Genomic DNA, 115,343 nt, shown 5'->3' with positions numbered 1-115,343 from the left:
TGGAGATTCTAAAAACGCAAGATTCTACATTCAAGGATTGGAATGTTATCCTGACAATACGGTTGAAATTTATAACCGTTGGGGAGTTCTGGTATTTGACATTGATCATTATAATAATGAAGATCGAGTTTTTGTGGGAATCTCAGCAGGACGAGCAACCGTAAAACAATCAGACGGACTTCCGGTTGGAACGTATTTCTATATCCTTAAATATAGAGATAGTGATTCAAATCAGCATGAAATGTCCGGTTACGTTTATATCAATAAATAAAAAAATGATAGACGGTTTAGTTTCAACTAGACCGTTTTTAAAGCTTATTAAATGAAGAGATTAATTTTAGTTTTTATGTTTTTTTCGGTTGTGTGTTCAGCGCAGCAAGATGCTCAGTATTCTCAATACATGTATAATACAATTTCAGTCAATCCTGCTTATGCGGGTTCACGAGGTGTATTAAGTGTTTTTGGGTTATACCGTACACAATGGATTGGGCTTGACGGAGCACCAGAAACCAGTACTTTTTCAATCAATACGCCTTTAAATAATAGTAAATTAGGATTGGGTGTCTCTTTAGTAAACGATAAAATCGGACCCACTAACGAGAATAATTTATCGGCAGATTTATCATATAGTATTCCAACTTCTGAAACTTTTAAACTCTCTTTCGGAATAAAAGCTTCTGCAAATATTTTTAATCTTGATGTGAGTAAATTAAGTTATGAAAATCAAGATGATCCTCAATTTCAAAATTTAAAAAATAGAATTACACCAAATGTTGGAGCAGGAGTTTATTGGCATTCAGACAAAGCTTATTTAGGATTATCTATTCCTAATTTTATCGAAACAAATCGTTACGATGACAATGATACGGCTATTTTCAAAGAAAAAATAAACTATTATTTTATGGCGGGTTATGTTTTTGATATCAATTATGATGTTAAATTCAAACCTGCATTGTTGACAAAAATGGTTCAAGGCGCTCCTTTACAGGTTGACGTTTCGGGCAATTTTATGTTTTATGACAAATTTACGCTTGGTGTTGCTTATCGCTGGAGCGCTTCATTAAGTGCTATGGCAGGATTTCAAATTTCAGACGGTTTGTATCTAGGATACGGTTATGATCACGAAACAACGAATTTAAGAAAATACAATTCTGGATCGCATGAAATTTTCCTTCGTTTCGAGTTTTTTAATAATTATAATAAAATGACATCCCCAAGATTCTTCTAATTAAACTACTATGAGAATTAAAAATTTAAGCTATGCCGTTTTGTTTCTATGTGTTTTTTTCAAAACAAACGCTCAAACAATTAATACAAATTACGTAGATAAAAAATATGATGAATACGCTTACGCGGATGCTATAAAAGCTTATGAAAACATTGTAAAAAAAGGTGTAAAGGATGAGAAAATTGTACAGCGATTAGGAAATTCATATTACTTTATTGGAGAATTAACTGAAGCTGTAAAATGGTATGATGAATTGTTTTTAATAAATGAAAACCAAGAATCTGAATATTTATACCGATATGCCCAATGTTTAAAATCAGCAGGAAACTATCGCAAGGCAGATGAGGTTTTAGAGAAATTCAATCAAAAAGCAGGTTTAGAAAAAAGAGCAGCTTTAGTACGAAATGATAAAAATTATTTAGAAGAAATAAAATCAAATTCTGGTCGATTTGAAGTTGCCGATGCCGGAGTTAATTCTCTTTATTCAGATTACGGAAGCGTTGTTTATGATAACAAAATAGTTTTTACTTCGGCTAGAGATACTGGCGGAGTGGCAAAAAACAATTTTAAATGGACAAATAAATCGTTTTCAAAATTATACAAGGCTGCATTAATGCCTGACGGAAGTGTTGGGAATCCAGAACTTTTTCAGAAAAAAGAAAATACAAAATTCAACGAGTCAACTCCTGTTTTTACAAAAGATGGCAGAACAATGTATTTTACACGAAATAATTTTATTGATGGAAAAAGAGGAAGAAGCGAAAATAAAGTAACGCTTTTAAAATTATACAAAGCAGAATTGGTTGAAGACGAATGGATAAATATAAAAGAGCTTCCGTTTAACAGCGATCAATACAGTACGGCCCATCCTGCGTTAAGTCTGGATGAAAAAACATTGTATTTTGCTTCAGATATGCCGGGAACTTTAGGGCAGTCTGATTTATATAAAGTAACTATAAATGAAGATGGCAGTTTTGGAGAACCAAAGAATTTAGGCCCTTCAATTAATACTGAAGGAAGAGAAACTTTTCCTTTTATTTCAGGAGATAACGAACTTTATTTTGCGACTGACGGGCGTCCAGGATTGGGCGGGCTTGATATTTTTGTTTCAAAAATAAACAACGACGGCACTTTAGATGATATACAGAACGTAGGCGAGCCAATAAATAGCAAGCAAGATGATTTTGGATTTACTATTGACAGTAAAAACAGAAACGGATTTTTTTCTTCTAATAGAGAAAGCGGTCACGGTTTAGATGATATTTATCGCTTTACAGAAACCAGAAGATTAATTTGTGAACAAGACTTGATGGGAACTGTAACTGATGCTGAATCAAAAGAAGCAATAGCAAATACATCTCTAACTTTGTTTGATGAAAATTTCAATTTAGTTTTAAATGTTTTGTCAGATGGAAATGGAAATTATTTGTTTCCGAAGGTAAAATGCGGTAAAAAATATGCAATAAGAACCGCTAAAGATGATTACGGAGTAAAACAAATTTCAATAGCAATCAAGAGAGAAACAGGAAAAACAGTTTTGCCAATTTCTATTGAAAAGAATTTTGTGCCAATGACCGCTAAAGTAATAAATGTTAAAAAAGTAACGATAGCGCCGGTGAAATTTGGTTCTATAAAAGTTGGAACAGATTTGGCTAAATTACTTCATATTCCAATGAACTTTTTTGATCTAGGCAAAGCAACTATCAAAAAAACATCTGAACCTCAATTGCTGAAATTAGTAGATGTTTTAAATCAATATCCAAATATAAAACTTGATATTCGTTCGCATACAGACAGTCGTCAATCGGCTTCAAATAATCAAATTCTTTCAGATAAAAGAGCACAATCAACTAAAGAATGGCTGGTTCAGAAAGGAATTGATGCAAACCGATTAAACGCGAAGGGTTATGGAGAAACACGATTAGTAAATAAATGTGCCGATGGTGTAAAATGCACAGAGAAAGAGCATCAGCAAAACAGAAGAAGTGAATTTATTATTACGAATATGTAAAATAGATCTAAAGCATAAAAAAGCCTTTTCTAAATTTAGAAAAGGCTTTTTTGTAAAAGTGTTGATAATCAAAATTGATGATTTATTCACAAAAAAAACCTATAAATCATTCCTTTATTTATGAGAAAATTTTGATTTTTTTAAATTTCATGTATTATGTTTAAAATGAATCAATTAACTTTTAAAAAATCGATTTCGCTGTGATTTATATACATTTCTTTTTTAACTTTATAGTTCTAAAATTTTTCAGATATGACTGTAAATCAAATACTAAACGCAAAAGGGAAAAATGTTTATTCGGTGCTTTCAACAACAACCGTATATGAAGCGTTGAAAGTAATGGGAGAAAAAAACATTGGGGCTATCCTCGTGATTGATGGAACCGACTTAAAAGGAATATTGTCTGAAAGAGATTATGCTCGAAAAATCGTTTTAAAAGACAAGTCATCAAAAGAGACTTTTGTACATGAAATTATGGAAAGCAACGTTTTTTCAGTAAACCTTTCAAACAATATCGAAGATTGTATGGAGCTGATGAGTACAAAGAGAATCCGACATTTACCAGTTTTAGAAGATGGAACTGTTGTTGGAATAATCTCGATCAGCGATGTTGTAAAAGCAATTATAGAAATTCAAAAAGATACCATAAATCATTTAAACTCTTATATTTCGCAGTAAAATAGTTCTTAAAAATATACTTTTAAAAATAGTCCAAATAACAGTGGACTATTTTTTTTTGACCGCTAAATATTTTATTTTAAGAAAAGAAAGCCATAAAAAGACGCCTTTTTAAACCAAGACTTATATCTTTGTAAGCTAGAATAAAAGCTAAAAAATAATGAACAAAGAGAGTAAAAGAAGAGACGCGTTACTGTACCATTCAGAGCCAACTCCAGGAAAAATTCAGGTAGTTCCAACAAAAAAATATGCAACCCAAAGAGATTTATCTTTGGCTTATTCGCCGGGTGTTGCTGAGCCATGTTTAGAAATTGCAGCAAACGTCGATGACGTTTATAAATATACAGCAAAAGGAAATTTAGTTGCCGTTATATCAAACGGTACAGCTGTTTTAGGACTTGGGGATATTGGCCCAGAAGCTTCTAAACCAGTTATGGAAGGAAAAGGTTTGTTGTTTAAAATTTTCTCTGACATCGATGTTTTTGATATCGAAATCGGAACAAAAGATATAGAAGAATTTATTCAGACCGTAAAAAATATTGCCCCAACTTTTGGAGGAATAAATCTAGAAGATATTAAAGCGCCAGAATCTTTTGAAATTGAAAGAAGACTGGTTGAAGAATTAGATATTCCGGTAATGCACGATGATCAGCATGGTACTGCAATCATTTCATCTGCAGCATTGATTAATGCACTTGAATTAGCAGGAAAAAAAGCTGAAGACGTAAAAATGGTAGTTTCTGGCGCAGGTTCGGCTGCAATAGCTTGTACTGATTTGTATGTTTTATTAGGTGTAAAAGTAGAGAATATTTTAATGTATAACAGTAAAGGACTTTTAACAAAAGATAATCCTTCACTATCAGAATTACAATTAAAATATGCTGTCGATGGTCCTAAAATTGAGTTAGCTGAAGCTGTAAAAGGTGCAGATGTCTTTATCGGACTTTCTTCAGGAGATATTTTGTCGCCTGAAATGTTATTGGGAATGAAAGATAATCCGATTGTTTTTGCAATGGCAAATCCAAATCCGGAAATCGATTATAATTTAGCTACAGAAACTCGTAAAGACGTTATTATGGCTACAGGACGTTCAGATTTTCCTAATCAGGTAAATAACGTTTTAGGTTTTCCTTATATTTTTAGAGGAGCTTTAGATGTTAGAGCAACTAAAATTAACGAAGACATGAAAATGGCAGCTGTAAAAGCTTTAGCTATTTTAGCAAAAGAGCCAGTTCCAGAACAAGTTAACGTAGCTTATGGTGCAACAAAATTAGGTTTCGGAAGAGATTATATTATCCCGAAACCATTTGATCCAAGATTAATTACTGTAGTAGCGCCGGCTGTTGCAAAAGCAGCGATGGAATCTGGAGTTGCTAAAAATCCTATTACTGACTGGGCCGCATATGAAGATGCGCTTCGCGAACGTATGGGTAATGATAACAAAATGGTGCGTTTGATTACAAATCGTGCTAAATTAGATCCTAAACGAATTGTTTTTGCAGAAGCAGACCAATTAAACGTTTTAAAAGCAGCTCAAATTGTTTATGAAGATGGTATCGGTTTTCCAATTCTATTAGGAAATAAAGACGTAATTCTAGAGCTTAAAGCTGAACTAGGTTTTGATGCTGAAATTGAAATCATTGATCCTAAAACTACTGAAGAAGAGGCAAGAAGAAATAGATTTGCTACTTCATATTGGGAAACAAGAGAAAGAAGAGGTGTTTCTTTACTCGACGCTCAAAAATACATGCGTGAAAGAAATTATTTCGCAGCAATGATGGTAAACGAAGGTGAAGCAGATGCTTTGGTAACAGGTCATACAAGAAGTTACCCTACCGTAGTAAAACCAATGTTGCAGTTAATTGATAAAGCACAAGGAGCTTCTCTTGTTGCAACAGCAAATATGATGCTGACTTCAAGAGGACCAATGTTTTTATCGGATACTGCTATAAATATCAATCCATCTTCAGAAGACTTGGTGAATATTGCAATCATGACTGCTAAAACAGCTAAAATGTTTGGAATTGAGCCTGTTATTGCGATGGTTTCATATTCAAATTTCGGATCATCAACACATCAAAATGCTTCAAAAGTAAGAGATGCAGTTGCATATTTGCATAAAAATTATCCTGATATGATTGTTGATGGAGAAATTCAAGCTGACTTTGCATTAAATCCAGAGATGCTTCAAGAAAAATTCCCTTTCTCTAAATTAGCAGGTAAAAAAGTAAATACTTTGGTTTTCCCTAACTTAGAATCAGCAAATATTACATATAAATTATTGAAAGAATTGTACAAGGTAAATTCTATAGGTCCTATCATGATGGGTATGGGTAAACCAGTGCATATTTTCCAATTAGGTGCAAGTGTTGAAGAGATGGTAAATATGGCTGCAATCGCAGTTATTGATGCTCAGGAGAAAGAAAATAAAAAGAATAAATTAGCTAAATAGTCGATATAATAAGGATCGAATAATATTGTCTTATTTTTATTATATTTGATTACTATAAATTATACTATGATAGCACATTTGCAGGGAAAATTAGTTGAAAAGAATCCTACAGAAGTTGTAATTGATTGCGGAGGTGTGGGATATCATGTAAATATATCATTACACACTTTTTCATTACTTCCTAATGCTGACTTTATAAAATTGTATACGCATCTTCTAATTAAAGAAGATGCGCATACTTTATTTGGTTTTGTCGAAAAATCAGAACGCGAAATATTTAGAATGCTGCTTTCAGTTTCGGGTATTGGAGCCAATATCGCGCGTACGATGTTATCTTCAATAGAGCCAAGACAAATTATCAATGCTATTGCCTCTGGAGATGTTGGCGTGATACAATCTATTAAAGGTATTGGAAACAAAACAGCACAGAGAGTTATACTTGATTTGAAGGAAAAAGTGTTAAAGTTATACGATTTAGACGAAGTTTCAGTAGTTCAAAACAATACAAATCGAGATGAAGCGTTATCTGCTTTGGAAGTTTTAGGTTTTGTTCGAAAAACTTCAGAAAAAGTAGTAGAAAAGATTGTAAAAGAGGATCCGGAAGCTACAGTAGAAGCAATCATAAAAAAAGCTTTAAAAAGCTTGTAACTCAACTAACATAAACGAATTGTATGCGTAAAATTTGTATTTTTTTACTGGTTTTATTTTGCGGTAATGTTTTGCGATCGCAAGTAAATCCAGCAGTTCAAGATACAACTAAAACTCAATTTTCTACAGGAAAAGTAGAGTTGAAAGATCCACCAAGCGTACTTTCAGGTTATAAATATGATCCGGTTACAGACCGTTATATTTATACCAATTCAGTTGATGGCTTCAATATCAATTATCCTCTTGTTTTAACTCCCAGAGAGTACGAAGATTTAGTTTTGAAGGAATCTAGAAGAGATTATTTTAGAAAAAAATCTGATGCTATTGACGGTAAAAAGACAGGAAGTGAAGCTGCAAAAAAAGATCTGCTCCCTCGATATTATGTCAATTCAAGCCTTTTTGAAAGTATCTTTGGAAGTAATACTATCGATGTAAAGCCTACAGGATCAGTTGAAATGGATCTAGGTGTTCGTTATACTAAACAAGATAATCCTTCATTCTCACCTCGAAACAGATCAAGCCTTACATTTGACTTTGATCAGCGAATCAGTATGAGTTTAATGGGTAAAGTAGGTACTCGATTAGCGGTAAATGCTAATTATGACACTCAGTCTACATTTGCTTTTCAAAACTTATTCAAACTTGCCTATACGCCTTCAGAAGATGATATTGTTCAAAACGTAGAAGTTGGTAATGTAAGCATGCCTTTAAACAGTACTCTTATTCGTGGAGCACAAAGTTTATTTGGAGTTAAGACAAAACTTCAATTTGGCAAAACTACTGTAACCGGTGTTTTTTCGGAACAAAAATCTCAAACAAAGAGTATAGTTGCAGAAGGTGGCGGAACAGTTCAAAATTTTGATTTGTATGCTTTAGACTATGACAATGACAGACACTTCTTCTTATCTCAGTATTTTAGAAATAAATATGATGCTTCTTTAAAAAACTATCCATTTATTGATAGCCGTGTACAGATAACAAGATTAGAAGTTTGGGTAACCAACAAACAAAACAGAGTTAGCACAACAAGCAATAACTTGCGAAATATTATTGCCCTTCAAGATTTAGGTGAGGGACAGATTACAGGAGTTCCAGATAATGAAGTTGTGGTTATCAGTTCTTCAGCTGGTTTCTTTAATAATGCTCCAGATTCTCCAACAGATAACGATAATAATAAATACAATCCTGCTGCAATTGGACAGGCGGGTTCGTATTTAAATTCGAATATTAGAGAAATTGTAACTGCTAAATCAGGTTTTAATAATACGAATGTAAGTGAAGGAACAGATTATTCAGTTTTAGAAAATGCACGAAAATTAACTTCGAACGAATATACTTTTAATTCACAATTAGGATATATTTCTTTACAGCAGCGTTTGGCAAATGATGAAATTTTAGCCGTTGCTTTTGAATACACTGTTGGAGGTCAGGTTTACCAAGTAGGAGAATTTGGTAGTGATGGAGTTGACGCTACAGTTGTTACGGGAAACAATAATGCAAATCAGGCGATTATTTCTCAGAGTTTGATCTTGAAAATGCTTAAAAGCAATTTGACCAACGTACAAAATCCAGTTTGGAATTTGATGATGAAAAACGTGTATCAAATTCCACAAGCTTATCAAATTAAACAAGACGATTTTAGATTAAATATTCTTTATACAGATCCTTCGCCTATAAATTATATTACGCCAGTTTCAGGAACGACATTTCCGGCCAATCCTACAGCAGATAATAAAGTAGATCAAACTCCATTATTAAATGTATTCAACTTAGACCGATTAAACTACAACAACGATCCACAGACAGGCGGAGATGGTTTCTTTGATTACCTTCCAGGTATAACGGTTGATGTACAAAACGGGCGTATCATTTTTACAACTAAAGAACCTTTTGGGGAATTATTGTTTAAAAAATTACAAAATTCAGGTTCTGGAGAAACGTATAATGATCCAAATACTTATAATGCAAACCAGCAGAAATACGTATTTAGAAACATGTATAGAAATACTCAATCTGGAGCTTTGCAGGACAGTGATAAAAATAAATTTTTATTGAGAGGAAAATACAAATCTTCAGGAAATAATGGTATTCCTATCGGAGCATTTAATGTACCGCAAGGTTCTGTTGTGGTAACTGCGGCAGGTCGGGTTTTAGTTGAAGGAATAGATTACAGTGTCGATTATCAGTTGGGCCGTGTGCAGATTTTAGATCCTTCGCTTCAGGCTTCGAATACGCCAATTGAAGTTTCTTTAGAAAACAATTCTATTTTCGGGCAACAGACTCGAAGATTCATGGGTTTTAATATTGAACATAAAATTTCAGAAAAATTTGTTATTGGCGGTACATATTTAAAAATGACCGAAAGACCTTTTACACAAAAATCAAGTTACGGACAAGAATCTGTAAACAACACGATTTTTGGTTTTAATGGAAATTACGCAACAGAGGTTCCTTTCTTTACGAGATTAGTAAATAAACTTCCGAATATTGATACTGATGTTCCATCAAATCTTTCGGTACGCGGAGAAATTGCATTCTTAAAACCAGATGCGCCAAAAGCAAGCGATTTTGAGGGCGAAGCTACTATTTATGTTGATGATTTCGAAGGCTCACAATCTACAATCGATATGCGATCAGCTTATGCTTGGAGTTTAGCCTCTACACCATTTTTGAATTCAATAAATGACAATACTTTTAATGCCAACTCCAATACTTTAGAGTACGGCTATAAACGTGCAAAATTGGCATGGTATACGATTGATCCAATTTTTTACTCTTCAAAACCTTCCGGTATTTCAAATGATGATCTGTCATTAAATACAACAAGAAGGGTTTACAGTAAAGAACTTTATCCAAATACAGATATTGCTCAAGGCCAAATTCAAGTCATTAATACGCTTGATTTGACTTATTTCCCGGCTGATAGAGGGCCTTATAATAACAATCCAAGTTTTAGTACAAGTCCAGCTACTTCCAATTTTGGAGGAATTATGCGTTCTCTAAACTCTACTAATTTTGAACAAGGAAATGTAGAGTATATTCAGTTTTGGGTACTTGATCCTTACGTTGGAAATGGAGAAGCATCAACGAATAACACAGGTAAAATTTACTTCAATTTAGGTGAGATTTCTGAAGACGTATTAAAAGACGGAAGAAAACAATATGAAAATGGTTTAGGTCCAGATCAGGTATTGGTAAACCCACAACCGCTTTGGGGAGATGTTCCGGCATCTCAATCTTTAATTTATGCATTTGATACCAATACAGACAATCGTAAAAGCCAAGATGTTGGTCTTGACGGTTTGCCAAGCGCAAGAGAGGGTTCTATCTATACCAATTACGCAGGAGAAGCAGATCCAGCAGCTGATGATTATAAGTATTATTTGAATACAGATGGAGGAGTTTTAGACCGCTACAAGCAATATAATGGTGTTGAAGGGAACTCAGCCGTAAGTGTTGATGATCCGAATAGAGGGGCAACAACTTTGCCTGACGTTGAAGATATTAATCGTGACAATACAATGAATACGATTAACGCATATTATGAATATAGTGTTGATGTTAGACCTGGAATGCAGGTTGGACAAAATTATATTACTGATATTCGTGAAGTTAGCAATGTTGAATTGCCAAACGGCGGGACAACAACTGCAAGATGGATTCAGTTTAAAATTCCTGTTTCACAGCCACAAAATACAATCGGGAATATTACTGATTTTAGATCAATCCGTTTCATGCGTATGTTTATGACTGGTTTTAATGATCAAATGACGGTTCGTTTTGGAGCTTTAGATTTAGTAAGAGGAGAATGGAGAAGATATACAGGTACTCTTGATGCTAATGATACAAATCCAGATGATGACGGAGTTGAATTTGATGTTGCTGCAGTTAATATTCAAGAAAACAGTACAAAATGCCCGGTAAATTATGTGATTCCTCCTGGAGTGCAGCGAGAGCAATTGTACAATAATAATACAATTATCAATCAAAATGAGCAATCTTTAGCAGTTCGCGTTGGAGGAGCTGGATTGCAGTACCAAGATTCTAGAGCAGTATTTAAAAATGTAAGTGTTGATATGCGTCAATACAAGAAACTTAAAATGTTTTTGCACGCAGAATCTCTTCCAAACGAAAGCACTTTGTTAGATGATGAAATGGTTGGTTTTATTCGTTTTGGTAATGACTTCACACAAAACTATTATCAAGTCGAAATTCCGTTAAAAGTTACCGGTGCCGGCGGATCTTGTACTATAAGTCCTGATCAGGTTTGGCTGGATGATAATAATATCGATTTGGCACTTGAGTTATTGACCAAAATGAAAATTAAGGCAATGAGTATTGACATCAATTCAGATAAGCGAGATATTAATGGCGTATATTATCCTGATGACGATTTAAGTTTAAATGGTGGAGACGGTGACAGTAAATTAAGATTAGGTATAAAAGGAAATCCAAATTTTGGTTTGGTTCGAAATTTAATGGTCGGAGTAAAGAGCAGGGCAGATCATAAAGATATTAAAGGAGAAGTTTGGTTTAACGAGCTTCGTATGTCTGATTTAGATAATAAAGGCGGAATGGCGGCATTATTAAATGTTGATACCAATATGGCCGATTTTGCAACTGTTTCTGCAACGGGTAAAAAAAGTACAATTGGTTTTGGATCTTTAGAACAAGGAGCAAACGAAAGAGACCGTGAAGATATTCAGCAATATAATATTGTAACGAATTTAAATTTAGGAAAATTATTGCCACGCAAATGGGGAATTAATTTGCCATTTAATTATGCAATTGGTGAAGAGGTAATTACACCAGAATACGATCCTTTTAATCAAGATATAAAATTAGATCAGTTGCTTAGAGAAACCACTGATGAAGCGGAAAAAGATAATATCAGGACTCGTGCTGTAGATTATACAAAACGTACAAGTGTTAATCTTATAGGAGTTAGAAAAGATAGAGCACCAGAACAAAAACCACACGTTTATGATGTCGAAAACTTTACATTCTCGCAGTCCTACAACCAAGTAGATCGTCATGATTATGAAGTAGAGGATTATCAGGATCAGCAGTCGAATTCGGCTGTGAATTATGCATACACTTTTCAGCCTAAAGAAGTTGTTCCTTTCAAACAGACCAAATTCATGAAGAAAAGTGATTATTGGAAGCTGTTAAGTGATTTTAATTTTAATTATTTGCCTTCTAATATTACTTTTAATACTAATATTTTAAGACAAAGCAACCGCCAGCAATACAGACAAGTTGAGGTTGAGGGAATTGGTCTTGATCCTCTTTACAGAAGAAATTTTGCGTTTAATTATCAATACGGATTTGGTTATAATTTGACAAAATCTGTAAAAATAAATTATACTGCAGCATCAAATAATATTGTAAAAAATTATTTGAATGAAGATAATACGCCTAAAGAAGATTTTAATATTTGGGATAATTATTTTGACATAGGAACACCAAATCAGCACTTGCAGCAGTTTATTGTGAATTGGGATCTGCCAATCAATAAAATTCCAGTTTTAAGTTTTGTAAAAGCGAGTTATTCGTATACGGCAGATTACAGCTGGCAAAGATCTTCGACTGCGTTATCTGAATTTGTTGATGAGGACGGGACTTCATATAATTTAGGAAATACGATTCAAAACGCAAATTCAAATACCTTGACAACAACATTTAATATGAATATGTTGTACAAATATTTAGGTTTGACTCCAGGCGCTAAAGCAGCAAAAGCAAAACCAGCAGCACCTCCGAAACCAGGTGAGAAAATTGTTAATACAGCCAAACCGGTTGCCAGCAGTAGTCCTTTTTATGATAGTATGATTGGAATTTTGACAAGTGTGAAAAATATTCAGGTTAATTATACTAAAAATAGCGGAACTGTTTTACCAGGTTATACACCAAGCGTTGGTTTCTTAGGAACTTCAAAACCATCATTAGGATTTGTTTTTGGAAGTCAAGATGATGTTCGTTACGAAGCAGCAAAAAATGGCTGGTTAACGAATTATGATAATTTCAATCAAAATTTTACTCAGGTAACCAATAAGCTTTTAAAAGTAACAGCTAATATAGACTTATTGCCAGATTTAAAAATTGATTTAACAATGGATCGCGCGTATTCTGAAAATTCATCTGAGCAATATAGTGTTGTTAATGGAGAATATATGCCTTTGTCACCTTATACTTATGGAATGTTTTCTATTTCAACAGTATTGATAAAAACTTCTTTTGCAACTAGTAATGAAACACAATCTGCCGCTTTTGACGATTTTAGAAATAATCGTTTAGTTATTGCAAATCGTTTGGCTGAGGAACGTTATGGCTCAGGCAGTGTGATTCCGAGATATGGGGATGCCAATAATCCTATTCCTGCAGAAACAGATGCTAATTATGCTTTGTATACTGCCAATCAAGGATATCCTATTGGTTTTACAAAAAGCAATCAGGCGGTTTTATTGCCATCATTTTTGGCAGCATATTCTGGAGGAAATGCATCAAGCAGTTCAACAGATATTTTTAGAAGTTTCCCAATTCCAAACTGGAGTATAAAATACAACGGTTTGATGCGCTACAAATATTTTAAAGATAAGTTTAAACGTTTTTCATTACAGCATAATTACAGAGCATCTTATACTATAAATCAGTTTAGGTCAAATTTTGATTATAATGAAAACCCAGGCGGACAAGATATAAATACCAATTTTTACAACAAAACAATTATGTCTAATGTCAATTTGGTTGAGCAGTTTAGCCCGCTTATCCGAGTAGATTTTGAGTTGAAGAGTTCATTGCGTCTGCTTACTGAAATCAAAAAAGACAGAGCATTATCAATGAGTTTTGATAATAATTTGTTGACAGAAGTTAAGGGAATTGAATATGTTGTTGGTATGGGATATCGTTTTAAAGATGTTATTTTCTCTTCTAGATTAGCAGATAATCCAACAGGAATTATCAAAAGTGACATCAATATAAAAGCTGATTTTTCTTTTAGAAATAATGAAACATTAGTGCGCTATTTAGATTATGACAACAATCAATTGGCAGCAGGTCAAAATATTTGGTCATTAAAACTGACAGCAGATTATGCATTCAGCAAAAACTTGACTGCTATATTCTATTACGATCATTCATTTTCAAAAGCAGTAATTTCAACGTCGTTTCCGTTAACAAATATTAGATCAGGATTCACGCTTCGATATAATTTTGGAAATTAATTTTTAGTTTCTAAACTAGATTTCATTAGAAGATTGTTACATTTGTGGCTTAAAAATTCAATTATCAATTTCAAACATACTATTATGAGCATACCAGCAAATTTAAAGTACACAAAAGATCACGAATGGGTTAGCATCGAAGGAGATGTTGCAACTGTAGGAATTACTCATTTTGCACAAAAAGAATTAGGAGATATCGTGTATGTTGAAGTAGAAACTTTAGATCAAACACTTGATAAAGATGAGGTTTTTGGAACCGTTGAAGCTGTAAAAACTGTTTCGGATTTATTTTTGCCTTTAACAGGAGAAATTATTGCTTTTAATGAAAGCCTAGAAAGTGCTCCAGAAACAGTAAACTCTGATCCTTACGGAGCTGGATGGATGATTAAAATAAAAATTGCTGATGCATCAGAAATAGATACTTTACTATCTGACGAAGCTTATAAAGAACTTATTGGTGCCTAAACAACTGCTGTTAATTTGGGCAATTTTATGCTCAGGTATAATCACTTATTTTTGTTTGACAGATGCAAGTAATATTCCTGCCGTAAATTTCCCAAGTATAGATAAAATTGTACATTTTTGTTTTCATTTTGGATTTACAATTTCTTGGATTTTGTTCTTCAAAAAGGAGCTTAAAGGAAAAGCACCGGATGATTTTAAAGCCTATTTTATTTCGTTTATATTTTCTGTTTTTTTCGGAATTACAATCGAAATACTGCAAGGTGTTTTTACAATCACGAGAGCAGCTGATGTGACTGATGTTTTAGCAAATGCACTTGGAGCTTTAATTGGTGTTTTTACAGCAATAGCTTTTAAAAAGCAAATTGACAAAATATAAGAATATAATTACCCACTTCGGTGGGTTTTTTATTGGAATAAAATGAAGCTTTGCAAAGAGCACTTTTTTTCAATTTAAAATGTATTTTTGTGCCATTCAATGTAATAGTATAATCATGAATGTTAAGCAATATTTAGATTCGACTTATTTAAAAACTGCCTCTCAAGCTGGACTTTCAGAGGAAGAAAATAATATTGTGGTTAAAAATACTATTGCCGAAGCAATTATAGAAGGTTTTAAGCTAATTATGATTCGCCCAGAAAAGGTGAGTTTGGCTAAAGAAATGATTTTAAAAGCCAATTCGACTTTGCTTGTTGGTACAGTTATAGATTTTCCAGAAGGGAACTCAGATTTGGAAACTAAGATAAAAGAAGCAAATGAGGCTATTGAAAATGGAGCTGATGACTTGGATTTTGTTTGTAACTATGAAGCCTTCAAAAATGGTGACATTGCTTTAGTAAAAAAAGAAATCTTAATTGGAACTCAAATAGGATTAGCCAATAACAAAACAGTAAAATGGATTATAGAAGTTGCGGCTTTAACGGATAAAGAAATTATTCAGCTTTCGGCTTTGATAAAAAATGTTGTTATTACAAATTTTAAGGAAGAAGATTATGCTTTGGTTTTTGTAAAATCATCAACAGGTTTTTTTAAAACTGAAAATGATTTGCCAAACGGAGCAACAATTCCAGCAATTATTATGATGTTAGAAAATGCATCTCCTTTGCCAGTTAAAGCAGCGGGCGGTGTACGTTCATATGATGATGCAATAGAAATGATTCGTTTAGGAGTTAAACGTATCGGAACTTCAGCAGCAAAATTAATTGCTAATGGACAGAACACTACAAATCAATATTAAATGAAAACCAAAATCTGCTTAAATAAAAGTGCTTTATCTTTTGTTTTGATATTCGCCTCTTTATCCGCCTTTTGCCAAGAAAATAATTCCTCTGTTAAACCTGGATTTACAACGGAGCAATTTCCTGTTTTTCCTAATTGTGAAAATTTAGAATCTAAAAAACTCGAAAATTGTTTTTATAAAGAAGTGCAGGATTTTGTGTTCCAAAATTTTGAAGTTCCAGAAAATTTAAAACAAACTAATTATAAAGGCGAGGTAAAAGTGCTTTTTGAAGTTGATGCAGAAGGTGTTTTTAAAGTGATTTATATAAATGCAGCAAATGATGAATTATCTGAAGAAGCAAAACGTGTTTTTGGTAAATTTCCTAAAATAAAACCTTCAACTTATAACGGTAAACCTACTTATTCGAAATATACAATTTCGATTGATTTGCCATTAAAAAGCGCAGATCAAATTGCTTCTGAAGCTTTAGCTGCAGCTGAAATTTTGCGTCCAGTAGAAAAGCCAATGACAGAATTAGATAGTATTGTGTATAAAAAGTACAATAATCCTGAATTTGAAAGTCATTTGAATATTCCATTTTCTCATAGCTATTATGCACAATTTGATAGCGCAATGAACCAAGTTGGAGCTAATAATCACACGGCTTCAAAACCGTATACTTATACTGAGGTTTCTAAATATTATAATTTGAAAGCAGTAAATGAATCGCTTCAAAAAAACGTTTCGACTTGGTTGGGAAGAAAATGGTGGAATGAAAATCTGGTTCAGATTCAAGGTGAGGATTATTGGCTGGCACTAAATCCTATTGTAGATCTGCAAATGGGCAAAGCTTCTGATCTTGATGCTTCATATACTTATGTAAATACCCGTGCGTTGAATTTTAGAGGAGGTTTAGGAAAACAAATAAATTTTACAACAACCATTTTTGAAAGTCAGGGAAGATTTGCAGGTTACTATAATGATTATGCTGAAACGCTAAAGCCTTCAGGAGGAAATCCTGCCATAATTCCTGGAATTGGAATTGCTAAGCGATTCAAAACAGATTCTTATGACTTTCCTTTAGCAGAAGCAAATATTACCTACGCACCAAGTAAAATCTTTGATCTGCAGCTGGGGTATGGCAGGAATTTTATTGGAGATGGATATCGTTCATTGCTAGAAAGTGATGGAGCAAGCCCGTATCCGTATTTTAAAATTAATACTACTTTCTGGAAAATCAAATATACAAATACTTATATGTGGCTTAAAGATGTTCGTCCTGATGTTACGGTTGATAAAACATACGCGACAAAATTCATGGCCAATCATTATTTAAGCTGGAATGTTTCGAATAAACTTAATTTAGGTTTCTTCGAATCAGTTGTTTGGACAGATACAAACAATAGAGGTTTTGATATCAATTTTGTAAACCCGATTATTTTTTACCGTTCGGTAGAATTTGCATCGTCGTCTAGAAGTGGAAATGCTCTTCTTGGATTCACATCAAAATATAAATGGAATAATAATGTTAATTTATATGCTCAATTTTTATTAGATGAATTTTCATTGGGAGATATAAAAGAAGGAAATAATAGCTGGAGAAATAAATATGGATATCAATTAGGGGCTAAATACTTCAATGCTTTTAAAGTAAAAGATTTATTGCTCCAGTTAGAATACAATCATGTCCGTCCGTACGTGTACTCACATAGCGCTGTTATTACAAATTACGGTCACAATAATCAAAGTATAGGGCACCAATGGGGTGGAAATTTTGAGGAATTTGTTGCGATTGGGCGTTATCACAAAGGGCGTTATTTTGGAGATGCAAAATTCACAGTCGGCAAGCGAGGTTTAGATTTTGATACAGCAGAAGATAGTTATAATTACGGTGGGAATATTTATAAGAGTTATGATGAAAATCGTCCGTATGATTCAGGTGTAAAAATAGGGCAGGGTAATAAAACAAATGTTTTTATTGCTGATATCCAAGGAGGATATTTAATAAACCCAATGACAAACCTGAAATTGTTTGGAAGTTTTATCTATAGAAACTTTGATCCCACAAAAGATACAGCTACAACTTTTAAACAAAACACAACTTGGTTTACTATCGGATTGCGTTCTGATATCTTTAATTGGTATTTTGATTACTAGTATTTTTAATAAGATTTTTCGAAATAATTGTGTTAAAGATTTGCAAGTCCTTATTTTGTAAAGGTTTTATTGAAAAAATCTAAATTTATAGTTCTAGATTCTACAATCTAATTTGTACATTTGCACCACTCAAAAAAATATACAAACAATAAAAGGTTTGAACGCTACTAAAAATACAATTTCACTTAAATCAATATTTCTAGATTTCAAAGAGATCACTAAGGCAGGTTTAGCTATTAGTGTTTTGTTTTCCTCTATTGCGGGATATTTATTAGGTGTAAATAATGAACATCCTTTTAAATGGAGTGTTTTGGTGGTTTTGTCTATCGGTGGATATTGCATGGTTGGAGCTTCAAATGCATTCAATCAGGTAATAGAAAAAGACATCGATTCTTTGATGGACAGAACTAAAAACCGCCCTGTTCCGTCAGGACGTATGTCTCCAAAAATGGCTTTGTTTGTGGCAAGTTTACTGACTATTATTGGAATTAGTTTGCTTTATACGATCAATGCAAAGTCGGCAATGTTTGCCGCTATTTCAATATTTTTATATACAAGTATTTATACACCTTTAAAAACAGTAACTTCGTTGTCTGTTTTTGTTGGCGCTTTTCCCGGTGCAATTCCATTTATGTTAGGATGGGTTGCGGCGACAGGTGAATTTGGTATTGAAGCTGGAACGTTATTTTTAATTCAGTTTTTCTGGCAATTCCCTCATTTTTGGGCAATTGGCTGGTTTTTATATGAAGATTATGAAAAAGCAGGAATCTTTATGCTTCCAACAGGAAAAAAAGATAAAGGGACTGCTCTGCAGATTATTTTATATACAATTTGGCTTATTATAGCATCGTTATTACCTGTTCTAGGCTATACAGGACAATTGTTTATCTCGCCAATTGCGGCGGTTTTAGTGTTCTTATTAGGATTGTGGATGCTGTTTTACGCAGTAAAATTGTATCAATTGCGTACTGCAAAATCAGCAAGGACGTTAATGTTGGTTAGCGTTTCGTATATTTCGTTGCTGCAGATAGTATTTATAGTAGATAAATTTTTAAGATAGTTATGGAAATGACAATGACAACAGGCGAAGAACAAGTAAGAAAATCAAAGTCAGCAAAACTGATTTTGTTATTCGCAATGGTAAGTATGACCATGATGTTTGCCGGACTTACAAGTGCATTTGTAGTAAGTAAATCAAGAGCTGATTGGTTGAAGAATTTTGAATTGCCAACAGCATTTTATTACAGTACAGCTGTTATTATAGGTTGCAGTATTACTTTTTATTTAGCAAAAAAAGCGATTCAAAAAGACAATAGAAGCGCTACGACAGCTTTGCTTTTAGGTACATTAGCTTTAGGAATTTTGTTTGTAGTTTTACAATTTGTTGGTTTTGGACAAATTGTAGACAGCGGTTATTATTTTACAGGACAAGGTAGCTCAATTACTACAACTTTTCTGTATGTTGTGACGGTAACGCACTTATTACACTTGGCTGGCGGGCTAATTTCACTTTTAATTATAATTTATAATCATTTTAAACAAAAATACAATTCGACTCAAACTCTTGGTATAGAACTAGGTGCGATGTATTGGCACTTTTTGGATTTATTATGGGTATATTTATTTTTATTTTTATATTTCTTTAAATAAGAAAAAAACGTAAATTTGGGAACTTTTTAACGAATATCTTTTATGGAAGCGACAGTTACTACTGCAAATAACGACGAAAAAACTTGGGGAGGCGGAGATATCCAGCCATTAGGAGCAAGTTATGGTAAAATGATGATGTGGTTTTTTATCGTATCAGATGCCTTGACATTCTCTGGATTCCTTGCTGCTTATGGTTTTTCTAGATTTAAATTTATTGAAACTTGGCCTTTGGCTGACGAAGTGTTTACTCACTTCCCATTTATGCATGGCGTTTCGGCTCCAATGTATTATGTAGCCTTGATGACTTTTATTTTGATTTTCTCATCTGTAACAATGGTTTTGGCTGTTGATGCAGGTCATCACTTGAAAAAAACAAAGGTTGCTATTTACATGTTCTTAACTATTATTGGAGGTCTTATTTTCGTAGGCTCTCAAGCTTGGGAATGGAAAAACTTCATAAAAGGAGAATATGGTGCAGTTGAAACAGTAGGAGGAAGTTTATTGCAGTTTGTTGATAAGGACGGTAAAAGAGTAGCTCTTGAAGATTTTGCTGTAAAATTGCCTGAACAACCTGAAGCGCTTACTAGAGCTAAAGGGAAATGGTTTATGGAAAGTGCTGAATCAGTATCTACATATTCGGTTGCTGAAGTTCAAGCAGGTTTTAAAGCACATCCTGAATTGTTGATAAGAACAGAACAGATTGTTGTTGAAAACGGAAAAAAGAGCAAAAAACTTTTGAGCAGAGCAGAATCTGAATCTCGTTTGAGTTCTGCAAAATATGTAGTAGAAGGTGCAAACCTTACAAGAAACGAATACGGAAGTAAATTGTTTGCTGATTTCTTCTTCTTCATTACTGGATTCCACGGATTCCACGTATTTTCTGGAGTTATCATTAATATCATTATTTTCTTTAATGTATTATTAGGTACTTATGAGAAAAGAAGAAGCTATGAAATGGTAGAGAAAGTTGGTTTATACTGGCACTTTGTCGATCTAGTTTGGGTATTTGTATTTACAGTTTTCTACTTAGTTTAATTTTAGATTTTAATTATTATGTCACACGAACACGTATCAAATACAAAAAGAATCTGGTTTGTTTTTGCATTACTATCAGTAGTAACTACAGTAGAAGTTATTCTAGGTATTTTGAAGCCTGGATTTTTAGAGGGTAATCATTTTGTAGGTTTGAATTTGTTGAACTGGATTTTTTATATCCTAACAATTTTCAAAGCTTATTATATAGTATGGGCATTCATGCACATGGAAGGTGAAAAAAGCAGTCTTAGATGGTCTGTTGTTTCACCAGTTATTTTCCTAGTTTTATATTTATTGTTTATTCTGTTGACAGAAGGACATTATATTTATGGGGTTTTTAAAGATTCTACCATTAAGTGGAATTTTTAACATGATATTAATTCGAAAAGAGTCCCGATAACTATCGGGATTTTTTTATTTTTGTACCTCAATAACTTCCCGCATAAACAATGAAAAAAAATATAGTTCTCTTTGTACTTTTTGTCCTGCCAATTGTAGCGTATTTGTTTTTTGCTTCTGGAGTAAATAGTTTTACTAAACTTCCAACGATCACCCCTAAAATTGCCGATTTAGGTAATTGGAAATCTCTTAAAGGCGAAAAAGTAACTTTAACTGATAAAATTACAATTCTTGGTTTTTCTGGTTCTGAAATTTTAAAAAACAGAGGTAATTTTTTTAATCTAAACGAAAAGATTTATCAGCGTTATAACGGTTTTAAAGATTTACAGTTTGTAGTTATCTGTCCGTTAGGAACAGAGAATGATGCAAAAAAAATTGAAGAATCGCTAGGTGCTTTTACAGATGTTTCTGGCTGGCATTTTGTTTTTGCTTCTCCAGATGAAATCAAAACATTTTATAATCAATTGCACTTGAAAGGAAAACTGGATGAAAATCTAGGAACATCAAATGTTTATATTGTAGATAAAGAAAGAAATTTAAGAGGAAGAAAAGATAAAGACGAATACAAGGAAGGGTATGACACTTTTCATCCGTCAGAGTTGAGCAACGACATGTTAGATGATTTTAAAATTATTTTATACGAATATCGTGCAGCTCTTAAAAAGAATCACAACGCAACAAAAGAACTTTAATCTTTATAGATATGTTTAAAAATAAATCTTATATCGGAATTTCGTTTATTGTTTTAATCTTCGGAATTTATGCTGTGCCTAAAATTGTAGACAGAATAAAAAATGGTGAAGTCGTTAAAGGAAATCGTTTGGATAATGTAGGTTTGAAAACGACAAAGTCAGATGCAAAATTATTGACCATTGGGCCAGCACCTAAATTCGAATTAACAAATCAGGATAATGCTAAAATTTCTAATCAAACTTATAAAGGGAAAGTTTATGTTTTAGAATTTTTCTTTACAACTTGTCCTTCAATTTGTCCCAAGATGAATTTGAGTATGTTGGAAATCGAAAAAACTTTTTTTGGTAATCCTAATTTCGGAATTGTATCTATTACCATTGATCCAGCTCATGATACATCTAAAGTTTTAAAAGATCACGCTAAATTGCTTGGTGTAAAATCTTCGAATTGGAATTTCTTAACGGGAGATAAAGCCACGATTATGGATTTATCAAACAAAGGATTCAATTTATATGCAGGTGAAAATTCAAAAGTAAATGGAGGTTTTGAGCATTCAGGCCTATTTGCATTGATTGATAAAGATGGAAATATTCGTTGTAGAAAAGATGATTTTGGAAACCCTATTTTATACTATGATGGCTTAGATAAAAAAGGCGTTAGAGATATTCAGGAAGATATTAAAATATTATTAGAAGAATAAAATGGAAGATAATTCATTAGAAAAAAAATTCAGCAAGTTTATTATAGCTGTTTCAATTGTAATTCCGCTAGTTGTAGCAATCTTGTTTGGAGTTAAATTAAAAGATTTTGGAATTAATGTTGAGCCTCTTTCATTTCTGCCTCCAATTTACGCTACAATAAATGGAATTTGTGCTATCGTTTTGGTTTGGGCAGTAATAGCTATTAAAAATGGAAAACGTAAACTGCATGAGCGTTTAATGACTTCAGCAATTGCATTAGGAGTTGCTTTTTTAGTTATGTATGTTGCTTATCATATGACAGCTGATTCTACTAAATTTGGAGATTTAAATCACGATGGAATCCTTGATTTAGCTGAAACGGCTAAGATTGGCGCAATACGTTACATTTATTTCTTTATTTTAATAACGCACATTTTATTGTCTATCGCAATTATACCTTTAGTATTAATTACTTATGTAAGAGCGCTTGCAGAAAGATTTGACAGGCATAGAAAAATAGCTAAAATAACTTTTCCGCTTTGGCTTTACGTTGCGGTTACAGGTGTTGTAGTTTACTTAATGATTTCTCCTTATTATGTACATTAAAAGTAAAATAACAAATTTTAAAATAACAAATTCTAAACTTAAAAAATTGTTTTTCGGAATTTGTGTTTTCCTAATGGGAATTTCCTCGCATGCCCAATGCGCAATGTGCCGCGCGGCGCTTGCAGGTGATTCGAATGTTAAAAAAGCCGAAGCAGTAAATAATGGTATTGTGTATTTAATGGTAATTCCATATTTGCTTGTTGCTATAATTGGTGTTCTTATTTACAGAATGTACCAATCTAAAAAGAAAAAAGCAGTATAATTTTTATACTGCTTTTTTTATTTGTTTTTATTATTTCGTCAACTATTTCAATCCGTCAACAGAAACATTTACTGTTCCGTTTATTTTTATAAAAGCAATAATAGCCTGATTGGTTAATTGAATTTTATCAAACTGAATATCTTCCATTTTGCCATTTACAAATACGCCTGGCATCGGCGAATAATTTTTTAGATAAGAAGCCATGCTCTTTTTGCCTTCTTCTAAATTAGGCTGTATCGAATAACGACAGCTTGCTTCCATCTTTTTTAATATATAGCCTTGGCCCAGCCAGCTCGCCGTTCTCATTAATTTGCTTTTGGTGTCTAAAACATAATCGAGTTTGTCAAAATAAATTTCTTTAGTTTGAGGATTATACTGTGGAAATCCGTTTAAGTAAAGTGTTCCGTTTATAGAACCTAAAACATCAAGTGCAATTACCATTTTGCCATCTTTATGCCAAATCGTAACATTTTTCACAGTTACTTTTTTGCTTCCTGACCCAAATTCCTGGCCAGCAAAATTTTTAGTCATAATTTTAGAAGCATCAATATAAGTTGAAATAGCCGCAATATTAGCTGAAATTTGATTCGGAATTTTAGCAACAGGTTTTAAAACAATTTTACTGGAGCTGAATTTTGATTCGGGCTGTTTTCCAACGATGGTTTCCATGTTGCACTTCATGCCCATATCTAATAGAAACAAATCATTTTTAAGTTTTGCGTTAGTTGAGTAAACCTCAATAGGAACAATTCGCAGCCAGCTTTCGTAAGTGTCACTCATCTGAAAAGGTGTGCAGATTTTTTCTAAAGCAGATAAAACATTTGGTTTAAAATCCATAGATTTTTCAATAGCTTGATCTATACTTTTTTCAATTTTAGATTTAAAAATAGAAATCGCGGGATTTACTAAATAGGTTATGGGTAAACTTTTTCCAAAAACAAGCATTGTTGGACTTTCATTCCAATCTAGTGATTTGAATTCGGTTTTGGTATTCAGTTTCCAGTTCGTCAGTGCAACTTCACTCGATAAAGTAATTACGCCATTCAAATTGAATTCGCGTGTATCGTAAAGTTCAACCCCTAGCTTTTTAGTCCCAATTCTATACTTGACAGTTGCTTTTAGAGGCAAAATTGTTTTTATCTTTTTATCGGGATTTGCTGGATCATTTTGAATTTTTATAGGAGCCTGTTTCCAGATTTTCATTTCGATGTCATCATCTTCAATATTGTTATCCTCATAAATTAATCCATTTAAAAGTGAATTGGTTTGATTTTCAATATCACTCAATTTTACTGTTATAGGCAAATTGATAAAAGATGGATTTGCATCATAAACCAAAGGACTTGCATCGTCTGGTTCTGGTTTTAAGGTTTCTAATTTTTGAGATGTTGAACAGCTGGAAAGTACTGTAAGTACTGCAAATAAAGAGAGAATTGAAAAAAACTTCATCATTAAGATTTTTTTAAGTAAAGCAAAATTAAGAAAACAATTATATTATTGTAAAAAAGTGTAACATTTCACAACGAATTGAGTCTTATTCAAATAGCAAAACGAAATTATTAACGTTTTCTTATAATAAATTACTTAATAAATATGTTATTATTGTTTTAAAATTTAACAATACCATGATCGAAATCAAAGATTTACACAAATCCTATAAAATGGGAAGTTCAGAGTTGCATGTGTTAAAGGGAATTAATTTTAATATCGAAGAAGGCGAGCTTGTTGCTATCATGGGATCTTCAGGATCAGGTAAATCTACGCTTCTTAATATTCTTGGAATTCTAGATGAGGCTGATTCTGGTAGTTATATTTTAGACAAAACTCCTATAAAAAAATTAAACGAAACGATAGCTTCCAAATATCGAAATAAATTTTTAGGTTTTGTTTTTCAATCTTTTAATTTGATCAATTATAAAACTGCTCTTGATAATGTAGCAATGCCTTTATATTATCAAGGTGTAAAAAGAAAAGAGCGTTACGAAATTGCAATGCGATATTTAGAGAAAGTGGGTTTAGGTACACATTCGCACCATTTGCCAAGTGAGCTTTCTGGAGGTCAAAAACAGCGTGTTGCTATTGCTAGAGCGTTAGCTTCAAACCCAAAGGTTTTATTGGCCGATGAGCCAACGGGAGCTTTAGATACCAAAACTTCTTACGAGGTGATGGAACTTATTCAAGGAATTAACGATGAAGGTAAAACTATTTTGATCGTTACACACGAACCTGATATTGCCGCAATGTGCAAGAGAAATGTAGTCCTGAAAGACGGATTAATTATCGATGATAAAATGGTAGAACAAGTTAGAGCTTCATCATATGTTTAATATTGAGCGTTGGCAAGAAATATTCGAAGCAATCTCTAAAAACAAGCTAAGAACATTTCTTACAGGAATATCTGTAGCTTCAGGTATTTTTATTTTAGTGATTTTGCTTGGTGCAGGAAAAGGGCTTCAGAACGGAATTGAAAAACAATTCGAAAATGATGCTCAAGGAATTATTGAAGTTTGGTCAAATGTAACTACTAAAGGCTATAAAGGATTAAACCCAGGAAGACAAATTCAATTAAGAAACAGTGATTATGATCTTCCGGTTACAAAGTTTAATGACCAAATAGATAAAAAATCTTCTGTCAGAAGTACTTGGGGAGGTATTGTAAGTTATGGAAAAGAATCGGGAAATTATCAGTTTCGAGGCATTACTCCAGATTATTTGTCTCTTGAAAATGCGACTATTATTAATGGACGTTTCATAAATAATACCGATATGGTAAATAATGAAAAAGTCGCTGCTATTGGTTTGAAGGTTAAACAAGATCTGTTTAAAGATCAAGATCCGATAGGAAAAGAGATTTTAGTTAATAATATAAATTTTAAAGTAATTGGGGTTTTTACAGATCCTTCGGGAGAAAGAGAAGAATCTAGAGTTTATATGCCTGTTACCACTAATCAGCGTGCATACGGAGCTGGTGATAAAATAAGCGGGATGCAATTTGTTTTGAATAAAAAAACCGATTATGATCAAGCTTTAGCACAGTCAAAACAATTTACTCAAGGGATAAAAGACCTGCTTAAAAGCAAAAATATTGTTGCTCCAGATGATGACAGTGCAATTGGTGTTTACAATTCGGTGGAAGAAGCAAAACAATTTTATGACTTAAATCTTTATATCAGATTGTTTTTTTGGTGGGTTGGAATTTGTACTATTATTGCCGGAGTAGTTGGTGTAAGTAATATTATGCTAATCATCGTAAAAGAGAGAACAAAAGAAATTGGAATCAGGAAAGCTTTAGGAGCGTCACCTTTTTCTATTATTTCGATGATATTGCATGAATCTATTTTTATTACGACAATTGCTGGTTTTACAGGATTATTAGCGAGTTTGCTCTTGCTTGAATTTGTAGGGCCAATGGTTCAAAGTGAATATTTCAGAAACCCAGAAGTCGATTTTAGTGTGGCTTTGACTACGCTAGTTTTGCTTGTATTTGCAGGTGCATTGGCTGGGTTTTTTCCAGCTTACAGAGCAGCCAAAATAAAACCTATTGTAGCACTTAGAGACGAATAATTATGTTTAAGAAAGATAATTGGGATGAGATTTTACAAGCTTTAACAGCTAATGTTTTCAGAACGGTTCTGACTGCATTTGGTGTGTTTTGGGGTATTTTTATTTTGGTAATATTACTTGCTGCGGGCAATGGATTAGAAAATGGCGTTAAAAAAGGTTTTGACGGAATTGCCACAAACACAATGTTTATGTGGAGCCAGACAACCACTAAAGCATATAAAGGTTTGCCAAAAGTACGCCGTTACGATTTTAGAAACAGTGATGTAGCAGCTCTAAAAGCGGCGATGCCAGATTTGTTATATGTTTCGCCAAGAAATCAATTGGGAGATTTTAACGGAACAAATAATGTGGTTCGTGGTACAAAAACTTCTGCTTTTACGATTTATGGAGATTATCCAGAATTGATTAAACAGCAGCCAATGGATATCATAAAAGGACGTTTTATCAATCAGCAGGATATTTTAGAAAGAAGAAAAATAGCTGTAATTGGAAAAGGAGTTATTAGTGAACTTTATGGAAAAGAAGAAGAAGCAATTGGAACTTACATAAAAGTAAACGGAATTAATTTTATGGTTGTTGGAGTTTATAATTCTAAACAGCAAGGCGGAAATGCAGAGCAGGAACAAAAAAATATATTCGTTCCGTTTACCACTTTTCAGCAGGCTTTTAATTATGGTGATAAAGTAGGGTGGATGGCACTTACCGCAAAAGATGAAACTTCGATAACTGACTTGAAACCAAAAATTTTAGAGTTAATCAGAGCGCTTCATTCTATAAATCCGGAGGATGAAAGAGCGGTTGGAAATTTCGATTTATACGAACAATTTAATAAAGTGCAGAGTTTGTTTAACATCTTAAAAGTCATTGCTTATTTTGTAGGAACGCTGGTTTTAATTTCAGGAGTCATTGGGATTTCAAATATTATGCTTATTGTAGTTAAAGAACGTACTAAAGAAATAGGAATTCGCAGAGCATTAGGCGCAACTCCAAGAGCCATTCGAAGTCAAATTTTATCAGAATCAATCTTTTTAACTATTATTTCAGGAATGTTGGGAATTGCGGTTGCAACGGGAATTATTGCCCTCTTAAATATGGCGCTGGATTCGATGCCCCCCGGAAGCAATACGATGTTTGCAAACCCAAGTGTTGATTTAGGAGTAGTATTTTTTGCGTTATTAATATTAGTAGGATCAGGTTTGCTTGCAGGATTTATTCCGGCGCAGATCGCAATTAATGTAAAGCCGGTAGATGCTTTGCGAACAGAATAAATTATCAATCAAAATATAATCGATTAAACCAAAAACAAAATGAAAAAAGGAGTAACCGTAACCATTTTAATCTTTATTGCTTTAGTTTTCTTTGGCGCACTTTACTATTTGTATGCGAAAAATCAAGAGTCGCCAATCGTCTTTAAAACAGAAAAAGCAGAGATTAAAACGATCGTAAAAAACACCATTGCAACTGGTAACATTCAGCCTGATGAAGAGGTCCTAATCAAACCGAATATTTCAGGTATTATTGAACAAGTGTATATCAAGGCAGGTGAAAAAATTAAAGCAGGCGACATGATTGCTAAAATTAGAGTTGTTGCCAACGTATCCAATGTAAGCAGTACTCAGAACCAAGTACAGACGGCTAAAATTGCATTAGACAATCAGGAAAAAATTTATAAAAGACAAAAAACTTTATTTGATAAAGATGTAATTTCTGCAAATGATTTTGATGCGGCGCAATTGGCTTATACACAAGCAAAACAAAACTATGCAGCAGCAAGACAGAGTTTAGATATCGTAAAAACAGGAACAACTTCGTCTTTAGGGAGTTATGCGAATACTTTGATTCGTTCTACTGTAAACGGAATGATTTTAGATGTTCCGGTTAAAGTGGGAAATCAAGTTATCGAAAGTAATAATTTTAATGAAGGAACTACAATTGCCAGCGTTGCCGATGTTGGAAGAATGATTTTTGTTGGAAAAATTGACGAATCTGAGGTGGGGAAAATTAAAGAAAAAATGCCTATCGAAATTACAGTTGGAGCAATTGAAAACAAAAAATTTGTGGCAGTTTTAACTTATATCGCTCCAAAAGGAGTGACAGAAAATGGTGCAATTCAGTTCGAAATAAAAGCTTCTTTAGAGAACAGAGATGCTACTTTTATTAGAGCCGGCTTAAGTGCAAACGCTTCTATTATTTTAGAAAAAGCAGATAAAGTTTTGGCAATTAAAGAATCTTTAGTTCAGTTTGACAAAAAAACTCAAAAACCTTATGTTGAAGTTGAAACAGCTCCTCAGAAATTTGAAAGAAGAGATGTAGTGCTTGGAGTAAGTGACGGAATCTACGTTCAAGTTAAAAGCGGGGTTAAAAACACAGATAAAATTAAAATCTGGAATCAAGGTTTGATCAGCGAAGGAGAGAAAAAATAATTTGAAACTATAAAGAGTTTTTGGGTTTAAAAAATGTTAAATTTGCGTAGTATCTTTGCTATGCTTTCATTCAAAATATATGAAAATAAATAAATATAATAGCCTTGTTTTTGCCATTCTTTTTGGGTTTGGATTATCGGCGCAAGCGCAAACAAAACAATGGACACTAGAAGAATCTGTGCGATATGCACTGGAAAACAATATTACAATTAAACTGTCAGAGCTTGATGTAAAAAATGCTGATATCGATAAGAAAGATGCATTTGGGAATTACCTGCCATCAGTAAACGGAAATGCTTCGCACTCATGGAATATAGGTCTTAATCAGGATGTTACTACAGGTCTTTTGCGTAATCAGACTACTCAATATTCATCTGTAGGATTAAGTGCGGGAGTTGATATTTACAAAGGATTGCAAATCCAAAATACGTATCGAAGAGCTAAACTTTCGATTATAGCTTCGCAATATCAACTGCTGAAAATGCAAGAAGATATTTCGCTTAATGTGGCAAACGCATTTCTTCAAATTTTATCTTATAAAGAAGAGCTAAAAGTTAAAAAAGAACAATTATCAATTGATGAAAAACGATTAAAGCGTTCTGAAGAAATGGTAAATGCAGGAACAATTCCAAGAGGAGATTTGTATGATCTAAAAGCTACTATTGCAACAGATCAGCAAGCAATTACTGTTTCGGAAAATAATTTGCTGATCTCAAAATTAAGTTTAGCACAGCTTTTACAATTAAAAGAATTTGCAGATTTTGATGTTGTAGATGATACAAATGCCAAGGATGAAAATAACATCATGGCTCAAACTCCAACTGAGATTTACAATAAAGCTAAAGAGACAAGAACAGAATTAAAGCTTGCTCAGACTAATCTTGAAATTGCAGAGAAAAATGTAGCTATTGCAAAAGGTGCTTATCAGCCTACACTTTCTGGTTTTTATGGGTTTAACACCAGAGCAAGTTATAGTGATAAAGTAATTGGAGTAGATGCTAATGGTGATCCAATTTTAGGAGGTCCAGATCCTGTTTTCCAACAGTTTAGTGATAATAAAGGACATAATTTTGGTTTTCAGTTAAATGTGCCTATTTTTAATGGATTTGCTGTGCGAAATAATGTAGAACGCAATAAAGTAAGTTTAGAAAAATCTAAAATAGATTTAGAGCAAAAAAGTTTAGATTTGCAACGTAACGTTTATACAGCTTTTACGAATGCAAAAGGAGCATTAAACACTTACGAATCATCGACTGTAACTTTAGAAGCGAGACAACAGGCATATAATTATGCTAAAGAAAAGTATGATGTTGGGTTAATGAATTCATTTGATTTTACTCAGGCTCAAACTTTACTGACTAATGCGCAGTCTGATGTTATCAGAACGAAATACGATTACATGTTTAAAATAAAAATACTTGAATTCTACTTTGGAATTCCAATAGTTCCAATTATTACAAAATAATTTATTATGTCAAAAAAAACAGTTTATTTCTTAATAGGTGGTGCATTAGTCATCATTGCAATTTTAGTAGGTCTTTCAAAATCGGGAGTAATAGGAAATAAGGATGAAGGAAAAGAAGTAGAAATATCAAAAGTTGTGGCCTCAACAATTGTCGAAACTGTTTCGGCAACTGGAAAAATTCAGCCAGAAATTGAGGTAAAACTTTCGTCAATGGTTTCAGGGGAAATTATTGCATTAAATGTCAAAGAAGGCCAAGTTGTAAAAAAAGGCGATTTATTAGTAAAGATAAATCCAGATTTATATACATCTGGCTTAGATCGATCTGTTGCAAATTTGTCTGGTACAAAAGCCAGTTTATCACAGTCAGAAGCAAATTTCAAAGAAGCAAAAGCAAGTTATGAGCGTAATAAAACCTTGTATGATAAAGGTGTTATTTCAAAATCAGACTGGGATAAATCGATTGCAACTTTTGAAGTTGCTAAAGCTACAAGACAAAGTTCTTATTATAATGTGCAAAGTGCCTCAGCATCTGTAACTGAAGCCAAAGACAATCTAGGTCGTACTTTAATTTATGCCCCTGCAGACGGAACTATTTCTTTATTAAATGTTGAATTAGGAGAGCGTGTTTTAGGTACACAGCAGATGGCTGGAACTGAACTTATGCGTGTAGCAAACCTTAATAACATGGAGGTTGAAGTTGACGTAAATGAAAATGACATCGTTAAAATTAAAATTGGAGACGAAGCAAATGTTGAAGTAGACGCGTACTTAAAAAAGAAATTTAAAGGTATTGTAACCAGTATTTCTAATTCGGCAAGTACTACTTTAACATCGGATCAGGTTACTAATTTTAAAGTTAAAGTGCGTATTTTAAAAGAGTCCTATCAGGATTTGCTGGAAGGTCAGTCAAGTGCTTATTCTCCTTTTAGACCAGGAATGACTGCTACAGTTGATATCATTACAAAAACAAAACCAAATGTTTTGGCAGTACCAATTAGTTCTGTTGTTGTAAAATCAGATACAGCTGCAGTAAAAGATTTTAAAGTAGAAGATCCTAACGAAGATAAAAAAGCCGCACCAAAAAGCGATAAAAAATTCGAATGTGTGTTTGTAAAAGTAGGAGATAAAGCTAAAATCAGAATCATTAAAACAGGTATTCAAGACGATACTAACATTGAAGTAATGGACGGCCTAAAACCTGGTGATGTTGTGATTACGGGACCTTACACTACAGTTTCTAAAGACTTAAATTCTGGGGATAAAGTAAAGCTTAAAAAAGCTGACGCTCCAAAAAAATAATAATCAATTTTAAAAATAAACATTTTGTCTTTTATTCTCAATATCGAAACGGCTACGAAAAACTGTTCAGTATCTATTGCTAAAAATGGAGAAACCATTATTTGCAAAGAAATCGCCGAAGAAGGGTATTCCCACGCCGAAAAACTGCATGTTTTTATTGAAGAAGTAATTGAAGAAGCTAAAATTTCAGTTCAGGATTTAGCTGCAATTGCAGTAAGTCAAGGCCCGGGTTCTTATACGGGTTTAAGAATTGGAGTTTCTGCAGCAAAAGGATTGTGTTTTGCCTTAAATATTCCGTTGATTGCTGTAGATACTTTACAGACTTTGGCTTCGCAGGCAAATGTTTCAGAAGGAAAAATTATTCCGATGCTTGATGCACGAAGAATGGAAGTTTACAGTGAAATTTTTAATGCTGATCTACAAGTTGAAAGAGAAATTCTGGCAGAAGTTATAGATGAAAATTCATTTAAGGACTTTACAGAAAAAATATATTTTGTAGGCGATTGTGCCGACAAGTGCAAGGCAGTTTTAACGAAAGATAATTTTGTTTTTTTAGAAGAAATAAAATATCCTTCGGCAAACGCAATGAGTAAAATCAGTTATAGTAAGTATCAAAAAAGCGACACTGTTGATGTCGCTTATTTTGAGCCTTATTATTTAAAAGATTTTATGATGACAACTTCAAAAAAGTAAACTTATTTATTTTTGAAGCGTAAAAGGCTGAACAGAGATTCCTGCTTCATCTAAGGCTGTTTTGCAATTCTCTAAAGTCTCAGAAAAAACAGCTCCATAATTCACATTTTTAGCCCAAGGACGCACTGCAAATTCTACTGAACTTGCGGTTAAATTCTTTACAAAAACTTCTGGCGCTGGCTTTTTAAGTACTTTCGGGTTTTTAGTTAAAACCTCTAAAAGTATGTCTTTTGCTTTTTTGATATCTGAATCATAAGAAACTGCAAAAGTCAAATCGGCTCTTCTTTCTCCCTGCATCGAATAATTAATTATTGTACCGTTTGACAATGCGCCATTGGGTACAAAAACAGTCTGATTATTTGCAGTAAGCATTTTAGTTACGAAAATCTGAATTTCTAATACTGTTGCAATAACACCTTGTGCCTCAATCGTATCACCTACCTTAAAAGGTTTGAAAACGATAATTAGCATTCCTCCGGCAAAATTAGAGAGTGAACCTTGCAATGACAAACCTACAGCAAGTCCCATGGCGCCTAAAATAGCAACAAATGACGAAGTTTCAATTCCTAGTTTAGAAATAAACGATACAAACAACAAAATTCGAAGTGCCCATAATAAAATATCTGCAAGAAATTTGGTTAATGTCGGATCTAAATTTCTCTTAACCATTATTTTTCTAATCAATCTGTTTATTAGTCTTATGGCATACAAACCAATAAAAAGAATAAGAAATGCAGAAATTAATTTTGGAGAATAATCAACTAATATGTCGATAAATTTTGTAACGTAACCGCTAACTTGATCTGGACTAAGGTTCATGATTTGATAATAAAAAAACCTTCTCAATTGAGAAGGCGTATTAGTTTTGCAAATATAAAAATATTTATTTTTATAAGAAAGAAAGTAGTTTTATTCCTTATCAGCTCCTTCTTCAATAATATCATCTGTTTCTTTGGTGCTCTCACTGACGTCTATTACATTTTCTACAATTGTGGGTTTGCCGTCGCTTACCGTTTCACTTGTTTTTTCTTTCACAGAATCAACTACATCGCTTATGGATTCAGATGCTTTTTCAACATATTCGCTTACAAGATCTTTTGCTTTATGAGCATATTCTACAGCGCTTTCAAATACAGGTTCTGATGCTTCTTTAGCTTTAGCGAATGTTTCTTCTGCAAAAGTTTCTGCCTTTTCAATATAAGGAGCAGCAGCTTCTTTAGCTTGATCAAAAGTCGTTTCAGCCTGAACAGCCAGATCTTGTGCTGAATCTTTGGCTGAACCAAATAAATTCTTAAAAAATGATGATAATCCCATAGTTTTACATTGATTAGTTTAGAAGACAATATAAAACTTTTTTAAAGAATTACCGGCTTATTGTTTAAATAATTTATTGAATATTAGGAAGATATGGATTTATAAAAAAAGCGCCTCATTTGAGACGCTTTTACTATTTTTAAGCTGATATTTTTATGCATTTAAAGCTTCTACCTTAATCGCTTCATCGTTCAGCATACTTTTCAGCATGTTCTCTATACCACTTTTTAAAGTAAATGTTGATGACGGACAACCGCTGCAGGCTCCTTGTAAAATTACTTTTACTGTTTTGTCATTTTCGTTATAAGAATCAAAAGCAATATTTCCTCCATCCGCTGCTACGGCTGGTTTTACATACTCTTCTAAGATATTTATAATTTGTTGCGAAGTCACATCTAATTTATCAAAAGCCTCATCTTTTGTTACATCATTTTTAGTAGCAACTTCAATTAAGCTTTCATCTAAAACAGTTCCTCCGTTTTCGATAAATTGTTTGATAAAAGTTCTCACTTCTAAAGTGATTTCCTGCCAGTCGTTAATATCGTATTTTGTTACAGAAATGTAATTTTCATCAATAAAAACTTCTTTTACATAAGGAAATTTAAACAATTCTTTTGCCAATGGCGAAGAAGCAGTCTGATCTATGTTTTTATATTCAACAGCATTTTTGGTTAACATTCTGCTGACAACAAATTTTAGGGCTGATGGGTTTGGAGTTGTTTCTCCATAAACGGTAATAGGCTGTTTTTTAGCTTTGCTTTCGTCAATATTTACAATAATACCACCTTTGTCTACAAATGCTTCAATTTGCTCTGCAACAGCATCTTTTACATCATCCCATTCGACGATGCTGTATCTTTCAATAGCGATAAAATTTCCCGAAATATATACTGTTTTTACAAACGGAAGATAAAATAATTGTTGTGCTAAAGGAGACGCTTGCGCTTCATCTATATTTTTGAATTCAAAATTTTGAATTTTTGTGATGAAATCCTCAAATTCAAATTTTAATATAGTAGGGTTTTGAGTCTCTTTTATAGTGATTTTTGTCATGGTTGTAGATTTTTTACAAATTTAGTAAAGTTATTTTCTACTAATACCTATATTTGATTTTTTAATAAAATAATTAAGACTCTTTTCAAATAATTCGTATTAAATTATGGAGAGTGTAAAATATCTATAAACTAATTTGCCATTATGAAATTAAGAATCAAGTTTTTAATTGTTTTTTTAATCACCACTTTTTTTTCTTACGCTCAAGAAGGAATTCCAGTTTATTCAGATTATTTGTCTGATAATTATTACTTGATTCATCCTTCAATGGCGGGAGCGGCAAATTGTGCAAAAATTAGATTGACAGCTAGAAAACAATGGTTCGGACAAGAAGATGCACCATCACTTCAAACTTTGAGTTTTAACGGAAGAATAGGAGAACGTTCTGGAGCAGGGATTATTGTTTTTAATGATAAAAACGGTTATCACTCTCAAAAAGGAGTAAAGCTTACTTATGCGCATCATATTATGTTTTCTAGAGATGAGGTTGATTTGAATCAGCTTTCCTTTGGTATTAGTGGCGGCATTATTCAAAGTCAATTAGACGAAACTACATTTGGAGGAAGTTTTGATCCGATCGTTTTCGGATCGATTCAAAAAGATTCTTATTTTAATGTAGATGTTGGAGCTTCATACAATTATTTAGATTTTTATGCTCATGCTACTGTTCAAGGCTTGCTTGAAACCAGAAGAGAATTATATACAGACTACGAAAGCGATAATTTAAGAAAGTATTTGCTGAGTGTTGGATATGTATTCGGAAAAAGAGAAAACATTACTTGGGAGCCATCTGTACTACTTCAAATATTTGATCAAACCAAAGAAAAGTCAATTGACTTAAACATGAAAGCGTATAAAAACATGGATTTTGGAAGCCTGTGGGCAGCATTTTCTTATAGAAGAAGTTTTGACGGAGCACAATATAATACTGGAAGTGGCATACAAGCTCAAAAACTGCAATATTTTACGCCAATAATTGGAATCAACTACAATAATTTTATGTTCGCTTATACGTATTCGCAAGTTGCGGGCAACGTAAAATTTGATACTGGAGCTTATCACCAAATTACTTTAGGAATCAACTTATTTTGTAAAAAGGAACGTTACGATTGTAACTGTCCTGCTATTAATTAATTTTTTATGTTAATCAAGTCTGTAAACGGAAAATCACCTCTAATTCCAGAGGATTGTTATGTTGCTGAAAATGCTACAATTATTGGCGATGTTAGTTTTGGAGCTTCGTGCAGTGTTTGGTTTAATGCTGTTATTCGAGGCGATGTTCACTTTATTAAAATAGGAAATAAAGTAAATATCCAAGATGGAGCTATTATTCACTGTACTTACCAAAAACACCCAACTATTATTGGGAATAATGTTTCAATAGGGCATAATGCGATTGTGCACGGCTGTACAATTCATGATAATGTTTTAATAGGAATGGGCGCTATTGTTATGGATAATTGCGTAATCGAAAGCAATTCAATTATTGCGGCTGGGGCGGTTGTAACACAAAATACTGTTGTGGCTTCTGGAACTATTTATGCAGGTGTTCCGGCTAAAAAAGTAAAAGATATAGACCAATCTAATTTTGCAGGCGAAATTGAGCGTATTTCAAATAATTACGTAATGTATTCCGGCTGGTTTAAAAACGACGAATAAAATACTAAATATTAAAATATTAAAAATTCCAGATTCCAAGAGTGATTGACTCTTTTGGAATCTGGAATTTTTTATTTTGGAATTTTTAAAAAATCTACAAATTAATTTTCTCAAAAAAAGCATTTTTGTAGCTTTCGCTGATCGGAATTCGTTTGTCGCTTATTAAAACTTTATTTTTTTGAATCGACTTAACATGTTTTATATTTATGATATAAGACCTGTGAATTCGTGAAAAACCCTTGCTGGAAAGCAAATTCTCTAATTTTATTAAACTGATCAGAGTCAATGTAAATTTATTATCCGTAGTATAAATTTTTACATAATCTTTAAGACCTTCTATAAATAAAATATCTGAAAAATTCATTTTTACATTTTCGTATTCTGCTCTCACAAACATAAAATCCTGTTCTAATTCTGGTGAAATTGTGTTTTCAGAAATGGTTTGAACAGCCGTCGCTGGATTCGATATTTGTTGTGCCCGAACAACAGATTTTAGAAAACGATGAAAGGGAATAGGCTTAACTAAATAGTCAACAGCTCCAAGATTAAAACCTTCAACAGCATAATCAGAATAGGCAGTTGTGAAAATTACTAAAGGTTTTTTTTCAATAGTATTTAAAAAATCAATTCCAGAAAAGTGTGGCATCTGAATGTCGAGAAAAATTAAATCTACATTTGTCTGATTGATAAATGATACAGCATCAATAGCGTTATTAAAAGTGCTGACCAATTCAAGAGAATCTACTTTTCGGACAAAATCTTCTAATAATTCAACCGCTAACGGCTCATCGTCTATAATTACACATTTCATCTGGTTAAGGATTAAATTTATTTAAATCGTTTTGGCATTCAAAAGTAGTTTGAAACCAGTGAATTAAGTTTTAAAATTTTCATAAATTCCTGATTTTATTTTACTACGTAATTGTTGTCTGTATTTCATCAAGATTTAAATTCAAATGAACACGGTAATATTGATTGTCTTGCGTAATGTCAAGCTTATGTGCATTTGGATAGAGCAAATCGAGTCGATTTTGAATATTCACTAACCCAATTCCAGAATTTTCAGGATCTTTCACATAGTTTTCTATAGTATTTTCAATCCAGAAATCAAGACTATTCTCTAGAATGAAAATCTTAATTTTTACATGTGCAGCACCTTTATAGTCTGTTCCGTACTTAAAGGCATTTTCAACAAATGAAATTAAAAGAAGAGGTTCTATAAATTTATTGCGGGTGTCGCCATGAACATTTATTACAATGTCTTCAATGTTATTGAGTCTGAGTTTTTGTAATTCGATGTAATTTTGAATGTAGTTGATTTCTTTTTCTAAAGCCACCGTTTTATTATCAGTTTCATACAGCATATACCGCATTAATTCGGATAATGTCACGATGGCATCAGGGACCAAATCAGATTTTTTGTGTGCTAACGAATAAATACTGTTTAGGGAATTGAATAAAAAATGCGGATTAGTTTGTTTGCGCAGATATATCAATTCAGTACTTGTTCTATGTGTTTCGGCAATTAATTTATTTTGCTGATTGTTGTAAAACTCAGTCAGTGTTCTAATAATTGCACTTATCGTTATAATTAAAATATAGAAAAAAGAAGGGCCAATTTTAAAAAAAAGAGGCTGTCTCATTTCTATTCTTCTGTGCGGACCTCTATCAAAAAATCTCACATCAGAAGGCATCATTCTTGGCGCTATGTTTTCAGGTCTTAAATGTCTGAATTCAGGAATAAAATAATTGATCCTGATGACCATAAAAAGAACAATAAGAGAAAATGCAAAAGCAAAATAAAGCCAATATTTTTTTTCTAAAAGCAACGCAGGAACCATGTAAAAGTAGTTCAGATAAAACAAAATAATTCCTGTACTCCACTGCGCATAAAAATCAGTATTGATTCGGAACGGACTTTCGTAAAATTGAATTAAAGAGGTCAATATAAAGAAAACCCATATTATGCAATGGAATAAAATTTTATTTGAACTTGTGCTTTTAATGGTATCGATCTTCATTTAGAATTTTATTTTCAATAAAATTAAATCATTTTTGGTTACCGTTGGAGATATATGCTGGTTCAGTTTCTCAACCACTAGATTACCTACTTTTAAAGCGTCGTTTTCAGAAGAAAAACTTTTGGTATCATTGATCACCGGAATCACAGATTGTTTTATTAAAACTTTGTTTTTGTGAGCAATTGTATATCCCCAGCCCGTTTGTGTTTTAAAGGATTCTATTGTAAGAGTTTCTTTTTTTGCACAAGCGGCAAATTGAAATACAAGCAGAATAAACAATAAATTCTTCTGGATTTTACTCCAGAAGAATTGTTTTGTAATATTAATTATCATCGTCGTTTTGTTCGTCTAAAGGTTTAAATTCCCAAGCATCATCAAAATAAGTCGATCCGACTCTTCCTAACATATAAAATCCACGATTATTGATTGCGAAACCAACAGCATCTGTTCTTGTTGCGCCTTCCATTGGAGTTCTCTCAACCCAAAGATCTGTGGTTGGATTGTATTCCCAAACTGTTTTTACACTTTCTCCACCAACAATATAGCCTAAATTGTTCATGCTGAAACTTGATGCGTTCGAGCGAACTATAGCATATTCGTCATTGTATGTGTAATCATCATCTGTATCTTTATCAATGTCGCGTTTTCTTGTCCATACGTCAGTCGAAGGATCAAATTCCCAGAAATCTTCTTGATAAACACCATTATTAATTCCGGTTCCTAAATAAGCTTTATCGCCAATTACAAATACGGTAGCATTACGTCTTTTGTTTCCGCTGAATCCGTTTACCAAAGTCCAAGTGTTTGCCTGGTCATTGTACTGATAGAAATCTTTCAGATAATTTCCGTCATAACCAGTTCCAAAATAAGCTTTTCCGCCCACTTGAAATCCTACTGCAGCGTAACGTGCAGTTCCTGCAAAATCTGTTTTTTGTGTCCAGGTATTACTTGTAGGATCGTATTGATAAAAATCTTTCAATTTATTAGTCCCGTCATAACCCAGGCCAATGTAGCCTTTTTCATTTAGTGTAAAACTCGAAGCAGAACTTCTTCCTACTCCAGTAAAATCAGCTTTTTGTTCCCAATAATCTCCATTAGAATTATAAGCCCATAAATCTTTTAAGTATTCATCGCCTGTATAGCCGGTTGCAATATAAGCATAATCACCAATAACAAAACTAGTTGCACTAGATCTTGCAGGTCCATCAAAAGCTGATTTTTTCACCCAGTTTCCAATTAAATCATCATCGTCATCATCATTGCTGCAACTTACAAGAAAGAGAGTCGAGAACAGTGTCGCGAATAATATTCCTTTTTTAAAATTATTCATAGTGTATTAAATTTATTTATTGTTTGTATTTGATGCCAATTCCTAGAATGTATCCGTTGCCTGTATTAAAGTCATATACTTTATGATTGTCGGAATCAATCAGATTGTATTTTTTATTAAAATCATAACCTGCCTTAAAATTCAAAAACCAGTTTTTATCTACATTTCTTTCGTATTCAAAAGCCGAAGTCATTTGAGATAAAGTCATTTTTTCAGCATTGTTTAGCGTATTCTTTTCATCTAAATTGTAAAAGTTTCCATTAAAGCTATTCGTTAAACTGAATTTGTTTCGGATATTATTTGAATATGAAAATCTAGAATCTGGAAATCCAATAGACAACGCACTCGCATTATTTAATTTATAATTTAAAGATAGAGTTGGCATCACTTTAGGATAACCAAAAACGGTTGTTCGAGCTGCACCAAGCATAATACTTGTATTTAAATTTAATTGCTGAACTATTTCAAAACTTCCTAAAATTGCAAAATCAGACATGTTTAAATTCTGTTGAAAATTTACCATTGGGGTTACAGAGAAAATCAGTTTTGTTGAATTTGAAACATAATGTGAAAATTCAATTTTATTTTGAAGCTGATTAAATCGATCCAGATTTTCTTGCGATAAAAAATTTCCTTCCTCATAATTCACATTCAATTTTGAATACTCAAATGTGTTTTTTATCTCGTTTTCAGTGTTTATCTTTTTATTATATGAAACGATTATATTGGTTTCATTAAAATCAATTTTATCAGTAGGTTCTGTCTTTAAATTCATTTCTGCTGAAAGGGTATTTTGAGCTTTCATACTAAAAAATGAAATTGTAAAAAACGAACATATTAAAAGCCTTATTTTCATTACCTATTTATTGGTTCAAAAGTAGTTGCCTAATGGTTTTAAAAAAAAGAATATATATGTATGGCACTTTTTGATAGACTAAACCGCTTTTTTTAAGGTTGAATCAAAGATTTGTTTCTATAACGCTATTATAGATGGTTTTTTGGTATTTGTAGTGCAAATATGCTAAGCTGTATATGTTATAGTGTGCTGCAGAAGAGTGCATTTTATATTTGTTGAAAAAATTTATTATGCACAAGTTTATATTGATGTTGTTTTTTGCCATCACCTTACTTTCATGCGGAACGGATACAGATGCTGGAGAATTTGTTGTTGGGTCAGATTATTTAGCTGTAAGCAATAAAGCGATTTTGATCGATACTGTTACAGTCGACATGTCTACAATAAATTTTGACTCATTGGTTACTTCGAGCCAAGCCCGAATTTTAATCGGAAATTATGATGATCCTATTTATGGAAAAGTAAAATCGAACAGTTATTTTCAATTGGCTACAGATTCGTACACGTTAAATAGTGGTGGATCAGATACGGAAGCAGTAAATTATGTATTCGATTCTATCTCGATGATTCTAAAGTATGACAATTATTATTATGGAGATACTACAAAAGTGCAGACCTTCGACATCCATAGATTAACACAAAAAGTAAAGCCTAATGCAGAGGATAAAAGTTTCTATAATAATTCTACATTAACTTACAGCGATGAAAGTCTCGGTACAATATCGTATAAGCCAAGGCCTACAGAAAAAGATTCTATCAATATAAAAATGAGCGATGCTTTTGGAGCAGCGCTTTTTCAAAAACTCAAAAAAAGAGAAATTACAGATTTTGATAGTTTTTCAGAATATCTAAAAGGGCTCGTTCTCGTGCCGTCAGATCCTAATTCCTCGAGTGTCATTGGTTTTCATGTGGCGACTAGCAAGGTTCGGCTTTACTATTCCAAATATCAGGCTGATACGGAAGAAACGCCATATATTGTAGATTTTACCATTTTAGATGCTACTAAACAGTTTAATTCTATTTCATTAGATAAAACCGGAACCATACTTCAGAATTTGCCCATTTCAACCAGTAAATTATCAAGTATTCTTACCAACCAGCAGGGTTATATACAATCAGGAACAGGAGTGGCCTGCCGAATTGATTTTCCTAATATTAAGCAGTTAAAATATATATCAGACAATGGCGCAATTGTTAGTGCTGAATTGATTTTAAAACCTGTTAATAATACGTATTCAGAGAAATATCCATTATCAGATTCCTTAAAAATTTATGTCGCTGATAACTTAAATCGTATTAGTGCATCATTAGTAAACTCTGCAGGAACAGCAGTGTACGGTATTTTGAATAAGAAGAGTGATGAATTCAATGAAAATATCGGATATACCATTCCAGTTGGTAATTTTTTACAGAAAGAAATGCTGAAAAAGACAGATTCTAAGTCATCTCTTATCTTGACATTGCCTGGAATTTCTAAATCAGTAAATAGAATTGTTCTAGGAGACCAGAAACACTTGAATAACAAAATTCAATTGAAAATTTATTACATCTCATATTAAATGAAAAATAAAATAATTTATTTAAGCTGCTTCATTTTATTGTCGCTTACTTCATTTTCTCAAAGTATCTCAAGTTCGCCATATTCATTGTATGGTGTTGGAAGTTTGTATGAATCTGATTTTGGTATTTTGCCTTCTATAGGATCATCAGGAATGGCTTTGCCATCGACAACTTTTATAAATAATTTAAATCCCGCATCATTAGCTTATCTGCCTTTAAATCACTTTATGTTTGATATTGGCGGAAAAGCAATTGCGACGACGTATCAAAGTGGTTCAAGAACAGAGAATCGTAATAACTTTCAGTTTTCCCACATGGCCTTTGCTTTTCCAGTTACTAAAAATTCAGGATTTAGTGTGGCTTTGCGTCCGTATTCCAGCGCAGCTTTTAAAATTTCTAATTTGAAATTGCCCATTACAAACAGTCAAGAATATTATTATTTAACTGCAGTTGGTTCCGGCGGATTAAACAACTTTGATTTTTCATACGGATACAGATTTGGCAAGAAGTTTTCAGCTGGGGTTTCTGGATCGGTATTATTTGGAAATACTGTCGATGAAAGGAATTTTTTGATTACAAATACCCTTACAACGATCAGCAAAAAAACAAATTATAATGGTTTGCGTGCCACTTTGGGAGCTCAATATAAAATAGATTCTACTTTTACAGTAGCTTCAACAGTTAAATTGCCAGCTCAAATTAAAGCTTCAAAAGTTCAATCGGTAGAAACAATTGCAGATGAAGTAACAACTACTGTAGAAACTGATGTGGCTTCAGATGTCGATGATTATTATATGCCTTTAGAAATAGGAGTGGGGATCAGCAAGAGGTTTAAAAACAATTTAAACATGACTTTTGATTATGAAAAAAGTTTGTGGAATAACACCAGTCAATCAGAATTGTATGGAGATTTTGTAAATCAAGACCGATTTGCTCTTGGATTTACATATAGTTCTAAAAAGAATGTTCGGAAATATTGGGACAGAATTCAATATGCAATGGGTGCAAATTTTGATAATGGTTATTTAGAAGTTGATGGAAAAAGAATCAGCAATGCAGCAATTTCTATCGGACTTTCTCTGCCTATCGAAAACACATTTTCTACTTTAAATATTTCCTATTCGTATGGACAAAAAGGAAGGATCTCAGATAATTTAATAAAAGAAAATTATCACAAAATATCTCTTAATTTATCCTTAGATGGAATTTGGTTCGTCAAGCGAAAATTTGAATAGTGTATTAGAAATCCTTCTGGATTACAGAATACTTATTTTCTAAAATTGATTTTAAAACAGCGGGATCTGAATTGATATAAAATTCAGGCTCGCTTTTTTTATGATCAGAAAAACCAACTCTTTCACGCAGTACATTTTGTGTCTGACGTGCCACAGCTTCACCAGAATCGATAATCTGAATATGTTCAGGAAGAATTTTTTTAATCTGCGGAATCAAATATGGATAATGACTGCAGCCTAAAACTAGATAATCAATATTAGCATCGATCATAGGTCTAAGATAAGATTCTAATAATTGAGTCATTTCCGGCGAATACAAATTTCCATCTTCAATAAGCTGTACCAGACCATGACCAACTTGCTCAATTATGGTTGTATTTTGAAACATTTCAGCAGTTTTGTTAAATAGCTCACTGTTCAAAGTTCCTTTAGTAGCTAATATTCCAATAACTTGTGTTTTAGAATTATTCGCAGCAGGTTTTATGGCAGGTTCAATACCTATAAACGGAATATCATAATCTGCACGAAGTTCTCGAATAGCATTTGTGGTTGCAGTATTACAGGCAACGACAATTAGCTTGCAATTCATATCAAGTAATAAATCAACATTCTTTTTGCTTAGTGCAACAATTTCTTCTTTGGTTTTTTGACCATAAGGAGCATTTTTGCTGTCGGCTAAATAAATAGTTTTTTCGTAAGGAAGAAGATCGTGGATGGCGCTCCAGATTGAAGTTCCTCCAATACCAGAATCAAAAACGCCTATAGGATTGTTGTTCGTCATAATACAAATTTAGTATTTTTTAGAATAAATTTATATTCTAATTTACTTCAAATCTGCAAATTCTTTTGCTTTTTAATTTTAATTTAATGTAAAAAAAAACTGCTCAAACTTTTTAAAGAATTGAGCAGTTTTTTTATAATAAAGAATTCGTTTCTTAGAATCCTAAATCTTTTTTTACATCAGCAGTAATGTTTGGACCATCAGCTAAGATAAGAGTAGAACCATCTAATACATATTGGAAACCTTTTGCTTTTCCAACTTTTTGGATAGAAGCTCTAACTTTTTCCATGATTGGTTTCATGATGTCAGAATCTTTTTGTTGCAATTCTTTTTGAGCGTTGTCTCTATAATCAGTAATTCTTTTTTGCATGTCTTGAACTTCTTTAGAACGTTCAGCATTTACATCTTCTTTTACTGTTGCAGCTTCAGCTTCGTACTTTTTGATTTTAGTTTGATATTCTTCAATCATTTTTTTGTATTCAGCATCGTATGTACCACTTAATTTTTGTAGTTGATTTTGAGCATCAAGCATAGCAGGCATTTTCGACATAATCTCGCTAACATCAACATGGGCAACCTTCGCCTGTGCGTTCATTGTGTTACTTGCTCCTAAAATTAGTATGGCAGCAATTAGTAAAGTTTTGATTTGTTTCATCATTTTTAAAAATATTAATTAATTATTGGTCGTATTTGATTTTTGTGCTTCGGCTTCTTTCGCTTTTTTAGCCGCTTCTCGTTCTTCGATTATTTTCTTTCTTCTTTCTTCTAACTCTTTTTTACGTTGTTCGTATAACTTTTGTCTTTCTTCAGCTTTGCTGGCAGCAGGATCTGTTGTTGCAGGTACCGTTTCTGTTGTTGCAGCTGGCTTGGCTGTTGCATCAGTTTTCGCTGTTTCTGTTGTTGTTTTAGCAGTTTCAGAAACCGTGCCATTTTTTTTAGCGTCTCTCTCGGCTTGTATTGCTTTCCTTCTGTCGTCGTATTCTTTTTTCTTCGCTTCTTGTTCTAATCTTCTATCTTCAATTAGTTTTTCTCTAGCTGCTTTCTTTTCGTCTAATGCTTTTTGTCGATCTGCCATTGCTGGGTTCTCATCTATGGCATTTTCAAGATTTTCTTTCGCTTCTTGGTCTTTCAATTGTTTTTTAGTCAATTGTTCGCGTTTGTCAGTTCTGTTTAAAACTCGTAAAACCTGATCGCTTATGTCAAATCTTTTGTTGCTGAAAAGCATTGTCAAATCTGATGATTTATCAAAAATAAAATCATAATTTTTAGCTTCAGCAATATCTTGAACGGCAGTAAAAACTTGGTCCTGAATTGGCTTTGCTAATGCTGCTTTCTGTCTAATCAAATTACCATCAGATCCAAATTGTTTTTGCTGATAGTCTAACATTTCTTGTTCGAGAAATTTAATTTCAGTTTCTCTCTCATCAATAAGTTCTTTAGTAAGCAAAGCTCTTTCGGCTTTTAGACTCTCTTTTCTCGTATTGATTTCTAATTTTTTGGTTTCAATTTCTTGTTTCCATTTTTGAGCTTTTAACTCTAATTGGGATTTTGCTTCTTTGTAATCAGAAACATTTTCCAGAATGTACTCCATGTCAATGTAGCCGATTCGAGTCGTTTTTCCTTGACCCTGAGTTGTATTGATTACAATCAAGGCTAAAAATATAAATAAAAATTGCTTTTTCATAAACATTACTTTATTTGATGATTTTTAACCAAACGGGAATTTTCTAGAATTGTTGTCCAATAATGAAATGAGTTTCCCAACCATTTGCCTTATTGGTAACAGAACCAGGAAGAGCATCAAATCCGTAACCCATATCGATACCCAATAATCCGAATGCCGGCATGAATACACGTAAACCAAAACCTGCAGAACGACTTAAGTCAAACGGGTTATAATCTTTAAAAGTTGGGTATGATGAACCTGCTTCCAAGAACGCTAATCCATAAATAGATGCTGATGCTTTTAATGTAATTGGATAACGCAGCTCCATAGAGAATTTGTTGTAAATAGTTGCTCCAATTTGCTCACCAGCCGCATTTACTGGAGTTAGTGAATTATTAGGATAACCTCTTAACTGAATCGTTTCTCTACCATCCATTGAGTAATTCGCCATTCCATCTCCTCCTAAATAAAAACGTTCAAATGGTACGACACCTCTAGATTGGTCATAAGCTCCTAAGAAACCAAACTCTGTTAATGTTCTTAATACTAATTTACCATAAACTTTAGTATACCAGTCTGCTTTAAACTTAATTTTGTAATATTCTAACCAATTGTATTTCTTCTGATCGACTTTTGCAATATCTGTATCAGCACTTGCAAAGTCAGAACCAACACTATTATAAGGAGGAGAACCATTAACACTAGCAGCGGCAACTACATAATCACCAGTGTTAAGAGGCTGTCCGTTTGCGCCTGATGTTGGCGTTCCTGTATATTGTGTTTTGTATTCTTTTTGATTTTTCAAATCGCCATAATCAATTCCATTAAATAATGAATATGGAGGTGTTACTTTTGCCGAAATACTAAATTCTGAACCATATGTTGGGAAGATAGGATTCACTCCTTTATTACTTCTTGAAAGTCCAATTGTATACGCTAAGTTTCTTGAAGCTCCGTTACCAAAAGTAAATAACCCTGTGTTATAATTGTTCAAATCATAATGTTGGTAACTTACTGATTGTGATAAAACGAAATAATCATCTGGCACTGTCAGCCTTTTAGCCAATCCGACTTGTATTGTAAAAATATTAAAACTTTTGCTTTTGTCTACACTTCTTGTAATATAATTGTTCAAGAATTGTTTACTATACGAAATAGAAGAGCTGAACTGTACTGGTTTTTTACCTCCAAACCATGGTTCAGAGAACGATAAACTATACGTCTGAAAGTATGTACTTCCTTGTAAACGAAGCGCTACTTTTTGACCGTCTCCCATTGGCAATGGCTTGTACGATTCTTTGTTAAAAATGTTTCTCGCTGAGAAGTTGTTAAATGAAAGCCCTAAGGTTCCGATGAAACCTCCACCACCATAACCTCCTTGAAGCTCAACCTGGCTAGATCCTTTTTCTACAAGTTGGTATTCGATATCAACTGTTCCTGCCGCAGCATCAACATTTCTAAATTCAGGCTTGATAGATTCAGGGTCAAAGAAACCTAATTGACCAATCTCACGAATTGTTCTAACTAATTCTTCTTTACTGTATTTATTTCCTGGTTTAGTTCTTAATTCACGATAAATAACGTGATCGTTTGTTTTGTCGTTACCTGTAACGTATATTTTGTTGAAATAAGCGATAGGACCTTCTGTAACTCGAATTTCAAAATCGATTGTATCATTTGCGGTTCTTACCTCTACAGCATTAATATTAGAGAACAGGTAACCGTTGTTCTGGTACAAGTTTGTAATATCTTCAGCGTCTGGTTTAGTTTTGTCTGCAATTCGTTTTTCAAGTAAAACTCCGTTATAAGTTTCTCCTTTTTTGATTCCTAAATAACGGTTTAATTGTTGATCAGAGTATACTGTATTTCCTAAGAATTTAATGTTTCCGAAGTAGTATTTGTTTCCTTCTTCTACATTAATTTTAATAGCAAGCATATTTTTTTCTTTGTTGTAAGCAACAGAGTCATATATAATACGAGCATCGCGATATCCTTTTTCTTTATATGCAGCTACTACTTTTTCTAAGTCACTTTTGTATTTTTCAGGAATAAATTTTGAGGCTTTTAAAACACGGAAAAAGTTTTTTTCTTTCGTGTCTTTCATTGCTCTTTTTAATTGAGCGTCAGTAAGTTGTTTGTTTCCTATGAAATCAATACTGCTTATTTTTACCTTATCGCCTTTGTCAACCCGAACAAGCATATTTACTTGATTTCCGGCAATAGTGTCAGGTGTATTTGTGATAGTAACTTTTGTGTTATAAAAACCTTCTTTTTTATATTTATTTTCGATATAATTTTTGGTAGTTGTGATTAAGTTTTCGTTGACAATTTTATTTTTTGTCAAGTTGTTATCCTTAATTAATCCTTCTACCTTACTTTTCTTGATACCAACAAATTTAACTTCGTTTAACTTAGGAAGTTCAACAATATTTAAGTCCAGGTAAATGCTGTCATTTTCTACCTTATTAATGTAAAAAGATATCTCATCGAACAGGCCAAGTTTGCCTAATTTTTTGATTGCGCCACTGATTTCTTCACCAGGAACGGTTATTTCCTGACCTTTTTGAAGACCAGTAAAAGTAACCACGGTTTGTTCATTGAAGCTTATTTTACCAACAACAGAAACTTTAGCAAGAATATATTTTTTTCCTTGATCAAAAGGAACTCTATCTTGTGCTTTTATTTGTGAAAAACTACCCAAAAGAAGTAGGGTAAGGACTATTTGTACTCTTTTTTGTAACACTAAAAAATTATTTAATTTGTTCACTGGTTTTTCCAAATCTACGTTCTCTTTTTTGATAACTAATAATAGCCTCATATAAATCTTGATCTTTAAAGTCTGGCCACAAGACATTAGTAAAATATAATTCTGCATAGGCTATCTGCCACAGCAAAAAATTACTTATTCTATGTTCTCCACTTGTTCGTATTAATAAATCTACGTCAGGTAAATTTTGCGTGTAAAGATGCTCATTTATAATTGAATCGTCAATAGTGTCTATTGAAATTATATTATTTTTAACTTTATCGCTGATGATTCTAACGGCATTTACTAATTCTTCTCGTGATCCGTAACTTAAAGCCAGTGTTAGCGTGAGGCGTGTATTGTTTTTAGTTTTATCAATAACGTCTAAAAGTTCTTTTTGGGCTGATTTTGGTAATTTCTCAAGATTTCCAATTGCATTAAGACGGATATTGTTTTCTTGTAAAGTAACAAGCTCCTTTTTTAAAGAATTGATCAATATTTTCATCAATGCATCGACTTCTAATTTTGGCCGATTCCAGTTTTCTGTCGAAAAAGCGTATAATGTTAAGTACTCAATACCAATTTTGGCACAAGTTGTAATTGTTTTTTTTACTGATTTTGTTCCATTTTCATGTCCAAATGCACGTAAAAAACCTTGTTGTTTGGCCCAACGACCATTTCCGTCCATAATAATGGCCAGATGTTTGGGTAAATTTGTGTGGTCTATAGAGTCTAGTAAATTCATTTTATTATTCTGCGCAATAGCAAGGTTTTTGTCCAAAGGTATACGTTAAAGTAATACCAGAGAAAACATACCAGTCATTATTATTTAAATTTCCAAAACGCAATGGCGATAAATTGCTATTGCTTGGATTACTTCCGTCGATATCATCTGTGAAGGTGTAGCGGGCTCCAACTTCAGCAGCTAAAATTAAATGAGGCGTTACGTTTGATTTGATTCCTAATGTCATAGGTATAGCAAACGAATTTGAATTTTTATCTTTTCTAGTCTGGCCTCCTGAAATGTATAATTCATCATACATAAAGTAACTTAATCCTGAATATATATAAGGAGTAACTTTTGGATGATAATCATGAAGGTTAAAGTCGAAAAAGTTGAATTCTAACCCAGCGGAAAGCTCTTTTACTTTATTTTCAAAGCTATAGCCTCTATTGCTTCGTCCTGTTTCTTTTGAGTCTGCATCATTTCCAGCAATTGTCGATTGTGTATAGGAAAAGCGATACGCATGACGCGGACTCCTATTCCATTTATACAAAACACCAAAAGCCAGTTTTTCAGGAGCAATATAAGTTGTGCTTCCTACGTCTCCTACAAAGTTGCTTCCGCCAAGAAAAACACCAATCTCATTGATTTGAGCATTTAGTGTAATAAAGGGGAAAAAACATAACAATAAATTAAAAATTTTCTTCATTTAATTCAAAATTGCGTGCAAATATAATAATTATCGATACGAATCAACGTCGCTTTGGTTAAATGTGCTTTTTTTTCAATTTACAATATGATTTTGAGACATTTAATGAGGATTCGATACATGCAGAACGAGAAAAAGTAGTATTATCGTATAGTAGGTCTCTAGAAAAAGGCTTAATTCCTTTTGTCTTCTCCCCAAAGCAATTTGTTTCTCAATGTTTTTAAGAAAGTTTCGCCTGGAATTTCAACCATTTTTATTTTAAAATCTGTTTTCTTAATCGTCAAAACCGATTCATTTTTTACAGAGGCTATTCTGGAGTCTAACGAAACTAAATATTGATCTTCTCTTCCAGATACGCGAAGTTTAATTTCAGTATCATCAGGAATGACAAGTGGCCTGGCAGTTAAATTATGAGGAGCAATAGGTGTAATTACTAAACTTTTAACCTCTGGGGTTAATAATGGTCCTCCGCAGCTCAAAGAATATCCTGTAGAACCAGTTGGTGTTGAAATAATCAAACCATCTGCCCAATAAGAATTTAGATATTCATTATTCAAATAGGTTTCAACGGTAATCATCGAAGTAGTATCTTTTCTGCTTACTGTTACTTCATTCATTGCGAAGTTTAAGTGGTCTTCGATTGCATCGTTTTTTGGATCACAGGTTAAACTCAATAAAGTTCTTTCAGAGATGGTATATTTTTTATCAATAACAAATTGTAAAAAGGTGTCAATGCTTTCTTTAGGAACAGTTGCCAGAAAACCTAATCTTCCTGCATTAATACCTAATATTGGTACACCAGAATTACGAACTAAGGTTGCTGCTCTTAAAATAGTTCCGTCGCCTCCAATACTAATTAACATTTCAAAACTATCATCCAATGAATTGCTGGAGGAAAAAGTTTTGTATTCTTTTTTTATAAGTTCTTTTTCAAAGAGCATTTTCAAAAAAGTTTCTTCAATTACCATTTCGACATTGTTTGAGTTGAAAAATGCAAAAATATCTTTGATAATAGGTTCGGTACTGTTTTGATAATACTGTCCGTAAATAGCTACTTTCATTCTTTCTAATTAGATAATGAGGAAATGTGTTAATTTTATAATTTATTTAGTTGAGATCATTTTCTAATTTTCTCCTTGACCAATTTTATAATTTATATATTAAGGTATTTGTCTAAATAATCAGAACGCTCTTTTAAGCTATTGATATAAGCATCTTCTTGATGCTCTGAAATAATTTCATAATTATAGCGTCTAAAAGTCTGTATAATTTCATTCATTGGGCCTACGCCAATTTTTACTGTAATATGTACATTTTCTAAATCCGCTTCAGATATAAAACAGCCAAGAATTTTACCGTTATTGCTTTCTACAATCTGAGCAACTTGTCCCATTGAATAGTCTAAAAGCCCTTTTTGAACAATAATAATGCCGCCTTGTTCTTTTAAAAAGGGAGTTTCCTGAAAGAATTTCATAATATCTTCCATTTCATAATAGCCTATATAGGTATTATTTTCATCAAGAACGGGAACCGTGTTAGTGTGATTTTTTGCAAAAACCTCTAAAACGTCTAGCCACATCATCGATTTTCTGGCAAAGAAACGCTCTAAAGTATATTTGTAATCAATCGCTTTTTTGTCGGTATCAAAAGTTTCAACATCATCAGAAGCAATACTTCCAATGAAGATTCCGTTTTCCAAAACTGGAAAATGTGAAAAATCCACATCAGCAAAAAAGTCCTGAACCGATGCTATCGTTTCCTGGCTGTCAATCGCTCTGAAATCATTGGTGATATAGTTTGTAATTTCTGTCATAAATCAATTGAAGATATTTCATTGCAAAATAATCAAAAAATACCAAAAACTGCTACGTTTTACTTTGTATTTTTGTCGTAACAAATATAATGTTACTAGAATTAATTATCTATTTATATGACAAAGTTAAGTGTAAATATCAATAAAATTGCAACCTTAAGAAATGCACGTGGCGGAAATGTTCCTGATTTACTAAAAGTGGCAACTGATATTCAGAAATTTGGCAGCCAGGGAATCACAATTCATCCGCGTCCAGACGAACGTCACATTCGTTATCAGGATGCACGCGATTTAAAAGCAATTGTATATACAGAATATAATATTGAAGGAAATCCGCAGCATAACTTTATCGATTTGGTTTTAGAATGCAAACCAACTCAGGTTACTTTAGTTCCTGATGCAATAGGCGCCATTACTTCTTCTGCTGGCTGGGATACTATAAAAAATCAGGAATATTTAACAGAAGTTATTCAGGAATTTCAACGAAACGGAATCAGAACTTCAATTTTTGTTGATCCGGTTTTAGAAATTATTGAAGGTGCTAAAAAAACTGGGACGGACAGAATTGAATTGTATACTGAAGCTTTTGCACACCAATACGATTTAGGAAATAAAAACGGAATAGATCCGTACGTAAAAGCTGCAGTATTAGCAAACGAATTAGAGTTGGGAATAAATGCTGGCCATGATTTAAGTCTAGATAATATTCAGTTTTTCAAACAAAATATTCCAGGCTTATTAGAAGTTTCTATAGGACACGCTTTAATTTCTGAAGCGCTATATCTAGGTTTAGATAATGTAGTGAATATGTATTTGAATAAATTGAAATAATATTTTGTAAAGGCATATTCTCAGATATACACAAAAAAACAGGGAGATTCTTAAAGAAATTTTTGTGTTTCTCTGCGTAAAAAACCTTTGAATCTTTGTGGAATAAATTTTTCAATAAAAAATTATATGATGTTATACTCAAAAATAGAAGGCGAAGGAAAACCATTTATTATCATGCACGGATTTCTAGGCATGTCTGATAATTGGAAGACTTTGGCAGGACAATATGTAGAAGCTGGATTTCAGGTTCATATTTTAGATTTAAGAAATCACGGGCGCAGTTTTCATTCAGACGAATGGTCTTATGAAGCGATGGTGCAAGATGTTTTCGAATATTGCCAAGCAAATCAACTGTCTAAAATAGATATGCTAGGACATTCGATGGGAGGAAAAGTTGCAATGCTTTTTGCAACAACACATCCTGAAATTGTAGATAAATTAATTGTGGCAGATATTGGTCCGAAGTTTTATAAACAGCATCATCAAGATATTTTGGCAGGTTTAAACGCAGTTGATTTTTCGGTTAAACCGAGTAGAAACGATGTTGAAGCAATTGTAGCGCAATATGTTTCTGATTTTGGAACACGCCAGTTTTTATTAAAGAATTTATATTGGATTGAGCCAGGACAATTGGCCTTTCGCTTTAATCTAGCGGTTTTCAATAATAACTTAGAAGCCATCGGAAAAGCTTTGCCAGATGATTTGGTTTTTGATAAACCCACCTTATTTATAAGAGGAGGAGAATCGGGCTATGTTTTAGATTCAGATTTTGATTCAATACGCCAACACTTTCCTAAAGTCGAGTTTGAAACTATTCCAAATGCAGGACATTGGCTTCATGCCGAAAATCCAAAAATGTTTTTTGAATTGACGGCTGGGTTTTTGAAAGAGTAATGATTTTGATAAAAATTTTATTACTTTTATTAAAAATTTAAACCACAAAAATATGAAACTATTACTCAGACTTCTTGTTACCGCAGCCTTGGTTTTGTTAATTGCAAACCTTTTGCCGGGAGTGCATGTTGCCAGTTTTACTACTGCAATTATTGTTGCAATTGTTTTAGGATTACTAAATCTGTTTATAAAACCAATATTGGTAATTTTGACTTTGCCTGTAACAGTAATTACTTTGGGCCTCTTTTTATTAGTTATAAACGCAATCATTATTTTGCTGTGTACTAATATTGTTGGAGGTTTTGCAGTAGATTCGTTCTGGACAGCATTATTCTTCAGTATCATTTTGTCTATCCTTCAATCTATCACATATAAAATATTGGGAGACGATAAATAATCGAAATAAAGCAGACTAAAAACCGCTTCAAATACAATAGATTAAAAACTTGGTTGGGTTGCAAAAATTTTATAATTTTGCAACCCAATTTTATTATGTAAATTAAAGAAGAAGATGGATATTAAAAGAGTAGCAATAGACGCTGTGAACGAAACGATTGTAATGACAGTTGTTCACATGGATTATAAAGGTCAAGTAGCAAAAAGAATAAACGAAAAAATGCCATTGGCTACTGTAAAAGGTTTTAGAAAAGGACAAGTTCCTAAAGATCTTGTTGAAAAACAATACGGAAAAGCAATTAAGCAAGAAGAAGTTAAAAAAGTAGTTGATTTGGCTTTAGAGCGTTTCATTCAATCTGAAAGATTAAATCTTTTAGGAACTCCTCTTGCTAAAGAAAACGAAAACTTTGATTGGGATGCTGAAGAACTAACTTTCGAATACGAAATTGGTTTGGTTCCTAACTTCGAAATTGATTTAGAAGCAAAAAATAATATCGTAAAATATATCGTTACGGCTGATGATAAATTAATCGACGGTCAAGTAGAGCGTATCCAAAAACAATTCGGAAAAGCAATTCCACAAGATAAAGTTGATGCTGATTCTGATTTAACTGGAACTTTCTCAAACGAAGAAAAAGGAATTAACAATACAACTACAATTTCTGTGTCTACTTTCAACAAAAAAGCTGGAGATAAATTCATCGGTAAAAAAGTTGGAGATGTGGTTACAGTAAGTACAAAAGGTTTATTCGAAGACGATCACCAATTAATGGATTACTTAAAAGTAGCTCATGATGACGTTCATGGTTTAGATATCGAAGTAAACTTTACTATCGAGGCTATCAACGGAGCTGAATTGGCTGAATTGAACCAAGATTTATTTGATAAACTTTTTGGTGAAGGAAAAGTAGCTTCTCTTGAAGATTTAAAAGCTAAAATTAAAGAAGATGCTGAAGCACAGTTCGCACAGCAAGCGGATCAAAAATTATTATTAGACGTTCAAGATTTCTTGATCGAAAATACAAAATTTGATTTACCGGCTGAATTCCTTAAAAAATGGTTGCAAACTGTTGGAGAGAAAAAACTTTCTGCAGAAGAAGCTGAAGTTGAATACGCAAGATCTGAAAAAGGTTTACGTTTTCAATTAATCGAAGGAAAAGCAATGGCTCAAAGCAACATCCAAATTACTTTTGAAGATTTGAAAGCTTTTACAACAAACGCTATCAGACAACAAATGGCTCAATTTGGACAAACAAATCCGACTGACGAAGAAGTTCAAGGAATTGTGGCTAGAGTTTTATCTAACCAAGAAGAAGTAAAAAGACTTTCTGAGCAAGTTGTTGCTGAAAAATTGTTAGAGGTGTTTAAAGAAAAAGCAAATCCTACAACTAAAGAAGTAACTTACGAAGAATTTATTGCAGCTTCTTACGGAGAATAATTGAAGTCAAAAGTTTTAAAGTCAAAAGTTGTTCAGCATAGAGTAGCATGTAAGCTCTATTTTAAAATTTAAGATTTTATTACAGAAACTGAAAGATAAAAAAAGTTATATTTGAGCGTCAAAAAGATATTTTTGGCGCTTTTTTTTTGTTTCAAATTTTTGTTTCAAGTTTTCGAACTTCAATAAACCTGAAACCTAAAACTTGGAACCAAAAAAATAGGACAAATTGGCATCCCTTTATAAAAAGGTATGAACTTTGTTTTAGCAGTTTAAGTCACTTTCCGACTTAGACTTTCAAACTTTAAACTAAAAATATGAACTACGGTAAAGAATTCAAAAAATTTGCTACAAAGCACCAAGGAGTAAACGCAATGTATTACGATAAAATCGTAGCAGCGATGAACCCAACAAACATGACTCCATATATTATCGAAGAGCGCCAGTTGAATGTTTCTCAATTAGACGTGTTTTCAAGATTAATGATGGACAGAATTATCTTTTTAGGAACTGGTATCGACGATCAAATCGCGAATATTGTTCAGGCTCAGTTATTGTTTTTAGAAAGTGCTGACGCATCAAAAGACATTCAAATTTATTTAAATTCTCCTGGAGGAAGCGTTTATGCAGGATTAGGAATTTATGATACAATGCAATACATCAAACCAGACGTAGCTACAATTTGTACAGGTATGGCAGCATCTATGGGAGCTGTTTTATTATGTGCTGGAGCAGCAGGAAAACGTTCGGCTTTGCCACATTCAAGAGTTATGATTCACCAGCCATCAGGAGGAGCACAAGGTGTTGCAACAGATATGGAAATCAATTTACGTGAAATGCTGAAATTGAAAGATGAATTATACCATATTATTTCTCAACATTCAGGTCAGACTTTTGATAAAGTGCATAAAGACAGTGAGCGCGATTACTGGATGAAAGCTGACGAAGCAAAAGAGTACGGAATGATTGATGAAGTATTGAGAAGAGGATAAAACTGAGTTTCAAGTTTGAGTTTTCAAGTTGCTATAATTAACTTGAAACTTGAAGCAAATAAAACTTGAAACAAAAAAATAAAGTTAATAGGTTGCTAAGTTTTTGATGTTTTAGTGATAAATCTCAGAAACTTAGTAACTTTGCAACTTAGTAACTAAAAAAGAATGGCTAAAGTAGTATTAGAATGTTCGTTTTGTGGAAGAAAAAAGCCAGAAACCAATTTATTGATTGCAGGCATTAATGCACATATCTGTGATAAGTGTATCGAGCAGGCACACGGAATTGTATTAGAAGAATTAAAATCAAGCGGAAGTGCAAAATTAGTTGGTGACTTAATTTTAAAGAAGCCAAAAGAAATTAGAGCTTTCTTAGACCAATATGTTATTGGTCAAGATCAAACTAAAAAAGTAATGTCGGTTGCAGTTTACAATCACTACAAACGTTTAATGCAACAGCAATTAGACGATGAAGTAGAAATTGAAAAAAGTAACATTATTATGGTAGGTCAAACCGGAACCGGAAAAACATTGGTAGCAAAAACTATCGCTAAAATGTTAGATGTTCCCTTGGCTATTGTTGATGCAACTGTACTTACAGAAGCGGGTTATGTAGGAGAAGATGTTGAAAGTATTTTAACTCGTTTATTACAAGCCGCTGATTATGATGTAACCAAAGCAGAAAGAGGAATCGTTTTTATTGATGAAATTGATAAAATTGCCCGTAAGAGCGATAATCCATCAATAACACGTGACGTTTCTGGTGAAGGTGTTCAGCAGGCTTTATTGAAATTGTTAGAAGGAACTGTTGTAAACGTACCGCCAAAAGGAGGACGTAAACACCCTGACCAAAAATTTGTTGAAGTAAATACTCAAAACATATTGTTTATCGCAGGTGGAGCTTTTGATGGAGTAGAACGTATTATTTCGAAACGTTTGAACCGTCAGGCTGTTGGATATTCGACTTCTAAAAATGTAGATAATATCGACAAAGACAATTTACTACAATATATTATACCAAAAGATATTAAAGATTTTGGTTTGATTCCGGAGATTATTGGTCGTTTGCCAGTTTTAACGCATATGGATCCTTTAGACAGAGAAACTTTGCGTGCAATTTTGACACAGCCTAAAAATGCTTTAATCAAACAATATCAAAAATTATTTTTAATGGATGATGTTGAGTTTAATATTACGAACGAAGCATTAGATTTTATTGTTGATAAAGCTTTAGAATACAAATTAGGAGCTCGTGGATTACGTTCGTTATGTGAAGCTATTTTAACTGATGCGATGTACGAACTGCCAAGTTCTGACGATAAAGTTCTGACAATTGATAAGGATTATGCAGAACATACATTAAGTAAAAATTTATTGAAGCGAATGGAAATTGCTTCTTAAAGATAATTTGATTTTTATAATTCATAAAACCTGCTCAATTATTTTGAGCAGGTTTTTTTTATAAAGCATATAAGTTGCTGCATCATTTATTATTTTTCTTACTTTTGATAACAATTAAAATCTAAAACTCATCAATCATGAATAAAACAATTGAAGATTACAGTACTAGTTTATTACTTTGGCAGGTTATAAATATTATTGGGTTTTTAATCATTTTATATTTATTGTATTTGCTGATAAAGGTTTTAAGAAAGAAACTTAAAGAAAAAATTTAAGTTAAAATAAAAAGTCCAGTTGTCGTTGAAAATTTTTTATTGAACTCTGAACTTTTCTCGATATTCAATAGGTTTCATACCAACCATTTTATAAAATACTTTTCTAAAAGCCTTCGGGTCGTTATAACCAGTTTTTTCGATAATTTCAGAAATCGAAAGCTGCGTTTGTTCTAAATATTTCTTAGAACTTTCAACTCTTATATTTTGCAGATATTCAATTGGCGGAATTCCGGTTACTTGTTTAAATCTTCGTGTCATGTTCCGCGCACTTGTCGGAATATCTTTGGTGATCTCTTCTAATTTTTCGATAGTGCTGTAATGACTTTCAATTTTTTGCTGTAACATGGCAACCAGAGTATCATTGTGCAAATGATTCGGTCGAAACGTACTAAAATAACTTTGTTTGTATCGGTTTAAATCAATAGAGAATATTTTAGCAATTTGAACAGCAATTTCATTGCCGCAATATTTCTGAACCAAAAGAATTAATAAATGAAATGTTGAGGTTGAGCCGCCACTTGTATACAAACTTCCGTCGGCAGTTAACGTTTCTTCCGGTTTTAATTTTACCAGCGGGAAAGCTTTTGTAAAAGCACTGCAGGCATCAACATGTGTTGTGGCTAATTTTTCATTTAATAATCCGGAAGCGGCAAACAAAAATGCGCCAGTACAAAAACTTGCTAATTCGGCTCCAGATTCGTGCTGTTTTTTAAGCCATGGAATAAAATTTTTGTTCTTCGCGATCATTTCGCTCATATTATCAGTAGTGAAAGCTGGAATTAAAATCAAATCCAGAATTTCTTCAGAAGCTTCAATCGATTGTACTTCATAACCAAATAAATGTTTTTCGCTAATTTGTTCGGCCGATTGAAATACCATAATCTCAAAAGGTTTTTCTGTTTCCTTACTTAATTTATTAGCTGTTTCAAAAACTTCTAAAATCGCAGCGATACTCAATAATTTATAGTCGTGCGGTACAATTAAACCTGTTTTTTTACTCATGTTATTTGATTTTTAGAAAGTTGCTTTCTGTACAAAAATATAAATTTTGTCTTAAATGACCCTAAAGTTGACTTTTAATGTATCATAAAGCCAATTGTAATATTCTAAATTTGTTTTAAATAATTTGTAAATTTATATAAAGATGGAAACAAAAATTTTCTTAAATCTTCCTGTAAAAGATTTAAATCGGTCAATTTCATTTTTTACCCAATTGGGTTTTTCATTCAATCCACAATTTACAAATGATAAAGGAACCTGTTTAGTTATTGGCAAAAACATCAATGCAATGTTGCTTACTGAGGAGTTTTATAAAACTTTTACCCATAAAGAGATTTGTAATACAGCAACCACTAACGAAGTAATTATTTCGGTACAAATTGAAAGCCGTGATAAAGTAAATCAAATTATTGAGGATGCTGTAAAAAATGGAGCGACTGAATATTTAGAAGCCAAAGATTATGGATGGATGTATTACCGATCTTTTTTTGATTTAGATGGACATCACTGGGAATTTTCTTTTATAAATGAAGATCAAATTCCAGATAAAATGTAAACTCAAATGGATAAAATGATAACAGTTCAAAATACCATAAATGCAACTATAGAGAAAGTTTGGGATGTCTGGACATTACCAGAACACATTATGATTTGGAACATTCCTTTTGCAGATTGGCATACTCCATATGCAGAAAATGATCTGAAAGTGGGCGGTAAGTTCAAATTTACAATGGCTTCAAAAGATGGAAGTGAGGGCTTTGATTTTGAAGGCGTATATACTAAAATTGAAAAATTTTCATTAATAGAATATCGACTTTTAGATAACAGAACAGCTAGTGTTCGTTTTGAAAATTTAGATACTAAAACAAAACTAACCGAGACATTTGAGCCTGAATCTAAAAATTCTGAGCAAATGCAAGAGCAATTTTGTAAAGGTGTTATTCTGAATTTCAAAAATTATGTTGAAAATTTTAAAAAATAAATCAAGCTAAAAAATAACAAACAAACAATAAAAATAAAATGATTACAGTAAAAAACACAATTAATGCATCAATAGATAAAGTTTGGAATTTCTGGACATTGCCAGAACATATTACACAATGGAGCTTTGCCTCGCCAGATTGGCACACGCCTTATGCAGAAAATGACTTGAGAGAAGGCGGAAAATTCAAATCGACAATGGCAGCAAAAGATGGCAGTATGAGTTTTGATTTTGGAGGTGAATATACTTTAGTAGAACAAAATAAAGCGATCAAATATGTTTTAGGTGATGGAAGAAAAGTAGAAATTACTTTTAACGAAACTCCAAACGGAGTAGAAGTTATAGAGAGTTTTGATCCAGAAACTTTAAATCCTGAAGAAATGCAGCGCGGTGGGTGGCAGGCGATTTTGGATAATTTTAAAAGTTATGTTGAGCAAAAATAGGATCAAAGTGGCAAGTTATAAAGGTTCAAGATTTAAAATAACTTAAATATCAAAAAATGACAAAACAAATTTGGCTGAACTTGCCAGTAAAAGATGTGGTGAAATCGAAAGGTTTTTTCTCAAAAATAGGTTTCTCTTTTAATGAAGAACATGACACGCCAAGCTCAACTTGTATGTTGGTGGGTGAAGGAAAATTTGTAGTGATGCTTTTTGAAGAATCATTATTTGCCAGTTTTTCTCAAAACAAACTTACAGATACGCAATCAAGCTCAGAAATTTTGATTTCGATTGATGCTGAAAGTATTGCAGAAGTTGATGAATTAGCAAAGAAAGCAGCAGAAGCGGGCGGAAATGTTTTTGCTCCTCCTGCAGAAAGTCAAGGCTGGATGTATGGTTGTGCTTTTGCTGACTTAGATGGCCATCGCTGGAATGTTTTATATATGGATTTTAGTAAATTATCGTAATTATGGAAACATTAGAATTTAAAATTAGAATAAAAGCTTCGGCAGAAAAAGTCTGGGCTGTTTTATGGAATGATGAAACCTACCGAAAATGGGCAGGAGTTTTTTATGAAGGATCATATGCAATAAGTGATTGGAACGAAGGCGGAAAAATACACTTTCTAGGACCTGATGGTGGAGGAATGAATAGCATAATAGAAAAAAAAATCCCAAATGAATATATGGCTTTTAAACATTTGGGAGGAATAAAAGATTTTAAAGAACTGCCTCTCAATGAAGAAACAAAGGAATGGAGCGGTGCAATGGAAATCTATCGATTGACTCCTGATGATGAGTTTATAGATCTTGTGGTTCAGGTTGATGTAGTCGAAAAATTTATTGACTATTTCAAGGAGGCTTTTCCAAAGGGACTGGAAATAGTAAAAGAACTTTCAGAGAATTAAGAAAATAGAATAAGAAAGTAAACAACAAAAAACAAAATATCATGACATCAGTAAACCCATACTTAATTTTTAATGGAAATTGCGAAGAAGCGTTTCTATTTTACAAATCCGTTTTTGGAGGAGAATTTCCGTATATCGGAAAATTTAAAGACATGCCTAAAGATGAAAATGGCAGTTGTGATCAGATATCTGAGAAAGATGCAAACAGAATTATGCACGTTTCATTACCAATTGGAAATACTATTTTAATGGGAAGTGACAGCAACGAACAATCTGGTGACGTAGCTTTTGGAGGAAATTTTTCAGTTTCAGTTAATGTAGAAAGCGAAGCAGAAGCAGATAGAATTTTCAATGGTCTTTCGGCAAATGGAACGATTTATATGCCAATGAATAAGACTTTCTGGGGGGCCTATTTCGGAATGTTCAAAGATAAATTCGGTATAAGTTGGATGGTGAATTTTGATGAACATAATCCAGCTAAATAACAAATAGAGTTATGTTATTCTAATAGCGGAACATTATTGTTAAATTACTCGAAAAAGCACATAATTATGTGCTTTTTCTTTTGAAAAAAACAAAGATTATTCTTTTTTATCACCAAGAGATTGCCGATTTTTGTCGCTTCTTAAATCAATAAAGATAAAATGGCAATAGAAGATAAAGAGATTATTTTATTAAAAGTTTCAGGACATGATAAAATAGGAGTAACGGCAGGTTTAACAGCAGTATTGGCAACTTATGATGCCAATATTTTAGATATAGGTCAAGCCGATATTCACGATACGCTATCTTTAGGGATTTTATTTGAAATTGAAGCCGGATCTTCTTCAGCACCCGTTTTAAAAGACTTACTTTTCAAAGCTTATGAACTTGAAATTAAGGTAAAGTTTATTCCAATTTCTATTGAAGATTATGAAAAGTGGGTTAAATCACAATCAAAACAACGTTATATTATTAATATTTTAGGCGAAAAACTGGCCGCTTCTCAATTGGCAGCAGTAACTAAAATAATGTCAGATCAAAATCTGAATATCGATTCTATTATAAGATTAACCGGAAGAACTTCTATTGTCGAAAAAGAAGAATACCCGCGTTCTTGCATACAACTATCTGTTACGGGAGAAATCGTAAATAAAATTGTCATGACGGCAAGTTTTATGGAAATTTCAAGAACTTTAAATGTAGATATTTCTTTCCAGGAAGATAATATTTACAGAAGAAACCGTCGTTTGGTTTGTTTCGATATGGACTCAACTTTGATTCAAACTGAAGTTATCGACGAGTTGGCAGAACTAAATGGAGTGGGAGAACAAGTACGCGCCATTACAGAATCTGCCATGAACGGAGAAATAGATTTCAACGAAAGTTTTAAACAGCGAATGGCTTTGTTAGAAGGTTTAAGCGAGGATGTTCTTCAAAACGTGGCTATCAATTTACCTATAACACAAGGCGCTCATCGCTTAATGAAAGCCCTTAAATATTACGGATATAAAACTGCAATTCTTTCTGGAGGATTTACATATTTTGGAGATTATCTGCAAAAAGAACTTGGAATCGATTATGTTCACGCCAATCAATTAGAGATTAAAGACGGAAAATTAACGGGTAAATATTTGGGAGATATAGTAGACGGACAAAAGAAAGCAGAATACCTAAAAGCAATTGCTGAAAAAGAAGGAATTCATATCAACCAAACTATTGCAGTTGGTGACGGAGCTAATGATTTGCCAATGCTAAACCTAGCAGGTCTTGGAATCGCTTTTCACGCAAAACCAAAAGTAAAAGAAAACGCCGCAACTTCAATTTCAAGTCTTGGTCTTGACGGAGTTTTGTATCTTTTAGGCTACCACGACCGATATATTGATATGATGTAATGTTATTCGCGTGACTTTAATTCTTTTTTAATTTCGTTTAAAGTGCTTAAATTAAAAATTAAAATCGGAAGCAATGCAATTGGGATAACGTTAGAAACGCTAAATCCTTTATTGTAAACAAGAAATATATTAATAATGAACAAAAGAGTTAATACACCTGCAAATATGTAGGTAACTGTCTTTAACGATTTTTCATTTTTAAGCAATTCTTCAGTACTTACTTCGCTAAATTTATTGTCTTTCATTTTTGTAAATTTAATTAGGCAATTCAATATTTTTAATCGCTCAAATTGATGCAATTTTTAGATTCACTTTTTTTGTTTACGTAAAAATAATAAGCACTATTAGCATCGATCAATAAATATTTTTTCAGTTTATACTGTATTATCTCAACTTGCTAAGATTTTAAGTTTTTATAACCTACATCTCTTTCAACTGCTCCAAATAATCTCTCTGATTCGAAAGCCTCGGAATTTTATGCTGACCGCCCAATTTGTCTCTTTCTTTTAGCCAGTCATAAAACAAGTTTTCGCGAGCTACATTAATAACCAAAGGATTTAATGTCATATTGTTTTGGCGTTTTGCTTCATAATCAGAATTTAAAGTCTGTAAAGTTTCATCAAGTACTTTTTGAAAAAGTCCAACATCAGCAGGTTTTTTCTTGAATTCGATCATCCATTCGTGTGCACCTTTTTCTTTGTCTTGCATAAAAATAGGAGCAACTGTATAATCTATAACTTCTGTTTGGGTAACTTCGCAGGCTTTGGCAATCGCTTGATCTGTGTTTTCGACCATTAACTCTTCTCCAAAAACATTAATATGATGTTTGGTTCTGCCAGTAACTCTAATTCGGTACGGATTTAATGATGTAAAACGAACTGTATCGCCAATTAAATAACGCCATAAGCCAGAATTTGTAGTAATAACAATGGCATAATTTTTATTCAATTCAACATCGGCTAAACGAATTACTTTTTCATTTGGAGTTCCAAAAGTATCCATCGAAATAAATTCATAGAAAATTCCATAATCCAGCATCAGTAATAAATCGCTTGAATTGTTCAAATCCTGAATAGCAAAAAAGCCTTCAGAGGCATTATATATTTCGTAGTATTTAAAATCTTTGCTTGGTAAAATTTTCTTGTATTGTTCTTTGTACGGAGAAAAACTTACACCTCCATGAAAATAAACTTCAAGATTTGGCCAAAGTTCAAGTAAATTTTGATTTCCGGTATTTTCTAAAACTTTGTTCATTAAAACCAGCATCCAAGACGGAACACCGGCAAAACTAGTTACGTTTTCAGTTTTGGTTTCATTTATAATCGCAGCAATTTTAGCTTCCCATTCGCTCATCAGCGAAGTTTTACTGCTTGGTGTACTGCTAAATTCGGCCCAGATAGGCATATTCTCAATCAAAATTGCAGATAAATCTCCGAAGAAAGTATTGTTGTTTTCATAGATTTGAGAACTTCCGCCCAATCGGAGACTTTTTCCCAAGAACAATCCAGAATCTTCATTATTGTTTAAATATAAACATAACAAATCTTTACTGCCTTTATAATGACAATCTTCTAGAGCTTCATTACTAACCGGAATAAATTTGCTTTTAGCATTTGTTGTACCGCTTGATTTAGCAAACCATTTTATTGGAGTTTCCCAAAAAACACCTTGTTCGCCTTGGCGTGTGCGCTCAATTAAGGGCTGTAATTCTTCATAACTTGAAATCGGAACTCTTTCTGTAAAAGTTTGATAAGAGCTTATCGATACAAAATCATATTTTCTTCCTATAACCGTATTTTCTGACGCAGTCAATAAATTATGCAATAGTTCTTCTTGAACTTCATTTGGATATTTTAAAAAAAGTTCGATTTGATGTATCCTTTGTTTTAGGACCCAAGATGCGAAAGAATTGATAATAGATACGGGCATGAGTGGATTTTATATTTTAGATTGCTGTCCCGAAATCTCGGGATTAAATTTTAGATTTTACGATTATCGCAAGAATCAGGAAATTTAAAATTTGAATATCAATAGACAAATACTAACTTTGTCATCTTATCAAAAATAGTGTTTTTTTGTAAAAAAAACCATTCTATTTATACTAAAGATTCTAATTAAATTGAATTAGAAATTAAATACAGCTTTCATAAATATAATCAAATAACTAATCCTGAAATTTCAGGGCAGTAATCTCAATACAATGACATATCAAGGCGTACTTACAAAAATGCAGACTGAAATGGGAAATCCAATTCAATATTATTTGGTTTTCGAAGATAGTTTTCTAAGTATGAATCAGTTGCTTGATAAAGAGATCGAGATTAATTTTATTGGATTTCAATGTCTTAACTGTAATAAAAAGAAAAAGATCTACAGACAAGGTTTTTGTTACGATTGTTTTTATTCGAGTCCGGCAGTAGGCGATTGGATTATGCGTCCAGAATTGAGTACCGCTCATTTAGGTATCGCAGATCGTGATTTAGACTACGAGCAAAAAGTACAATTACAGCCACACGTTGTTTATTTGGCTCTGGCAAGCGAAGTAAAAGTTGGTGTAACGCGCAAAACGCAAGTACCAACGCGTTGGATTGATCAAGGCGCTACGCAGGCAATTGCAATTGTTGAGGTTCCAAACCGATATTTAGCAGGAATAACAGAGGTAGCATTAAAAGAGCATTACACAGACAAAACAAACTGGAGAAAAATGCTTCAGAGTACCGGAGGAATTTTTGATTTGATTGCTGAAAAAGCAAAAGTAGAAAGTTTAATTCCAACAGAAGCTCAGGAATATTTTTATTCGCAGAAAAATGATTTATACGAATTGAATTATCCTGTTTTAAATTATCCTGCTAAAGTTACTAGTTTAAATTTAGATAAAACGCCTTCGTTTCAAGGCAAGCTAATCGGAATTAAAGGACAGTATTTAATCTTCGAAAATGGGACAGTTTTTAATGTACGTGGTTCTGAAGGTTACATTGTAACGATAGACATCTAGTCTAATTTTATCAGCAAAGCGTCTGTTTTTATAGGTAGACTGTCTAATCTTTTTGTTCTTTGTAATGTTATTGTTGTATTTTTAACTCTTTTTAAGAAATAAAAATGTAAATATTGATACATTTGATTACAATTTTGTAATAAATGCTTATTGAAAGAATTTACTTTTGCCAAAAAAAAGAACCTAGATTTGAAAAAAATATAGGTCTTTATTTAAAGTAAATTCACCTTTTTTTTGAAGCTGAATGTTCATTATTTTCAAGAGAAAATACAACAAAACAAATACCACAATGAGTAACTTAAAGAAAGTTAATGTTTTTAGGCGTAGTTTAATGCGTAATTTGACCAAGAATATTGGGAATTCTAGTATTAGTAAAAGCGGTCCTATTGATAAAAATAAAATCAAGAAAGTGCTGATTTGCAGACCTAATAAAAGATTAGGAAACTTACTCTTAATTACACCGCTTATTCAAGAAGTTACTGTAGCGTTTCCTGACTGCAAAATCGACTTATTTGTAAAAGGCACTCTTGCGCCGATTGTTTTTGAAAATTATACAAATATCGACAAGATAATCGATTTGCCTAAAAAGCCCTTCAAAGAATTAATTAAATACCTAAAAGTTTGGACATTAATTAGAAAGCAAAATTATGATATGGTAATTAATGTCGACCAAAATTCTTCTTCAGGTCGTTTGGCCGTACAATTTTCTAGTGCGAAATATAAAATTTTTGGAGATCTTCCAGAAAATGTCAAGCTTCCGTATGAAGATTACGAGCATATCGCAAAATATCCCGTTTACAATTTAAGATATTCCTTAAGCCAAGTTGGATTAGAAGATAAAAAAGAACCCGTTGCATTAATTGATTTGAAATTGTCACAAGACGAAATTGCAAACGGCAAAAAAATTCTGAATAAGATTATTGATGAACAGAAAAAAACAATCGCCATTTTTACTTTTGCTACAGGCGAAAAATGTTATGGTGTAGAGTGGTGGGAAGAGTTTTATACTGCTTTAAAAAAGGAATATCCAGACTATAATATTTTTGAAGTTTTACCAGTAGAGAACGTATCACAAATAAATTTTCAAGCACCTTCATTCTATAGTAAAGATGTTCGTGAAATAGGCTCAGTATTAGCCAATGTAGATGTTTTTATTGGCGCAGACAGTGGTATTATGCATTTAGCGAGTGCTTCAAAAGCTACAACCGTTGGATTGTTTTCGGGTGGAAACCTAAAAAAATATGAGCCTTACGGTAATAACAGTATTGGTGTTGATACGAATACAAATAAAGTTTCCGATTTTATTACTATTATAAATTCTATTTTGCATTAATAGAAATGCACTTCAATAAAATAAAATCCTGCTCGAGAATTACTATTCAAGAGCAGGATTTTTAATTAAAATCAGGATTTTTAATTTTTCTTCTTAAAAATTCCGTTCAATAAATCACTTGCTTTTTTAGTAACTTCTTGTGTTTTTTGTTCTTTTTCTGTTTTTGCAGCTTGTGTAGTATCTTTTGCTTTTGTGTTTTTATTGATTAAATCACTAAGAGCAGAAGCGCCTTTTTGAGTCAGTTTTTCTTTTTGCTGATTCGCTACCTGGGAAGCCAAACTGCTGATTGCAGTTTTCATATCTGTACTAATTTTTGGATTTGAAAAATTTCCTCCAATGACTGCATTGATCGGAATGTTTTCTAGTTTCGCAGCATCTGCCGGAGACATTTTTGCAATAAAGGCATTTGCTTCGCTTCCTAAATATTTAGCAGGAACATCAAATTTTAAATTGTAGTTCATTGTTTGGTCAAAACCATGCGTTCCGCCAACAGTTACCTTAATATCTTGGTATTTTATATCAAATGGTTTTACATTTACTTTTCCGTTATCAAAAGTTAGCGCAGCTTTAATGTCGTTCAAATTCAATTTATTCAAATCGATAAATTTAATATTTGATCCTAAAGCATTTAATAAAGTTGAGTTTTTAGCATTTACGGTTGTAGAAAGAAGTTGTCCTAATAAATCTCCTGAAATAGATTTTAAATCTGGAGTTAGTTCATTTGCATCTAAATTTCCGTTCAATTTTATCGTAGAATTTAATTTACCATTAATGATTCCAGCTATAGGAGCAATTTTTTTCATCATTTCTAATTGCGTAAAAGTCTGTGCAATATCAACTTGATTAAAACCTAAATTCATATCAAAAGTTGGTACTTTCGTTTTTGTAGAAACGGCTCCACTTAAGCCAATTGTTCCTCCAAAAATTGAAGTTTTGAAGTTTTCTAAAGTAGCTTTTTCATCTTTTACGATCAATTTTCCAGAAACATCTTTTAGTTTTAAATTATCATATAAAACTGTTGTGGCTTTTGCATTAATTGTACAGTTTAAAAATGCAGGAATCTTCATTGCTTCCGTTGGCTTCGCTTCTGTTTTAGCTGTTGCAGGCTCGCCGGCAGTCATAAAATCATCAACTGCTAACTGGTTCGAACTCATATTAAAGTTTCCTTTAAGTTCTTGTTTTTTAAACATAAAACCATAGAAATTCTCTAAGATTCCGTTAATGGCAATATCACTTTTTCCGGTTGTCGCATTAAATTGCTTTAAGTTTATCGTACTCGGATTAAACTCAACCAAAGCCGTGCTGATGTTCATTGATTTATTGTTTTCATCAGTATATTTAAATCCTGACAAACTCATTGTTCCAGCATTTTTAATGTTTTGATATTGACTTTTTTCTACAGAAGCCATGTCAAATTGAGTGGTAACATCAGCTTTTAAAATACCAGCCAGTGGTTTTTCCATTTTAATAGGATAGGCTTTTGAAAGATTCGCTAAATTAATAGTTCCTTTCAAGGCAGCACTTACAAATGGATTTACTGTTATATTTTTAACATTCGCTTTAGCGCTAAAAACATCTTGATCAATTCTAAAAGACAGTTTATCTAAGTTAACGTATGTGTCGTTTAAAATTCCAGTTTCGTTTATAATTTTAGTGTCAATTACAATATTTTGAACCGATTTAGGTAAGTTCGGATATTGAAAAGAGGCATTATTTGAAGCAATAGCAATATTAAATTTAGGAACAGTTGTATCTGTTAATTGTCCTTTTGCAAAACCGACAACAGTAAAATCTCCAGTTGTTTTCACGCCATTTAAACCTGACGAATAAGCTGACGGAATTAATCCTAAAAAGTTTGTAAATGATGAGGTTGGCGTTTTAAATTTCAAATCATAAATCTGCCCAGCTTCAACCATTTGAATAAAACCATCAAATTCTAAAGGCAATTGGTTTATTAAAGCTTTGTTTTCCTTAAAAGTATATTTGCTTTTATCTAAATCGATTCCTAAAACAGCGTCTAAAGTCAAATTCACATTTTTCATGTAATTCACTTTATCCATATCCAATGATATTTTTGCTGTAGATTTTGTAGTTAAATCTAATTTCGAATTGGTAAAATCTCCCGTTCCTTCGTGATTCAAACTATCAATAACCATTTTGATTTTAGAACCCTGATCGATATATCTAAATGTAAAATTCTCAATTTTATAATTCTGAATTTTTAAGGAAAGCGGTTTGCTTTTTTCATCTTTGTCGGTTTCTTTTTTGTCTTTTAAAGCAATATCAAAATTTCCAACGCCATCTTTATTGAAGATAATGTTAATTAAACCATTTTCAGAAGTGATTCCTTGAATGTTTAATGGTTCGTCTTTTCCTTTAAAAAGTTCCTTAATGCTCATTTTTAAATTCAATTCGCCTAACGAAACTAGAGTGTCACCTTCAAAAGGGGCTTTGTTGATGATCACTAATTTTTCGATTCCGACAGTCGCATTTGGGAAATTTTTAAACAAACTTAAATCGGCATCAGCAAAACTTACTTTGGCATCAACACTTTCGTTAATAGCTTCTGCAATTTTAGCTTTTATTTGATCCTTAAAAAAATAGGGAATGGCAAATAATGCGGCTACAATAACCACAAGAACAATGGCTGAGATTTTTAAAATTTTCTTTAACATAGGTGTAGGTTTGAGGGTTTAATTTGAAATTAACTCTTGCAAAAATAGTTTTTTTTGGTAGAGTATGAGATAAATCTTTCTTAAAAATGTAAGAATTGTATGAATTTTTGTTAAAATAAAAAATCCGTTTGAGTCTCTATTTCAAACGGATTTTTTAGTGTTTTATGATAATTTATTTGATGTTTATTTCAAATGGCATCATGGCCTGAACTCCTTTTTGTTTTTGAAGTTTCTTTACCTGCTCAATAAGAAGGTAGTTTTCTTCTCCAATTTCTTCTTTTATAAAAGCTTCTTTCGATTGTGCAAAAGGAAGATTTGATAAAAGATCACTAAAGGTTTTTTCATATTCCGGATAATTCTGAGTACTGTATGTTTTGATTTTAGCAATTTTGGCAGCTTCAGCAATAGCATCATTTAATCCGCCAATTCTGTCTACTAAGCCAATTTTAATAGCTTCAGAGCCAGACCAAACTCTTCCTTGAGCAATAGCATCAACTTGAGCAAATGTCATTTTTCGGCCTTCAGCAACATGCGTTACAAAAGTATTGTAGATGTGCTCAACTCCTTCAAGAGTAAAAGCTTTAAATTTTTCGTCAACAGGAACAAACGGACTATAGTTTGCCGAGTTTTCGTGAGTTTTAACTTGTTCGGTGTTAATTCCTAATTTATTAGCAAGCGGACTAAAGTTTGGCAATATTCCAAAAACTCCAATTGATCCCGTAATGGTATTGCTTTCAGCGAAAATTTTATTAGCGTTGCAGGCAATATAGTAACCGCCAGAAGCTGCATAATTACCCATAGAAACAACTACAGGTTTGACTTTTTTAGTTATTTCAATTTCTCTCCAAATCAAATCAGAAGTTAAAGCGCTTCCGCCTGGGCTGTCGATTCTAAGTACAATTGCTTTAACATCTTCGTCTTTTCTCGCCTCCTGCAAAGAACGTCGCATAGAACCCTCTCCAATAACAGTAACATCTCCTTCGCCACTTGCAATTTCGCCTTGAGCGTAAATAACAGCAATTTGGTCATCTGCAGTATTGGTTAATGCAGTCGTAATATTATTTTGAGTATAATCTGCAATCGAAATTTTATTGTAATCATCATCTCCAGTTACTTTCAATGCTTTTTTTATGGCATTGTGATAAACATCTTCATAAGCTACAATATCGACTAAACCGTTTGCTTTAGCTAATTCTGGAGTTCTTGCCAGCAATCCGTTTGCGATTTCATTTAATCTTGGAAGCGGAATATTGCGGCTTTTAGAAATATCTGTCGAAACGGTTGTCCAAATCGAGTTTAAAAGCGCTGTGACTTGTTCTCTGTTGGCATCGCTCATTTTGTTTTCTAAAAATGGCTCTACAGCACTTTTATATTTTCCGTGTCGAATTACTTCCATATGAATTCCAGATTTATCCTGAAAATCTTTAAAAAACATTACTTCAGAAGAAAGTCCTTTAAAATCTAAATCTCCAGCAGGATTTAAATAAACAGTATTAGCCACAGAATTTAAGTAATATTCCTTTTGAGAATAAGTATTGGCGTAAGCCCAAACAAATTTTCCTGATTTTTTGAAACTTTCAAGAGCATTTCTTAAATCTTTATATTGTGCCAATCCTAATGAAGATTCATCATTTAAGATTGAAATTCCTTTTATATTGTCATCTGTTTTTGCAACTTCAATTGCGTTGATAACATCGGTTAAGCCAATGCCTTTTTGCTCAGAAAAAACAGTTACCCAAGGATCTTTGTATTTTCCGGCATAATCATTTTGTATTTCTTTTAAATTTAATTCGATAACAGAATCTTTTTTAACAGAAACAGTGTCATCTCCTCCAAAAATAGCTCCGATAAGGATTACTCCGAAGAAGAATAACATAATAAAGACAAAAATACCAATCACAGTGGCGATTACATTTCCTAAAAACTTCATAATTATATTTTTTTAATAAGTAGCAAAAAAGGCTGGTTTGTTACAAATATATCTAAATACCATTTAATTATGTTATATGGCAAATGAAATATTAGTGGTTTTTACATTTTTAAATTCTTAATTAAAGATATGTTATTTTTGTAATAAGTAAAGACTTTTTTTGAATACTGCTTAGAATGTTGAACATAAGAAAAAGAGTTTGAAGTTATTGGAGACTTCTGATTCTTGAGGTAAATAATGTGGTTAATTCTGAAATAGTTTTAGTTAATTTGCATTAATTATGAAATCACAGCACCAAGTCGTATTATCTATAGGAAGCAACCAAGGAAACAGGTTAGAAAACATCGAAAGTTGTATTAATTTGATACATCAGGAAGTGGGAACTGTAATTAAAGTTTCAAAACTATACGAAACACCAGCTTGGGGATTTGAAAGTGATGCTTTTTATAATTGCGCACTGCTTTTGCACAGCACTTCATCAGCACAAAAAATACTAAATCAGGTTCTAAAAGTTGAAAAACAATTAGGCCGCATAAGATCAAATCAGCAAGGATATCAATCTCGAATTATCGATGTTGATTTAATTGTTTTTGATGATGAAATTATTGAATCTGAAAAACTCCAGATTCCGCATCCGCTGATGCAAAATAGAAATTTTGTATTACTGCCTATGCAAGATTTAAAACTAGATTGGAAACATCCTGTTTTTCAGAAATCTATTTCAGAATTAATAGCTAATAGTCCAGACGAAGATGTTTGTACTGTTGTACAAAATTTAAAAAACCCTTTGCAGGGAATTGCATTAGAAAAATTTAATTACATTGCTTTTGAAGGAAATATAGGTGCAGGAAAAACGACTTTAGCACACAAAATAGCAGAAGATTTTAACGCAAAAACCGTATTAGAACGTTTTGCAGACAATCCGTTTTTGCCTAAATTTTATAAAGACCAAAACCGATATGCTTTTCCGTTAGAAATGTCTTTTCTGGCTGATCGTTATCAGCAATTATCAGATGATTTAGCACAATTTGATTTGTTTAAAGATTTTGTTGTAGCGGATTATCACATCTTTAAATCATTAATTTTTGCTAAAATTACGCTCGCCGAAGACGAATATCGTTTGTACCGAAACTTATTCGATATTATTTATAAAGAAATGCCAAAGCCTGATTTGTATGTTTATTTATATCAGAATTCAGGGCGACTTCTTCAAAATATTAAAAAACGCGGCAGAAGTTACGAACAAAATATCGAGGCCGATTATTTAGATAAAATCAATAACGGCTATTTAGATTATATTAAATCTCAAACCGATTTGAATGTCTTAATTATTGATGTTTCTGAGAAAGATTTCGTAAAAAAACATGAAGATTATCTTTTTATTTTAAATGAAATCCAGAAGAAAATTGAATAATGTGCCAATTAGACAATTTTACACAACATTATCTAATTTCCTAATTGACACATTATCTATTTAGTTATCTTTTTAATGAAAAATGACCTCTCAAAACAGGTTTCGTATTGTCAATCTTTAAGGCATACCAATAATCTGAGGCAGGTAAAGGAATTTTATTAAAAGTGCCGTCCCAGCTCATTCTGGAAACACTTAATTGGGCTAATAATTTTCCGTATTGGTCAAAAATAGTGACTTGTGCTTGCGGATAATTTTCCATTCCCGCAACTTCCCATAAATCATTATAAGAATCATTATTAGGTGTAAAAAAGGCAGGAAAAACAAGTACAACGAAGTTTTGTGCTGTGCCGCCACAGCCGCTTTTTTCCTTTACGTAAGCAGTTTGTAATCCTCCTGGCACATCGTAAAACACATTTGAATCCTGAAAATTTAATCCATCAACAGAATATTCAAAATAGTCTTGTTCTTTTGCGAGATAAATTACAACTCTGGTTCCGTTTATGTCGATACGATCAATTTTCGGAATCTCATGCTCCTCCACTTTAATTGTTTTTCTGCTGGTACAGCTTTCGGGAGACGGACTTGTAACATCAACTGTATAAGTTCCTCCTGTGCTGATTTCGGTTGTTTGAGTTGTTGCTCCGTTTGACCATAAATAAGTCATTCCAGCAACTCCAGCATCCAATGTTTTCTTTTGAAATTGGCACATCGAAACTTCTTCATCTATAACAGCAGGTGGTGTATAAATTTTGATATTTACTGGAGTACGATTGGTATTGATGCAACCATTGTTAGAACTTTCTGCATAATAAATTGTTGCCGACGAAAGTATAGGAGTTGTGAAATTATTACCAGTAAATATACTTGTCCCGCCCGCTGCACTTGTGTACCAATTAATAACTCCAACATCTGTACTGGCTTGAAGATTTACAGTTCCAGGACCACATCTTGAAACATCTGAAGATGCTACAGTTGGCGTTGCAGAAGTTTTGTTGACAACAGCAATTACTGATTTACGGTTTGATTCACACCCTGCGTCAACATAATAAGTTGTTGTTGTATTTAGTATTGGGGTAGTATAAGAGCTTCCTGTAGCAATAGGAGTGCCGCCAGTTGCTTGACTGTACCAATTGATTGTTGCGCCAGCAGTTGCCGTTGCATCTATAGTGAAATTTCCTGAATCACATACAGGTTTAGGAGTAAGTACAGTTGTAATTGTCGGAATTGTAATTTTCGTACTTGCAGCTATTTGTAATGGAAGTTCTCCAGGAGATCCGCCATATTCTACAACATATCCTTTGGGCTGGTAGTCGCCACTTGTGTCTCCTGTATTTGATAAATCATTCCAAGAGCCTTTTATTCCCACTCCGGGCTGAGTGATGTGGGCATATTTTTCATTCCCGCCTTGATTGTTAGGTTCGCCAGTATTCCAGAAAGCAAAATTTGGAGTTGATCCGTTTCCTGTTCCATTCCAAAAAATTGTTCCTGCTTCTGGACCAGTTACCCATTTCCAAACACCTTCAGTTTCGGCATCGCTTCCGCCAATCCAGCCAGTTCCCGAAGCCTGTTCCCCAATCAATTTTGCTTCGTCTGCAGATAAAATAGTGGCTAAATATCCTTTAAGGCCATAATAAGTACTGGTGTCGGCAGCATCTCTTGCCGCTGTCCAAGTTATTCCGATACTGGGAACAAATAAATAATAGTGTTGTGTAGATGGTAAATAGTTCGCTTGACCAATAGTGATAGAAAAAGTTCTTGTCCCGGATGCAGTGGCTGATGAATTTGTAAAAACAACATCTTTAACGGCTTCTACAAAATCAGAATATAAAACATCTAATCCAGTTGGGCTTGATAATTTTAATTTTCCAGAGGTAGCATCCCAGCTTGCCACAATAGTAGGATGCAAAGCCGGATTTGAAAGTGAAAGCTGTTCTAAGCCACTAGAATAACCGGATGAAATCTGAATGTAGACTGCTTGTGTTCCTGTTTCTGCAGGATCATGTGTAATGCTAAAATCAGTTACAATTTTTATAGAATTTAAAGGACAGTACAATTGATCTCCAGTTGCCTTAATTACAGGAGGAGTTATCGCTAATATTGTTTGTGTGCTGTTTTTTTTATTCGACTTAAGAGTGTCGTTTATTTTTGAAATTGCAGTTTTATCTAAAGTTTTAAATATTTCATTCGCATGAGATGAATTAAAACTTAAAATAAAGAATAAAATTAATATTTTAAAGAAATTGATACTTTTCATTTTATAAAAGTATCAATTTTATAATAATAAAAAAATATATTTCAATTTCTAACATTTGAACTTAGAATCAATTAGAAAATAACATTTACAGTTACGAAACTGTATTTGGCCAATTTAATTTCTGAAATAAATCCCAAACTACAATTCCGGCGCTGACTGCAATGTTCAGAGAATGTTTCGTTCCTAATTGTGGAATTTCGATACAGCCGTCACAAATAGCAACCGCTTCTTGTGCTACACCATAAACTTCATTTCCAAAAACTAAAGCATATTTTTGATTTTTCTCCACTTTAAAATCTTGAAGAAAAATAGCACTTTCAACTTGTTCAATAGCAAGAGTCAGTACATTGTCTTTTTTTAGATTTTCAATAACTTCCAAAACATTTTCATGATGTTCCCAAGCAACAGTTTCGGTTGCACCAAGAGCAGTTTTATGAATTTCTTTATTGGGAGGAGTTGCTGTAATACCGCACAAAATTATTTTCTCAATCAAAAAAGCATCTGCAGTTCTAAATACAGATCCGATATTGTGCAAACTTCGAATATCATCTAATACTAATATTAGAGGTGTTTTCTCTGATTTTTTAAAATCTTCAATTGATTTGCGTTCCAGTTCGCTATTTTCAAGTTTTCTCATTTGTGGTGCATTCAGGTCATAAAAAAAGCTTCCAAAGATAAGGAAGCTTTTTCGATTATTTTATTTTGTTTTCAGATTAGCTTTTTACAGGATCTGGTAAAACTGTACCTTTAATTGTAAGTACTTTTGTTGGTTGTCCTTCAGCATTAGAAGTAACAGTTACTGTTTTTGTAAAAGCACCAACTCTGTCAGTAGCATATTTTACACCAATAATACCTTTAGCACCTGGAGCGATTGGCTCTTTTGGAGTTGTTGGTACAGTACAACCACAAGATCCTTGTGTGTTTGTAATGATTAATGGTTTAGTTCCGTTGTTTACAAAAACGAACTCACGTTTTCCATCAGCATTGTGAGCGATAGTCCCGTAGTCAATAGTTTCTGTTTCAAAAGCCATACCAGCTCCTTCAACTTTAGCAACTTTAGCTTTTTTAGCTTGAGCATTAGAAGCTGTAATTCCAACTACAGCTAACATAGCAATTAAGATTATTTTTTTCATCTTTTAGAGTCTTTGTTTTAATTATGAACAAATCTATGTAAAATTCTTAAATGTCAACTTAAAAATTTCTTAAAATATTTTAATTTTTGAAGTCTTCTATATGCCACTAAAATATTATAAATTCGCTGTCATAAATTTTCCATTAAAAATACAATAATTTGGCAGCGAAAGAGAAAGTGGTGAAAGAAACACCCTTAATGAAACAGTACAACGAAATCAAGAGAAAATATCCTGATGCATGTCTGCTTTTCAGAGTAGGTGATTTTTATGAAACCTTTGGAGAAGATGCTATTAGAGCTTCTAAAATTCTTGGAATAACACTAACAAAAAGAGGTGCGGGTTCTGAAACTGAAACAGCTTTGGCTGGTTTTCCACATCATTCTATTAATACCTATTTGCCAAAATTAGTAAAAGCCGGACTTCGTGTTGCTATTTGCGATCAGCTTGAAGATCCGAAAATGACTAAAACCATCGTAAAACGCGGTGTTACAGAACTTGTGACTCCGGGAGTTTCTTTAAACGATGAAGTTTTACAATCTAAATCGAATAACTTTTTGGCATCTGTTTATTTTGCTAATAAAAATATCGGAATTTCTTTTTTGGACGTTTCAACAGGAGAGTTTTTAACAGCTCAAGGAAATGCTGAATATATAGATAAGCTTTTGCAGAATTTTAATCCGAGTGAAGTCCTGGTTCCTAAAAACAATAAAATTGATTTTAAAGATGCTTTTGGAGATGATTTTCATAGCTTTTATTTAGAAGATTGGATTTATAAGGAAGATTACGCTTTAGAAACTTTAACCAAACATTTTCAAACTGTTTCTCTAAAAGGGTTTGGAGTCGAGGAATTAAAAGAAGGAATTATTGCTTCTGGAGCTATTTTATATTATTTGTCCGAAACACAACACAATCGTGTACAGCATATTACTGCGATTCAACGTATTGCAGAAGATGCTTATGTTTGGATGGATCGTTTTACAATCAGAAATTTAGAATTATATCATAGCTATAATCCCAATGCAGTTACACTTTTAGATGTAATTGACAGAACGCTTTCGCCGATGGGAGGACGTTTGCTAAAACGCTGGCTGGCTTTGCCTTTGAAAGATAGTAATAAAATAAAAGGACGTCATGATGTGGTTTCGTATTTGAAATCTAATCCTGAAGTGCTGCATAATATTCAGTATCAGATCAAACAGATTTCAGATTTAGAACGTTTGATTTCTAAAATTGCTGCTGGAAAAGTTTCTCCTCGTGAGATTGTTTATTTGAAAGAATCGCTAGATGCAATTATTCCAATAAAAACTTTGGCATTACAAAGTCCGCAGGAAGCAGTCAAAGTGATTGGAGACAGTTTGCATGCTTGTGATTTATTACGAGAAAAAATCAAAACAACTTTAAATCAAGATGCTCCTGTAGCAATTGCAAAAGGAAATGCGATTGCAAAAGGTATTAGTGAAGAGTTAGATGAACTGCGTGCGATTTCTACTTCTGGAAAAGAATACTTAGAAGGAATTGAAAAAAGAGAATCAGAAAGAACGGGAATATCGTCTTTGAAAATCTCATTTAATAATGTTTTTGGATATTATATTGAAGTTCGAAATACGCATAAAGACAAAGTTCCAACAGAATGGATTCGAAAGCAGACTTTAGTAAATGCTGAACGTTACATCACAGAGGAATTAAAAGAGTACGAGACCAAGATTTTAGGTGCTGAAGAAAGGATTCATAAAATCGAAACGGATCTTTTTGAGCAATTAGTAGCTTGGATTGCAACTTATATTAAGCCAGTTCAAATGAATGCGAATTTGGTCGCGCAATTAGATTGTTTGTGCTCGTTTACACAATTAGCTGTAGAGAATCAATATGTTTGTCCAGAAATTGATGAAACTTTCGAATTAGAAATCAAAAATGGTAGACATCCTGTAATCGAAAAACAATTGCCAGTAGGAACACCATATATTGCGAATGATGTTTTCTTAGATAGGGAAACCCAGCAGATTATTATGATTACCGGCCCTAACATGTCTGGTAAATCGGCTATTTTGAGACAAACAGCTCTTATTGTTTTGTTAGCTCAAATGGGAAGTTTTGTTCCGGCAGACAGTGTTAGAATGGGAATTGTAGATAAAATCTTTACTAGAGTAGGAGCTTCTGATAATATTTCGATGGGAGAATCTACTTTTATGGTAGAAATGAATGAAACAGCATCTATTTTGAATAATATCTCAGACCGCAGTTTGGTTTTATTAGATGAGATTGGAAGAGGAACAAGCACGTATGACGGAATTTCGATTGCTTGGGCGATTGCTGAATTCTTGCACGAACATCCATCAAAACCTAAAACTTTATTTGCGACGCATTATCATGAATTGAATGAGATGACAGAATCGTTGCCTAGGATTCAGAATTACAATGTTGCAGTAAAAGAATTAAAAGACACTGTGCTTTTTATTCGAAAACTGGTAAAAGGAGGAAGTGCACATAGTTTTGGAATTCACGTTGCAAAAATGGCAGGGATGCCTCAGATTGTAATTTTAAAAGCACAAAAACTTTTAAAGAAATTAGAGAAGAACCATTCTAGCGATGCTTTAAACGGAATCAAATCTACAAATGATGAAATGCAGATGAGCTTCTTTAATTTAGATGATCCCTTGTTGGAAGAAATAAAAGAAGAGATTTTAAGCCTTGATATAAACGCGATAACTCCAGTAGAAGCGCTGATGAAGCTGAATGAGATAAAAAGAATGCTGGTAAGAAAATAATTTTCATATTTAAAGTTTAGGTTATCAGAAAGTTATAAAATAAGTGTAATTTTTTTTCAAAAAACGCTTGTGTAATTGAATAAATGTCCTAAATTTGCACTCGCAATACAGAACAAGTCAAGTATTGCAGTTCTTACTAGAATTTGAAACGCGAAAATAGCTCAGTTGGTAGAGCGCGACCTTGCCAAGGTCGAGGTCGCGGGTTCGAGCCCCGTTTTTCGCTCAAGACCATATAATGCTCGGATGGTGAAATTGGTAGACACGCTGGACTTAAAATCCAGTGAACAGCAATGTTCGTGCGGGTTCAAGTCCCGCTCTGAGTACTAAAGCCTCTTCTTTTGAAGAGGCTTTTTTTATTGTGTAAACTCAAGTTAAAAATAAATTTACAAAGTAAATTTATTTTTAAGAATCTAAGAATCTAAGAATCTAAGAATCTAAGAATCTAAGAATCTAAGAATCTAAGAATCTAAGAATCTAAGAATCTAAGAATCTAAGAATCTAAGAATCTAAGAATCTGAAATCTCCAATCTAAAATCTAAAATTGTAAATGGGTGCCTTTGTAATTAGTAAGCGATTTAATGATGAATATAAATTTGTGTTTACTTCCAGAAAAGGGAAGGTGATATTTACGAGTTTGAGTTATGAATTGAAATTTGAGTGCGAGGAAGATATAGAGAAGTTTAAATTAAATGTCGAGCTTGCTAGGTTTTTAAAATTTAAAGGTTCTGGCGGAAAATACTTTTTTAAACTGATGCTTGGCGAGGTTCACTTCGCGACAAGTCGAAAATACACCACAGAATTGCTTTTACAGAAAGGAATTAAAGAAATAGTGACGTATTCTTCAAGAGCGGAAATTTTAGACTTCTCATCAAGTGATTCGATTTTTGAAGATGAGGAGGTTGTTGAGGATGAAATGGAGTGATTGGAAAAAAAATAAATTCAAACAAAAAGAAATCCCGAATTCCAATATTGAAAATATTGGAATTCGGGATTTCTTTTTGTTTTTCTTTTTGGCTTCAAATTCTTGGAATTTTCAAAAATATAAGCACAAAAAAAACCATCTCAAGGATGGTTTTAAAATCTTTAGAACTTAGGTTCTAATTATTTTTTTACTTCTTCTACTTTAGCAGCAGCAGAGTCAACTTTTGCAGCAGCAGAGTCAACAGTTGCAGCAGCAGAATCAACTACAGCAGCAGCAGAATCAACAGTTACAGCAGTAGAATCTACAGTAGTTTCAGCTGCAGCGTCAGCTTTTTTACAAGATACAACAGTTAAAACAGCAACAACAGCTAAACTTAAAAATACTTTTTTCATCTTACTTTATTATAAAAGGTTAATTATTAATTCGTGGCAAAGATATAAATTTTTTAATATGTAAAATATTTTTTCACTTTTTTTTTAAAATATTTTCCCTGCTCACGTTTATCTTATTCATCAAAGAATATGCCAAAATAGTAAAAAAATATTATATTATTGTATTTTTTGTGTAATTTATTTTTCGTTGAATATTCAATAAAAAAAATAGCAGTTTGTATTCTATAAGCTGCAGTTTATTTTGCTTTTAATTGAATATTCTGCATCGTTTAAAACGCAAAATAAGCTTGTTTAAGCGCTTTTTATTCAAAATACGATGCAGAAATATGGTTTTCTGATTTTAAATCGTTTCTGAGACGATTTTCATTATCGTATTTGTAGCTCCTCTATTATCTTGAATATAATCTTTGCAGATTAGACTTTTTTCTTTCAAAAAGTTTGTATCAGAAAGTAAGTGATCAAATTTTTCTTTTAATTCTTCTTTATTAGAGATTACAGCGCATCCTCCAATTTTTACTAATTCTACTCCTTCTGCAAAATTTGAATAATTTGGACCAATTATAATGGGAATCCCAAAAGTTGCCGGTTCTAAAACATTGTGAATTCCAGGATTTCCAAAACCGCCACCAACGTAAGCAATTGTACCGTAGCTGTAAATTTTGGTCAGTAACCCAACTGTGTCAATAATAAAAACACTATAATTTGATAAATCGGAAACGGTATCTTTTTCTGAAAATAAAACAGTTGATTTTGTAATCTGTGATTTTAGAGCTGCAATCTGATCTTGTTTAATATTATGAGGAGCAATGATGAATTTTATGTTCTCAGGAGCTTGATTTATATAATCAGCTATCAAAGCTTCGTCTTTTGGCCAAGAACTTCCTATAACTATTGTCTGATTGTTGTTTTTGAATTTTTCAATAAAATCTACTGAATTGTCTCTTTCTAAAATTGCATTAACACGATCAAAACGAGTGTCTCCAGAAACAATAACATTATGATATCCAAGAGCTTCAATTTTTTCTTTAGATTTTTCATTCTGCACAAAAAAATAAGTAAAGGCATTTAGTGCTTTTCTGTAAAAACCTCCATACCATTTAAAAAACATTTGATTGTCTCTGAAGATTCCGGAAATCAAATAGGTTGGTGTTTTGCTGGTTTCTAATTCCTTTAAATAATTCAGCCAGAATTCATATTTAATAAAAAAAGCCAATTCAGGATGTGCTAGTTTTAAGAACTTCTCTGCATTTCTTTTTGTATCTAAAGGCAGGTACACAGTAACGTCAGCGACATTGTTGTTTTTTCTTACTTCGTAACCTGAAGGAGAGAAAAAAGTAACAATAATTTTGTGCGAAGGATATTTTTCTTTGATTTTTTCAATTACAGGCAAGCCTTGTTCGTATTCGCCAAGCGAAGCAGAATGAAACCAGATCGTTTTATCAGAAGGTTTGATTTTTTCTTCTAAAATGGAAAAAACATTTTTTCGGCCATTTACAAAAAGCTTAATTTTCGGACTAAAAAGCGCTATAATTTTCAGAAAAAACCCCGCAATAGAAACAACTAAATTATATAGAAAAAGCATCTGTTTATTTTTGTGGCTAAATTACATTTCTTTCGATTATTTTCATTGGTTTGAAGGTATTAAATAACTATTTTTGTTCCTCCTTTTAGAGATTCTGGTTTACAAGCTGATCTCTGATTTTAAAAATATATTGAAAATGAAAAAAATTCAAATGGTTGACTTAAAAAGTCAATATGAAAAAATAAAAACTGCCGTTGATGCTTCAATTCAAGAGGTTTTAGATACAAATACTTATATAAACGGGCCATTAGTTCAGCAATTTCAAAAAAATCTAGAAGATTATTTGGGTGCAAAACATGTGATTCCGTGTGCAAATGGTACAGATGCTTTGCAGATTGCCATGATGGGATTAGATTTAAAACCAGGCGATGAGGTTATTACTGCTGATTTTACTTTTGCAGCGACTGTTGAAGTTATTGCATTATTGCAGTTAACTCCAGTTTTAGTTGATGTTGATGTTAATAATATGAATATTGATATCGAGGCGATTAAAAAAGCGATAACACCAAAAACAAAAGCCATTGTTCCGGTACATTTATTTGGCCGTGCTGCCAATATGGATGCGATCATGGAAATTGCAGCTGAACATAATTTATATGTAATCGAAGATAATGCTCAAGCAATTGGAGCTGATTATATTTCAAAATCTGGAACAAAAAGCAAAGTTGGGGTTATTGGTCATGTTGCGGCAACTTCATTTTTTCCATCTAAAAACTTAGGATGTTATGGAGATGGTGGAGCAATTTTTACAAATGATGATAAATTGGCACACATTATCCGTGGAATTGTAAATCACGGAATGTATGAGCGTTACCATCACGATGTTGTGGGCGTGAATTCACGTTTGGATAGTATTCAGGCTGGAGTTTTAAATGCAAAATTACCTTTTTTAAATGAATATAATACTGCTCGCCGTTTAGCAGCTGCAAAATATAATGTGGCTTTCGCTGGAAATGCGCACATCATTACACCAGAATTTGATGCAAATGAAAATGATCACGTTTTTCATCAATATGTATTGAGAATTATAGATGCAGACAGAAATGCCTTGATGCAGCATTTGTTGGATAAAGGAATTCCGTGTGCAATTTATTATCCAATTCCGTTACACTCACAAAAAGCGTATGTGGATACACGTTATAAAGAAGAGCAATTTCCAGTTACAAATCAGTTGGTAAAAGAAGTTATTGCTTTGCCAATGCATACTGAGCTTGATGACGAACAAATTAAATTTATTACAGATTCTGTTTTAGAATTTTTGAAATAAGAAATTAGAAGAAAGAGTATAGACTAAGAGAATAGAAATTAAAAAGATAATAGAAAAGATATTATAGAATTTAAATCTATATTCTTTACTCTATTTTTATAAGCTAAAAAAACATGAAAGTATTAGTAACAGGAGGATTAGGTTTTATTGGTTCTCACACCGTAGTCGAATTGCAAAATGAAGGCTTTGAAGTAGTGATAATTGATAATCTTTCGAATTCTTCAGAAGATGTTTTGAAAGGAATTGCTTCCATAACAGGAAAAACGCCTTTATTCGAAAAAATTGATTTAAGAGAAAAAAGTGCAGTTCATGATTTCTTTAAAAAACATAACGATGTTACTGGAGTTATTCATTTTGCAGCTTCTAAAGCAGTTGGAGAAAGTGTTGAAAATCCACTTTTATACTACGAAAACAACATTAGCAGCTTAGTATATCTTTTACAGGAATTAAAGGAAAAACCTGAAGCAAGTTTTATATTCAGTTCGTCTTGTACAGTTTACGGGCAAGCCGAAAAAATGCCAATTACAGAAGATGCTCCTGTGCAGGCAGCAATGTCTCCTTATGGAAACACGAAACAAATTGGAGAAGAGATTATTACAGATACTGCAAAAGTGACTAATATCAGCGCGATTTTATTGCGTTATTTTAATCCGATTGGAGCACATTCGAGTACTGAAATTGGAGAATTGCCTTTAGGAGTTCCTCAAAATCTAGTTCCGTTTATAACACAAACCGGAATGGGATTGCGTCAGGAATTATCAGTTTTTGGAAATGATTATCCAACTCCAGACGGAACTGCTGTTCGTGATTATATTCATGTTGTAGATTTAGCAAAGGCGCATGTAATCGCATTACAGCGTTTGTTCAATAAAAAGAATTTGCAAAAAGTTGAAACGTTTAATTTAGGAACAGGAAAAGGTAGTTCGGTTCTAGAAGTAATTCATAGCTTTGAAAAAGTTAGCGATAAAAAATTGCCGTACGTAATTAAACCGCGCCGCGAAGGTGATATTACCGAAGCTTACGCAAATACAGATAAAGCAAACAATGTTTTAGGCTGGAAAGCAGAATTAAGCTTAGACGAAGCAATGGCTAGCGCTTGGAAATGGGAACAGAAAGTTCGTTCTTAAATAGTTTTCAGTTTTCGGTCGCAGTTTTCAGGTAGAAACGCACAGCAGTGCGACTAATATCTAGGAATATCATAAAAAATCCCAAATGATTATCATTTGGGATTTTTTATTTATACTCGTCGTCAGTAAACTGAAAACTGCGACTGAAAACTGAACACTAAAAATTAAGCATTCGCAGTAACAGCTTCTTTATCAATTTTATTAATCAAACCAGCTAATACTTTTCCTGGACCAACTTCAGTAAACAAAGTAGCGCCGTCAGCGATCATTTGCTGTACAGATTGCGTCCATTTTACAGGAGCAGTCAATTGAATAATTAAGTTCTTTTTAATTTCGTTTGCATCAGAAACAGCGTTTGCAGTTACATTTTGGTAAACTGGGCAAATAGGAGCAGAGAATGTAGTTGCTTCAATTGCCGCTGCTAATTCTTCTCTTGCCGGTTCCATCATTGGCGAGTGAAAAGCTCCCCCAACAGGTAAAATTAAAGCACGTTTTGCTCCTGCAGCTTTTATGGCTTCACAAGCTTTTTCAACCGCTGCAGTTTCACCAGAAATTACCAATTGTCCTGGACAGTTATAATTTGCAGCAACGACAACACCATCAATAGAAGCACAAACTTCTTCTACAATATTATCAGCTAAGCCTAAAACAGCAGCCATTGTAGATGGAGTAATTTCGCAGGCTTTTTGCATTGCAAGAGCACGTTGAGAAACTAATTTCAAACCATCTTCAAAAGATAAAGTTCCGTTGGCAACCAAAGCTGAAAATTCTCCTAAAGAATGTCCTGCAACCATTTCTGGTTTAAAATCTTCGCCTAAAGTTTTAGCTAAAATAACAGAGTGTAAAAATACAGCAGGCTGTGTAACTTTAGTTTCTTTTAGTTCTTCAGCAGTGCCTTCAAACATAATATCAGTAATTCTAAAACCTAAAATTTCGTTGGCTTTTTCGAATAATTCTTTGGCTAAAGCCGAGTTTTCATATAAGTCTTTGCCCATTCCTGTAAACTGTGCGCCTTGACCTGGAAATACGTATGCTTTCATTTGTCTAATTTAATTTTTACTTTTTTTTAAAATTGAAAATTAGTTTCAATTGGAAGGCAAAAATAGTATTTTTTTAGCTCGTATAATCCTTAAACATATAAATCCATGCTAATCTTGAAAATCGGAGGTTGAAAGAAGTAAGCAAAGTAATAACAATTGCAATGATCGGAATGATTCTTAAATCGAAATTTGTTTCAAAGAAAAACTGTGCAACACAATAGGTTGCAATACCCTGAGCGACTGTTAATCCGTAGTTTACATACATAGCGCCAAAGAAATACCCAGGTTCTTTTTGGAATTTATAATGGCAGTGACTGCAGTATTCATTCATTTTTGGAAGTCCAAAAGTCAAAAATATATTTTTGTCTGTAAACACTTTTCCTTTATGACAAACAGGACATTCGTTACTTAAAATATGAGTTAATGCATTTGACATGATCTTGTTGTTTTTTATTTATACAAAGGTAATATAGAGCTGCATAAAAGTCTTTTTTATATCTTCGCCACTTATAGCACAATAAAGACATTTAGCATGAAGAAATATCCGATTTATAGTGTTCAGAATTTTAGTTGCAATGATATTCACCGAGATTTTTATGTGAATACTTTTAAAGAGCATCTAAAAAGCCACAGTTTTGTCGAAGAACCGCATCGTCACGATTCCTATTTAATGGTGTTTTTTACGAAAGGTTCAGGATTGCACGAGGTCGATTTTGATCAATTCGAAATCAAAAGAGGAAGTCTATTTGTTCTCCAGCCAGGACAAATGCATCATTGGAGTTTGTCTGAAGATATTGAAGGCTTTGTGATTATCTTTTCGCAGGAACTTTATAATTTGTATTTCGGACAGAAAAATATCAACGATTACAATTTTTATCATTCGATTCATAATCGGCCGGAAATGGTTTTTGAAGCAAAAGAAATCCCAAAAATCCAGCCTTATTTTGATTTGCTGATTCAGGAAAATAATGAAAATAACAAATATCAGCTCGACAAGATGCTGAATTTATTAGATTCAATTCACATCGAAATTGCTCGCAAATACGGTGAAACCTATTCGCACCAAACACATTCGTATAATATTAAAATCAATAAATTCGAATCGCTTTTAGAAGAATATTTCAGAACGGAAAAACTGCCATCTTTTTATGCAGAAAAACTGAATATCACCCTGAAACATTTAAACAGAATCTGCAATGAAATCCTCCAAAAAACTGCTACTGAAGTGATTACAGACCGCGTAGTTTTGGAAATAAAAAGAATGCTGATCGACAAACAATTAGCCGTAAACGAAGTTGCCTTTAAAGTAGGCTACGAAGATTATTCGTATTTCTCCAGATTCTTCAAAAAACAAACTGGAATGTCTCCAACGGAATTTCGAAATATAAAATGAAGTCGAAGTTCCAAAAAAAAATCCTGCACTTCCTAAAAAGTGCAGGATTTTTAACCAACCAAATTAAAACCTATTATAAAGTATTAAGCTTGTTTTACAAATTGTAATTCAATGTTTAAACGAACTTCTTCACCTACTAAAACGCCTCCAGTTTCAAGAGCTGAGTTCCAGTTTAAACCCCAATCTTTACGATTAATTTTTCCTTCTATGCTTAAACCTACTTTTGTATTTCCCCAAGGATCAGTCATGATACCGCTAAATTCAACAGGGAATTTTACTTCTTTAGAAACACTTTTGATTGTCAAATCTCCAACTATTTCGTAATCTCCATCATCGATTTTTTTGAATGATGAAGCTTTGAAAGTTAATTTTGGATTGCTTTCTGCATCAAAAAAGTCTGCACTTCTTAAGTGTCCGTCTCTGTCTGCATTTGCAGTGTCTACAGAAGCAATATCAGCAGAAAATTCGATTGCTGCGTTTTCAAAATCATTTCCTTCTGTAGTAATTGTAGCGTCATATGTTCCAAATTTTCCTGAAACATTTGTAAACATCATGTGTTTAACTTTAAAACCAATTTCTGAGTGAGTTGGGTCAATTGACCATTTTGTAGTTGCCATAATTTTATTTTTTTAAATAATTAATTTCATTTTGATAGGACAAAGTTACTTCGACTGTCTTCATTTGGCACTTAACCTAGATTAAGAAATGAAATAACTTTTTGATTGTCCGTTTTGTTTATTTTGTTTTTGTTTGAAAAATTGCTGTCGAATTAATAGTTCATTGGAATATCCATTAATAAAAATTCAGCATCTGTATTGGCTTGAATTTTTAAAATGTCAGTTCCCGAAATTCCAACTGCATCACGAGTGTTTAATTCCTGACCGTTGATGGTTAAGTTTCCTTTTAAAACAAAAGCGTAAACGCCGTTTCCTTCCTTTTTAATTGTATATTCTGTAGATACACCTGAGTCAAAATTACCCATATTGAACCAAGCGTCTTGGTGAATCCAAACCCCTTCATCATCTGCATTGGGAGATAAAATCTGAGAAAGTTTATTATGTCTGTCCGCAACATCCAAGGTGATTTGTTGGTAACGAGGCGCAACGTTTCTTTTGTTCGGAAACAACCAGATTTGCAATAATTTAGTCTGCTGATCTGCATTTGGGTTAAACTCACTGTGCTGCACTCCAGTTCCGGCACTCATTACCTGAAGATCACCATTTTTGATGATTTCAGTATTTCCCATACTGTCTTTGTGCGCCAAATCACCTTCTAACGGAATCGTAATGATTTCCATATTATCGTGAGGATGCGTTCCAAAACCCATTCCGCCTGCAATTGTATCGTCATTCAAAACACGAAGTGCTCCAAACTGAATTCTATCTGGATTGTACCAGCTTGCAAAACTAAAACTATGATAAGCATTAAGCCATCCGTGATTTGCGTTTCCTCTTGTTTCTGCTTTATGTAATACTATATTTTCCATGATCTTATTGCTTTGTTATTTTTATAGTACAAAGATACCGCCAAGGCCAAGGAAAAGCACTTAATCTAGATTAAGAAAGGTTTTTGGGTTTTTGAGGTTTTTAGATTTTAGGTGCAAAGGCTCAAAGTTGCAGAGGTTCAAAGGTTTTAAGGTAGAGGCGCACAGTAGTGCGTCTAACACACAGTTTGTCATCTCGACGAAGGAGAGATCACACAAGTGGCTCGACAAAGATTGACGATTACAGGATTGGAGTTTCTTGTGTGATCTCTCATTCGTCGAGATGACAAGATTGTAAGAAGATATGTTTAGTTAATTATATTCAAAGTGAAATAAAACTTTGCGACTCGCGTCTTTGCGAGATTTTTTAAAAAAACTCCTATTACTTAATCCTAATCAATTTCCCTTTCCCAACCACTTCATCAAGATAATTCGCAGCTGAACTTTTCTTATCATGCATGAAAAATTCAATAGTATCTTTTTTGATTTGATCTTTTGGGATACTTATAATTAAATCAGTATTTATGAAATTGTCTAACAATATTACATTGCCATAAGAAATTTTTCCTTTTGGCATAAACTTGTTATCAAAGACAAAAACACTATCCCTAAAAGTAATTTTATCTTTTTGGATATAGACATTGTCGTTTTCAATTAAATAATTATAACGTCCGGTAAGTTTTTCTGTTTCCTGATTGAAGCTAATAAAAAACAGCGTTATTATTAAAGCAAAATATTTCATAACGTTCTAACTATATTGATTAATAAACTGCTGTACAACAAAATCTGTGTTGTCGTGGCGTTTTTTCATTTCCAGGGCAATCGGCGGTGCAGCTCTTTCGAGACAGTTTTTTACATCGCAGGTTTCACACGTAACACCAACGATTCGTTTAATAAGAGGTTTTCCTTCAATGAATTTAAATTTCTTTTTCATTGTTGGATTAATTAAAATTCCAACTGAAATGCTTCTAATATTATTTTCTACAAAAGGGTCTTTTGTTGCCGATGAAAAAACCAAATATTCATTCCCGCTATGTACATAACTCGAAATTTGAGCATCAAAAAAATGCGGTTTATTTTGTCTGATGGCTTCATTTATGGTTTTTACCGAAACCCATCTTCTGCAATAATGCTCATTGGTTTCGTTAGCGTGAGGTTCTTGCTGATTTGTAATATGTAATTCTTTTTTTATCTGATAAACATCTGAACCAATAGGATGTGACATTCTTAAAAAGAATAAATTTTTCAGCTGAAAATCTTTCGGTAATAAATTCGTTAAGCGCTGATAAAACGATTCCGGCGAAACTTCAAAGCTTTCAATTAAAGAAACAAATTCTTCTGGATTTGGCTTTTCATTATTTAGGAAATTATTGATTTTGTCCACAACCAATTTTCTCGGCAATAATAAAGCGCCTGCAAAATAAGAAGCATAAAAATTGTTCAAAACCTGATCGAAATTTTCAAATTTAATCCAGCTGAATGTCAATAACCGATCTGAAATTTTTAAATAATTATAAGCAATTTCTTTAGCTAAAATAAAAGCTTTCTGCGGCGCGTCAAGTTCTGTTGAAAGTAGTAAAGTTCTGCTTTTCGGAACATAAATCGAACGCAAATCGCCCAAAGCTTCCTGATCGGTAAAAGCGATTTCTTTTATATTGTATTCGTATTCTTCTTTTAGAATGGCTTCTAATTCTTCAATGCTGATTTTAGAATCTAAATTGATCTGAAACGACTTCGAAAACGTAATTACTCTCTCTTCTAAATCCTCAAAATAATTACTGTGCGCTTCCTGATACGATCTTAAAGCGGCTAAAAAAAAACTTTCACGACTTAAATTATAATGCTGTGCAATTTCTATAATGGTACTAATAAAGGCATTGACTTTAGCAGGAGCATTAGCAATAATATCTATTAAATCCGCTTCCTGAATTCCGAAAAGGTCAAGCGGAATCTCTTTTAGAATTCCAGATTTTAGAATTTCGCCAATAGGAGCCAGGTTGTTATCGAGTTTTAAAGACACCATTTGGTCATATGTCACATCCAAATGTTTGCATAAAAGCAAAATTTTGTCTGCTTTTGGATATTTTTTTCCCTTTTCAATTTCGTTTAAATACGATTTTGAAAGATTCGTCAATTTGGCTAAGCCAAAAAGAGAAAGATTTTTTTGAGTTCTGACTTGCTTGAGTTTAAGCCCAAATATCAGCTTTATATAGTCTTTTTCGATATCCATAATATCAAATGTAACTGATTTACAAATAATCGCCAAAAAAATATTTTTAAATTTTAGCGAACGTTCGCTATTTTTATAAAAAACTTTTTGTAACATTGTAGTATAAAATCTATTAGCTATGAAAAACCAATTAGAAATTACCGAAAAGGCGATGGAGTTTTTAGCCGAAAAGAAGCTTCGTTATCCAAAGATCTGGACAGAAGAAGCGATTGCTTTTATAACTGAACTGCATAGAAAATTCGAATCACAGCGAAAACTATTGCTTTTGCAGCGCGAGCAAAAACAAGTCACTTTTGATCAGGGAATCATGCCGGTTTTTATTCCAGAAACCAAAAGTATCAGGGAAGGCAATTGGACAGCAGCCGAAATTCCGAAAGATTTATTAGACCGAAGAGTAGAAATTACTGGACCCGTTGATCGCAAAATGATTATCAATGCTTTAAATTCAGGCGCCAAAACTTTTATGGCCGATTTTGAAGACAGCACTTCGCCAACCTGGCAAAATTTGATGGAAGGCCAGCTGAATTTAATCGATGCGGTAAATAAAACAATCACGTTTACTGATTTGGTGAAACAGAAATCGTATCATTTAAATGAAAAAACGGCAACACTAATTGTGCGTCCAAGAGGTTTGCATCTGCCAGAAAAACATCTTTTAATTGAAGGGAAAGAAGTTTCGGGTTCTTTGGTAGATTTTGGTTTGTATGTTTTTCATAATCATAAACGACTTTTAGAAAATCATTCTGGACCGTATTTCTACATTCCGAAATTAGAGCACTATCTGGAAGCACGCTGGTGGAATAATGTAATTGATTTTACCGAGGATTACTTGAAGCTGAAAAGAGGAACGATAAAAGTAACAGTTCTAATTGAAACCATTACAGCAAGTTTTCAGCTCGATGAAATTATTTACGAATTAAAAGAACATATCGTGGGTTTAAACTGCGGACGCTGGGATTATATTTTTTCTTACATCAAAAAGTTTAGAAAAAATCCAAAATTCATCGTTCCGGACCGAGATCAGGTAAATATGACTTCACCTTTTATGAATGCGTATTCCAATTTGGTTATTCAAAGATGTCATAAAAGAGGCATTCACGCCATCGGCGGAATGGCCGCGCAGATTCCGATTCGAAATAATGAAGAAGCTAATTCCATCGCTTTCGCGAAAGTGAAAACCGATAAAGAACGCGAAGTTCGAAATGGTCACGACGGAACCTGGGTTGCACATCCGGATTTGGTTTCGCTGGCAAAAGAAATCTTTGATAAAGGAATGCCGACTCCAAACCAGATTCATATTAAAAGAGAACATCGCAAAATTACAGAAGCAGATTTGATTGAACCACCAATCGGAATAATCACTGAAAACGGCGTTCGAAAAAATATCAATGTTGGAGTTTTGTATTTAGCTTCATGGCTGAACGGTCAAGGCGCGGCAGCATTGCATAATTTGATGGAAGATGCAGCAACTGCAGAAATTTCAAGATCGCAATTATGGCAATGGCTTCAAAATAAAGTGCTTTTGGATAATGGACGAAAATTAGATTTGGCTTATTATCATGAATTGGCTTTAGATGAATTCAGAAAAATTAAAGAAGAATTAGGCGAAGAAAATCACGAAAAACAGCAATTTCCACTGGCTGAAAAAGTACTGGAAAGATTAGTCGTAAGTACAGATTTCGTTGATTTCTTAACGATTCCGTGTTACAAATATTTATAAAAAAAATCTGCTAAATCTGCGAGATCTGCGGGCGAATAATTTTCTCACGCAGATTTGGCAGATCACGCAGATCGAATGTGAATGAAAAGATCTGCGCAGATCTTCCGAATACTATTTATTTAAGTCGAGTTAAAACTGATTACTGATTACTGATAACTGAGACTGAAACTATAAACTTTACTAACCACTTTAACTAAACTATTTATGAAAACAACAGAAGACAGAATTCAGGAATTGATTAACGATTGGATTACGAACCCGAGATGGAAAGGTGTTGAACGTCCTTATACTGCTGCAGAAGTAGTTACGCTTCAGGGATCTTATCAAATTGAGCATTCTATTGCTAAAATGGGAGCGCAAAAATTATGGAGAAAGTTAAAAAGTCAGGATTATGTAGCTGGTTTGGGCGCTTTGACCGGGAATCAGGCGATTCAGGAAGTCGATGCGGGTTTAGAAGCAATTTATTTAAGCGGCTGGCAGGTTGCTGCTGATGCAAATTTGGCTGGAGAAATGTACCCAGACCAATCGCTTTATCCCGTAAACAGCGTTCCGATGGTGGTTAAAAAAATCAATAATGCTTTACTGCGCGCCGACCAAATTCAAACGGTAAATGAAGTTGAAGATAAAAAAGATTATTTAGTTCCGATTGTGGCTGATGCCGAAGCGGGTTTTGGAGGAAATCTAAATGCTTTCGAATTAATGAAATCAATGATTGAAGCCGGAGCTTCTGGAGTGCATTTTGAAGATCAGTTGAGTTCTGCTAAAAAGTGTGGACACTTGGGCGGAAAGGTTTTGGTGCCAACGCAGGAAGCGATTAATAAATTAATTGCAGCACGTTTGGCTTCAGATGTTATGGGCGTTTCAACTTTAATTGTAGCAAGAACCGATGCTGATGCGGCCAATTTATTAACAAGCGATGCCGACCCAAGAGACAGAAAATTTTTAACTGGAGAAAAAACTGCCGAAGGTTTCTTCTACGTAAAAAACGGAATCGAGCAGGGAATTGCAAGAGGCTTGAGCTACGCACCTTACGCTGATTTAATTTGGATGGAAACCAGCAATCCAGATTTGGATTATGCGAGAAAGTTTGCTACGGCTATGAAAAAACAATTTCCAGATAAAATGCTGGCTTACAATTGTTCTCCGTCTTTCAATTGGGCAGCAAAATTAACGGTTGCCGAAATGGAAACGTTTAGAGAAGATTTGGCTGCAATGGGTTATAAATTCCAATTTATTACTTTGGCGGGATTCCATGCTTTGAACACCAGTATGTTTGAATTGTCAAAAGCTTATAAAGAACGAGGAATGGCAGGATATTCTGAGTTACAGGAACGTGAATTTGCTTTACAGAAAAACGGATTCCGAGCGGTAAAACACCAAGCGTTTGTGGGAACGTCTTATTTTGATGCGGTTCAAAATACCGTAATGATAGGAAAATCAACCATAACAGCGATGAAACATTCTACAGAGGTTGAGCAATTTTAATTCAAAAGAAAAACCAGTTCAACATTGAACTGGTTTTTTTGTTTTTCACCATTAAGATATTAAGGGAGTTAAGTGTTGGTATATGAAGAAGATTAAGCCTTTCTCTTAATGTTGAAATTATTTTTTATTTCTTCAAAAGCCTCGCTTTCATTTTACTGAAAAATTCTGGCGTCACTCCAATAAAAGACGCAATTTGTTTTTGAGGAACTTTGTGAATTAAGGTTCCGTATTTTTTACTGAATTTTTCGAAACGTTCTTCCGCAGGTAAACTTAAATTGTCCATTAATCTTTGCTGATTCGCAACTAATGAATTTTCAATTAAAATTCTAAAAAAGCGTTCCAGTTTTGGAATCTCCAAATACAATTGTTCCTGATTTTCTTTAGATAAAGAAACCACTTCTGCGTCTTCTAAAACTTCAATAAAAAGCTGTCCAGGTTTTTGCGAAAAAAAACTGTACATGTCGCTCATCCACCAGCCTTCGCAGGCAAATGATAAAACATGCTCAACTATATTATCATTAATATTAAAACTTCTTAAAATTCCGGAGTTAACGAAATAAGAGTGTCTGCAAACTTCTCCCGCACTTAATAAAATAGTTTTGGTTTTGTATGTGTTAGTTTCGAGTTTAGATAAAAAAAGCGCCTGCTCTTCAGGGGTTAGCGAAACGTGTTTGGCTATATTTTCAAGAATTAACTCCATTATTTTTGTTTTATCAAAGTGAATGAAGTAGCCTTAAAACGATTGTTTTCTATTTTTCCAGTAACCGAAGCTTTGCGGATTGCATTGCAAAAACCATCTTTTGCATGTGCGTCGCCATGTTCATCAATTGTTGTTCCGTCAACGAAATAAGGTTTTCCGTCAATGCGAACCGCTAAATCACAGCCATTTCCTTTCATTCCAAATTGGCATTCGCCACAAGCGGTTTCTACAATTTGCGGTTTTTCGACTGTTTTTTTATCCTGAGCTTGGGTTGCGATTCCGATAAATAGGAATACTATAAATAGTGCTTTTTTCATTTTTAAGAATTTACGGTTATTAATTTGGAGGTTTCTTTGGCACGTTCTATCACTTCTTCAATTGGGGTTATTAATGAATCATTCGCTAAAACAACGCCCATTCGGCGGTAGGGTCTTGAAGTTGGTTTTCCAAAAATCCTGAAATCAGTTTTTGGTAAAGCGGCGACTTTTTCGATTCCGCTGAAAGTTGGATTTTTTGAATCTTCTGATGCTAAAATTACGGCACTTGCTCCGGCTTTTTCTAAGGTTATTTCAAAAATTGGAAGACTTAAAATTGCACGTAAATGCAATTCAAATTCGTTAAAATTCTGCGTTCCGGCCAAAGTTACCATTCCAGTATCATGTGGGCGAGGAGAAAGTTCAGAGAAATAAACACCTTCATTGGTTAAAAAGAATTCAACGCCAAAAAGCCCTGCGCCTCCAAGTGCTTCCGTGATTTTTTCGGCCATATCCTGTGCTTCGTACAAATCAGCTTCAGAAACTTGTGCCGGCTGCCAGCTTTCCTGATAATCGCCACGTTCTTGTCGGTGCCCAATTGGAGCACAAAACAAAGTTGGATTTCCATTTTGAGTAATCGTCAAAAGCGTAATCTCAGAATGAAAATCTACAAAAGCTTCTACAATAACTTCGATAACATCGCCACGCGAACCTGCAACGGCATATTGCCATGCTTTCTCAATATCACTTTCTGTTTTTATAGTCGATTGCCCTTTTCCTGATGAAGACATCAAAGGTTTTACCACACACGGAATTCCAACTTCCTGAACGGCTTTTTGTAATTCTTCTGCAGATGTTGCGTATTGATATTTGGCTGTTTTTAAACCTAATTCTTTTGAAGCTAAATCACGGATTGCTTTACGATTCATAGTGAAGTTTGCCGCTTTCGCTGAAGGAACAACTGTGATTCCCTGCTTTTCGTAATCGTAAAAACGTTCGGTGCGAATGGCTTCTATTTCTGGAACAATAAAATCGGGTTTGTGTTTGGCTACGATTCGGTCTAAAGCTTCGCCGTCAAGCATATTGATGACTTCAAAACCGTGTGCAACTTGCATCGCCGGAGCATTTTCGTAACTGTCAACAGCTATTATGGTTTGTCCGATTCGTTGTGCGGCAATGACAAATTCTTTGCCTAATTCGCCTGAACCTAGGAGTAGTATTTTCATTTTGGAGTGTTGTATTGTTTGAGTAGTAAAAGTACAGAAAAATGCTTTTAACCGCAAAGTTCGCAAAGAATTACGCGAAGAACGCAAAGTTTTTGTTTTTAAGTGAAAGAAAGATTGCAAAAAGTTTCTCGCAGATTTTGCAGATTCGGCAGATTTTATTTTAGGGTTAATTTTTCCATCACCTAACCACACAGTTTGTCATTTCGAGGAACGAGAAATCGCACTAGAAACTCGACAAAAATTGGTGCTTTACTTTACGGAATCTCGTGTGCGATTTCTCCTTGCGTCGAAATGACAAGATTGGCGTAAATAGCAACATAAAAAAAAGATTCGCAAAGATTAAATATAAAATCTTTGCGAACCTTTGCGTAATCCTCTGCGCTCTTTGCGGTAAAAACCGTTGCGGTTAAATAATATTAATGAAAATGATCTTCTTCAATTTCAAATTCAGCATCTTTTTCCCAGATTTCCATTTCACAAGGTTTGCAGTTGAATTTTAGTTTGTATTCTAACTCACCTTGCTTTAATACCAATGGTTCTTTTACTTTAACGCCCACGATATCTTTTTGATGTATCGGACATTTTTTTAATTCGTATTTGATGCAATATTTGGTTGTCATTACACGAGATTTTCCTGGATCCCATTGTAATTCAAATGCTTTTTCGATTTCGGTAACACCGTGACGTTCGTAGAATTTACGAGCTGTTTTGTTTGAAACATTGTACATGAAATCTAATTTGGTTTCAGGGTACGGATGCGACGTTTTTACCAATTGGTGTTCTTCGCGTTTGTAATTTGCCAAACGAATTTCGGTTAACTGATCGTAAACAGTTCTTCGCATTTCGTTGATTTTTGAAATAGGAAGGAACCAGTTTTGAGAAAACATAATATTGATTTCATTAGCAGTATAAGGTGTGAAACCTGTTTTTGCCAATTGTGTTTTTATATTTTCTTCGATAGATTCGCCTGTTTTAGTCTGTTCTTTTGGGTGTTCTAAAGTAACGGTGCTTACATTTCCGTCTTCATCGGTTGCGATTAACTCGAAGCCAGTTTCTGTTTCTGTAAGTAATAAAGTTGTACTTAATTTACGAACGGCACTGTCTTCTCTTTCTACAATTTTGATAAAAGCGGCGTCATTATTTCTATAGATGAAAGTTCCGTCTTTAACTTCTTTTAGAACGTTTGGATATATTTTACCGTTTTCGGCTTTGTTTACATAGATTCCGTCGGCTTCATTGTTTTCGTTGATAAAACAAAGTCCGTCACCGTTGTTTAGTAATTCACCGTTTTCGATTTCATAAGCGTTTCCAACAGTTCTGATCAATTTACCAATATACTGCCCTTTTGATTTTGGGCTTTCCCAAGAACCAATAGAGCTGTGTCTTTCGTTTACAAAATAATCCGTATAACCGCGGTTGAAAGTTCTGCTTAGAGAAGAATCAAAAGTGTAGGTACAAGTTCCCGAAGAAGCTTTCATGTATTTTTCGCTTCCTGCTCCTTCTAAAAAGCTGTCTAGTTTTTGACGTAAGTAAGAAACGTTGTTTTTAACATAAACAACATCTTTTAATCTTCCTTCGATTTTAAAGGAAACAATTCCAGCTTCAATCAAATTCGGAATTTGATCTGAAATATCTAAATCTTTTATCGAAAGTAAGTGACTGTTTCTGATTAAAGTTTCTCCGTTTCCGTCGATTAAGTTATACGGTAAACGACAGTTTTGCGCGCAAGAACCACGGTTGGCGCTGCGTTCTCCATTAGCCACACTCATATAACAGTTTCCGCTAAAAGAAACACATAAAGCTCCGGTTACGAAAAATTCTAACTCAACATCAGCATGATCGTAGATTGTTTTAATTTGATGAAGGTTTAATTCACGCGCTAAAACCACACGTTTGATTCCAGCATCTTTAAGGAATTTAATTTTATCTGCATCACGATTATTGGCTTGTGTGCTAGCGTGAAGTACAATAGGAGGTAAGTCCATTTCCATAATCGCCATATCCTGAATAATCAAGGCATCAACACCAATATCATATAATTCCCAAATCATTGAACGACACGTTTCCAGTTCGTTATCGTACAATATGGTATTCATAACAACAAAAACCTGAGCATTAAATAAATGCGCATATTGTACCAAAGCAGCAACATCTTCAATAGAATTGTTGGCATTAGAACGTGCACCAAATTGTGGCGCACCAATATAAACTGCATCGGCCCCACTGTTTATGGCGGCCATTCCTCCAATTAAATCTTTAGCAGGAGCTAATATTTCAATTTTCTTCTTCATTTGTAGAACTTTAGGCTTTTGTGGTATTCACGGAAAAAAGTTTGCAAAGTTCTTACAAATATTTCGAGTTTGCTAATGATGAAGGGATTTTTTTGAAATAGTTAACTAATATGGAATTGTTGTATTTAAAAAAAGATTTTCTTTTCTAATATTTAAAAAAATTAATCTATAGGAAAAGAATATCCTACTGCTACAGCGCCACAAAACTGATCGACAGAGGATTGATAGTAATAAGTGAAGGCTGCTTCAATATTGTGTTTAGGCCCTAAAGCTAAACCAAAACTGAAAGGGACATGCGTTACTATGCCACTTTTTTTGATATTGGTAGATGGAGTATAAGTTTCAAATGAACCGATGGAAGCTCCAAAACCTGTTTCAATGAACGGTGCAATCCAAGGAATTGGTGCACAAATACGAGCTTTTCCTCCCAATAAAAATGCTTTTGTTGATATTTTATAATCGGGTTGATCTGTATTAGTATTTTTAGCAGGAGATGTGAAAATAACCCCAGCATAAGGTCGTAATCCAAACCATTTGGTTATTCCCCATACATATTCGCCCTGTGCATAAAAGCCACTTCCATCTAATTCAACGTTATCTTCTTCATAATCAGAGGCCGTAATTCCTAAACCAGCTGTGATATTAATAAACTTGCCTTTTCTTGGTTGAGCGTTTGTGGAGTTAGAAAAAAAGAATGTGGAGATAAGAACTAAAATGAGATTGCGTAAAGTTGATGTCATAAATTTATTTTTGGTTCGGAAACGAAAATAATATTTATTTTTCAGATTTTATAAAATAAAAAAACTACCCAGTTTAAAACCAGGTAGTTTCGCTTCTCAAAAAAATAGTGTCAAATATTATGACAATTTTTTCGCTTTGATTTTAGTCAAAGTATTTTCGATAATGTTTAATTGTTTTGAAACAATAGCTACTTGACTAGCTTCAAGTTCGTTTTTTTCTAAAGCCATTTTGTATTTTTCAATAGCAGCTTCTTCTCCAGTAATACAAGCATTAATGATTGCTTCTGTATCTCCTCCGGTAAATGACGATTTAATATCAATCCAAGTACGGTGTAAAGCTCCTAATGGACCTCCGCCTGATGTATCAGTTGATTTTCCTAATTTGTTGATTTCGTCTTGTATTTCTACAATAAATAGAGCACGCTCACGTGCATAATCTAAGAAATCAGTTTTAATAGCTGGACTGTCTACATGTTCTGCAGCATTTGTATATCCTAGTTTTCCGTCTTCAAGAATTGAAATTAATCCTTCTAATGTACTAACTGCTTCTTTTGTGGTTTCATCTGTATGTATCATGACTATAATTTTTTAATTAATTTATATTACAAAGATGGGAACTTATTAAAGCTTTTGTTTTACAGGATTATACTTGTGATTTATAATATTGTGGAATGGGAATTTTGAAACTCATCATTTAAGTTTATATGGGTTAAGCACATTAAGGCAGATTTCTTTGAAAAACGGAATAACTGGTAGCTTTGGAAAGCAGTGCAAAGCCCAAAGCCAGACGAAGGAAGCGAAGACTTGCAGCAATCCCTAAATTTTGGGACTGCTCGGAGGACACGCCCATAAAAAAAACAGCTTAAAGTATAAAAGTGATGAAACTTTTAACCTTAAGCCGTTTTAATAAACTTATAATGATATTATGCAGTCAAAGCTTCTTTGATTCTGCGCAATGCTTCTTTTAAAATATCGTTGCTTGTTGCGTAAGAGAAACGAATACAATTCGGGTTTCCGAAAGCGTCTCCAGTTACTGTTGCAACATTTGCCTCCGCTAAAAGGTACATCGAAACGTCGTTTGCATCTTTGATTTCAGTTCCTCTTAATGTTTTTCCGAAGAAAGAAGAAACGTCTGGAAAAACATAAAATGCTCCTTCAGGAACGTTAATTTTTACTCCAGGAATTTCTTTTAATAATCCAACAACTAAATCTCTGCGTTCGTGGAAAGCCTGAACCATATGATTTAATACACTTGGGTCAGCATCAACAGCAGTAATTGTAGCACGCTGTGCTACAGAATTTGCTCCAGAAGTTACTTGCCCTTGAATTTTTGTACATGCTTTTGCAATAAATTCAGGAGCTCCAATATAACCAATTCTGTATCCTGTCATTGCAAACGCTTTTGCAACTCCGTTTACAGTAATTGTTCTTTCGAACATTCCAGGAATTGAACCAATACTGCAGAACGTTCCTGAAAAATTAATGTGCTCATAAATCTCATCAGCAACTACATATATATTTGGGTATTTTTCTAACACTTTTGCAAGAGCTGTTAACTCTTCTCTGCTGTAAACAGAACCTGAAGGATTACAAGGAGAACTGAACCACATCATTTTTGTTTTTGGTGTGATAGCAGCTTCTAATTGTTCTGGAGTAATTTTAAAATCAGTTTCTACAGACGTTGGAACCTCAACAGGAACTCCGCCAGAAAGTTTTACAATTTCGAAATAAGAAACCCAGTAAGGCGCTGGCAAGATAACCTCGTCGCCATCATTTAACATTACTTGTGCAATGTTGTATAAAGATTGTTTTGCTCCTGTAGAAACAACAATTTGAGTTGGTTTGTAATCTAAATCATTATCTCTTTTGAATTTTCTGCAAATTGCTTCTCTCAACTCTAAATAACCTTCTACTGGAGAATATGTGCTGTAATTTTCATCGACTGCTTTTTTAACAGCTTCTTTAATAAAATCTGGTGTATTAAAATCTGGTTCACCTAAACTTAAGCTGATAATGTCTTTTCCTTGTGCTTTTAATTCACGAGCTAAAGCTGCCATTGCTAAAGTCTGTGATGTTGCTAAGTTGTTGATTCTGTCCGAAAGAATATGATTCATTATAAAATTTTTGAATGTCCTTAATTTCAACTTTAATTAAGGATGGTTATTATTAATAGATTTTTTTGTTTTTAAGCTAGTTCCGGTTTCATTCCAAGCTCTTTCAAATGCTTGTAATGCGCTACAACTGCACCTCTCATAGTTCTGAATTCATGATAAGGCAAGTTGCATTCTTTTGCGGTTTGTTTTACAATTTCAGCAATTTTTCCGTAGTGGACGTGGCTGATATTTGGAAAAATGTGGTGTTCAATTTGATGATTTAATCCTCCTGTAAACCAGTTGATTATCTTGTTTTTTGGAGCGAAATTAGCTGTTGTGTACAATTGGTGAATTGCCCATGTATTTTCGATTTCTCCTTCTTCATTCGGAACTGGATTAGAAGTCTCTTCTACTACGTGTGCCAATTGAAAAACAATACTCAAGATTAATCCAGCTGTATAATGCATTACAAAAAATCCAATAACAACTTTCCACCATGTTACACCTAAAATCATTGGCAAGGCCATCCAGATTAGAACGTAGATTATTTTTGTAATTACTAGAACCGTCCATAATTTTGCAGGACTTTGAGGTGCTCCGTAAGATAGTTTTCTTCTTAAATAGTTTTTCATCTGCTTAAAATCGGTTGTTAAAGCCCAATTAAAAGTCAAAAGTCCGTATAAGAAGAATGAATAGTAATGTTGAAATTTATGAAAACGGTGCCATTCTGCGTTTTGTGTAAAACGAATGATTCTTCCTGCATCAAGATCTTCATCATGACCGTGGATATTTGTATAGGTATGATGCAATACATTATGTTGTACTTGCCAGTTATGTACATTTCCGGCTAAAACATAAATGCTTCCTCCCATAATTTTATTAATCCATGATTTAGAAGAATAAGATCCGTGGTTGCCATCGTGCATTACGTTCATTCCAATTCCGGCCATTCCAACTCCCATAAGAATGTTTAATAACAATTGTGCCCAAAAAGGCATGTCAAGAGTCAAGATTAAAAAATAAGGCGTTAGAAAAACTGCAAAAAGAATAACGGCTTTTAGGTGCAGCTTCCAGTTTCCAGTTTTCTGAATGTTGTTCTCCTTGAAGTAATTGTTTACTCGTGAGTTAAGTGTTCTGAAAAACTTCAGATTGTCTTGTTTAGCAAATGTAGGCGCAGTGTTATTCATAATTAATTTAAATAGTTTTCAAAGGTAATTATTATAAATTTTCAATTTGCAAAATTGAGTTAAATATTTCAATCGTAAAGTAGTACTTTTGTTAAAAAATTAGAGCAATGGATGAGATATTGAAATATTTTCCAGATTTGACCGATCTTCAAATCGAACAATTTCAAAAATTAGACTTTTTATATCACGATTGGAATGAAAAAATAAATGTCATTTCACGTAAAGATATCGACGCCTTATATACAAAACATATTTTGCACTCGCTTGGAATTGCAAAAATCATGAAGTTTGAACCTGGAGCAACTGTTTTAGATGTAGGAACTGGAGGAGGATTTCCTGGAATTCCGTTAGCGATTCTTTTTCCAGAAACACGTTTCTATCTTATTGATGTTATTGCCAAAAAAATAAAAGTGGTTCAGGGCGTTGTTGATGCATTAGAATTAAAAAATGTAAAAGCTGAACAAAAACGCGCGGAATTGGTAAAAGGTGATTTTGACTTTATTGTAAGCCGTGCCGTAACCAATATGCCAGATTTTGTTTCTTGGATAAAAGATAAAATCAAGAAACAGCATAAACACACTTTAAGAAACGGAATCTTATATCTTAAAGGTGGTGATCTAGCCGAAGAATTAAAAGATTTTCCAAAAGCGACTTTATACGATTTGTCGACTGTTTTTGAAGATGAATTTTTCGAAACAAAAAAAGTCGTGCATTTGCCTTTGAAGTTTACAGTATAAGTGCTCAAATAAAATAAGAACCCGACAATGATTACTTGCTGAAGTATTCTTGTCGGGTTTTTGCATTCTAAAGGTGAATTATAATTAAGATGCTTTTCTTGTTAAGTTTAAAAATGGATTTGCTTTATAATTTAAATTGCCTATAAAATTGTTTAAAGCTTCCTCAGATGCCGCTGGAGTATATTTAAATTTTGAATCAAAGAAAAATTCGCGAGACAGCAAAGGTTCAGCAGAAGAATCATAAACTCCTTCATCGCTTTCATCTAGATTATCTTGGCTGTATTTACATGGAAATTTAAGTGTTAGCTGTAGGATCATTTCGCCAAGCCAGTTATCAAAAAACTTTTTCTTTGGCGTAATATAACGTGCCAGCAAAATTAACCCTAGTAGTTCACTTTGAAGGAAATAAGATCCTTTTCTGTATTTTACATCAATCATTCGAACATTCATGAGTGCTACCCATAATGGTCCGTTTACAGATCCAGAATCTGATATGTCAAGATTTGGATCAAAAACTAAAGGATTTGTTTCGTCTATATTATGAATAGAACACCAAAGTGCCTCAATACGTTTTTGGACATCGTTTGCTGCTGTCGAATATCCTGTAAAACGCCATGATACCCATTCTAGTAATGAAGCAGTAAGACCAATACAAGCTTTATGTCCAATATTAGACAATGCACATTCAAGGTCTTCATTTCCTTCTAATGGATCCATAAATTTATCCATCTTTTTATTATTCCATTTAAAATCAATTGGATGGCCAACACTTTTTGATTTTAGAATTATTTCAGGTACGTTGTTTAAGTTTTTCATAAATCTGTCTTTTCTTTAATTGTATTTCTGAGGACAAATTTATTGAGGCACTCTTTTTTTAAATGACACAATAAGTTTTTAAACTATTAAAATAAGATTTTATGAAGATCTATAGTATTGAAAAACAATATAGTAAGAAAATGATTACAAATTATTTTATTTGTTTGCAAAACATTTTAATAAGGATATTAATTTAAAATTTACGCTTGCAAACAAAAGAAAAGTAAAAGCCACAAATTTCATTTGAAATTTGTGGCTTTTACTTGATAAGGAAACTACGAATTAACCCAAAAACGGATATCTATAATCCTCAGGAGTTACAAAAGTTTCTTTGATAGTTCTTGGAGAAGCCCAACGCAATAAGTTCAATGCAGAACCCGCTTTATCGTTAGTTCCAGAAGCTCTAGCACCTCCAAAAGGCTGCATTCCAACAACTGCTCCAGTTGGTTTGTCATTAATATAGAAGTTACCTGCAGCATTTTGCAATTTCGTAGTTGCTACTTCAATAGCATAACGATCTTGGCTAAATACAGCTCCGGTTAAAGCATACTCAGAAGTAGTATCAACTAATTCTAAGGTCTCTTCCCATTTAGCATCTTCATAAACATATATAGTAATTACTGGTCCGAATAATTCGGTTTCCATTGTCGTATATTTTGGATTTGTAGTTACAATTACAGTTGGTTCAATAAAATATCCAACTGATTTATCGTAATTTCCGCCAACGATGATTTCAGCATCAGCATCTTTTTTAGCTTGATCAATAAAACCTGCCAATTTATCAAAAGAACCTTCGTGAATAACTGCTGTAATAAAGTTTCCGAAATCTTCAGGAGAACCCATTTTAAAAGATTTTACATCAGCAATTAATTGCTCTTTTACAGCTGGCCATAAACTTTGCGGAATATAAGCTCTTGAAGCTGCAGAACATTTTTGTCCTTGAAATTCAAATGCACCACGAGTAATTCCTGTAGCAACTTGTTTTACGTTAGCGCTTGGATGTGCAATGATAAAATCTTTACCGCCAGTTTCTCCAACAATTCTTGGGTATGTTTTGTAATTGTGAATGTTTGCACCAATTTTAGCCCATATATCTTTAAATACGTGAGTTGAACCTGTAAAGTGAATTCCAGCGAAATCACGGCTTGCTAAAACAGTATCTGTAATCATCAAAGCATCTCCAAAAACAACGTTAATAACGCCATCAGGAACTCCAGCTTCTTTGAAAACTTCGATAATAATTTTTGCAGAAAATACTTGGCTGTCACTTGGTTTCCAAACTACAACGTTACCCATCATAGCAGCACTTGCAGGAAGATTTGCAGCAATAGCAGTAAAGTTAAAAGGAGTAATTGCGTAAACAAAACCTTCTAGAGGTCTGTATTCTAGACGATTCCAAACAGTAGAATCTGATTTTGGCTGATCGTTGTAAATTTGAGTCATGAATTCTACGTTGTAACGTAAAAAGTCAATTAATTCACAAGAAGCATCAATTTCTGCCTGATGAATATTTTTAGACTGACCAATCATAGTTGCTGCGTTAATGCGTGCTCTGTAAGGACCTGCGATTAATTCAGCGGCTTTTAAGAAAATAGCAGCACGTTGTTCCCATGCCATATTTGCCCATGCAGTTCTTGATTCAAGTGCATTAGCAATTGCCTTTTCGATATGTTGTTTTTCAGCTAAATGATACGTTCCTACAATATGTTTGTGATCGTGAGGAGCTGAAATTGTTTTTGTGTTTCCAGTTTTGATTTCTTCACTACCAATGTATAATGGTACATCAATTTTAGAGTTCCACATTGAAGTGTATGCTGCCTGAACAGCTGCTTTTTCTGGTGAGTTCGGCGCGTAACCTTTTACTGGCTCGTTTACCGCTTTTGGTACATGAAAGAATCCTTTTAACATGGGATAAATTATTTTAAAATTACGATTTATTTAATTTTTTACAAAAGTACAAATGATAATTTGATTAAATCACAATACAATATTAAAAAGTTGTAATTAAATAAAGTAATCGTGTGAATTTATAAAACAGCTGAATTTTTAAATAGTTAAATTTGTTATAAATCTGCCCAAGATTTTTACAATTTCTAAATCGTAATAATATGAAAATACCACTTTTAGCATTTAACGATAAAGGCATTTATTGTCAGCAGGCAGATGTATATTTAGATCCTTGGCGTCCGGTAAAAAATGCAATTATTACCCATGGGCACGCCGACCATTCGCGCTGGGGACATCAAAACTATATTACACATCATACCAATATTCCTATAATTCGACATCGCTTAGGCGAAATAAATGTTACCGGAAAAGAGTGGGGAGAAACCTTTGTGATAAACAATGTAAAATTCTCGCTTCATCCTGCCGGACATATTATAGGAAGTTCTCAAATACGTGTTGAACATAAAGGTGAAGTCTGGGTTTTTACTGGAGATTATAAAACAGAAGATGACGGTATTTCAACTCCATACGAAGTTGTAAAATGCGACACTTTTATAACCGAATGTACTTTCGGATTACCCGCTTTTAACTGGACACCACAAGCTGAGGTAATTTCAGAAATCAATAATTGGTGGGCAGAAAATAAAGCCGAAGGAAAAACATCTATTCTTTTTGGATATTCTCTAGGAAAAGCGCAAAGACTTTTAAAATACCTGGATACCGATATTGGAAAAATATACACACATGGAGCAATCGAAAATATGACTAATGTTTTGCGTCCGATGGTCGATTTCCCGCCCACAACTTTAGTAACGCGCGAAACTAAAAAAGAAGATTTTGCAGGAAATATTGTGCTCGCTCCGCCAAGTGCGCACGGAAGTATTTGGATCAGAAAAATGACGCCTTTTGTTACAGGCGCTGCAAGCGGTTGGATGGCTTTTCGTGGCGCAAGACGCAGACGCGCAATTGATAAAGGTTTTGTTTTAAGCGATCACTGCGATTGGTATTCTTTGCTCGACAGTATAAAAGCTACCGGCGCAGAAAAAATAATCTGTACGCACGGTTACACCGATATTTTCTCTAAATATTTAAGAGAATTAGGTTACGATGCAAGAACAGAAAAAACGCAGTATGAAGGGGAGTCGGCAGAAATGGAAAAAGATGAAAAAGAAGCTGCAATAGACCAAAATGAAACTTCGACTATTCTTGAAAATAATGAATTATAATGAAGAATTTCGCCCAACTTATAAAAACTCTCGATAGTTCGAATAAAACGAACGTAAAAGTCGATGCGCTGACGACGTATTTTAAAAATGCATCGCCAGAAGATAAAGTATGGACCATTGCGATTCTTTCGCATCGTCGTCCTCCGAGACCGGTTAATACTACTTTGTTAAGGATTTGGGCAAATGAACTGGCTAATATTCCGCTTTGGCTTTTTGAGGAAAGTTATCATATTGTGGGTGATTTGGCCGAAACTATTGCGCTAATAATTCCGACAACAAAAGAACATTCAGATAAAAGTTTAACCGAATATCTTCAGGAAATTATTGCTTTAAAAAAGAAATCAGATTCTGATAAAAAAGAATATTTACATCAAAATTGGCTTGCACTGAATTATTACGAACGCTTTGTTTTTACCAAATTAATTACCGGAAGCTTAAGAATCGGCGTAAGCCAAAAATTAATGACACGTGCCTTGTCTAAAGCTGAAGATGTTGATGAAGATGCTTTGGCTTATAAATTAATGGGAAATTGGGATCCGAACACAATCACTTTTCAAGAATTGATCTTAGATGAAAAAAGCAGTGATTATTTATCAAAACCGTATCCGTTTTACCTTGCATATCCTATTGAAGGCGAAGTTGATAATCTTGGAAATCCTGAAGACTGGTCTGTCGAGCATAAATGGGACGGAATTAGGTCACAGACGATTTTTCGTGAAAACGAAATTTATGTTTGGTCAAGAGGAGAAGAATTGGTAACGGATAAATATCCGGAATTTAAATCTTTTGTTGGAATTATTCCAGACGGAACGGTTATCGACGCAGAAATTCTAGCTTTTACAGAAGGAGAAATAGGAACTTTTAACGACTTACAGGCCAGAATCGGGCGTAAGACAATATCTGCATCTTTACTTGAAAAAGTGCCAGTTATATTAAAAGCGTATGATATTTTAGAATGGGAAGGACAAGACATTCGAAATTTACCTTATTCAGAACGACGCCTTTTATTGGAGCAATTATATGATTCGATAAAAGATAAAACGCCTAATTTTCAATTATCAGAAAGAGTTTTACTCCATTCTTGGGAAGATGTAACCAATGAAAGAATGCGTGCCCGAGAAATGAAAAGCGAAGGTTTGATGTTAAAACGGAATGACTCGCTGTATCAGGTTGGAAGAAAAAAAGGGGACTGGTGGAAATGGAAAATTGAACCTTTGGTAATTGATGCCGTTTTAACTTATGCCATGCGTGGTCACGGGCGACGGTCGAATTTATTTACAGATTATACTTTTGCGCTTTGGCAAAATAATGATAAAGGCGAACGTGAATTAGTCACATTTGCAAAAGCATACTCTGGTTTAACCGACTCCGAATTTAGAAAAGTGGATGATTTTATAAAGAAAAATACTTTAGAACGATTTGGTCCTGTTCGAAGCGTTACGCCTCAACTGGTTTTCGAAATTGGTTTTGAAGGAATTGCACTTTCAAAAAGGCATAAAAGTGGTATTGCAACCCGATTTCCAAGAATTTTGAGATGGCGGCATGACAAAAAAATTGATGAAGCGAATTCAATTGAAGATTTAAAAAGTATGATTTTGTAAAAAGGGGGCAAAGATAAAAAGCAACAGAGTTTTAAAGAAAAACTTTGTGCCTTTGTGCCTTTGTAGCTTTGAACCTTAATAAGAAGAATGAATAGAAACGATTTATACGTATTAGCCGAAAACTGGTTTCATAAGCAAGGCTGGAAAGCATTTCCTTTTCAAACCCAAACGTGGACTGCTTTTCTGCAAGGAAAAAACGGTTTATTGAACGCTCCAACCGGAAGCGGAAAAACGTATGCCTTGTGGTTTCCTATAGTTCTCGATTACATCAAAAAAAATCCCGATTATAAAACCAAACATAAACCTGGATTAAAAGCGATTTGGATAACGCCTTTGCGGGCTCTTTCGGTCGAAATAAAACAAGCGGCAGACAGAATTGTTCAAGATTTAGATACTCAAATGACCGTTGGAATTCGTTCTGGAGATACTTCGCAAAGCGAAAGAGCCAAGCAAAGCAAAAAAATGCCTGACTTGCTTATTACAACTCCTGAAAGTTTGCAACTGCTTTTAGCATCAAAAGATTTTGCGAAAACTTTTGCTAATTGTTCTGCGATTGTTGTTGACGAATGGCACGAATTATTAGGTACAAAACGAGGTGTTCAAATGGAATTGGGTTTGTCCCGATTAAAAACCGTTGCGCCAAAAATGCGCATTTGGGGAATTTCAGCAACTATTGGAAATCTCGAATTGGCACAGCAAGTTTTGTTAGGAATAAATTCTGAAGCCTATCAAAATTCGATTTTAATTAAAGCGAACATCAATAAAAAAATAAAAGTGCTCTCGATATTACCCGATAAAATGGAAAGTTATCCGTGGCGAGGTCATATGGGGTTGCACTTAATTGATGAGGTTGCCAAAATTATCCGAAAAAGTAAAACTACTTTAATATTTACAAATGTTCGTTCTGCCTGCGAAATGTGGTTTCAGGCCATTCTTGAAAAATATCCTGAGTTCGCTGGAGATATGGCAATGCATCACGGGAGTATCAGCAGGGAAACACGTTTGTGGGTTGAAAATGCTATTAGGAATGAAGAACTAAAAGTAGTAGTTTGTACTTCGAGTCTAGATTTGGGTGTCGATTTTGCTCCTGTTGAAACGATTATTCAAATTGGAGGACCTAAAGGTGTGGCACGTTTTCTGCAAAGGGCAGGGCGAAGCGGTCATCAGCCTGGAAAAGAAAGCGTTATTTATTTTCTTGCAACGCATGCAATCGAATTGATTGAAGCTTCAGCACTTAAAAAAGCAGTGGACAGAACTATCGTTGAAGACAGAATTCCGTATCTCAACAGTTGGGATGTTTTGGTGCAATATCTTAACACTTTGGCAGTTTCTGACGGATTTTTTCCAGATGAAATTTATAAAGAAGTAAAAAACACATTCTGTTATCAAAATATTACAAAAGAAAACTGGAACTGGATTCTGAATTTTATCACAAATGGAAGCCAGAGCCTGCAAGCGTATGACGAGTTTAAAAAAGTAGAAATCGAAGAAGACGGACGTTTTAAAATCAACAGCCGAATGATTGCCATGCATCACAGAATGCAAATTGGTACTATTGTTGGTGATGCAGCTCTGAATGTTAAGTTTTTAAGTGGAGGTTATATCGGATCAATTGAAGAATGGTTTGCTTCAAAACTGCAGCCTGGAGATGTTTTTACTTTTGCTGGAAAAAGATTAGAATTATATCGAGTTAAAAATATGCAGGTTTTAGTAAAGAAAGCAGATCCTAAAAAAAACTCCAGAACTGTAAGCTGGATGGGAGGGCGTATGGCTTTATCAGTGCAAATGAGTGAATTGTTGCGAGAAGAATTATATGCAGCAAATACAGATAATCTGACGCCAGAATTAAAAGCATTAAAACCTATTTTTGATCGGCAGCGAAAAGAAAGTATTGTACCGAGTGACGATGAATTTTTAATAGAAACATTTAAAACGAGAGAAGGTTTTCATGCTGTTTTTTATCCTTTTGAAGGGCGATTTGTGCATGAAGCTTTAGCAAGTATTTTATCGTATCGAATAAGTTTGTTGTCGCCAATCACTTTTTCTCTCGCTTATAACGATTACGGATTTGAGTTGCTGTCTGATCAGGAAATTGATATGCAGGCCGTTTTTGATAATAATTTGTTTTCTACAGAATATGTACATCATGATTTGCAGAAAAGTCTTAACTCAACAGAAATGGCGAGAAGAAAATTTAGAGACATTGCCGTAATTGCAGGATTGGTTTTCACCGGAATGCCAGGGAAACCAGTAAAAACAAAACATTTGCAAAGTGGATCGCAATTGCTTTTTGAAGTTTTTAGAGATTACGAACCTGATAATCTTTTGCTGCAGCAAGCCTTTATAGAAACATTCGAGCATCAGCTGGAAGAAGGACGTTTGATTCAGGCGATGGAAAGAATTAACAGGCAAACTATTGTTTGGAAACAATGTTTAAAGCCTACTCCTTTTAGTTTTCCTATTATCACAGACAGATTAAGGGAAAAATTATCAAGCGAGACATTACAGGAAAGAATCAAAAAAATGACAGCGAGTTACATGAGATAATTCAAAATTTTGATTCAATAGAAATTATTAAATATGAAGATTACAATAAACGGTCAAAATTTTATTTTGCATCAATCTGGTGCTGTATTTTGGGAAGAACAAAATATGATTTTAATTTCTGATGTGCATTTAGGAAAGGTGGCGCATTTTAGAAAACACGGAATAGGGATTCCTAAAGATGCAATTTTCGAAAATTTCATTCGCCTTGATGCTGTGCTGCAGTTGTTCAATCCAAATAAAATTATTTTTTTAGGAGATTTATTTCACAGCAAAATCAATAACGAATGGGATTTTTTTGTTGAATGGACAAAGAAGCATTCACAAAAAATAATTTTAGTTGAGGGAAATCACGATATTATTTCAAAACAATATTATGACGATTTGAATATCGAAATTTATAGTGAATTAGTAATTGATGATTTTTCGCTCACACATCATCCAATAGAAAAAGAAGGATTTTTTAATTTCTGCGGGCATCTTCATCCTGGTATAAAACTAAAAGGTTTGGGCAGGCAGTTTTTAAGTTTGTCTTGTTTTTTCAGAAAACCCAATCAATTGATTTTTCCGGCTTTTGGAGAGTTTACAGGAAATTCTTATTTGGTGCCTACTGAAAATGATAAGGCTTACGCTATTACAAAAGAAGGAATAATTGAGATTGCCATTAATTAATTGCAAAAGGAGCACACATTCTAAAAGTAGGAACAATAACTTTGAATGTTTTTGTGGTAGTAAAATTAATCATATTAAAATGACCTTTCATCGCTCCATAAGGAGATGATAGCAAACAGCCCGAGCTATAAGTATGATTTTCTCCAGGTTTTAGAACTGGTTTTTTACCGATAACACCTTCTCCGTCTACAACTTCTAAATCATTCAAAGAATCGAATATCTCCCAGTGACGAGATGTCAATTGAACTGAGTCTTTACTGTGATTTTCGATTGTAACTACGTAACTAAAGGCAAAGTGAATCTTGTAGTTCTTGAAGTAAGTACCTTCAAAACTAGTCAAAACAGATATTTTTATGCCTCGTGTTATCTGAGAAACCATACTAAAGTAGTATATATGTGTGCGTTATACTTGCAAATCTACGAAAAAAAATCATTCAACTGAAAACCTTAACAATGTTTTAATTTACTATGTTTATTGAGTTCGCGTTGCCTTTTCCTATGATTCTCTGGTATCGATCAGAACTTTCTTTATAATACACTAATATTGTATATTCATTTTCAGTTTGATAAAAATTTCCGTCAATAGCATTTTCATAATCAATCACACCTTTTTTATCTGCAATTGTATATTGAAAATTAACAAAACCTTGTTTGAGCATAACTGCTTTTTCAAAAACACCCTTATCTGAATTATAATCCATTTTATATTCTGGCGACAGACTGTAGTTGTTGAACATCCCCGTAATATAAATGTCTTTGTTTGCTCTGAAAGTTGGTGCCGAAAGAGTAAAATAAACCCAAGCATAATCAGCTTCAATTTCGTTATTAGAGCCATTAATGTTCTTTACAACAAAATTACCATTTACGTCCTGATAATTAGTATAAATTTGGTTTGCTCTTGCAGCGTTTGTATACAAATAAGCGTTGTAAATATCATTATTAGAGCCCACTCTGCCAACATTGTTATTGGCTGCGCGAATGTCTTTATTTTCAAAATATAAAAATTCATTTCCGCCCCAAAATTGAGTTTCAGTGTCATATTTATACACCATCTGATTTCCTATGGTATATTGAGGTGCAATATTTTTAATTGCAGTATTAAAATTACCATTTTGCAATAAAAGAATTTTTAGGTTTTGCAGCGGAGTCTGAAAAACGATGTCGTTTGACAATACTGCAAAATCAAGGTTTTGCTTGTAATCAATATTGCTGATGTTACGGCTTCTTTTTACCTGCGCCGAAACTGTAGAATGATTTTCATATAAAATAAATTTTCTCGAGAAAACAACTTCCTTGTCTTCATTTAGAATTTTCAGCATATAATTTCCGGAAATTCGAAGCTGGGTCGTAAACTGATTTGGAAAAGCAAGTCTATAATGCGAATATACCTGAAGCGTATTAAATGAATTCGAATAATCGGTAATTCTTTGATTGTCAAAACCTCGTAAATAATCTGTTTTAGGAATATCAGTAGGTTTCCAGTTGTAATCACAATGCACAACTTCAAAATAATAGTTGGCTTCATTGCCAAATAAATCATCAAATTGAAATTCAAATGTATCACCTAATTCAAATATCGGAACTACATTATTACCGTTCTGAATAAATGAAACTGTTTTAATATTATATGGTGGAATTACTTCAGTTTGGATTTCTTGGGCTTTCGCCGAAGTAAAAATAAAAAGCAGAATAAAGATTCTATATAAAAATTTTGGCATCTTATTAGGTTGTAAGATTGTAAATATAACAATTTATATAACGAAAAACAGGACACTTTATTGGTTTTAAAAACAATTTATTAAGAACCTAAAATGTATTCTAAGTTCACTTCAATTTCGTCGTTGATATAGCTTTCTTCTAAAAGTGAATCAGATAAAAGCTTTTTGTTTTCCTGCAGTTTGATTATTTTTTCTTCAACCGTATTTTTCGAAATAAATCGGACAACATTTACCTTATTCAATTGTCCAATTCGGTGCGCTCTTCCAACGCCTTGTTTTTCAGCAAAAGGATTCCACCACGGATCTAAGAATAAAACATAAGAAGCTTTTGTAATATTCAAACCAACACCTCCGGCTTTAAGCGAAATGAAAAACAATAACGGATTTTCGTTTTCTTGAAATAGTTCTACCTGCTGTTCTCTTTTATTGGCAGGTGTTTCGCCTGTAATTTCACAATATTCAACTTTTTTTCCCTTGCACCAAGAAGTGTAAAAATTCAAATTTGTAACAAACGAACTGAAAATAATAACCTTCTGTTTTGCTTTTACTAAATTTTCCAAATAATTAGTGACAGCAATATATTTTCCAGAATCAATTTCTGACTCCTGATCTACCATTTTTGGGTGGTTGCTCAATTGTCTCAACTTCATCAGCGTGTTGATTATGCTGATTTTATCAGGGCTTGATCCATCAGTTTTCAATAAAAAATTACG

General features: G+C 33.3%; 104 protein-coding genes and 2 tRNA genes (2 of these 106 cut by a window edge). 60 read left to right on the top strand and 46 right to left on the bottom strand.

What is annotated here, in order from left to right; genetic code table 11:
- From IRZ83_RS18045 to IRZ83_RS17955, 19 genes are all read left to right on the top strand, one after another.
- Nucleotides 1-271: part of a gliding motility-associated C-terminal domain-containing protein coding region (locus tag IRZ83_RS18045; RefSeq protein WP_194570570.1), annotated on the top strand (this coding region is incomplete at its 5' end). 2,295 nt of the annotated region lie to the left of the window's left edge; the window shows 271 of its 2,566 annotated nt.
- A 51-nt stretch (nt 272-322) separates the two neighbouring features.
- Nucleotides 323-1,228, top strand: coding sequence for a type IX secretion system membrane protein PorP/SprF (locus IRZ83_RS18040; protein WP_194570569.1), 906 nt, complete (start codon nt 323-325; stop codon nt 1,226-1,228).
- Between the two features lie 10 nt (nt 1,229-1,238).
- A complete protein-coding gene (locus tag IRZ83_RS18035; protein ID WP_194570568.1) occupies nt 1,239-3,239 on the top strand; it encodes an OmpA family protein in 2,001 nt (666 codons plus the stop codon).
- 252 nt (nt 3,240-3,491) lie between these two features.
- Nucleotides 3,492-3,917 (top strand): CBS domain-containing protein, encoded by a 426-nt coding sequence (locus tag IRZ83_RS18030; protein WP_029273144.1) that lies wholly within the window; start codon nt 3,492-3,494, stop codon nt 3,915-3,917.
- 160 nt (nt 3,918-4,077) lie between these two features.
- Nucleotides 4,078-6,369, top strand: coding sequence for an NADP-dependent malic enzyme (locus IRZ83_RS18025; protein ID WP_194570567.1), 2,292 nt, complete (start codon nt 4,078-4,080; stop codon nt 6,367-6,369).
- Nucleotides 6,370-6,435: 66 nt separating this feature from the next.
- A complete protein-coding gene (gene ruvA / locus IRZ83_RS18020; protein ID WP_029273146.1) occupies nt 6,436-7,017 on the top strand; it encodes a Holliday junction branch migration protein RuvA in 582 nt (193 codons plus the stop codon).
- A 23-nt stretch (nt 7,018-7,040) separates the two neighbouring features.
- A complete protein-coding gene (sprA, locus tag IRZ83_RS18015; protein ID WP_194570566.1) occupies nt 7,041-14,240 on the top strand; it encodes a cell surface protein SprA in 7,200 nt (2,399 codons plus the stop codon).
- A gap of 84 nt (nt 14,241-14,324) precedes the next feature.
- The gene (gcvH, locus tag IRZ83_RS18010) at nt 14,325-14,705 is read left to right on the top strand and encodes a glycine cleavage system protein GcvH (RefSeq protein ID WP_029273148.1); all 381 of its coding nucleotides are present in this window, start codon (nt 14,325-14,327) and stop codon (nt 14,703-14,705) included.
- Nucleotides 14,698-15,081 (top strand): VanZ family protein, encoded by a 384-nt coding sequence (locus IRZ83_RS18005; RefSeq protein WP_029273149.1) that lies wholly within the window; start codon nt 14,698-14,700, stop codon nt 15,079-15,081. Before gcvH ends, IRZ83_RS18005 begins: the two co-directional genes overlap by 8 nt.
- 115 nt (nt 15,082-15,196) lie before the next feature.
- The gene (gene deoC, locus IRZ83_RS18000; RefSeq protein ID WP_194570565.1) at nt 15,197-15,940 is read left to right on the top strand and encodes a deoxyribose-phosphate aldolase; all 744 of its coding nucleotides are present in this window, start codon (nt 15,197-15,199) and stop codon (nt 15,938-15,940) included.
- Nucleotides 15,941-18,079, top strand: a complete 2,139-nt coding sequence (locus tag IRZ83_RS17995; RefSeq protein WP_194570564.1) for an energy transducer TonB — start codon at nt 15,941-15,943, stop codon at nt 18,077-18,079.
- 157 nt (nt 18,080-18,236) lie between these two features.
- A complete protein-coding gene (gene cyoE, locus IRZ83_RS17990) occupies nt 18,237-19,139 on the top strand; it encodes a heme o synthase (protein WP_029273152.1) in 903 nt (300 codons plus the stop codon).
- A gap of 2 nt (nt 19,140-19,141) precedes the next feature.
- Complete coding sequence (locus IRZ83_RS17985) at nt 19,142-19,729, top strand: heme-copper oxidase subunit III (RefSeq protein WP_029273153.1); 588 nt, start codon at nt 19,142-19,144, stop codon at nt 19,727-19,729.
- 42 nt (nt 19,730-19,771) lie between these two features.
- Nucleotides 19,772-20,764, top strand: a complete 993-nt coding sequence (locus tag IRZ83_RS17980) for a cytochrome c oxidase subunit 3 (RefSeq protein WP_029273154.1) — start codon at nt 19,772-19,774, stop codon at nt 20,762-20,764.
- An 18-nt stretch (nt 20,765-20,782) separates the two neighbouring features.
- Nucleotides 20,783-21,133, top strand: a complete 351-nt coding sequence (locus tag IRZ83_RS17975) for a cytochrome C oxidase subunit IV family protein (RefSeq protein WP_029273155.1) — start codon at nt 20,783-20,785, stop codon at nt 21,131-21,133.
- Nucleotides 21,134-21,213: 80 nt separating this feature from the next.
- On the top strand, nt 21,214-21,855 hold the full coding sequence (locus IRZ83_RS17970; RefSeq protein WP_029273156.1) for a hypothetical protein: 642 nt from the start codon (nt 21,214-21,216) through the stop codon (nt 21,853-21,855).
- Nucleotides 21,856-21,866: 11 nt separating this feature from the next.
- Nucleotides 21,867-22,556 (top strand): SCO family protein, encoded by a 690-nt coding sequence (locus IRZ83_RS17965; protein ID WP_029273158.1) that lies wholly within the window; start codon nt 21,867-21,869, stop codon nt 22,554-22,556.
- Between the two features lies 1 nt (nt 22,557).
- Complete coding sequence (locus IRZ83_RS17960) at nt 22,558-23,142, top strand: DUF420 domain-containing protein (RefSeq protein WP_029273159.1); 585 nt, start codon at nt 22,558-22,560, stop codon at nt 23,140-23,142.
- Nucleotides 23,132-23,404 (top strand): hypothetical protein, encoded by a 273-nt coding sequence (locus IRZ83_RS17955; RefSeq protein ID WP_194570563.1) that lies wholly within the window; start codon nt 23,132-23,134, stop codon nt 23,402-23,404. Before IRZ83_RS17960 ends, IRZ83_RS17955 begins: the two co-directional genes overlap by 11 nt.
- Nucleotides 23,405-23,446: 42 nt before the next feature.
- On the opposite strand, the gene IRZ83_RS17950 is transcribed toward IRZ83_RS17955, so the two are convergent.
- Entirely contained in the window at nt 23,447-24,853 is a 1,407-nt protein-coding gene (locus tag IRZ83_RS17950) for a DUF4403 family protein (protein WP_029273162.1), read from the bottom strand.
- 176 nt (nt 24,854-25,029) lie between these two features.
- Between IRZ83_RS17950 and IRZ83_RS17945 the strand changes: the two genes are divergently transcribed.
- The 7 genes from IRZ83_RS17945 (at nt 25,030) to tsaB (ending at nt 32,848) form a co-directional block, all read left to right on the top strand.
- The gene (locus tag IRZ83_RS17945) at nt 25,030-25,731 is read left to right on the top strand and encodes an ABC transporter ATP-binding protein (protein WP_029273163.1); all 702 of its coding nucleotides are present in this window, start codon (nt 25,030-25,032) and stop codon (nt 25,729-25,731) included.
- Nucleotides 25,724-26,968 carry an ABC transporter permease gene (locus tag IRZ83_RS17940; RefSeq protein ID WP_029273164.1) on the top strand — a complete coding sequence of 415 codons (1,245 nt, stop codon included), beginning with the start codon at nt 25,724-25,726 and terminating at the stop codon, nt 26,966-26,968. Before IRZ83_RS17945 ends, IRZ83_RS17940 begins: the two co-directional genes overlap by 8 nt.
- Nucleotides 26,969-26,970: 2 nt before the next feature.
- Nucleotides 26,971-28,236 carry an ABC transporter permease gene (locus IRZ83_RS17935; RefSeq protein WP_194570562.1) on the top strand — a complete coding sequence of 422 codons (1,266 nt, stop codon included), beginning with the start codon at nt 26,971-26,973 and terminating at the stop codon, nt 28,234-28,236.
- A 39-nt stretch (nt 28,237-28,275) separates the two neighbouring features.
- The gene (locus IRZ83_RS17930; protein WP_029273166.1) at nt 28,276-29,391 is read left to right on the top strand and encodes an efflux RND transporter periplasmic adaptor subunit; all 1,116 of its coding nucleotides are present in this window, start codon (nt 28,276-28,278) and stop codon (nt 29,389-29,391) included.
- A gap of 79 nt (nt 29,392-29,470) precedes the next feature.
- Nucleotides 29,471-30,856 (top strand): TolC family protein, encoded by a 1,386-nt coding sequence (locus IRZ83_RS17925; protein WP_029273167.1) that lies wholly within the window; start codon nt 29,471-29,473, stop codon nt 30,854-30,856.
- Between the two features lie 6 nt (nt 30,857-30,862).
- On the top strand, nt 30,863-32,155 hold the full coding sequence (locus IRZ83_RS17920) for an efflux RND transporter periplasmic adaptor subunit (protein WP_029273169.1): 1,293 nt from the start codon (nt 30,863-30,865) through the stop codon (nt 32,153-32,155).
- 24 nt (nt 32,156-32,179) lie between these two features.
- On the top strand, nt 32,180-32,848 hold the full coding sequence (gene tsaB, locus IRZ83_RS17915) for a tRNA (adenosine(37)-N6)-threonylcarbamoyltransferase complex dimerization subunit type 1 TsaB (RefSeq protein ID WP_029273170.1): 669 nt from the start codon (nt 32,180-32,182) through the stop codon (nt 32,846-32,848).
- A gap of 6 nt (nt 32,849-32,854) precedes the next feature.
- On the opposite strand, the gene IRZ83_RS17910 is transcribed toward tsaB, so the two are convergent.
- The 3 genes from IRZ83_RS17910 to IRZ83_RS17900 all read right to left on the bottom strand — a co-directional run bounded on the left by IRZ83_RS17910 (nt 32,855) and on the right by IRZ83_RS17900 (nt 35,215).
- Nucleotides 32,855-33,667 carry a mechanosensitive ion channel family protein gene (locus IRZ83_RS17910; protein ID WP_029273171.1) on the bottom strand — a complete coding sequence of 271 codons (813 nt, stop codon included), beginning with the start codon at nt 33,665-33,667 and terminating at the stop codon, nt 32,855-32,857.
- A 90-nt stretch (nt 33,668-33,757) separates the two neighbouring features.
- On the bottom strand, nt 33,758-34,162 hold the full coding sequence (locus IRZ83_RS17905; RefSeq protein ID WP_029273172.1) for a YtxH domain-containing protein: 405 nt from the start codon (nt 34,160-34,162) through the stop codon (nt 33,758-33,760).
- A gap of 153 nt (nt 34,163-34,315) precedes the next feature.
- Nucleotides 34,316-35,215: a NifU family protein gene (locus IRZ83_RS17900; protein WP_194570561.1), complete on the bottom strand. Its 900-nt coding sequence runs from the start codon at nt 35,213-35,215 to the stop codon at nt 34,316-34,318.
- Nucleotides 35,216-35,359: 144 nt separating this feature from the next.
- Here IRZ83_RS17900 and IRZ83_RS17895 point away from each other — a divergent pair, with 144 nt between their 5' ends.
- Together IRZ83_RS17895 and IRZ83_RS17890 are read left to right on the top strand one after the other, a co-directional pair.
- Nucleotides 35,360-36,349 carry a type IX secretion system membrane protein PorP/SprF gene (locus IRZ83_RS17895; protein ID WP_029273174.1) on the top strand — a complete coding sequence of 330 codons (990 nt, stop codon included), beginning with the start codon at nt 35,360-35,362 and terminating at the stop codon, nt 36,347-36,349.
- A gap of 6 nt (nt 36,350-36,355) precedes the next feature.
- The gene (locus IRZ83_RS17890) at nt 36,356-36,874 is read left to right on the top strand and encodes a gamma carbonic anhydrase family protein (protein ID WP_194570560.1); all 519 of its coding nucleotides are present in this window, start codon (nt 36,356-36,358) and stop codon (nt 36,872-36,874) included.
- Nucleotides 36,875-36,968: 94 nt separating this feature from the next.
- Here IRZ83_RS17890 and IRZ83_RS17885 read toward each other — a convergent pair whose 3' ends face one another.
- The 5 genes from IRZ83_RS17885 to IRZ83_RS17865 all read right to left on the bottom strand — a co-directional run bounded on the left by IRZ83_RS17885 (nt 36,969) and on the right by IRZ83_RS17865 (nt 41,030).
- The gene (locus IRZ83_RS17885; RefSeq protein WP_029273176.1) at nt 36,969-37,685 is read right to left on the bottom strand and encodes a LytR/AlgR family response regulator transcription factor; all 717 of its coding nucleotides are present in this window, start codon (nt 37,683-37,685) and stop codon (nt 36,969-36,971) included.
- Nucleotides 37,686-37,788: 103 nt separating this feature from the next.
- Nucleotides 37,789-38,895: a sensor histidine kinase gene (locus IRZ83_RS17880; protein WP_194570559.1), complete on the bottom strand. Its 1,107-nt coding sequence runs from the start codon at nt 38,893-38,895 to the stop codon at nt 37,789-37,791.
- On the bottom strand, nt 38,896-39,228 hold the full coding sequence (locus IRZ83_RS17875) for a DUF4907 domain-containing protein (protein ID WP_194570558.1): 333 nt from the start codon (nt 39,226-39,228) through the stop codon (nt 38,896-38,898).
- The gene (locus IRZ83_RS17870) at nt 39,218-40,225 is read right to left on the bottom strand and encodes a Kelch repeat-containing protein (protein WP_029273179.1); all 1,008 of its coding nucleotides are present in this window, start codon (nt 40,223-40,225) and stop codon (nt 39,218-39,220) included. The genes IRZ83_RS17875 and IRZ83_RS17870 overlap by 11 nt, the downstream gene beginning before the upstream one ends.
- Nucleotides 40,226-40,241: 16 nt before the next feature.
- Nucleotides 40,242-41,030, bottom strand: coding sequence for a DUF6268 family outer membrane beta-barrel protein (locus IRZ83_RS17865; protein WP_228520721.1), 789 nt, complete (start codon nt 41,028-41,030; stop codon nt 40,242-40,244).
- Between the two features lie 281 nt (nt 41,031-41,311).
- On the opposite strand from IRZ83_RS17865, the gene IRZ83_RS17860 reads away from it, so the two are divergent.
- Entirely contained in the window at nt 41,312-42,640 is a 1,329-nt protein-coding gene (locus tag IRZ83_RS17860) for a DUF4270 family protein (RefSeq protein WP_228520720.1), read from the top strand.
- A complete protein-coding gene (locus IRZ83_RS17855) occupies nt 42,641-43,876 on the top strand; it encodes an aromatic hydrocarbon degradation protein (protein WP_194570556.1) in 1,236 nt (411 codons plus the stop codon). It begins immediately after the preceding gene.
- 4 nt (nt 43,877-43,880) lie between these two features.
- Here the strand turns inward: IRZ83_RS17855 and murI are convergent, their stop codons facing one another.
- The 8 genes from murI to IRZ83_RS17815 all read right to left on the bottom strand — a co-directional run bounded on the left by murI (nt 43,881) and on the right by IRZ83_RS17815 (nt 52,315).
- The gene (murI, locus tag IRZ83_RS17850; RefSeq protein WP_194570555.1) at nt 43,881-44,657 is read right to left on the bottom strand and encodes a glutamate racemase; all 777 of its coding nucleotides are present in this window, start codon (nt 44,655-44,657) and stop codon (nt 43,881-43,883) included.
- 154 nt (nt 44,658-44,811) lie between these two features.
- Nucleotides 44,812-45,315: an OmpH family outer membrane protein gene (locus tag IRZ83_RS17845; RefSeq protein WP_228515207.1), complete on the bottom strand. Its 504-nt coding sequence runs from the start codon at nt 45,313-45,315 to the stop codon at nt 44,812-44,814.
- Between the two features lie 15 nt (nt 45,316-45,330).
- The gene (locus tag IRZ83_RS17840; RefSeq protein WP_194570554.1) at nt 45,331-46,341 is read right to left on the bottom strand and encodes an OmpH family outer membrane protein; all 1,011 of its coding nucleotides are present in this window, start codon (nt 46,339-46,341) and stop codon (nt 45,331-45,333) included.
- Nucleotides 46,342-46,384: 43 nt separating this feature from the next.
- Nucleotides 46,385-49,141: an outer membrane protein assembly factor gene (locus tag IRZ83_RS17835; RefSeq protein WP_194570553.1), complete on the bottom strand. Its 2,757-nt coding sequence runs from the start codon at nt 49,139-49,141 to the stop codon at nt 46,385-46,387.
- Nucleotides 49,074-49,814: an isoprenyl transferase gene (locus IRZ83_RS17830; protein ID WP_029273187.1), complete on the bottom strand. Its 741-nt coding sequence runs from the start codon at nt 49,812-49,814 to the stop codon at nt 49,074-49,076. The genes IRZ83_RS17835 and IRZ83_RS17830 overlap by 68 nt, the downstream gene beginning before the upstream one ends.
- Before the next feature lie 4 nt (nt 49,815-49,818).
- A complete protein-coding gene (locus tag IRZ83_RS17825; protein ID WP_194570552.1) occupies nt 49,819-50,502 on the bottom strand; it encodes a DUF6089 family protein in 684 nt (227 codons plus the stop codon).
- Nucleotides 50,503-50,675: 173 nt separating this feature from the next.
- A complete protein-coding gene (locus IRZ83_RS17820; RefSeq protein WP_029273189.1) occupies nt 50,676-51,563 on the bottom strand; it encodes an NAD kinase in 888 nt (295 codons plus the stop codon).
- Nucleotides 51,564-51,655: 92 nt separating this feature from the next.
- The gene (locus tag IRZ83_RS17815) at nt 51,656-52,315 is read right to left on the bottom strand and encodes a CBS domain-containing protein (protein ID WP_029273190.1); all 660 of its coding nucleotides are present in this window, start codon (nt 52,313-52,315) and stop codon (nt 51,656-51,658) included.
- 117 nt (nt 52,316-52,432) lie between these two features.
- On the opposite strand from IRZ83_RS17815, the gene IRZ83_RS17810 reads away from it, so the two are divergent.
- The 6 genes from IRZ83_RS17810 (at nt 52,433) to clpX (ending at nt 58,261) form a co-directional block, all read left to right on the top strand.
- Nucleotides 52,433-53,146 carry a pyridoxine 5'-phosphate synthase gene (locus tag IRZ83_RS17810; protein ID WP_194570551.1) on the top strand — a complete coding sequence of 238 codons (714 nt, stop codon included), beginning with the start codon at nt 52,433-52,435 and terminating at the stop codon, nt 53,144-53,146.
- 129 nt (nt 53,147-53,275) lie between these two features.
- Nucleotides 53,276-54,040 carry an alpha/beta fold hydrolase gene (locus IRZ83_RS17805; RefSeq protein WP_029273192.1) on the top strand — a complete coding sequence of 255 codons (765 nt, stop codon included), beginning with the start codon at nt 53,276-53,278 and terminating at the stop codon, nt 54,038-54,040.
- 52 nt (nt 54,041-54,092) lie between these two features.
- Complete coding sequence (locus IRZ83_RS17800; RefSeq protein ID WP_029273193.1) at nt 54,093-54,437, top strand: phage holin family protein; 345 nt, start codon at nt 54,093-54,095, stop codon at nt 54,435-54,437.
- A gap of 114 nt (nt 54,438-54,551) precedes the next feature.
- Entirely contained in the window at nt 54,552-55,874 is a 1,323-nt protein-coding gene (locus IRZ83_RS17795) for a trigger factor (RefSeq protein WP_194570550.1), read from the top strand.
- Nucleotides 55,875-56,188: 314 nt separating this feature from the next.
- Nucleotides 56,189-56,863 (top strand): ATP-dependent Clp endopeptidase proteolytic subunit ClpP, encoded by a 675-nt coding sequence (gene clpP / locus IRZ83_RS17790; protein WP_194570549.1) that lies wholly within the window; start codon nt 56,189-56,191, stop codon nt 56,861-56,863.
- Between the two features lie 165 nt (nt 56,864-57,028).
- Entirely contained in the window at nt 57,029-58,261 is a 1,233-nt protein-coding gene (gene clpX, locus IRZ83_RS17785; protein ID WP_029273196.1) for an ATP-dependent Clp protease ATP-binding subunit ClpX, read from the top strand.
- A gap of 311 nt (nt 58,262-58,572) precedes the next feature.
- On the opposite strand, the gene IRZ83_RS17780 is transcribed toward clpX, so the two are convergent.
- Nucleotides 58,573-59,538, bottom strand: coding sequence for a GlxA family transcriptional regulator (locus tag IRZ83_RS17780; RefSeq protein WP_194570548.1), 966 nt, complete (start codon nt 59,536-59,538; stop codon nt 58,573-58,575).
- A 142-nt stretch (nt 59,539-59,680) separates the two neighbouring features.
- Between IRZ83_RS17780 and IRZ83_RS17775 the strand changes: the two genes are divergently transcribed.
- From IRZ83_RS17775 to serB, 7 genes are all read left to right on the top strand, one after another.
- Nucleotides 59,681-60,091, top strand: coding sequence for a VOC family protein (locus IRZ83_RS17775; protein WP_194570547.1), 411 nt, complete (start codon nt 59,681-59,683; stop codon nt 60,089-60,091).
- A gap of 6 nt (nt 60,092-60,097) precedes the next feature.
- Nucleotides 60,098-60,517, top strand: a complete 420-nt coding sequence (locus IRZ83_RS17770; protein ID WP_228520719.1) for an SRPBCC domain-containing protein — start codon at nt 60,098-60,100, stop codon at nt 60,515-60,517.
- A 38-nt stretch (nt 60,518-60,555) separates the two neighbouring features.
- On the top strand, nt 60,556-60,960 hold the full coding sequence (locus IRZ83_RS17765) for an SRPBCC family protein (protein ID WP_194570546.1): 405 nt from the start codon (nt 60,556-60,558) through the stop codon (nt 60,958-60,960).
- A gap of 56 nt (nt 60,961-61,016) precedes the next feature.
- Nucleotides 61,017-61,424, top strand: a complete 408-nt coding sequence (locus tag IRZ83_RS17760; protein WP_029273204.1) for a VOC family protein — start codon at nt 61,017-61,019, stop codon at nt 61,422-61,424.
- Between the two features lie 2 nt (nt 61,425-61,426).
- Nucleotides 61,427-61,864 carry an SRPBCC domain-containing protein gene (locus tag IRZ83_RS17755; protein ID WP_194570545.1) on the top strand — a complete coding sequence of 146 codons (438 nt, stop codon included), beginning with the start codon at nt 61,427-61,429 and terminating at the stop codon, nt 61,862-61,864.
- A 41-nt stretch (nt 61,865-61,905) separates the two neighbouring features.
- Entirely contained in the window at nt 61,906-62,349 is a 444-nt protein-coding gene (locus tag IRZ83_RS17750) for a VOC family protein (RefSeq protein ID WP_029273206.1), read from the top strand.
- Nucleotides 62,350-62,508: 159 nt separating this feature from the next.
- Nucleotides 62,509-63,738, top strand: coding sequence for a phosphoserine phosphatase SerB (gene serB, locus IRZ83_RS17745; protein WP_029273207.1), 1,230 nt, complete (start codon nt 62,509-62,511; stop codon nt 63,736-63,738).
- A gap of 2 nt (nt 63,739-63,740) precedes the next feature.
- Here serB and IRZ83_RS17740 read toward each other — a convergent pair whose 3' ends face one another.
- Both IRZ83_RS17740 and IRZ83_RS17735 read right to left on the bottom strand, forming a co-directional pair.
- Nucleotides 63,741-63,983, bottom strand: coding sequence for a redox-active disulfide protein 2 (locus IRZ83_RS17740; protein ID WP_194570544.1), 243 nt, complete (start codon nt 63,981-63,983; stop codon nt 63,741-63,743).
- A gap of 175 nt (nt 63,984-64,158) precedes the next feature.
- Nucleotides 64,159-65,667 carry a GH3 auxin-responsive promoter family protein gene (locus IRZ83_RS17735; RefSeq protein WP_029273209.1) on the bottom strand — a complete coding sequence of 503 codons (1,509 nt, stop codon included), beginning with the start codon at nt 65,665-65,667 and terminating at the stop codon, nt 64,159-64,161.
- A 271-nt stretch (nt 65,668-65,938) separates the two neighbouring features.
- Between IRZ83_RS17735 and IRZ83_RS17730 the strand changes: the two genes are divergently transcribed.
- Nucleotides 65,939-66,733 (top strand): DUF2797 domain-containing protein, encoded by a 795-nt coding sequence (locus tag IRZ83_RS17730; RefSeq protein WP_194570543.1) that lies wholly within the window; start codon nt 65,939-65,941, stop codon nt 66,731-66,733.
- A gap of 289 nt (nt 66,734-67,022) precedes the next feature.
- A complete protein-coding gene (locus IRZ83_RS17725) occupies nt 67,023-68,066 on the top strand; it encodes a glycosyltransferase family 9 protein (RefSeq protein ID WP_194570542.1) in 1,044 nt (347 codons plus the stop codon).
- Between the two features lie 80 nt (nt 68,067-68,146).
- On the opposite strand, the gene IRZ83_RS17720 is transcribed toward IRZ83_RS17725, so the two are convergent.
- A complete protein-coding gene (locus IRZ83_RS17720; RefSeq protein ID WP_194570541.1) occupies nt 68,147-70,741 on the bottom strand; it encodes an AsmA-like C-terminal region-containing protein in 2,595 nt (864 codons plus the stop codon).
- A 172-nt stretch (nt 70,742-70,913) separates the two neighbouring features.
- Nucleotides 70,914-72,671, bottom strand: a complete 1,758-nt coding sequence (gene sppA, locus IRZ83_RS17715) for a signal peptide peptidase SppA (RefSeq protein WP_194570540.1) — start codon at nt 72,669-72,671, stop codon at nt 70,914-70,916.
- 280 nt (nt 72,672-72,951) lie between these two features.
- Between sppA and folK the strand changes: the two genes are divergently transcribed.
- Entirely contained in the window at nt 72,952-74,085 is a 1,134-nt protein-coding gene (folK, locus tag IRZ83_RS17710; protein ID WP_194570539.1) for a 2-amino-4-hydroxy-6-hydroxymethyldihydropteridine diphosphokinase, read from the top strand.
- 64 nt (nt 74,086-74,149) lie between these two features.
- On the opposite strand, the gene IRZ83_RS17705 is transcribed toward folK, so the two are convergent.
- From IRZ83_RS17705 to IRZ83_RS17695, 3 genes are all read right to left on the bottom strand, one after another.
- Nucleotides 74,150-76,339 (bottom strand): T9SS type B sorting domain-containing protein, encoded by a 2,190-nt coding sequence (locus tag IRZ83_RS17705; RefSeq protein WP_194570538.1) that lies wholly within the window; start codon nt 76,337-76,339, stop codon nt 74,150-74,152.
- A gap of 91 nt (nt 76,340-76,430) precedes the next feature.
- Complete coding sequence (locus tag IRZ83_RS17700; protein WP_194570537.1) at nt 76,431-76,976, bottom strand: RNA methyltransferase; 546 nt, start codon at nt 76,974-76,976, stop codon at nt 76,431-76,433.
- Between the two features lie 76 nt (nt 76,977-77,052).
- A complete protein-coding gene (locus IRZ83_RS17695) occupies nt 77,053-77,472 on the bottom strand; it encodes a DUF1573 domain-containing protein (RefSeq protein ID WP_029273217.1) in 420 nt (139 codons plus the stop codon).
- Nucleotides 77,473-77,630: 158 nt separating this feature from the next.
- On the opposite strand from IRZ83_RS17695, the gene mutS reads away from it, so the two are divergent.
- The 4 genes from mutS (at nt 77,631) to IRZ83_RS17675 (ending at nt 81,159) form a co-directional block, all read left to right on the top strand.
- Nucleotides 77,631-80,237, top strand: coding sequence for a DNA mismatch repair protein MutS (gene mutS, locus IRZ83_RS17690; RefSeq protein ID WP_194570536.1), 2,607 nt, complete (start codon nt 77,631-77,633; stop codon nt 80,235-80,237).
- Between the two features lie 150 nt (nt 80,238-80,387).
- Nucleotides 80,388-80,460: transfer RNA gene (locus tag IRZ83_RS17685), tRNA-Gly, on the top strand.
- Nucleotides 80,461-80,474: 14 nt separating this feature from the next.
- Nucleotides 80,475-80,560: transfer RNA gene (locus tag IRZ83_RS17680), tRNA-Leu, on the top strand.
- Between the two features lie 224 nt (nt 80,561-80,784).
- Entirely contained in the window at nt 80,785-81,159 is a 375-nt protein-coding gene (locus tag IRZ83_RS17675; RefSeq protein WP_029273219.1) for a hypothetical protein, read from the top strand.
- A 179-nt stretch (nt 81,160-81,338) separates the two neighbouring features.
- On the opposite strand, the gene IRZ83_RS17670 is transcribed toward IRZ83_RS17675, so the two are convergent.
- Both IRZ83_RS17670 and IRZ83_RS17665 read right to left on the bottom strand, forming a co-directional pair.
- On the bottom strand, nt 81,339-81,551 hold the full coding sequence (locus IRZ83_RS17670; RefSeq protein WP_029273221.1) for a hypothetical protein: 213 nt from the start codon (nt 81,549-81,551) through the stop codon (nt 81,339-81,341).
- Between the two features lie 340 nt (nt 81,552-81,891).
- A complete protein-coding gene (locus IRZ83_RS17665) occupies nt 81,892-83,133 on the bottom strand; it encodes a 3-deoxy-D-manno-octulosonic acid transferase (protein WP_194570535.1) in 1,242 nt (413 codons plus the stop codon).
- Between the two features lie 136 nt (nt 83,134-83,269).
- On the opposite strand from IRZ83_RS17665, the gene IRZ83_RS17660 reads away from it, so the two are divergent.
- Entirely contained in the window at nt 83,270-84,400 is a 1,131-nt protein-coding gene (locus tag IRZ83_RS17660; RefSeq protein WP_194570534.1) for a DegT/DnrJ/EryC1/StrS family aminotransferase, read from the top strand.
- A gap of 113 nt (nt 84,401-84,513) precedes the next feature.
- Nucleotides 84,514-85,527: a UDP-glucose 4-epimerase GalE gene (gene galE / locus IRZ83_RS17655; protein ID WP_194570533.1), complete on the top strand. Its 1,014-nt coding sequence runs from the start codon at nt 84,514-84,516 to the stop codon at nt 85,525-85,527.
- A gap of 164 nt (nt 85,528-85,691) precedes the next feature.
- On the opposite strand, the gene fabD is transcribed toward galE, so the two are convergent.
- Nucleotides 85,692-86,567 (bottom strand): ACP S-malonyltransferase, encoded by an 876-nt coding sequence (fabD, locus tag IRZ83_RS17650; RefSeq protein ID WP_194570532.1) that lies wholly within the window; start codon nt 86,565-86,567, stop codon nt 85,692-85,694.
- Between the two features lie 73 nt (nt 86,568-86,640).
- The gene (locus tag IRZ83_RS17645; protein ID WP_057117300.1) at nt 86,641-87,003 is read right to left on the bottom strand and encodes a DUF983 domain-containing protein; all 363 of its coding nucleotides are present in this window, start codon (nt 87,001-87,003) and stop codon (nt 86,641-86,643) included.
- 96 nt (nt 87,004-87,099) lie between these two features.
- Here IRZ83_RS17645 and IRZ83_RS17640 point away from each other — a divergent pair, with 96 nt between their 5' ends.
- A complete protein-coding gene (locus IRZ83_RS17640; protein WP_194570531.1) occupies nt 87,100-87,960 on the top strand; it encodes a helix-turn-helix domain-containing protein in 861 nt (286 codons plus the stop codon).
- 83 nt (nt 87,961-88,043) lie between these two features.
- Here the strand turns inward: IRZ83_RS17640 and IRZ83_RS17635 are convergent, their stop codons facing one another.
- From IRZ83_RS17635 to IRZ83_RS17620, 4 genes are all read right to left on the bottom strand, one after another.
- On the bottom strand, nt 88,044-88,577 hold the full coding sequence (locus IRZ83_RS17635; RefSeq protein WP_194570530.1) for a YceI family protein: 534 nt from the start codon (nt 88,575-88,577) through the stop codon (nt 88,044-88,046).
- A gap of 152 nt (nt 88,578-88,729) precedes the next feature.
- Nucleotides 88,730-89,446 carry a pirin family protein gene (locus IRZ83_RS17630; RefSeq protein ID WP_194570529.1) on the bottom strand — a complete coding sequence of 239 codons (717 nt, stop codon included), beginning with the start codon at nt 89,444-89,446 and terminating at the stop codon, nt 88,730-88,732.
- A gap of 379 nt (nt 89,447-89,825) precedes the next feature.
- Complete coding sequence (locus tag IRZ83_RS17625; protein WP_194570528.1) at nt 89,826-90,185, bottom strand: hypothetical protein; 360 nt, start codon at nt 90,183-90,185, stop codon at nt 89,826-89,828.
- Between the two features lie 6 nt (nt 90,186-90,191).
- Nucleotides 90,192-91,673, bottom strand: a complete 1,482-nt coding sequence (locus IRZ83_RS17620; protein ID WP_194570574.1) for a helix-turn-helix domain-containing protein — start codon at nt 91,671-91,673, stop codon at nt 90,192-90,194.
- 118 nt (nt 91,674-91,791) lie between these two features.
- Here IRZ83_RS17620 and aceB point away from each other — a divergent pair, with 118 nt between their 5' ends.
- Together aceB and aceA are read left to right on the top strand one after the other, a co-directional pair.
- A complete protein-coding gene (gene aceB, locus IRZ83_RS17615; protein ID WP_194570527.1) occupies nt 91,792-93,393 on the top strand; it encodes a malate synthase A in 1,602 nt (533 codons plus the stop codon).
- A 204-nt stretch (nt 93,394-93,597) separates the two neighbouring features.
- Complete coding sequence (gene aceA / locus IRZ83_RS17610) at nt 93,598-94,878, top strand: isocitrate lyase (RefSeq protein ID WP_194570526.1); 1,281 nt, start codon at nt 93,598-93,600, stop codon at nt 94,876-94,878.
- Nucleotides 94,879-95,002: 124 nt separating this feature from the next.
- Here aceA and IRZ83_RS17605 read toward each other — a convergent pair whose 3' ends face one another.
- The 8 genes from IRZ83_RS17605 to IRZ83_RS17570 all read right to left on the bottom strand — a co-directional run bounded on the left by IRZ83_RS17605 (nt 95,003) and on the right by IRZ83_RS17570 (nt 103,369).
- The gene (locus IRZ83_RS17605; protein WP_194570525.1) at nt 95,003-95,578 is read right to left on the bottom strand and encodes a Crp/Fnr family transcriptional regulator; all 576 of its coding nucleotides are present in this window, start codon (nt 95,576-95,578) and stop codon (nt 95,003-95,005) included.
- Nucleotides 95,578-95,895 carry a DUF6370 family protein gene (locus IRZ83_RS17600; RefSeq protein WP_194570524.1) on the bottom strand — a complete coding sequence of 106 codons (318 nt, stop codon included), beginning with the start codon at nt 95,893-95,895 and terminating at the stop codon, nt 95,578-95,580. The genes IRZ83_RS17605 and IRZ83_RS17600 overlap by 1 nt, the downstream gene beginning before the upstream one ends.
- A gap of 2 nt (nt 95,896-95,897) precedes the next feature.
- Nucleotides 95,898-97,073 (bottom strand): formate-dependent phosphoribosylglycinamide formyltransferase, encoded by a 1,176-nt coding sequence (gene purT, locus IRZ83_RS17595; protein WP_307300492.1) that lies wholly within the window; start codon nt 97,071-97,073, stop codon nt 95,898-95,900.
- Between the two features lie 401 nt (nt 97,074-97,474).
- Nucleotides 97,475-99,349, bottom strand: a complete 1,875-nt coding sequence (locus tag IRZ83_RS17590) for a peptidase U32 family protein (RefSeq protein ID WP_194570522.1) — start codon at nt 99,347-99,349, stop codon at nt 97,475-97,477.
- Between the two features lie 161 nt (nt 99,350-99,510).
- Complete coding sequence (locus IRZ83_RS17585) at nt 99,511-100,089, bottom strand: hypothetical protein (protein ID WP_194570521.1); 579 nt, start codon at nt 100,087-100,089, stop codon at nt 99,511-99,513.
- 117 nt (nt 100,090-100,206) lie between these two features.
- Entirely contained in the window at nt 100,207-100,665 is a 459-nt protein-coding gene (locus IRZ83_RS17580) for a ferritin-like domain-containing protein (protein ID WP_194570520.1), read from the bottom strand.
- A gap of 347 nt (nt 100,666-101,012) precedes the next feature.
- Complete coding sequence (locus IRZ83_RS17575) at nt 101,013-102,203, bottom strand: pyridoxal phosphate-dependent aminotransferase (RefSeq protein WP_029273240.1); 1,191 nt, start codon at nt 102,201-102,203, stop codon at nt 101,013-101,015.
- A 71-nt stretch (nt 102,204-102,274) separates the two neighbouring features.
- The gene (locus IRZ83_RS17570; protein ID WP_194570519.1) at nt 102,275-103,369 is read right to left on the bottom strand and encodes a fatty acid desaturase family protein; all 1,095 of its coding nucleotides are present in this window, start codon (nt 103,367-103,369) and stop codon (nt 102,275-102,277) included.
- A 107-nt stretch (nt 103,370-103,476) separates the two neighbouring features.
- Here IRZ83_RS17570 and rsmG point away from each other — a divergent pair, with 107 nt between their 5' ends.
- Nucleotides 103,477-104,106, top strand: a complete 630-nt coding sequence (rsmG, locus tag IRZ83_RS17565; RefSeq protein WP_194570518.1) for a 16S rRNA (guanine(527)-N(7))-methyltransferase RsmG — start codon at nt 103,477-103,479, stop codon at nt 104,104-104,106.
- A gap of 84 nt (nt 104,107-104,190) precedes the next feature.
- On the opposite strand, the gene IRZ83_RS17560 is transcribed toward rsmG, so the two are convergent.
- Both IRZ83_RS17560 and pruA read right to left on the bottom strand, forming a co-directional pair.
- A complete protein-coding gene (locus tag IRZ83_RS17560; protein ID WP_194570517.1) occupies nt 104,191-104,922 on the bottom strand; it encodes a hypothetical protein in 732 nt (243 codons plus the stop codon).
- Between the two features lie 282 nt (nt 104,923-105,204).
- Nucleotides 105,205-106,830 (bottom strand): L-glutamate gamma-semialdehyde dehydrogenase, encoded by a 1,626-nt coding sequence (gene pruA / locus IRZ83_RS17555; RefSeq protein ID WP_029273244.1) that lies wholly within the window; start codon nt 106,828-106,830, stop codon nt 105,205-105,207.
- A 200-nt stretch (nt 106,831-107,030) separates the two neighbouring features.
- Between pruA and IRZ83_RS17550 the strand changes: the two genes are divergently transcribed.
- From IRZ83_RS17550 to pdeM, 4 genes are all read left to right on the top strand, one after another.
- Nucleotides 107,031-108,095, top strand: a complete 1,065-nt coding sequence (locus tag IRZ83_RS17550; protein WP_194570516.1) for a ligase-associated DNA damage response exonuclease — start codon at nt 107,031-107,033, stop codon at nt 108,093-108,095.
- The gene (locus tag IRZ83_RS17545) at nt 108,095-109,696 is read left to right on the top strand and encodes an ATP-dependent DNA ligase (RefSeq protein WP_029273246.1); all 1,602 of its coding nucleotides are present in this window, start codon (nt 108,095-108,097) and stop codon (nt 109,694-109,696) included. Before IRZ83_RS17550 ends, IRZ83_RS17545 begins: the two co-directional genes overlap by 1 nt.
- Before the next feature lie 87 nt (nt 109,697-109,783).
- Nucleotides 109,784-112,243, top strand: coding sequence for a ligase-associated DNA damage response DEXH box helicase (locus IRZ83_RS17540; RefSeq protein ID WP_194570515.1), 2,460 nt, complete (start codon nt 109,784-109,786; stop codon nt 112,241-112,243).
- 33 nt (nt 112,244-112,276) lie between these two features.
- On the top strand, nt 112,277-112,912 hold the full coding sequence (pdeM, locus tag IRZ83_RS17535) for a ligase-associated DNA damage response endonuclease PdeM (protein ID WP_194570514.1): 636 nt from the start codon (nt 112,277-112,279) through the stop codon (nt 112,910-112,912).
- Here pdeM and apaG read toward each other — a convergent pair.
- The 3 genes from apaG to IRZ83_RS17520 form a co-directional block, all read right to left on the bottom strand.
- A complete protein-coding gene (apaG, locus tag IRZ83_RS17530) occupies nt 112,905-113,291 on the bottom strand; it encodes a Co2+/Mg2+ efflux protein ApaG (protein ID WP_029273249.1) in 387 nt (128 codons plus the stop codon). The two genes, pdeM and apaG, sit on opposite strands and share 8 nt — an antisense overlap.
- 79 nt (nt 113,292-113,370) lie before the next feature.
- Nucleotides 113,371-114,630 carry a DUF5103 domain-containing protein gene (locus IRZ83_RS17525; protein ID WP_194570513.1) on the bottom strand — a complete coding sequence of 420 codons (1,260 nt, stop codon included), beginning with the start codon at nt 114,628-114,630 and terminating at the stop codon, nt 113,371-113,373.
- Between the two features lie 80 nt (nt 114,631-114,710).
- Nucleotides 114,711-115,343, bottom strand: the 3' end of a protein-coding gene (locus tag IRZ83_RS17520; RefSeq protein ID WP_228520718.1) for a DEAD/DEAH box helicase. 2,316 nt of this gene lie beyond the right edge of the window; the window shows 633 of its 2,949 coding nt (coding positions 2,317-2,949); its start codon lies off the right edge, out of view; the stop codon is at nt 114,711-114,713.

Source organism: Flavobacterium sp. JLP (assembly GCF_015350755.1).
GTDB lineage: Bacteria > Bacteroidota > Bacteroidia > Flavobacteriales > Flavobacteriaceae > Flavobacterium.
This window is presented reverse-complemented; position numbering and strand designations above follow the sequence as displayed.

Coding starts and splice junctions, on each gene's coding strand:
- IRZ83_RS17640 (WP_194570531.1), top strand. CDS start 87,100: ATGAAGAAATATCCGATTTATAGTGTTCAGAATTTTAGTTGCAATGAT.
- IRZ83_RS17560 (WP_194570517.1), bottom strand. CDS start 104,922: ATGAAAAACTTAAACAACGTACCTGAAATAATTCTAAAATCAAAAAGT.
- IRZ83_RS17910 (WP_029273171.1), bottom strand. CDS start 33,667: ATGAACCTTAGTCCAGATCAAGTTAGCGGTTACGTTACAAAATTTATC.
- IRZ83_RS17860 (WP_228520720.1), top strand. CDS start 41,312: ATGCACAAGTTTATATTGATGTTGTTTTTTGCCATCACCTTACTTTCA.
- IRZ83_RS17630 (WP_194570529.1), bottom strand. CDS start 89,446: ATGGAAAATATAGTATTACATAAAGCAGAAACAAGAGGAAACGCAAAT.
- IRZ83_RS17625 (WP_194570528.1), bottom strand. CDS start 90,185: ATGAAATATTTTGCTTTAATAATAACGCTGTTTTTTATTAGCTTCAAT.
- IRZ83_RS17780 (WP_194570548.1), bottom strand. CDS start 59,538: ATGAGTAAAAAAACAGGTTTAATTGTACCGCACGACTATAAATTATTG.
- IRZ83_RS17770 (WP_228520719.1), top strand. CDS start 60,098: ATGGATAAAATGATAACAGTTCAAAATACCATAAATGCAACTATAGAG.
- IRZ83_RS17705 (WP_194570538.1), bottom strand. CDS start 76,339: ATGAAAAGTATCAATTTCTTTAAAATATTAATTTTATTCTTTATTTTA.
- IRZ83_RS17720 (WP_194570541.1), bottom strand. CDS start 70,741: ATGTTAAAGAAAATTTTAAAAATCTCAGCCATTGTTCTTGTGGTTATT.
- IRZ83_RS17730 (WP_194570543.1), top strand. CDS start 65,939: ATGACATATCAAGGCGTACTTACAAAAATGCAGACTGAAATGGGAAAT.
- IRZ83_RS17945 (WP_029273163.1), top strand. CDS start 25,030: ATGATCGAAATCAAAGATTTACACAAATCCTATAAAATGGGAAGTTCA.
- rsmG (WP_194570518.1), top strand. CDS start 103,477: ATGGATGAGATATTGAAATATTTTCCAGATTTGACCGATCTTCAAATC.
- IRZ83_RS17840 (WP_194570554.1), bottom strand. CDS start 46,341: ATGAAAAAGCAATTTTTATTTATATTTTTAGCCTTGATTGTAATCAAT.
- IRZ83_RS17725 (WP_194570542.1), top strand. CDS start 67,023: ATGAGTAACTTAAAGAAAGTTAATGTTTTTAGGCGTAGTTTAATGCGT.
- IRZ83_RS17590 (WP_194570522.1), bottom strand. CDS start 99,349: ATGAAGAAGAAAATTGAAATATTAGCTCCTGCTAAAGATTTAATTGGA.
- IRZ83_RS18035 (WP_194570568.1), top strand. CDS start 1,239: ATGAGAATTAAAAATTTAAGCTATGCCGTTTTGTTTCTATGTGTTTTT.
- aceA (WP_194570526.1), top strand. CDS start 93,598: ATGAAAACAACAGAAGACAGAATTCAGGAATTGATTAACGATTGGATT.
- fabD (WP_194570532.1), bottom strand. CDS start 86,567: ATGAAAGCATACGTATTTCCAGGTCAAGGCGCACAGTTTACAGGAATG.
- IRZ83_RS17675 (WP_029273219.1), top strand. CDS start 80,785: ATGGGTGCCTTTGTAATTAGTAAGCGATTTAATGATGAATATAAATTT.
- IRZ83_RS17805 (WP_029273192.1), top strand. CDS start 53,276: ATGTTATACTCAAAAATAGAAGGCGAAGGAAAACCATTTATTATCATG.
- sppA (WP_194570540.1), bottom strand. CDS start 72,671: ATGAAGTTTTTAGGAAATGTAATCGCCACTGTGATTGGTATTTTTGTC.
- IRZ83_RS17570 (WP_194570519.1), bottom strand. CDS start 103,369: ATGAATAACACTGCGCCTACATTTGCTAAACAAGACAATCTGAAGTTT.
- IRZ83_RS17905 (WP_029273172.1), bottom strand. CDS start 34,162: ATGGGATTATCATCATTTTTTAAGAATTTATTTGGTTCAGCCAAAGAT.
- apaG (WP_029273249.1), bottom strand. CDS start 113,291: ATGGTTTCTCAGATAACACGAGGCATAAAAATATCTGTTTTGACTAGT.
- IRZ83_RS17750 (WP_029273206.1), top strand. CDS start 61,906: ATGACATCAGTAAACCCATACTTAATTTTTAATGGAAATTGCGAAGAA.
- IRZ83_RS17810 (WP_194570551.1), top strand. CDS start 52,433: ATGACAAAGTTAAGTGTAAATATCAATAAAATTGCAACCTTAAGAAAT.
- IRZ83_RS17875 (WP_194570558.1), bottom strand. CDS start 39,228: ATGATAATTAATATTACAAAACAATTCTTCTGGAGTAAAATCCAGAAG.
- IRZ83_RS17970 (WP_029273156.1), top strand. CDS start 21,214: ATGAAAAAAAATATAGTTCTCTTTGTACTTTTTGTCCTGCCAATTGTA.
- IRZ83_RS17550 (WP_194570516.1), top strand. CDS start 107,031: ATGAAAATACCACTTTTAGCATTTAACGATAAAGGCATTTATTGTCAG.
- IRZ83_RS17540 (WP_194570515.1), top strand. CDS start 109,784: ATGAATAGAAACGATTTATACGTATTAGCCGAAAACTGGTTTCATAAG.
- clpX (WP_029273196.1), top strand. CDS start 57,029: ATGGCTAAAGTAGTATTAGAATGTTCGTTTTGTGGAAGAAAAAAGCCA.
- IRZ83_RS17890 (WP_194570560.1), top strand. CDS start 36,356: ATGTTAATCAAGTCTGTAAACGGAAAATCACCTCTAATTCCAGAGGAT.
- aceB (WP_194570527.1), top strand. CDS start 91,792: ATGAAAAACCAATTAGAAATTACCGAAAAGGCGATGGAGTTTTTAGCC.
- IRZ83_RS17635 (WP_194570530.1), bottom strand. CDS start 88,577: ATGGCAACTACAAAATGGTCAATTGACCCAACTCACTCAGAAATTGGT.
- IRZ83_RS17700 (WP_194570537.1), bottom strand. CDS start 76,976: ATGAGAAAACTTGAAAATAGCGAACTGGAACGCAAATCAATTGAAGAT.
- IRZ83_RS17965 (WP_029273158.1), top strand. CDS start 21,867: ATGTTTAAAAATAAATCTTATATCGGAATTTCGTTTATTGTTTTAATC.
- IRZ83_RS17755 (WP_194570545.1), top strand. CDS start 61,427: ATGGAAACATTAGAATTTAAAATTAGAATAAAAGCTTCGGCAGAAAAA.
- IRZ83_RS17975 (WP_029273155.1), top strand. CDS start 20,783: ATGTCACACGAACACGTATCAAATACAAAAAGAATCTGGTTTGTTTTT.
- murI (WP_194570555.1), bottom strand. CDS start 44,657: ATGACGAACAACAATCCTATAGGCGTTTTTGATTCTGGTATTGGAGGA.
- IRZ83_RS17795 (WP_194570550.1), top strand. CDS start 54,552: ATGGATATTAAAAGAGTAGCAATAGACGCTGTGAACGAAACGATTGTA.
- IRZ83_RS17845 (WP_228515207.1), bottom strand. CDS start 45,315: ATGATGAAACAAATCAAAACTTTACTAATTGCTGCCATACTAATTTTA.
- IRZ83_RS17920 (WP_029273169.1), top strand. CDS start 30,863: ATGTCAAAAAAAACAGTTTATTTCTTAATAGGTGGTGCATTAGTCATC.
- gcvH (WP_029273148.1), top strand. CDS start 14,325: ATGAGCATACCAGCAAATTTAAAGTACACAAAAGATCACGAATGGGTT.
- IRZ83_RS18040 (WP_194570569.1), top strand. CDS start 323: ATGAAGAGATTAATTTTAGTTTTTATGTTTTTTTCGGTTGTGTGTTCA.
- IRZ83_RS17985 (WP_029273153.1), top strand. CDS start 19,142: ATGGAAATGACAATGACAACAGGCGAAGAACAAGTAAGAAAATCAAAG.
- pruA (WP_029273244.1), bottom strand. CDS start 106,830: ATGTTAAAAGGATTCTTTCATGTACCAAAAGCGGTAAACGAGCCAGTA.
- IRZ83_RS17775 (WP_194570547.1), top strand. CDS start 59,681: ATGGAAACAAAAATTTTCTTAAATCTTCCTGTAAAAGATTTAAATCGG.
- IRZ83_RS17585 (WP_194570521.1), bottom strand. CDS start 100,089: ATGACATCAACTTTACGCAATCTCATTTTAGTTCTTATCTCCACATTC.
- deoC (WP_194570565.1), top strand. CDS start 15,197: ATGAATGTTAAGCAATATTTAGATTCGACTTATTTAAAAACTGCCTCT.
- ruvA (WP_029273146.1), top strand. CDS start 6,436: ATGATAGCACATTTGCAGGGAAAATTAGTTGAAAAGAATCCTACAGAA.
- galE (WP_194570533.1), top strand. CDS start 84,514: ATGAAAGTATTAGTAACAGGAGGATTAGGTTTTATTGGTTCTCACACC.
- clpP (WP_194570549.1), top strand. CDS start 56,189: ATGAACTACGGTAAAGAATTCAAAAAATTTGCTACAAAGCACCAAGGA.
- folK (WP_194570539.1), top strand. CDS start 72,952: ATGAAATCACAGCACCAAGTCGTATTATCTATAGGAAGCAACCAAGGA.
- IRZ83_RS17820 (WP_029273189.1), bottom strand. CDS start 51,563: ATGAAAGTAGCTATTTACGGACAGTATTATCAAAACAGTACCGAACCT.
- IRZ83_RS17935 (WP_194570562.1), top strand. CDS start 26,971: ATGTTTAAGAAAGATAATTGGGATGAGATTTTACAAGCTTTAACAGCT.
- IRZ83_RS17600 (WP_194570524.1), bottom strand. CDS start 95,895: ATGAAAAAAGCACTATTTATAGTATTCCTATTTATCGGAATCGCAACC.
- IRZ83_RS17670 (WP_029273221.1), bottom strand. CDS start 81,551: ATGAAAAAAGTATTTTTAAGTTTAGCTGTTGTTGCTGTTTTAACTGTT.
- serB (WP_029273207.1), top strand. CDS start 62,509: ATGGCAATAGAAGATAAAGAGATTATTTTATTAAAAGTTTCAGGACAT.
- IRZ83_RS17545 (WP_029273246.1), top strand. CDS start 108,095: ATGAAGAATTTCGCCCAACTTATAAAAACTCTCGATAGTTCGAATAAA.
- IRZ83_RS17825 (WP_194570552.1), bottom strand. CDS start 50,502: ATGAAGAAAATTTTTAATTTATTGTTATGTTTTTTCCCCTTTATTACA.
- IRZ83_RS17930 (WP_029273166.1), top strand. CDS start 28,276: ATGAAAAAAGGAGTAACCGTAACCATTTTAATCTTTATTGCTTTAGTT.
- IRZ83_RS17740 (WP_194570544.1), bottom strand. CDS start 63,983: ATGAAAGACAATAAATTTAGCGAAGTAAGTACTGAAGAATTGCTTAAA.
- IRZ83_RS17870 (WP_029273179.1), bottom strand. CDS start 40,225: ATGAATAATTTTAAAAAAGGAATATTATTCGCGACACTGTTCTCGACT.
- IRZ83_RS17900 (WP_194570561.1), bottom strand. CDS start 35,215: ATGACAAAAATCACTATAAAAGAGACTCAAAACCCTACTATATTAAAA.
- IRZ83_RS17800 (WP_029273193.1), top strand. CDS start 54,093: ATGAAACTATTACTCAGACTTCTTGTTACCGCAGCCTTGGTTTTGTTA.
- IRZ83_RS17960 (WP_029273159.1), top strand. CDS start 22,558: ATGGAAGATAATTCATTAGAAAAAAAATTCAGCAAGTTTATTATAGCT.
- IRZ83_RS17765 (WP_194570546.1), top strand. CDS start 60,556: ATGATTACAGTAAAAAACACAATTAATGCATCAATAGATAAAGTTTGG.
- IRZ83_RS17995 (WP_194570564.1), top strand. CDS start 15,941: ATGAAAACCAAAATCTGCTTAAATAAAAGTGCTTTATCTTTTGTTTTG.
- IRZ83_RS17955 (WP_194570563.1), top strand. CDS start 23,132: ATGTACATTAAAAGTAAAATAACAAATTTTAAAATAACAAATTCTAAA.
- IRZ83_RS17575 (WP_029273240.1), bottom strand. CDS start 102,203: ATGAATCATATTCTTTCGGACAGAATCAACAACTTAGCAACATCACAG.
- sprA (WP_194570566.1), top strand. CDS start 7,041: ATGCGTAAAATTTGTATTTTTTTACTGGTTTTATTTTGCGGTAATGTT.
- IRZ83_RS17855 (WP_194570556.1), top strand. CDS start 42,641: ATGAAAAATAAAATAATTTATTTAAGCTGCTTCATTTTATTGTCGCTT.
- IRZ83_RS17950 (WP_029273162.1), bottom strand. CDS start 24,853: ATGAAGTTTTTTTCAATTCTCTCTTTATTTGCAGTACTTACAGTACTT.
- IRZ83_RS17735 (WP_029273209.1), bottom strand. CDS start 65,667: ATGCCCGTATCTATTATCAATTCTTTCGCATCTTGGGTCCTAAAACAA.
- IRZ83_RS17980 (WP_029273154.1), top strand. CDS start 19,772: ATGGAAGCGACAGTTACTACTGCAAATAACGACGAAAAAACTTGGGGA.
- IRZ83_RS18025 (WP_194570567.1), top strand. CDS start 4,078: ATGAACAAAGAGAGTAAAAGAAGAGACGCGTTACTGTACCATTCAGAG.
- IRZ83_RS17880 (WP_194570559.1), bottom strand. CDS start 38,895: ATGAAGATCGATACCATTAAAAGCACAAGTTCAAATAAAATTTTATTC.
- IRZ83_RS17665 (WP_194570535.1), bottom strand. CDS start 83,133: ATGCTTTTTCTATATAATTTAGTTGTTTCTATTGCGGGGTTTTTTCTG.
- IRZ83_RS17660 (WP_194570534.1), top strand. CDS start 83,270: ATGAAAAAAATTCAAATGGTTGACTTAAAAAGTCAATATGAAAAAATA.
- IRZ83_RS17620 (WP_194570574.1), bottom strand. CDS start 91,673: ATGGATATCGAAAAAGACTATATAAAGCTGATATTTGGGCTTAAACTC.
- IRZ83_RS17815 (WP_029273190.1), bottom strand. CDS start 52,315: ATGACAGAAATTACAAACTATATCACCAATGATTTCAGAGCGATTGAC.
- IRZ83_RS17940 (WP_029273164.1), top strand. CDS start 25,724: ATGTTTAATATTGAGCGTTGGCAAGAAATATTCGAAGCAATCTCTAAA.
- IRZ83_RS17835 (WP_194570553.1), bottom strand. CDS start 49,141: ATGAGGCTATTATTAGTTATCAAAAAAGAGAACGTAGATTTGGAAAAA.
- pdeM (WP_194570514.1), top strand. CDS start 112,277: ATGAAGATTACAATAAACGGTCAAAATTTTATTTTGCATCAATCTGGT.
- IRZ83_RS17895 (WP_029273174.1), top strand. CDS start 35,360: ATGAAATTAAGAATCAAGTTTTTAATTGTTTTTTTAATCACCACTTTT.
- IRZ83_RS17865 (WP_228520721.1), bottom strand. CDS start 41,030: ATGAAAGCTCAAAATACCCTTTCAGCAGAAATGAATTTAAAGACAGAA.
- IRZ83_RS17580 (WP_194570520.1), bottom strand. CDS start 100,665: ATGATACATACAGATGAAACCACAAAAGAAGCAGTTAGTACATTAGAA.
- IRZ83_RS17925 (WP_029273167.1), top strand. CDS start 29,471: ATGAAAATAAATAAATATAATAGCCTTGTTTTTGCCATTCTTTTTGGG.
- IRZ83_RS17525 (WP_194570513.1), bottom strand. CDS start 114,630: ATGCCAAAATTTTTATATAGAATCTTTATTCTGCTTTTTATTTTTACT.
- IRZ83_RS17885 (WP_029273176.1), bottom strand. CDS start 37,685: ATGAAATGTGTAATTATAGACGATGAGCCGTTAGCGGTTGAATTATTA.
- IRZ83_RS18030 (WP_029273144.1), top strand. CDS start 3,492: ATGACTGTAAATCAAATACTAAACGCAAAAGGGAAAAATGTTTATTCG.
- IRZ83_RS17760 (WP_029273204.1), top strand. CDS start 61,017: ATGACAAAACAAATTTGGCTGAACTTGCCAGTAAAAGATGTGGTGAAA.
- IRZ83_RS17695 (WP_029273217.1), bottom strand. CDS start 77,472: ATGAAAAAAATAATCTTAATTGCTATGTTAGCTGTAGTTGGAATTACA.
- IRZ83_RS17645 (WP_057117300.1), bottom strand. CDS start 87,003: ATGTCAAATGCATTAACTCATATTTTAAGTAACGAATGTCCTGTTTGT.
- IRZ83_RS17605 (WP_194570525.1), bottom strand. CDS start 95,578: ATGGAGTTAATTCTTGAAAATATAGCCAAACACGTTTCGCTAACCCCT.
- IRZ83_RS17830 (WP_029273187.1), bottom strand. CDS start 49,814: ATGAATTTACTAGACTCTATAGACCACACAAATTTACCCAAACATCTG.